The sequence below is a fragment of the Streptomyces sp. NPDC002463 genome, from assembly GCF_042889835.1.
Lineage (GTDB): Bacteria > Actinomycetota > Actinomycetes > Streptomycetales > Streptomycetaceae > Streptomyces > Streptomyces nymphaeiformis.
The window spans coordinates 259,500-372,273 of record NZ_JBIARL010000001.1; the positions used below are offsets into that span (position 1 = coordinate 259,500).

Annotated in this window: 104 protein-coding genes, 1 tRNA gene and 1 pseudogene (1 of these 106 running past the window's edge); 37 read left to right on the plus strand and 69 right to left on the minus strand. The window is 72.1% G+C overall.

What is annotated here, in order from left to right:
- Positions 1–181: 181 nt before the first annotated feature.
- The 6 genes from ACFYX3_RS01120 to ACFYX3_RS01145 form a co-directional block, all read right to left on the minus strand.
- Positions 182–1,966: a dipeptide ABC transporter ATP-binding protein gene (locus ACFYX3_RS01120; protein WP_389006920.1), complete on the minus strand. Its 1,785-nt coding sequence runs from the start codon at positions 1,964–1,966 to the stop codon at positions 182–184.
- Positions 1,963–2,952 (minus strand): ABC transporter permease, encoded by a 990-nt coding sequence (locus tag ACFYX3_RS01125; RefSeq protein WP_389006922.1) that lies wholly within the window; start codon positions 2,950–2,952, stop codon positions 1,963–1,965. The genes ACFYX3_RS01120 and ACFYX3_RS01125 overlap by 4 nt, the downstream gene beginning before the upstream one ends.
- A complete protein-coding gene (locus ACFYX3_RS01130; RefSeq protein WP_389006924.1) occupies positions 2,949–3,926 on the minus strand; it encodes an ABC transporter permease in 978 nt (325 codons plus the stop codon). Before ACFYX3_RS01130 ends, ACFYX3_RS01125 begins: the two co-directional genes overlap by 4 nt.
- A complete protein-coding gene (locus ACFYX3_RS01135) occupies positions 3,923–5,668 on the minus strand; it encodes an ABC transporter substrate-binding protein (protein ID WP_389006926.1) in 1,746 nt (581 codons plus the stop codon). The genes ACFYX3_RS01130 and ACFYX3_RS01135 overlap by 4 nt, the downstream gene beginning before the upstream one ends.
- 355 nt (positions 5,669–6,023) lie before the next feature.
- Entirely contained in the window at positions 6,024–7,052 is a 1,029-nt protein-coding gene (locus tag ACFYX3_RS01140) for a DUF3152 domain-containing protein (protein ID WP_389006928.1), read from the minus strand.
- A gap of 587 nt (positions 7,053–7,639) precedes the next feature.
- Positions 7,640–8,605, minus strand: a complete 966-nt coding sequence (locus tag ACFYX3_RS01145; protein WP_389006930.1) for an alpha/beta fold hydrolase — start codon at positions 8,603–8,605, stop codon at positions 7,640–7,642.
- 140 nt (positions 8,606–8,745) lie between these two features.
- Between ACFYX3_RS01145 and ACFYX3_RS01150 the strand changes: the two genes are divergently transcribed.
- The 4 genes from ACFYX3_RS01150 (at position 8,746) to ACFYX3_RS01165 (ending at position 10,641) form a co-directional block, all read left to right on the plus strand.
- Positions 8,746–8,961: a hypothetical protein gene (locus ACFYX3_RS01150; RefSeq protein WP_389006932.1), complete on the plus strand. Its 216-nt coding sequence runs from the start codon at positions 8,746–8,748 to the stop codon at positions 8,959–8,961.
- A gap of 164 nt (positions 8,962–9,125) precedes the next feature.
- Positions 9,126–9,785: a TetR/AcrR family transcriptional regulator gene (locus tag ACFYX3_RS01155; protein WP_093874200.1), complete on the plus strand. Its 660-nt coding sequence runs from the start codon at positions 9,126–9,128 to the stop codon at positions 9,783–9,785.
- 179 nt (positions 9,786–9,964) lie between these two features.
- On the plus strand, positions 9,965–10,192 hold the full coding sequence (locus tag ACFYX3_RS01160; protein ID WP_015036001.1) for a DUF3107 domain-containing protein: 228 nt from the start codon (positions 9,965–9,967) through the stop codon (positions 10,190–10,192).
- Between the two features lie 179 nt (positions 10,193–10,371).
- Positions 10,372–10,641, plus strand: coding sequence for a hypothetical protein (locus tag ACFYX3_RS01165; RefSeq protein ID WP_376588390.1), 270 nt, complete (start codon positions 10,372–10,374; stop codon positions 10,639–10,641).
- Positions 10,642–10,664: 23 nt separating this feature from the next.
- Here ACFYX3_RS01165 and ACFYX3_RS01170 read toward each other — a convergent pair whose 3' ends face one another.
- A complete protein-coding gene (locus ACFYX3_RS01170; RefSeq protein ID WP_030688588.1) occupies positions 10,665–11,387 on the minus strand; it encodes a ferritin-like fold-containing protein in 723 nt (240 codons plus the stop codon).
- Positions 11,388–11,872: 485 nt separating this feature from the next.
- On the opposite strand from ACFYX3_RS01170, the gene ACFYX3_RS01175 reads away from it, so the two are divergent.
- Both ACFYX3_RS01175 and ACFYX3_RS01180 read left to right on the plus strand, forming a co-directional pair.
- On the plus strand, positions 11,873–14,422 hold the full coding sequence (locus ACFYX3_RS01175) for a DEAD/DEAH box helicase (RefSeq protein ID WP_389006936.1): 2,550 nt from the start codon (positions 11,873–11,875) through the stop codon (positions 14,420–14,422).
- A gap of 134 nt (positions 14,423–14,556) precedes the next feature.
- Positions 14,557–15,447: an alpha/beta fold hydrolase gene (locus ACFYX3_RS01180; protein ID WP_389006938.1), complete on the plus strand. Its 891-nt coding sequence runs from the start codon at positions 14,557–14,559 to the stop codon at positions 15,445–15,447.
- Here ACFYX3_RS01180 and ACFYX3_RS01185 read toward each other — a convergent pair.
- Positions 15,431–16,366 carry an NYN domain-containing protein gene (locus tag ACFYX3_RS01185; protein ID WP_376588385.1) on the minus strand — a complete coding sequence of 312 codons (936 nt, stop codon included), beginning with the start codon at positions 16,364–16,366 and terminating at the stop codon, positions 15,431–15,433. The genes ACFYX3_RS01180 and ACFYX3_RS01185 overlap by 17 nt on opposite strands.
- A gap of 176 nt (positions 16,367–16,542) precedes the next feature.
- Between ACFYX3_RS01185 and ACFYX3_RS01190 the strand changes: the two genes are divergently transcribed.
- The gene (locus ACFYX3_RS01190; RefSeq protein ID WP_099054331.1) at positions 16,543–16,695 is read left to right on the plus strand and encodes a hypothetical protein; all 153 of its coding nucleotides are present in this window, start codon (positions 16,543–16,545) and stop codon (positions 16,693–16,695) included.
- 89 nt (positions 16,696–16,784) lie between these two features.
- On the opposite strand, the gene ACFYX3_RS01195 is transcribed toward ACFYX3_RS01190, so the two are convergent.
- The 4 genes from ACFYX3_RS01195 to ACFYX3_RS01210 all read right to left on the minus strand — a co-directional run bounded on the left by ACFYX3_RS01195 (position 16,785) and on the right by ACFYX3_RS01210 (position 19,894).
- On the minus strand, positions 16,785–17,390 hold the full coding sequence (locus ACFYX3_RS01195) for a MarC family protein (protein WP_359517030.1): 606 nt from the start codon (positions 17,388–17,390) through the stop codon (positions 16,785–16,787).
- Positions 17,391–17,613: 223 nt separating this feature from the next.
- Positions 17,614–18,474 (minus strand): PHP domain-containing protein, encoded by an 861-nt coding sequence (locus ACFYX3_RS01200; protein WP_376588383.1) that lies wholly within the window; start codon positions 18,472–18,474, stop codon positions 17,614–17,616.
- Positions 18,475–18,562: 88 nt separating this feature from the next.
- Positions 18,563–19,207 (minus strand): DUF6758 family protein, encoded by a 645-nt coding sequence (locus ACFYX3_RS01205; RefSeq protein ID WP_116158993.1) that lies wholly within the window; start codon positions 19,205–19,207, stop codon positions 18,563–18,565.
- 102 nt (positions 19,208–19,309) lie between these two features.
- Positions 19,310–19,894, minus strand: coding sequence for a suppressor of fused domain protein (locus ACFYX3_RS01210; RefSeq protein ID WP_376588380.1), 585 nt, complete (start codon positions 19,892–19,894; stop codon positions 19,310–19,312).
- A gap of 420 nt (positions 19,895–20,314) precedes the next feature.
- Between ACFYX3_RS01210 and ACFYX3_RS01215 the strand changes: the two genes are divergently transcribed.
- Both ACFYX3_RS01215 and ACFYX3_RS01220 read left to right on the plus strand, forming a co-directional pair.
- Complete coding sequence (locus ACFYX3_RS01215) at positions 20,315–21,442, plus strand: magnesium and cobalt transport protein CorA (protein ID WP_116158995.1); 1,128 nt, start codon at positions 20,315–20,317, stop codon at positions 21,440–21,442.
- Positions 21,443–21,456: 14 nt separating this feature from the next.
- Complete coding sequence (locus ACFYX3_RS01220; RefSeq protein ID WP_382660831.1) at positions 21,457–21,963, plus strand: hypothetical protein; 507 nt, start codon at positions 21,457–21,459, stop codon at positions 21,961–21,963.
- On the opposite strand, the gene ACFYX3_RS01225 is transcribed toward ACFYX3_RS01220, so the two are convergent.
- On the minus strand, positions 21,960–22,718 hold the full coding sequence (locus ACFYX3_RS01225; RefSeq protein WP_389006943.1) for a hypothetical protein: 759 nt from the start codon (positions 22,716–22,718) through the stop codon (positions 21,960–21,962). The genes ACFYX3_RS01220 and ACFYX3_RS01225 overlap by 4 nt on opposite strands.
- 307 nt (positions 22,719–23,025) lie before the next feature.
- Between ACFYX3_RS01225 and ACFYX3_RS01230 the strand changes: the two genes are divergently transcribed.
- Genes ACFYX3_RS01230 through ACFYX3_RS01240 form a run of 3 tightly spaced genes read left to right on the plus strand, consistent with a single transcriptional unit; the run spans position 23,026 to position 26,016 of the window.
- Positions 23,026–24,297, plus strand: a complete 1,272-nt coding sequence (locus ACFYX3_RS01230) for a magnesium transporter MgtE N-terminal domain-containing protein (RefSeq protein WP_116158998.1) — start codon at positions 23,026–23,028, stop codon at positions 24,295–24,297.
- Positions 24,287–24,838: a DUF1003 domain-containing protein gene (locus ACFYX3_RS01235; RefSeq protein WP_389006945.1), complete on the plus strand. Its 552-nt coding sequence runs from the start codon at positions 24,287–24,289 to the stop codon at positions 24,836–24,838. Before ACFYX3_RS01230 ends, ACFYX3_RS01235 begins: the two co-directional genes overlap by 11 nt.
- 44 nt (positions 24,839–24,882) lie before the next feature.
- Entirely contained in the window at positions 24,883–26,016 is a 1,134-nt protein-coding gene (locus tag ACFYX3_RS01240) for an Mrp/NBP35 family ATP-binding protein (protein ID WP_116159000.1), read from the plus strand.
- A 46-nt stretch (positions 26,017–26,062) separates the two neighbouring features.
- On the opposite strand, the gene ACFYX3_RS01245 is transcribed toward ACFYX3_RS01240, so the two are convergent.
- The 5 genes from ACFYX3_RS01245 to sigE all read right to left on the minus strand — a co-directional run bounded on the left by ACFYX3_RS01245 (position 26,063) and on the right by sigE (position 30,990).
- Positions 26,063–26,668, minus strand: coding sequence for a hypothetical protein (locus tag ACFYX3_RS01245; RefSeq protein ID WP_376588372.1), 606 nt, complete (start codon positions 26,666–26,668; stop codon positions 26,063–26,065).
- Positions 26,669–26,742: 74 nt separating this feature from the next.
- Positions 26,743–27,198, minus strand: a complete 456-nt coding sequence (locus ACFYX3_RS01250; protein WP_389006948.1) for a sec-independent translocase — start codon at positions 27,196–27,198, stop codon at positions 26,743–26,745.
- Between the two features lie 91 nt (positions 27,199–27,289).
- Positions 27,290–29,236 (minus strand): S1C family serine protease, encoded by a 1,947-nt coding sequence (locus tag ACFYX3_RS01255; RefSeq protein WP_389006950.1) that lies wholly within the window; start codon positions 29,234–29,236, stop codon positions 27,290–27,292.
- 75 nt (positions 29,237–29,311) lie between these two features.
- Complete coding sequence (locus ACFYX3_RS01260; protein ID WP_385659411.1) at positions 29,312–30,235, minus strand: anti-sigma factor family protein; 924 nt, start codon at positions 30,233–30,235, stop codon at positions 29,312–29,314.
- Positions 30,232–30,990, minus strand: coding sequence for an RNA polymerase sigma factor SigE (sigE, locus tag ACFYX3_RS01265; protein ID WP_078908486.1), 759 nt, complete (start codon positions 30,988–30,990; stop codon positions 30,232–30,234). Before sigE ends, ACFYX3_RS01260 begins: the two co-directional genes overlap by 4 nt.
- A gap of 141 nt (positions 30,991–31,131) precedes the next feature.
- Here sigE and ACFYX3_RS01270 point away from each other — a divergent pair, with 141 nt between their 5' ends.
- Entirely contained in the window at positions 31,132–31,797 is a 666-nt protein-coding gene (locus ACFYX3_RS01270; protein ID WP_352028123.1) for an O-methyltransferase, read from the plus strand.
- A 135-nt stretch (positions 31,798–31,932) separates the two neighbouring features.
- On the opposite strand, the gene ACFYX3_RS01275 is transcribed toward ACFYX3_RS01270, so the two are convergent.
- Entirely contained in the window at positions 31,933–32,100 is a 168-nt protein-coding gene (locus ACFYX3_RS01275; RefSeq protein WP_009997451.1) for a DUF3117 domain-containing protein, read from the minus strand.
- Between the two features lie 312 nt (positions 32,101–32,412).
- Between ACFYX3_RS01275 and ACFYX3_RS01280 the strand changes: the two genes are divergently transcribed.
- The 3 genes from ACFYX3_RS01280 to ACFYX3_RS01290 all read left to right on the plus strand — a co-directional run bounded on the left by ACFYX3_RS01280 (position 32,413) and on the right by ACFYX3_RS01290 (position 35,800).
- Positions 32,413–33,216, plus strand: a complete 804-nt coding sequence (locus ACFYX3_RS01280; RefSeq protein ID WP_389006955.1) for an enoyl-CoA hydratase/isomerase family protein — start codon at positions 32,413–32,415, stop codon at positions 33,214–33,216.
- 83 nt (positions 33,217–33,299) lie between these two features.
- Positions 33,300–34,544, plus strand: a complete 1,245-nt coding sequence (locus ACFYX3_RS01285) for an FG-GAP-like repeat-containing protein (RefSeq protein ID WP_389006956.1) — start codon at positions 33,300–33,302, stop codon at positions 34,542–34,544.
- Between the two features lie 29 nt (positions 34,545–34,573).
- Entirely contained in the window at positions 34,574–35,800 is a 1,227-nt protein-coding gene (locus tag ACFYX3_RS01290; RefSeq protein ID WP_389006958.1) for an FG-GAP-like repeat-containing protein, read from the plus strand.
- A 39-nt stretch (positions 35,801–35,839) separates the two neighbouring features.
- On the opposite strand, the gene ACFYX3_RS01295 is transcribed toward ACFYX3_RS01290, so the two are convergent.
- Together ACFYX3_RS01295 and ACFYX3_RS01300 are read right to left on the minus strand one after the other, a co-directional pair.
- Positions 35,840–36,424 carry a DNA-3-methyladenine glycosylase I gene (locus ACFYX3_RS01295; protein WP_389006960.1) on the minus strand — a complete coding sequence of 195 codons (585 nt, stop codon included), beginning with the start codon at positions 36,422–36,424 and terminating at the stop codon, positions 35,840–35,842.
- Positions 36,421–36,753, minus strand: coding sequence for a hypothetical protein (locus tag ACFYX3_RS01300; protein WP_389006962.1), 333 nt, complete (start codon positions 36,751–36,753; stop codon positions 36,421–36,423). Before ACFYX3_RS01300 ends, ACFYX3_RS01295 begins: the two co-directional genes overlap by 4 nt.
- A 102-nt stretch (positions 36,754–36,855) precedes the next feature.
- Here ACFYX3_RS01300 and folP point away from each other — a divergent pair, with 102 nt between their 5' ends.
- A complete protein-coding gene (gene folP, locus ACFYX3_RS01305) occupies positions 36,856–37,716 on the plus strand; it encodes a dihydropteroate synthase (protein ID WP_389006964.1) in 861 nt (286 codons plus the stop codon).
- A 68-nt stretch (positions 37,717–37,784) separates the two neighbouring features.
- On the opposite strand, the gene ACFYX3_RS01310 is transcribed toward folP, so the two are convergent.
- A complete protein-coding gene (locus tag ACFYX3_RS01310; RefSeq protein ID WP_041131091.1) occupies positions 37,785–38,534 on the minus strand; it encodes a TIGR00730 family Rossman fold protein in 750 nt (249 codons plus the stop codon).
- 75 nt (positions 38,535–38,609) lie between these two features.
- Positions 38,610–39,713 (minus strand): succinyl-diaminopimelate desuccinylase, encoded by a 1,104-nt coding sequence (gene dapE / locus ACFYX3_RS01315; RefSeq protein WP_389006966.1) that lies wholly within the window; start codon positions 39,711–39,713, stop codon positions 38,610–38,612.
- A gap of 29 nt (positions 39,714–39,742) precedes the next feature.
- Between dapE and ACFYX3_RS01320 the strand changes: the two genes are divergently transcribed.
- Together ACFYX3_RS01320 and ACFYX3_RS01325 are read left to right on the plus strand one after the other, a co-directional pair.
- Positions 39,743–40,693 (plus strand): hypothetical protein, encoded by a 951-nt coding sequence (locus ACFYX3_RS01320; protein ID WP_376588351.1) that lies wholly within the window; start codon positions 39,743–39,745, stop codon positions 40,691–40,693.
- 506 nt (positions 40,694–41,199) lie between these two features.
- A complete protein-coding gene (locus ACFYX3_RS01325; RefSeq protein WP_382660819.1) occupies positions 41,200–41,661 on the plus strand; it encodes an ATP-binding protein in 462 nt (153 codons plus the stop codon).
- 65 nt (positions 41,662–41,726) lie between these two features.
- Here the strand turns inward: ACFYX3_RS01325 and dapC are convergent, their stop codons facing one another.
- Both dapC and fdxA read right to left on the minus strand, forming a co-directional pair.
- Entirely contained in the window at positions 41,727–42,824 is a 1,098-nt protein-coding gene (gene dapC, locus ACFYX3_RS01330) for a succinyldiaminopimelate transaminase (protein WP_389006969.1), read from the minus strand.
- A gap of 82 nt (positions 42,825–42,906) precedes the next feature.
- Positions 42,907–43,227 (minus strand): ferredoxin, encoded by a 321-nt coding sequence (fdxA, locus tag ACFYX3_RS01335; protein ID WP_015035968.1) that lies wholly within the window; start codon positions 43,225–43,227, stop codon positions 42,907–42,909.
- A 112-nt stretch (positions 43,228–43,339) separates the two neighbouring features.
- Here fdxA and ACFYX3_RS01340 point away from each other — a divergent pair, with 112 nt between their 5' ends.
- Complete coding sequence (locus ACFYX3_RS01340) at positions 43,340–44,341, plus strand: GNAT family N-acetyltransferase (protein WP_389006971.1); 1,002 nt, start codon at positions 43,340–43,342, stop codon at positions 44,339–44,341.
- Positions 44,338–45,294: a tetratricopeptide repeat protein gene (locus tag ACFYX3_RS01345; RefSeq protein ID WP_389006973.1), complete on the plus strand. Its 957-nt coding sequence runs from the start codon at positions 44,338–44,340 to the stop codon at positions 45,292–45,294. The genes ACFYX3_RS01340 and ACFYX3_RS01345 overlap by 4 nt, the downstream gene beginning before the upstream one ends.
- Before the next feature lie 10 nt (positions 45,295–45,304).
- Here the strand turns inward: ACFYX3_RS01345 and ACFYX3_RS01350 are convergent.
- From ACFYX3_RS01350 to ACFYX3_RS01380, 7 genes are all read right to left on the minus strand, one after another.
- Positions 45,305–45,379, minus strand: a tRNA-Val gene (locus tag ACFYX3_RS01350).
- Between the two features lie 332 nt (positions 45,380–45,711).
- On the minus strand, positions 45,712–46,575 hold the full coding sequence (locus tag ACFYX3_RS01355) for a hypothetical protein (protein ID WP_389006975.1): 864 nt from the start codon (positions 46,573–46,575) through the stop codon (positions 45,712–45,714).
- Positions 46,576–46,737: 162 nt separating this feature from the next.
- Entirely contained in the window at positions 46,738–47,229 is a 492-nt protein-coding gene (locus tag ACFYX3_RS01360; RefSeq protein WP_389006977.1) for a DUF6882 domain-containing protein, read from the minus strand.
- An 89-nt stretch (positions 47,230–47,318) separates the two neighbouring features.
- Positions 47,319–48,857 (minus strand): hypothetical protein, encoded by a 1,539-nt coding sequence (locus ACFYX3_RS01365; protein WP_389008051.1) that lies wholly within the window; start codon positions 48,855–48,857, stop codon positions 47,319–47,321.
- A gap of 854 nt (positions 48,858–49,711) precedes the next feature.
- Positions 49,712–50,107: a DUF6113 family protein gene (locus ACFYX3_RS01370; RefSeq protein WP_389006979.1), complete on the minus strand. Its 396-nt coding sequence runs from the start codon at positions 50,105–50,107 to the stop codon at positions 49,712–49,714.
- Complete coding sequence (gene mshB, locus ACFYX3_RS01375) at positions 50,104–50,994, minus strand: N-acetyl-1-D-myo-inositol-2-amino-2-deoxy-alpha-D-glucopyranoside deacetylase (protein WP_389006981.1); 891 nt, start codon at positions 50,992–50,994, stop codon at positions 50,104–50,106. The genes ACFYX3_RS01370 and mshB overlap by 4 nt, the downstream gene beginning before the upstream one ends.
- A 35-nt stretch (positions 50,995–51,029) precedes the next feature.
- A complete protein-coding gene (locus ACFYX3_RS01380; protein ID WP_015035959.1) occupies positions 51,030–51,224 on the minus strand; it encodes a hypothetical protein in 195 nt (64 codons plus the stop codon).
- Between the two features lie 177 nt (positions 51,225–51,401).
- Between ACFYX3_RS01380 and ACFYX3_RS01385 the strand changes: the two genes are divergently transcribed.
- Positions 51,402–53,570, plus strand: a complete 2,169-nt coding sequence (locus ACFYX3_RS01385; protein ID WP_389006984.1) for a prolyl oligopeptidase family serine peptidase — start codon at positions 51,402–51,404, stop codon at positions 53,568–53,570.
- Position 53,571: 1 nt separating this feature from the next.
- On the opposite strand, the gene ACFYX3_RS01390 is transcribed toward ACFYX3_RS01385, so the two are convergent.
- The 23 genes and pseudogenes from ACFYX3_RS01390 to ACFYX3_RS01500 form a co-directional block, all read right to left on the minus strand.
- Entirely contained in the window at positions 53,572–54,510 is a 939-nt protein-coding gene (locus ACFYX3_RS01390; protein WP_389006986.1) for a hypothetical protein, read from the minus strand.
- A 177-nt stretch (positions 54,511–54,687) separates the two neighbouring features.
- Complete coding sequence (locus tag ACFYX3_RS01395) at positions 54,688–55,785, minus strand: ABC transporter ATP-binding protein (protein WP_389006988.1); 1,098 nt, start codon at positions 55,783–55,785, stop codon at positions 54,688–54,690.
- Positions 55,778–56,761: an ABC transporter ATP-binding protein gene (locus ACFYX3_RS01400; RefSeq protein WP_389006990.1), complete on the minus strand. Its 984-nt coding sequence runs from the start codon at positions 56,759–56,761 to the stop codon at positions 55,778–55,780. Before ACFYX3_RS01400 ends, ACFYX3_RS01395 begins: the two co-directional genes overlap by 8 nt.
- A gap of 6 nt (positions 56,762–56,767) precedes the next feature.
- On the minus strand, positions 56,768–57,775 hold the full coding sequence (locus tag ACFYX3_RS01405) for an ABC transporter permease (RefSeq protein ID WP_389006992.1): 1,008 nt from the start codon (positions 57,773–57,775) through the stop codon (positions 56,768–56,770).
- On the minus strand, positions 57,768–58,691 hold the full coding sequence (locus ACFYX3_RS01410; protein ID WP_389006994.1) for an ABC transporter permease: 924 nt from the start codon (positions 58,689–58,691) through the stop codon (positions 57,768–57,770). Before ACFYX3_RS01410 ends, ACFYX3_RS01405 begins: the two co-directional genes overlap by 8 nt.
- A 92-nt stretch (positions 58,692–58,783) precedes the next feature.
- Entirely contained in the window at positions 58,784–60,412 is a 1,629-nt protein-coding gene (locus tag ACFYX3_RS01415) for an ABC transporter substrate-binding protein (RefSeq protein ID WP_389006997.1), read from the minus strand.
- A gap of 179 nt (positions 60,413–60,591) precedes the next feature.
- Positions 60,592–61,179, minus strand: a complete 588-nt coding sequence (locus ACFYX3_RS01420; protein ID WP_389008054.1) for a peptidoglycan-binding protein — start codon at positions 61,177–61,179, stop codon at positions 60,592–60,594.
- Positions 61,180–61,227: 48 nt separating this feature from the next.
- Positions 61,228–61,515: pseudogene (locus ACFYX3_RS01425) on the minus strand (peptidoglycan-binding protein); the annotation flags it as partial.
- Between the two features lie 23 nt (positions 61,516–61,538).
- Positions 61,539–62,543: a penicillin-insensitive murein endopeptidase gene (locus ACFYX3_RS01430; protein ID WP_389006999.1), complete on the minus strand. Its 1,005-nt coding sequence runs from the start codon at positions 62,541–62,543 to the stop codon at positions 61,539–61,541.
- 37 nt (positions 62,544–62,580) lie between these two features.
- Positions 62,581–63,654: an N-acetylmuramoyl-L-alanine amidase gene (locus ACFYX3_RS01435; RefSeq protein WP_389007001.1), complete on the minus strand. Its 1,074-nt coding sequence runs from the start codon at positions 63,652–63,654 to the stop codon at positions 62,581–62,583.
- A 35-nt stretch (positions 63,655–63,689) separates the two neighbouring features.
- On the minus strand, positions 63,690–64,118 hold the full coding sequence (locus tag ACFYX3_RS01440) for a DUF2690 domain-containing protein (RefSeq protein ID WP_389007003.1): 429 nt from the start codon (positions 64,116–64,118) through the stop codon (positions 63,690–63,692).
- 11 nt (positions 64,119–64,129) lie between these two features.
- The gene (locus ACFYX3_RS01445) at positions 64,130–64,540 is read right to left on the minus strand and encodes a DUF2690 domain-containing protein (RefSeq protein ID WP_389007005.1); all 411 of its coding nucleotides are present in this window, start codon (positions 64,538–64,540) and stop codon (positions 64,130–64,132) included.
- Positions 64,537–64,776 (minus strand): hypothetical protein, encoded by a 240-nt coding sequence (locus tag ACFYX3_RS01450; RefSeq protein WP_389007007.1) that lies wholly within the window; start codon positions 64,774–64,776, stop codon positions 64,537–64,539. Before ACFYX3_RS01450 ends, ACFYX3_RS01445 begins: the two co-directional genes overlap by 4 nt.
- Positions 64,752–65,174, minus strand: a complete 423-nt coding sequence (locus ACFYX3_RS01455) for a DUF2690 domain-containing protein (protein WP_382660803.1) — start codon at positions 65,172–65,174, stop codon at positions 64,752–64,754. The genes ACFYX3_RS01450 and ACFYX3_RS01455 overlap by 25 nt, the downstream gene beginning before the upstream one ends.
- Before the next feature lie 23 nt (positions 65,175–65,197).
- A complete protein-coding gene (locus ACFYX3_RS01460) occupies positions 65,198–65,608 on the minus strand; it encodes a DUF2690 domain-containing protein (RefSeq protein ID WP_376588315.1) in 411 nt (136 codons plus the stop codon).
- A 19-nt stretch (positions 65,609–65,627) separates the two neighbouring features.
- Positions 65,628–66,059, minus strand: a complete 432-nt coding sequence (locus ACFYX3_RS01465; RefSeq protein WP_382660801.1) for a DUF2690 domain-containing protein — start codon at positions 66,057–66,059, stop codon at positions 65,628–65,630.
- A 371-nt stretch (positions 66,060–66,430) separates the two neighbouring features.
- A complete protein-coding gene (locus ACFYX3_RS01470; protein WP_389007010.1) occupies positions 66,431–67,519 on the minus strand; it encodes an ABC transporter ATP-binding protein in 1,089 nt (362 codons plus the stop codon).
- Positions 67,512–68,567 carry an ABC transporter ATP-binding protein gene (locus ACFYX3_RS01475; protein WP_389007012.1) on the minus strand — a complete coding sequence of 352 codons (1,056 nt, stop codon included), beginning with the start codon at positions 68,565–68,567 and terminating at the stop codon, positions 67,512–67,514. Before ACFYX3_RS01475 ends, ACFYX3_RS01470 begins: the two co-directional genes overlap by 8 nt.
- 14 nt (positions 68,568–68,581) lie before the next feature.
- On the minus strand, positions 68,582–69,535 hold the full coding sequence (locus ACFYX3_RS01480) for an ABC transporter permease (protein WP_389007014.1): 954 nt from the start codon (positions 69,533–69,535) through the stop codon (positions 68,582–68,584).
- Positions 69,528–70,460, minus strand: coding sequence for an ABC transporter permease (locus ACFYX3_RS01485; protein ID WP_352024017.1), 933 nt, complete (start codon positions 70,458–70,460; stop codon positions 69,528–69,530). Before ACFYX3_RS01485 ends, ACFYX3_RS01480 begins: the two co-directional genes overlap by 8 nt.
- Positions 70,461–70,630: 170 nt before the next feature.
- Positions 70,631–72,274, minus strand: a complete 1,644-nt coding sequence (locus ACFYX3_RS01490; RefSeq protein WP_389007016.1) for an ABC transporter substrate-binding protein — start codon at positions 72,272–72,274, stop codon at positions 70,631–70,633.
- Between the two features lie 490 nt (positions 72,275–72,764).
- On the minus strand, positions 72,765–74,666 hold the full coding sequence (gene typA, locus ACFYX3_RS01495; protein ID WP_382660797.1) for a translational GTPase TypA: 1,902 nt from the start codon (positions 74,664–74,666) through the stop codon (positions 72,765–72,767).
- 274 nt (positions 74,667–74,940) lie between these two features.
- A complete protein-coding gene (locus ACFYX3_RS01500; RefSeq protein ID WP_389007019.1) occupies positions 74,941–77,379 on the minus strand; it encodes an ABC transporter family substrate-binding protein in 2,439 nt (812 codons plus the stop codon).
- 200 nt (positions 77,380–77,579) lie between these two features.
- Here ACFYX3_RS01500 and ACFYX3_RS01505 point away from each other — a divergent pair, with 200 nt between their 5' ends.
- The 4 genes from ACFYX3_RS01505 to ACFYX3_RS01520 are packed head-to-tail and all read left to right on the plus strand — an operon-like array spanning position 77,580 to position 81,307.
- Positions 77,580–77,807 carry a hypothetical protein gene (locus ACFYX3_RS01505; protein ID WP_389007021.1) on the plus strand — a complete coding sequence of 76 codons (228 nt, stop codon included), beginning with the start codon at positions 77,580–77,582 and terminating at the stop codon, positions 77,805–77,807.
- Between the two features lie 17 nt (positions 77,808–77,824).
- Positions 77,825–78,646: a hypothetical protein gene (locus ACFYX3_RS01510; RefSeq protein WP_389007023.1), complete on the plus strand. Its 822-nt coding sequence runs from the start codon at positions 77,825–77,827 to the stop codon at positions 78,644–78,646.
- A 10-nt stretch (positions 78,647–78,656) separates the two neighbouring features.
- Positions 78,657–80,540: a fumarate reductase/succinate dehydrogenase flavoprotein subunit gene (locus ACFYX3_RS01515; RefSeq protein ID WP_389008058.1), complete on the plus strand. Its 1,884-nt coding sequence runs from the start codon at positions 78,657–78,659 to the stop codon at positions 80,538–80,540.
- Positions 80,537–81,307 (plus strand): succinate dehydrogenase/fumarate reductase iron-sulfur subunit, encoded by a 771-nt coding sequence (locus ACFYX3_RS01520; protein ID WP_389007025.1) that lies wholly within the window; start codon positions 80,537–80,539, stop codon positions 81,305–81,307. Before ACFYX3_RS01515 ends, ACFYX3_RS01520 begins: the two co-directional genes overlap by 4 nt.
- A gap of 27 nt (positions 81,308–81,334) precedes the next feature.
- Here the strand turns inward: ACFYX3_RS01520 and ACFYX3_RS01525 are convergent, their stop codons facing one another.
- Positions 81,335–82,360 (minus strand): hypothetical protein, encoded by a 1,026-nt coding sequence (locus ACFYX3_RS01525; RefSeq protein WP_389007027.1) that lies wholly within the window; start codon positions 82,358–82,360, stop codon positions 81,335–81,337.
- Between the two features lie 139 nt (positions 82,361–82,499).
- On the opposite strand from ACFYX3_RS01525, the gene ACFYX3_RS01530 reads away from it, so the two are divergent.
- A complete protein-coding gene (locus ACFYX3_RS01530; RefSeq protein ID WP_389007029.1) occupies positions 82,500–84,611 on the plus strand; it encodes a TPM domain-containing protein in 2,112 nt (703 codons plus the stop codon).
- 28 nt (positions 84,612–84,639) lie between these two features.
- A complete protein-coding gene (locus ACFYX3_RS01535) occupies positions 84,640–85,350 on the plus strand; it encodes a PspA/IM30 family protein (RefSeq protein ID WP_382660790.1) in 711 nt (236 codons plus the stop codon).
- Positions 85,351–85,388: 38 nt separating this feature from the next.
- On the opposite strand, the gene ACFYX3_RS01540 is transcribed toward ACFYX3_RS01535, so the two are convergent.
- From ACFYX3_RS01540 to ACFYX3_RS01565, 6 genes are all read right to left on the minus strand, one after another.
- A complete protein-coding gene (locus ACFYX3_RS01540; protein ID WP_389007032.1) occupies positions 85,389–87,959 on the minus strand; it encodes a SpoIIE family protein phosphatase in 2,571 nt (856 codons plus the stop codon).
- 144 nt (positions 87,960–88,103) lie between these two features.
- Entirely contained in the window at positions 88,104–88,526 is a 423-nt protein-coding gene (locus tag ACFYX3_RS01545) for an ATP-binding protein (RefSeq protein ID WP_389007034.1), read from the minus strand.
- Positions 88,527–88,668: 142 nt separating this feature from the next.
- Positions 88,669–89,130, minus strand: a complete 462-nt coding sequence (locus ACFYX3_RS01550; RefSeq protein WP_376588285.1) for a (deoxy)nucleoside triphosphate pyrophosphohydrolase — start codon at positions 89,128–89,130, stop codon at positions 88,669–88,671.
- A gap of 29 nt (positions 89,131–89,159) precedes the next feature.
- Positions 89,160–89,339: an SPOR domain-containing protein gene (locus tag ACFYX3_RS01555; protein WP_352023686.1), complete on the minus strand. Its 180-nt coding sequence runs from the start codon at positions 89,337–89,339 to the stop codon at positions 89,160–89,162.
- 155 nt (positions 89,340–89,494) lie between these two features.
- Complete coding sequence (locus tag ACFYX3_RS01560; RefSeq protein ID WP_389007037.1) at positions 89,495–91,216, minus strand: purine-cytosine permease family protein; 1,722 nt, start codon at positions 91,214–91,216, stop codon at positions 89,495–89,497.
- 190 nt (positions 91,217–91,406) lie between these two features.
- Complete coding sequence (locus ACFYX3_RS01565) at positions 91,407–92,159, minus strand: GntR family transcriptional regulator (RefSeq protein ID WP_382660785.1); 753 nt, start codon at positions 92,157–92,159, stop codon at positions 91,407–91,409.
- A 212-nt stretch (positions 92,160–92,371) separates the two neighbouring features.
- On the opposite strand from ACFYX3_RS01565, the gene ACFYX3_RS01570 reads away from it, so the two are divergent.
- A complete protein-coding gene (locus ACFYX3_RS01570) occupies positions 92,372–93,715 on the plus strand; it encodes a glycoside hydrolase family 18 protein (RefSeq protein ID WP_389007040.1) in 1,344 nt (447 codons plus the stop codon).
- A 174-nt stretch (positions 93,716–93,889) separates the two neighbouring features.
- On the opposite strand, the gene ACFYX3_RS01575 is transcribed toward ACFYX3_RS01570, so the two are convergent.
- The gene (locus tag ACFYX3_RS01575; protein WP_389007042.1) at positions 93,890–95,086 is read right to left on the minus strand and encodes a DUF4190 domain-containing protein; all 1,197 of its coding nucleotides are present in this window, start codon (positions 95,084–95,086) and stop codon (positions 93,890–93,892) included.
- 147 nt (positions 95,087–95,233) lie between these two features.
- Entirely contained in the window at positions 95,234–96,808 is a 1,575-nt protein-coding gene (locus tag ACFYX3_RS01580; protein WP_389007044.1) for a S8 family peptidase, read from the minus strand.
- A gap of 198 nt (positions 96,809–97,006) precedes the next feature.
- Between ACFYX3_RS01580 and ACFYX3_RS01585 the strand changes: the two genes are divergently transcribed.
- Complete coding sequence (locus tag ACFYX3_RS01585) at positions 97,007–98,131, plus strand: threonine synthase (protein WP_389007046.1); 1,125 nt, start codon at positions 97,007–97,009, stop codon at positions 98,129–98,131.
- Positions 98,132–98,154: 23 nt separating this feature from the next.
- On the opposite strand, the gene ACFYX3_RS01590 is transcribed toward ACFYX3_RS01585, so the two are convergent.
- Together ACFYX3_RS01590 and ACFYX3_RS01595 are read right to left on the minus strand one after the other, a co-directional pair.
- Positions 98,155–98,919: a DUF4232 domain-containing protein gene (locus ACFYX3_RS01590; RefSeq protein ID WP_389007048.1), complete on the minus strand. Its 765-nt coding sequence runs from the start codon at positions 98,917–98,919 to the stop codon at positions 98,155–98,157.
- Between the two features lie 129 nt (positions 98,920–99,048).
- Positions 99,049–101,694, minus strand: coding sequence for a BTAD domain-containing putative transcriptional regulator (locus tag ACFYX3_RS01595; RefSeq protein ID WP_389007050.1), 2,646 nt, complete (start codon positions 101,692–101,694; stop codon positions 99,049–99,051).
- A 502-nt stretch (positions 101,695–102,196) separates the two neighbouring features.
- On the opposite strand from ACFYX3_RS01595, the gene ACFYX3_RS01600 reads away from it, so the two are divergent.
- Together ACFYX3_RS01600 and ACFYX3_RS01605 are read left to right on the plus strand one after the other, a co-directional pair.
- Positions 102,197–104,278 carry an N-6 DNA methylase gene (locus tag ACFYX3_RS01600; protein ID WP_389007052.1) on the plus strand — a complete coding sequence of 694 codons (2,082 nt, stop codon included), beginning with the start codon at positions 102,197–102,199 and terminating at the stop codon, positions 104,276–104,278.
- An 83-nt stretch (positions 104,279–104,361) separates the two neighbouring features.
- Positions 104,362–104,943, plus strand: coding sequence for a Uma2 family endonuclease (locus ACFYX3_RS01605; RefSeq protein ID WP_389007054.1), 582 nt, complete (start codon positions 104,362–104,364; stop codon positions 104,941–104,943).
- A gap of 83 nt (positions 104,944–105,026) precedes the next feature.
- Here the strand turns inward: ACFYX3_RS01605 and ychF are convergent, their stop codons facing one another.
- The gene (ychF, locus tag ACFYX3_RS01610) at positions 105,027–106,115 is read right to left on the minus strand and encodes a redox-regulated ATPase YchF (RefSeq protein WP_389007056.1); all 1,089 of its coding nucleotides are present in this window, start codon (positions 106,113–106,115) and stop codon (positions 105,027–105,029) included.
- 161 nt (positions 106,116–106,276) lie between these two features.
- On the opposite strand from ychF, the gene ACFYX3_RS01615 reads away from it, so the two are divergent.
- Positions 106,277–106,978 (plus strand): DUF6542 domain-containing protein, encoded by a 702-nt coding sequence (locus ACFYX3_RS01615; protein ID WP_389007058.1) that lies wholly within the window; start codon positions 106,277–106,279, stop codon positions 106,976–106,978.
- 180 nt (positions 106,979–107,158) lie between these two features.
- Here the strand turns inward: ACFYX3_RS01615 and ppgK are convergent, their stop codons facing one another.
- A complete protein-coding gene (gene ppgK / locus ACFYX3_RS01620; protein ID WP_376588249.1) occupies positions 107,159–107,905 on the minus strand; it encodes a polyphosphate--glucose phosphotransferase in 747 nt (248 codons plus the stop codon).
- Between the two features lie 30 nt (positions 107,906–107,935).
- Positions 107,936–108,967, minus strand: coding sequence for a 4-hydroxy-3-methylbut-2-enyl diphosphate reductase (locus tag ACFYX3_RS01625; protein WP_116159063.1), 1,032 nt, complete (start codon positions 108,965–108,967; stop codon positions 107,936–107,938).
- 54 nt (positions 108,968–109,021) lie between these two features.
- On the opposite strand from ACFYX3_RS01625, the gene ACFYX3_RS01630 reads away from it, so the two are divergent.
- The 4 genes from ACFYX3_RS01630 to ACFYX3_RS01645 form a co-directional block, all read left to right on the plus strand.
- A complete protein-coding gene (locus ACFYX3_RS01630; RefSeq protein WP_389007061.1) occupies positions 109,022–110,374 on the plus strand; it encodes an APC family permease in 1,353 nt (450 codons plus the stop codon).
- 229 nt (positions 110,375–110,603) lie between these two features.
- Positions 110,604–111,821 carry an exodeoxyribonuclease VII large subunit gene (gene xseA / locus ACFYX3_RS01635; protein ID WP_389007063.1) on the plus strand — a complete coding sequence of 406 codons (1,218 nt, stop codon included), beginning with the start codon at positions 110,604–110,606 and terminating at the stop codon, positions 111,819–111,821.
- Positions 111,822–111,870: 49 nt separating this feature from the next.
- Entirely contained in the window at positions 111,871–112,119 is a 249-nt protein-coding gene (locus ACFYX3_RS01640) for an exodeoxyribonuclease VII small subunit (RefSeq protein WP_389007065.1), read from the plus strand.
- Between the two features lie 326 nt (positions 112,120–112,445).
- Positions 112,446–112,774, plus strand: partial view of a malonic semialdehyde reductase gene (locus ACFYX3_RS01645; protein WP_359506927.1) — the 5' portion only. Its footprint extends 262 nt past the window's final position; the window shows 329 of its 591 coding nt (coding positions 1–329); it begins with the start codon at positions 112,446–112,448; its stop codon lies beyond the right edge, outside the window.

Sequence of the window (112,774 nt, forward strand, 5' to 3'; positions counted from 1 at the left end):
GCCGCCGGCCGGGGGGGGGGCCCCCGGGGGGGGGGGGCGCCGGGGGGGGGGGGGGGGGTGGGGGGCCGGGGGGGGGGGGGGGGGGGGGGGGCCCCCCCCACCACCGGAAGGGGTGAATGCACGTAACTTTCCCACCCTGGTCGCGTTCTGTCGCGGTACGCGGCCGAACGATCACGGAGGGTCAGGCAGCGGCCAGCTCCTGGCGGCGCTCCCTGCGCTCGGCCGCGAGGACCGGGTCGAGGGAGGGGACGGCGGCGAGCAGCTGCCGGGTGTACGGATCCTGGGGTGCCCCGTACACCTCCGCGACCGTGCCCTGCTCCACGATCCGGCCCGCGCGCATGACGGCGACCCGGTCGCCGACCTGCCGGACGACGGCGAGGTCGTGGGCGATGAACACGAGCCCGAGGCCGAGTTCCGCCTGGAGCTCGGCGAGCAGGGCGGTGACCTGGGCCTGGGTGGTGACGTCGAGCGCGGAGACGGGTTCGTCGCAGACGATCAGGCGGGGTTCGGCGGCGAGCGCGCGGGCGATGCCGACGCGCTGGCGCTGGCCGCCGCTGAACTCGTGCGGATAGGCCCCGTACCGGTCGGGGTCGAGTCCCACCCGGTCGAGCAGCTCCCGCACCCGGCCCCGGATCCGGGTCTCGTCCCGCTCCCCCGCCACGCGCAGCGGGTCGGCGATCGACTCGCCGACGGAGCGGCGGGGATTGAGGGAGGAGACCGGGTCCTGGAAGACCATCTGGAGCTCGCGGCGGTACGGGCGCAGCCGCTTGTCGGGCAGCCCGCCGATCTCCTCGCCCCGGTAGCGGAGTTCGCCGCCGGTCGGGTCGAGGAGGCGGACGAGCATCCGGCCGAGGGTGGTCTTGCCGCTGCCGGACTCGCCGACGACGCCGAGGGTCTCGCCGGCGCGGACGGTGAGGGAGACCCCGTCGACGGCGGTCACGGCGGCCTTGCCCCGCCCGAACTCCCGCCGCAGGTCGACCGCTTCGAGCAGCGTCTCCCCCTTCTTCTCGGGGGTGGCCCGGGTCGGCCCGTCGAGCCGGGGCACGGCGGAGAGCAGTGCACGCGTGTACGGCGCCGAGGGCGCGCCGAGCACCCCGGCGACGGGGCCCCGCTCGACCTCGCGGCCGTGGCGCATGACGAGCACCTCGTCGACGCTCTCGGCGGCCACGCCCACGTCGTGGGTGACGAGGAGCAGCGCGGTACCGGTCTCGCGCCGCAGCTCGTGCAGCAGGTCGAGGATCTGGGCCTGCACGGTGACGTCGAGCGCGGTGGTGGGTTCGTCGGCGACGATCAGCTGCGGCTCGCAGGCGAGTGCCATGGCGAGGAGTGCGCGCTGCCGCATGCCGCCGCTGAACTCGTGGGGGCGGGAGCGGGAGCGGCGGGCGGCGTCGGGGATGCCGACGCGGTCGAGGACTTCGATGGCGCGGGCCCGGGCGGCCTTTCTGGATCCAGGACGATGGATCGTGGATCCAGGCTGGTGGATCTTGGATCCAACATCCTGGATTCCGGATCCAACCTGCTGGATCTTGGATCCAGACTGCCGGATCGTGGATCCAGACCGCCGGATCGTGGATCCAACCTGCTGGATCCTGGATCCAGGATGATGGATCCGATATACCTCCGCGATCTGCTCCCCCACCGAGTAATACGGATCCAGCGCGGACAGCGGGTCCTGGAAGACCATCGCCGCCACTCCACCGCGCAGCCTGCGCAGCTCTGCGGGCCCGGCGGTGCCGACGTCGATGCCGCCGACGCGGACGGTGCCGCCGGCCTTCGCGCCCGTGCCGCGGTGGAGGCCGAGGAGGGCGCCGGCGACGGTGGACTTGCCGCTGCCGGACTCGCCGACGAGGGCGAGCGCGCGGCCGGCCTCCAGGGTGAAGGAGAGGCCGTCGACGGCGCGTACGGCGCCGTCGAACTCGACGGAGAGCCGGTCGACTTCCACGAGCGGGGTGGTGGGGAGCGTCATGTCAGGGCGACCCTTCGGTCGGCGAGGGCGTAGAGGAGGTCGGCGACGACGTTCGCGAGGACCACGGCGACCCCGGTGAGGAGCACGATGCCGACGACGACCGGCAGGTCGACGTGGCGGACGCCGTCGATGAGGGTCTTGCCGAGCCCGGGGATGCCGAAGAGCGACTCGGTCAGCACGGCCCCGCCGAACATGGTGCCGAGGTCGATGGCGCTGAGCGCGATGACTGGCGGGACGGCGCCGCGCAGGGCGTGACGGGTGACGACGGACCGCTCCCCCACCCCGTACGCGCGGAAGGTGCGGATGTGGTCCTCGGCGAGCGTCTCCAGCGTCGAACTCCGCGTCAGACGGGCGTATTTGGCCGACTCGAAGAAGCCGAGGGCGAGCCAGGGCAGCAGCATGTTCCAGGCCCACTGCTCGGGGTCCTCGCCGAGCGGCACGTACGTCGGGAAGGGCAGCCACCGGAGGTAGGCGCAGACGGCCATGAGCAGCAGCAGGCCGAGGATGAAGACGGGCGTTCCGGTGCCGGCGAGGGTGAGCACGGTGAGGGTCCGCTCGGTGAGTCCGCCGCGCCGGAGCGCGGAGAGCAGCCCGGTGCCGATGCCGATGACGAGCCAGATCACCATGGCGCCGAGGGCGAGCGAGGCGGTGGCGGGCAGCCGTTCCAGGATGAGCTCGGTGACCTGCTGGTCGTTCTGGTACGAGAGGCCGAGGCAGGGCGCGTCGCAGTGCAGGACTCCGGTGCCGCCGGAGTAGTCGCGGCCGGCGAAGACGCCCTGGAGGAAGTGCAGGTACTGGGCGAACACGCTCTGGTTGAGGCCGAGTTGTTCCCGCACCTGGGCGATCTGCTGCGGGTTGCAGCGTTCGCCGCAGGCGAGCCGGGCGGGGTCGCCGGGCATGACGTAGAACAGCGCGTAGACCAGGACGGAGAGAGCGAGGAGGACGAGTGCGGCGCCCGCGAGCCGCTTGAGGACGTAGCGGGTCATCGGGAGGCCTCCTTGCGTGTGCCCATGCCGAGCCGGCCGGCCTCGCGCGGGTCGAGGGCGGTGCGGACGGCGTCGCCGAGGACGGTGAAGGCGAGCACGGTCGTGAAGAGCAGTCCGGCCGGGAGCAGGACGTACGCCGGGTCGGCCCGGAACCAGGTCTGCGCGGTGGACAGCATCTGCCCCCAGGAGGGGGTGGGCGGGGTGACGCCCACGCCGAGGAAGGAGAGCGAGGCCTCGGTCACGATGTTGGTGGGGACGAGGATCGCGGCGTACGTGATGACGGGCGCGGCGAGCGAGGGCAGCAGTTCGCGCCGGGCGGTCCGCCACCGGCCCGAGCCGGCGAGCCGGGAGGCGGCGACGAAGTCGAGGCTCTTGAGGGTGAGGGTCTGGGCGCGCACGATCCGGGAGGTGCCGGCCCAGCCGAGGAGCCCGATGACCAGGATCAGCAGCAGCGGGCGCGGGAAGTCACGGGGGACGACGGCGGTGAGCGCGATGGCGAGGACGAGGAACGGCAGGGCGAGGAAGGCGTCGGTGATCCGGCCGAGGGTGGCGTCGACCCAGCGGTTGCCGAGGCCGGCGGCGAGGCCGACGAGCACTCCGACGAGGACCTGGACGACGGTGGCGCCGAGGGCGACGAGCAGCGAGATCCGGGCGCCGTAGAGGAGGCGTACGAACAGGTCGCGGCCGGTGCCGGGTTCGACGCCGAGCCAGTGGTCGGCGCTCGCCCCGCCGAAGGAGCCGTACGGGACGCCGCCGCGGGCGGAGTCGACGAGGTCGTCGTGGTACGTGTGCGGGTCCTGGCCCGCGAGGGCGGCGAGGAGCGGCGCGGCGAGGGCGAGGAGGACGAGCAGGAGGAGTACGGCGGCGGAGGCGAGGGCGGCCGGGCGGGTGCGGAGCCGTCGCCACACCTGCCGGGCGGCGCCCGTGGCGGGAAGTCCCGCCACGGGCGCCGGCGCGTCGGTCAGCGCGGTCACTTGACCGCGACCTGCGAGATGTCGAGGACGCCGGTCCAGTCGCTGATGACGACGTTCTTGATGTCCGTGCCGACGAGCCGCTTGTAGACGGGGTGGAACAGCGGCACGTCCAGGGCCTGCTCGCCGATCTTCTTGTCGAGGGCGCCCCAGCGGGCGGCGGCTGCCTTGAGGTCGGTCAGCTTGTTGATCTCGTCGATCTCCTTGTTGACCGCCGGGTCGTTCAGCTGCGCGTGGTTGTAGTTGGAGCCGTCGGTGACGATCTGGCGTCCGTCGAAGATCGGAGCGAGGAACGGGCCGCCGGCCGGCCAGTCGGCGCCCCAGCGGGAGAGGAAGAAGCCGGGGGCGTCCTTGACGCTCCAGCGCTTCTCGTTGAAGGCGTTGGGCTCCTGCCCGTCGAGCTTGACGGTGATGCCGGCCTTGCCGAGGGCCTCCTGGACTGCGGTGGCGATCTCGGGGCTGGTGGTGCGGTTCTGGGCGGTGGAGTGCAGCAGCGTGACGGTGAGGCCGTTCGGGTAGCCGGCCTCCTTGAGCAGCTGCTTGGCCTTCTCCGGGTCGCCGGTCTTCCCGGCCGGGAAGTGGTCGTACGGCGTGAAGCCGAAGGCCTTCTGCTCGGGCAGGAAGGTGGTGGCGGGCTCGGCGAGCGCGGAGCCGCCGGCGGCGTTGACGACGCTGGTGCGGTTGACGGCGTACGAGATCGCCTGGCGGACCTTCGGGTTGTCGAAGGGCTTCACCTTCGGGTTGAAGGCGATGTAGTTGGTGAAGCCGAAGTGGCCGGTGCCGACGCGCGCGGCGAGCGCCTTGTCGGAGCCCACCTGGGCGAGTTCGGCGGGGCCGAGGTTGGTGTCGGTGGTGACGGCGGCGGAGTCGGCGCCGGAGGAGGTGGCGAGGCGCTGGTTGATGACGGCCTCGTCGAGCCCGGACTTGACGTCGATCCGGTCGGGGTAGGCCTTGCGCTCCTCGTCGGTCTTCGGGTCCCAGTGCTCGTTGCGCTCCAGGACGAGGTGCTCGCCGTCGTTGTCGTTCTTCACGACCTTGTACGGACCGGAGGAGACGGGGTGCTCCTCGTACTTCGCACCGGTGTCCTTGGCCTTGGGGACGGGGGCGAACTGGGTCTGGGTGGCGACGAAGGGGAACTCGCCCTCGGGCTTCTTCAGCTTGAAGACGATGGTCCGGGCGTCGGGGGTGACGATGGACGCGAGCCCCTTCCCCCTCTTTCCATCGGATGCAGCCTTGTACGGCCCCTGGTACGTGTCGCCGCCGACGAGCCAGTCGCGCAGGTAGGGGGCGCCGCCGGAGAGTTCGGCCGCGAAGGAGCGCTCGATGCCGTACTTGATGTCGGCGCTGGTGATGGCCGTGCCGTCCTCGTACTTCAGGCCCTCCTTCAGCGTGTACGTCCACTCGGTGGCGTCCTTGTTGGGGCGGCCGGTGTCGGTGGCGAGGTCGGGGACGACCTGGGTGCCGGCGGCGCCCGCCTCGCGGTTGCGGGTGGTGAGCGTACGGAAGACGAGGGAGGGGACGTTGCCGCCGCCCGAGGTGTAGAGGCGGGCCGGGTCGAAGTCGGTCTGGGCCTCGTTGTTGAGGACGGTCAGCGTGCCGCCCTTCTGCGGGGCGCCCGCGGCCTTGCCGGAGGTACCGCCCTTGGCGCCGGCGTCCTCGGGGCCGCAGGCGGCGGCGCCCGAGGCCAGGACGACACTGACGGCGGCCGCTGCCACGCGGCGCGAGATGACGGACGAATGACGCATCGGAAGGAGACCTCTCGGGGGTGAAATGCGAACTGCGGGAAAGAGAAAGAGAATTCCGCAGGCACGGGAAACAGCCCGAAAGGGAGAACGGCGCCTGCGGGAATGAGAAAACCCGGGCGCGGCGAGAAAAAGGAAAGCCGACGAGCGCTCGGGCTGCGTCAGCTACAGAGAATGTCGGCGACCGTGTGTCCGGTCACGCCGAAGAGCGCCAGCTCAAGGGCGGCGCTATCGGAAACGGCGTGACGGTGCGACATGCCGAGAAATATGGACGAACGCGTGAGCGATGTCAACGCGCATCCGCGCCATCCCGAGACAGGCGTCTCGGGATGCGGACACCAGCAGACCGGACGGTCCGTCAACTCGTCGGATGCACCCAGGGGTTGGGGCGGCACTTGATCCCGTCGATGTCCAGGGACTTCGTCTGCTGCTGCATCACGGGGGCGAGCGCACCCGGTGTGCGGCAGCTCACGTGGCCGTGCCCGAGGCGGTGTCCGACCTCGTGGTTGATGAGCATCTGGCGATAGGCGTACATCGCCTTCGGGCCGAAGGTCACCGAGCCCTGCGCCCACCGGAAGGCGTTGATCATCACGCGCTGGGTGGAGGCGGAGTCGCAGGAGACGTTGTCGACGGTCGTGTCGAGACCGGACTTCGCGCACCACGCGCCGGTGGTCCCCGGACTGGCGAGGGTGATCACGAACTCCGGATCGCCGCTGGAAATGCGCTCGAAGGCCATCTCGTCCTTGCCGGCCCAGCTGCGTTTGTCGTTGAGCGTCTTCTGCACGGCGTCGGCGAAGAGCTTCGGATCGAGACCGAGCCCCTTCTCGACGTCGACCCGGTAGCGGATCAGCTTCCCCTTGCCGGGCGCCTTCTGCAGGCCCGGCACGGTCTCGAACTCCCCGGAGCCCTTCAGCTTCGGGTCGATCGGGAACTGGTGGGTCATCAGCTGCTCGTACGTCGGCGGGGTGGCCGCGGGCGCCGGCTTCGTCGGGAGGGCACGGTCGTCCGAGCGGGAGGCGGAGTCGTCCGTGGGCCGCTCGCTCGGCTGCCCCGCGGCGCGCGCGGGAGGGGTCTCGTCCCGGTCGGCGACCTGTCCGGTGACGACGACGGCGAGGACGGTGGCGACGGCTGCGGCCGCGACGCCGGTGAGCGTACGGCCGAGGCCGCCCCGGCCCGCCGGCGCCTCCGCGTCGGTGCTGTCCTCCTCGCGCCGCGGTGCGGGGATGAACGGCGCCTCGGGCTCGGCGAGTTCGGTGGCGGCGGCGCGGCGGGGAGCGTAGACCCCGGGGCGCGGCGCGGAGGCCTCGTCGTGCTGGGGGTGCCCGCCCCGCACGGACGCGGCGTAGACGGGCACACCGTGCGCGGGCGTCCCGGACGCGGCGTGCACAGGCGCCTGGCCGACGAACGCGGGGGTGCCGTGAGCGGGCGTGGCGTGCCGACCCTGCGGGGCACCGTGCGCGGGAGTGCCGTACGGCGCGGGAGCACCGGGTCGCGGGGCGCCGGGGCGGGGGGTCCCCTGGGCCGGGCCCCCGTACTGAGGAGTCCCGTGCGCGGGAGTCCCCTGCGCGGGCGCGGCAGGTCGCGGGGCGCCGGGGCGCGAGGTCCCCTGGGCCGGGCCCCCGTACTGAGGAGTCCCGTGCGCGGGAGTCCCCTGCACGGGAGCGCCGGGTCGCGGCATGCCCTGTCGCGGGCCCCCCTGCGTCGGAGCCCCGTACTGCGGGACCCCGTACTGAGGCGTTCCCTGCGCCGGAGTCCCGTACATCGGTGTGCCGTGTGCCGGCGTCCCGTAGCCCTGGGTCGTGGCGCCCCGGTCGGCGCCGGGGCCGCCCGGTGTCCGGCGGCGGCGGCCCGTACCGGGCTGGGGGCCCGTACCGGGCTGGATGCCCGTCGGGGGCGTCCCCGCCTGTGGCTGCGGCCCGGTGTCGGGCACCGAGGGCGCGGCGCCCTTGCGACTATGTCGTCCCACGCCCCGGATCAGCTCCCGCCGTGATCGGCGATCAGGTCCCGGACGGCCTGGGCGACCGTCTCGGGGTGCTCCATCATCGCCACGTGCCCCGCCTCGGGGAGGCTCAGCAGGCGCGAGCCGCGGAAGGCGGCGGCCGCCTTGCGGGCCATCCGGTACGAGACGAGCCGGTCGCGCCCACCGTAGACCAGCAGCGTCGGGGCGAGGACCCGTTCGGCCTGACGCCACAGTCCGTGCTGTCCGCCGAGGGTGTACGCGTCGACGATGCCGCGCGAGGAGCGGGCCATCGCGTCCCAGAAGTAGGGGAGCTCCAGGCGCCGCTCCATCTCCTCCACGGCGTGCCGGAAGCCCTCCTCGGTGACCTGGCCGGGGTCCCCGTAACAGAGCGAGAGGACGCCCTTGACCCGCTGCTCGGCCGTCCAGTCCTTGGTGAGCTTCGCGAAGAACGAGGCGACGCCGGGCACCGCGAGCAGCGCGGTGGGCCAGGCGGTGCGCTGGGCGCGCAGCTCGGGCAGGGCCGGGGAGATCAGCGTGAGGGTGCGGACCAGGTCGGGCCGGACGGCGGCGACGCGCGTGGCGACGGCGCCGCCCATCGAGTTGCCGAACAGGTGGACCGGTCCGCGTCCGGCGGCGTCCAGGAGCCGGATGACGGCGCGGGCGTGCCCGGTGACCGAGTAGTTGCCGTCGTCGGGCGGCGGCGAGTCGCCGAAGCCGGGCAGGTCGACCGCCTCGCCGTCGACCTGGTCCGCGAGCAGCGGCATGAGGTCGGACCAGTTCTGCGAGGAGCCGCCGAGGCCGTGGACGTACAGGGCGGGCGGCAGTCCGGGCCGGTTCCCCGGCCGGGCGCGCACGGTGAGGGTGAGTCCGGGCAGCGCGACGGAGCGGAGCTCCTCGCCGTCGGCGACCCGTACGGCGCGGACCGGCGACGCGGGTGAGGCGGCGGCGGTCCGGGTTTCCGGCAGCTCGGTCGAGGACATGGCCGCAATATTACGAGACGATCACGCGCCGACGTGTGTGGGTGCCGTCACAGGTGCGTATGCGGCATGGCGCGTTCGCTCCTAGGCTCGAAGAGAGGGCCATCGGGAGCACCGCGACCCGCACCCCCGGAAGGAACCTCATGACTGCCGATCCGAGCGAGCCGGACACATTCACCGAGGAAGAGGACGACGTGCTGGACCAGGAAATCCCGGAGGCCGACGCTGCCGAGCAGCACACCGAACTTCAGCAGCGCGAGGACGAGCAGCCCACCCGTCTGGAGCGCGACTCGGCGAACGAGGCCGACGTGTCCGAACAGGCGCGGGTGGTCACCCTCGACGAGGACGACTACCGGTGAGCACGCGAATCCCGCAGATTTGTTCGGTTTAATCTTGAATCGACTGTCGACCAGGGCGTCCGGTCCGTGAAATTCTGCGTTCGCACCGCGCACAGCCGGGTTACCCAAAAGTACGATGGCGGCGCGGCGCGACAGCGCGCATGGATCGATTTTTGGGAGGCCGCGTGAGCGCCATCGAGCAGACAGAGGCAGCACGCCCTCGGGGCACGCGCCTGCCGCGACGTGCCCGACGGAACCAGCTGCTCGGCGCGGCCCAGGAGGTTTTCGTCGCCCAGGGGTACCACTCCGCCGCCATGGACGACATCGCCGAGCGGGCCGGTGTCAGCAAGCCGGTGTTGTACCAGCACTTCCCCGGGAAGCTGGAGCTCTACCTCGCGCTGCTCGACCAGCACTGCGAGGCCCTCCTGCAGGCCGTGCGCACGGCGCTGGCCTCCACCACGGACAACAAGCTCCGGGTCGCGGCGACGATGGACGCGTACTTCGCGTACGTGGAGGACGAGGGCGGCGCGTTCCGTCTCGTCTTCGAGTCCGACCTGACCAACGAGCCCGCCGTACGCGAGCGCGTGGACCGGGTCAGCCTGCAGTGCGCCGAGGCCATCTCCGACGTCATCGCCGAGGACACCGGCCTGTCGAAGGACGAGTCGATGCTGCTCGCCGTCGGCCTCGGCGGCGTCTCCCAGGTCGTGGCCCGGTACTGGCTGTCGAGCGGGTCCGGCATCCCCCGCGACAAGGCGGTCGGCCTGCTCACCTCGCTCGCCTGGCGCGGCATCGCGGGCTTCCCGCTGCACCCGGTGGACGGCCAGCTGAGCGCAGAGGGCCACTGAGCGCTCCTGCGCGCCGCTCCCCCAAGCTCTCGGCTTCGCTCGAGCAGGGGGACCCCCATCGGAGGCTGTTCGCTCCTGGCGTGCGGCGGCTGACCCGTGCGGGTCCCCTCACCGGGCTAATGTGTGCTGCGTACGGCGCGGGTAATCGCGCAACGCTGACCGTTCGGAGGGACATAGCCGTGGAGGTCAAGATCGGCGTGCAGCACGCACCCCGGGAGATCGTTCTGGAGAGCGGGCAGTCCGCCGAGGAGGTCGAGCGCGCGGTGGCCGACGCGCTGGCCGGCAAGGCGCAGCTGCTCAGCCTCTCGGACGAGAAGGGCCGCAAGGTCCTCATCCCGGCCGAGAAGATCGCGTACGTGGAGCTCGGCGAGCCCGCCGTGCGCCGCGTGGGTTTCGGCGCGCTCTGAGCCCCGGATCTGACGGGAAAGGCCCGGTGGACCGCTTCGGTCCACCGGGCCTTTCGTCTGTCCGTACTTCTGATACTCCCACGTCAGGGGGTACGAAAGGATTGCGTTCCGGACGCCGGGGGTAGGACGCCCATGACCGCAACGCCCGCCCCGCAGCACCCCTCGCGAGGTGATCCGACGTGTTCCTGGAAGCCCTCGGCTCCGCCCTGCTCGGTTTCGCGCTGGCCTGGGCCGCCGTGCTCCGGCTGCCCGACCGCCTCCCCGTCCGGGCGATCGTGCTCCTGACCGGGACGCTCGGCGGCGTCTTCGGTGCGCTCGTGACGCACGGGGCGCTCGGCCCTGGCCACTTCCTCGCCACCCTGATCGGCGCCGTGGCCGTGGCGGCGGTGCTGCTCTCGCTGCTGATCCGCCCGGCCTCACGCAGACTGCGCCGATCAGCCGCGGTCTGACCGGCGCACTCTCCTGAAGTGCCTCAGGCCGCGAGGCCCAGGGCCGCCATGCGCTTGGTGTGGGCCTCGGTGATGCGGGAGAACATCCGGCCGACCTCCGCGAGGTCGAAGCCGTCCGCGACACCGCCGACCAGCATCGTCGAGAGCGCGTCGCGCTCGGCGACCACCCGCTGGGCCTGCGAGAGCGCCTCGCCCATCAGGCGGCGCGCCCAGAGCGCGAGCCGGCCGCCGACGCGCGGGTCGGCGTCGATCGCGGCGCGGACCTTCTCCACCGCGAAGTTGCCGTGGCCGGTGTCGTCGAGCACCGCGAGGACGAGCCCACGCGTGTCGGAGTCCAGGCGGGCCGCGACCTCACGGTAGAAGTCACTGGCGATCGAGTCGCCCACGTACGCCTTGACCAGGCCCTCCAGCCAGTCCGACGGCGCGGTCAGGCGGTGGAAGTCGTCGAGCGCCTTCGCGAAGGGCTCCATGGCCGAGGTCGGCTCGGCGTCGACGGCCGCGAGGCGGTCGCGCAGCCGCTCGAAGTGCTGGAACTCGGCCGAGGCCATCTTCGCCAGCTCCGCCTTGTCCGCGAGGGTCGGCGCCAGCTTGGCGTCCTCGGCGAGCCGCTCGAAGGCCGCGAGTTCTCCGTAGGCGAGGGCGCCGAGGAGGTCGATCACGGCGGCGCGGTACTGCGGCTCGGCGGAAGCCTCCGCCCAGTCCTTGGCGGCGATCCCGGTGGGTGTGGCGTTGTCAGGCGTCTCCATGAAGCGCACAATAGCCCGCTCGGGAGGCCCGGGAAGGCCCTGGTCAGTCACTGTGACCGTGCCCTCATCACGTTTTCTCCCGACACACATGCGCGAATCCGGGGTACAGTGGTAAGGCGCCTGCTGAGTATGCGGACATGCTTTCGCACGTTCGGACGTACCCGGTGGGCCGACTCATGAATGAGGATGCCCGGTCGGTGGCCCGATCGGCTCCGGCCCGACAGCCCTTCCGGCGGACCCGCGGAAGGGTCACCCTCAGCGGTACGACGCTCGAGCGACGGCAGTGGTCCCGTGCCACCCGGCGGTGATCTCCCCCGATCCCCCGGAAGATCCAGGCACGGTACGACCCCCTTCGTTCGCCTCGCGCCGCGTCTCACAGAAGAGGCAGCACCCTGACTACGACTTTCCGAGAACTCGGAATCCTCCCTGAGACGGCCGAGGCCCTGGAGGCCGTCGGCATCGTCACCCCCTTCCCCATCCAGGAGATGACCCTTCCGGTCGCCCTCACCGGCACCGACGTCATCGGCCAGGCGAAGACCGGCACGGGCAAGACCCTCGGTTTCGGCCTCCCCATCCTGGAGCGCGTCACCGTCCCGACGGACGTCGAGGCCGGCCGGGCCCGGCCCGAGCAGCTGACCGACGCCCCGCAGGCGCTCGTCGTCGTCCCCACCCGCGAGCTGTGCCAGCAGGTCACGAACGACCTGCTGACCGCCGGCAAGGTGCGCAACGTCCGTGTGCTCGCCATCTACGGCGGCCGGGCGTACGAGCCGCAGGTCGAGGCGCTGCAGAAGGGCGTCGACGTCGTCGTCGGCACCCCCGGCCGTCTGCTCGACCTGGCCGGCCAGCGCAAGCTCGACCTCTCGCACGTGAAGGTCCTCGTCCTCGACGAGGCCGACGAGATGCTCGACCTGGGCTTCCTGCCCGACGTCGAGAAGATCATCAACATGCTGCCGCCGAAGCGCCAGACCATGCTGTTCTCGGCGACCATGCCGGGCGCGGTCATCGGCCTGGCCCGCCGCTACATGTCGCAGCCCACGCACATCCGGGCCACCTCGCCCGACGGCGAGGGCGCGACCGTCGCGAACATCAAGCAGCACGTGTACCGCGCGCACAACATGGACAAGCCGGAGATGGTCTCCCGCATCCTGCAGGCCAACGGCCGCGGGCTCGCGATGATCTTCTGCCGTACGAAGCGCACGGCGGCCGACATCGCCGAGCAGCTGGAGCGGCGCGGCTTCGCCTCCGGCGCCGTCCACGGCGACCTGGGCCAGGGCGCCCGCGAGCAGGCGCTGCGCGCCTTCCGCAACGGCAAGGTCGACGTGCTGGTCTGCACCGACGTCGCCGCGCGCGGCATCGACGTCGAGGGCGTCACGCACGTCATCAACTACCAGTCCCCCGAGGACGAGAAGACGTTCCTGCACCGCGTGGGCCGCACCGGCCGCGCGGGCGCCAAGGGCACGGCCGTGACGCTGGTCGACTGGGACGACATCCCGCGCTGGCAGCTCATCAACAAGGCCCTCGAGCTGGACTTCCACGAGCCGGTCGAGACGTACTCCTCGTCGCCGCACCTCTACGAGGACCTGGACATCCCGGCGGGCACCAAGGGCATCCTGCCCCGCTCCGAGCGGACCCGCGCGGGTCTGGGCGCGGAGGAGCTGGAGGACCTGGGCGAGCCCGGCGGCCGCCGCGGCCGCGGCCCGAAGGCCGCCGAGAGGACCGAGGAGCGCCCGGCCCGTACGCGGACCCCGCGCCAGCGTCGCCGCACCCGCGGCGGCAGCGACCTCGACGACGCCCCGGTGTCGGCGGCCCCGGCCGTCGAGACCCCGGCCGTCGAGACCCCGTCGGACGAGACCCCCGCGGAGCCGGGCCCGCGCACCCCGCGCCGCCGCCGTCGCACCCGCGTGACGGCGCAGGTCGTCGAGGCGCAGGCCGCCGAGGCTCCGGTCAAGACGCCGGTCGTCGAGGCCCCCGTCGCCGAGACGCGGACCGCCGAGGCCCCGGTCGAGGCGCCCGTCTTCACGGCCCCGGTCGCCGCGGCCCCGGCCGTCGAGCAGCCGAAGGCGGAGGAGCCGAAGGCCCCCCGTCGCCGGAGCCGTGCCGCCCGCCCGGCGACCGCCGAGCCGGTCACCGCTCGGGTCGAGCGGACCCCCGTGGCCCCGGCTCCGGCCCCGCGCCGCCGCCGTGCCCGGGTGGTGCGCCAGGCCGAGGAGACCGTGACGTTCCAGACGCCCGAGTCCGCCGCGGTCGCGCTGATGGCCGAGCGGTCCGTCGAGGCGCCGGTCGTCGAGGCCGCCCCGGTGGTCGTCGAGGAGCCGAAGGCGGCTCCGCGCCGCCGTACGGCCACGGCCAAGAAGGCCGTCGCGGAGCCGGTCGTCGAGGCGCCCGTCGCCACGGCTCCGGTCGTCGAGGCCGTCGCCGCCCCGGTGGCCGAGCCCGTCGTCGAGACCCCGGTCGCCGAGGTCCCCGCGCCGCGTCGTCGCCGCACCGCCCGCCGTCCCGCCGGGTCCCCGGTGACCGCCGAGGCGCCGGTGGCCGAGGCCCCGGCCGCCGAGCCGGTCGTCGAGACCCCGGTCGCGGAGGAGCCGGAGCCGCGCCGCCGCCGTACGGCCCGCCGTCCCGCCGGGTCCCCGGCGACGGCCGAGTCCACCGGCGAGGTCATCGTCATCGCCGCCCCGGTCGCCGCCCCGGTCGCCGAGACCGTCGTGGAGGAGGCCCCGAAGAAGGCCGCCCCGCGTCGCCGCACGACGAAGAAGGCCGCGGCAGCCGAGCCGGTCGCCGAGACCGTCGAGGCGCCGGCGGCCGAGGAGGCCCCGAAGAAGGCCGCTCCCCGCCGCCGCACGACCAAGAAGGCGGTCGCGGCCGAGGCTCCCGAGGCGTCCGCGCCGAAGACCGAGCCGAAGGCTCCGGCCCGCCGTCGTACGACCAAGAAGGCGGTCGCGGCCGAGGTCGAGGCGCCGGCGACCGAGGAGGCCCCGAAGAAGGCGGCTCCCCGCCGTCGCACGACGAAGAAGGCTGCGGCTCAGCCCGAGAGCTGACCCGCGCCTCCACCACCGAGCGGCCCGCCCCCACCAGGGGCCGGGCCGCTCGGCCGTACGGCCCCCGTGCGGGGCCGCACCCCGCGCCGGAGACCGGCGCGCCGCGTGGGCTCCCGCGCCGTTACAGTCCAGATATGAGCAAGCCCCGTTCCCTCGTCCTCCCGCCCCGCACCCGTGTCCACCGCCTGGAGACCGCGCGCGGGCCGTTCGCCGTGCTCGACACCGCGGCGGCGGGTGCGCGGCGGGGCACGGTGCTGCTGCTGCCCGGTTACACCGGCAGCAAGGAGGACTTCCTCGGGCTGCTCGGGCCGCTGAGCGAGGCCGGGTACCGGGCCGTGGCCGTGGACGGGCGTGGGCAGAACGAGTCCCCGGGGCCCCGGGGCCGCGCCGCCTACCGCCGCAGGGCGCTCGCGCTCGACGCGGTGGCGCAGGCGGCGGCGCTCGGGGACGGGCCCGTGCATCTGCTCGGCCACTCGTTCGGGGGCCTGGTGGCGCGCGCGGCGGCCGCCCTCGCGCCGGGCGCGTTCAGCTCGCTGACGCTGCTGTCCTCGGGCCCTGGCAGGGTGGCCAGGCCGCAGCGGATCCGGGTGCGGGTGCTGCGGGCCTCGCTCGCGGTGCTGCCGAAGGAGCGGGTGTGGCAGGCGATGTGCTGGCTGGACAGCCGGGGCGAGGAGCCGGACACGGACGACGCGCCGGAGCTCGCGGGCTTCCTGCGGCGCCGCTGGATGCGTACCCGGATCGCCCAACTCGCGGGCGCGGGGCGGCTTCTGCTGGACCGTCAGGACGGCACGGAGGGCCTCGCCGCGCTCCGTATGCCGCTGCACGTCGCGTACGGGGCGGACGAGATGGTGTGGGCGCCGGCGGACCTCCGCGCGGCGGCCGCCCGTACCGGTGCGCACCACACGGTCGTGGCGGGCGCGGGCCATTCCCCGAACGTGTCGCACCCCCAGGAGCTGGCGGACCGCCTGACCGGCTTCTGGGAGGAGGCGAGCAGCCCGGCCAGGGTGGTCAGTACTGCGCCTTGAGGTGCTGCCAGAAGCCGTCGCGCAGGGAGCGCCGGAGCGAGGCGTGGCCGCGCAGGGAGCGGCTGAGGAGGCGCTCGGCCTCGACGAGCAGGTCCTGGTCGACGGGTCCGGGCAGGTAGGGCGCGCCGGGCAGGAGTTCGGCGAGCCGGTCCCGGCCGCGCTCGGCGAGCCAGGTCGCGGCGATCTGGGCGCCGACGAAGCGCACCTCCTCACGGGAGGGCGGCGGCTCGCCCTCGTTCTCGTACGTGGTGACGGGGCGGCGCGTGACGTACGGGCGGCAGAAGTCCAGCTCGAAGGTGCGCTGGCTGTCGACCTCCCAGAGCAGCGCCTCGGCCTGGTTGCGTCCCTCGGCGGCCTCGATGCCCCAGAGGTGGACGCGGGCCCCGTAGCCCTGGGCGGCCTCGACGGCGGAGACGAGGTCCTCGTCTCCGCCGACGAGGGCGGCGTCGCTGATCGCGCGGTGGCGGGCGAGGGACTCCAGGTCGGTGCGGATGAGGGAGTCGACGCCCTTCTGCTGGTTGTTGGCGTTGAGGTTGCCGAGGCGGACCTTGACGTCGGGGAGCTCGGCGATGGCCTGCTGCTCGGGGGTGTGGATGCGGCGGCGGGCCCCGTCGTACCAGTAGACGCGGAGGAGTCTGCTGTCCGCGAAGATCGTGCGGGCCTTGTCGATGAAGGCCTCGATCAGGCCCTCGGCGTCGAGGTCGAAGGAGCGCCGGTCCTCGGTGCCCGCAACCAGCAACCCGGCCGCAGCATGGACGTAACCCGCGTCGACGAAGATGGCGTGGGTCGAGGGGGTCTTGGCCACCTCGGCCAGCATCCGCTGCAGGAGCTCATTGGTGCGCTCCAGGCGGGCGTCCAGCGCGTGCAGGCGGGCGTCGGTGTCGGTCGCGGTCGGCTGGGTGGTGTCTGCGTCGTTCATACGGGGCTCATTGTCCGCCGCTCGGGGCCCGGCCGCCACATCCCCCTACCCGCCGGTAGTTAGCCATCCGAAAATTTTCCTTAGCGTAAGGAATGTTTGCAGGATGCATGACGTTGGACCCCTGTGTAACGCAGTTCTCCGCCCAGGAGGATCAACTCAGACGAAGGGAGAAGCCCATGCGCTTCGAAATCCTGCGACTCGACGACATCGACGGCACGCCTGTCGACTCGACCGTCGTGGACGCCGCCTCCGTCAATCGGATCGTGCAGCAGGCCGCCGCGATCGGCCAGCGCATCTGGATCCGCCCCGCCGAGACCTCGGCCTCGTAACAGGCCGGGTTCCACACCACGCACCGCGCCCCCGCACGGACTTCGCAGCAGCGGAATCCGTACGGGGGCGCAGTGGGTTCTGAAGGGCCTCAGGCGTTCTGGATCACCTGGGTGACGCCGTTGATGATCTGCTGCACCGCGATGGCGGAGAGCATCATGCCGGCGAGCCGGGTCACCAGGACGACGCCGCCGTCCTTGATGACGCGGATGATCAGCAGCGAGTACCGCATGGTCAGCCAGAGCACGACGTGCATGGCGGCGATGGCGGTCCACACGGAGACCTGCGAGGCGACGCTGTCGGCGTTCTGCACGGCGAGGATGACCGAGACGATCGCGCCGGGCCCGGCGAGCAGGGGCATGCCGAGCGGGACGAGGGCGACGTTGACGTCCTTGGTCTGCTTGGGCTCGTCGTTCTTGCCGGTGAGCAGGTCGAGCGCGATGAGCAGCAGCAGGAGACCGCCCGCGATCATCAGCGCGGGCACGGAGACGTGCAGGTAGTCCAGGATCTGCTGGCCCAGGAGGCCGAAGACGGTGATGACGCCGAAGGCGACGCAGACGGCCTGCCAGGCCATCCGGCGCTGCACCTTGGCCGGGCGGCCGGAGGTGAGCGCGAGGAAGATCGGGGTGATCCCGGGGGGATCCATGATGACGAAGAGGGTGAGGAACAGCGAGCCGAAGACGGCGACGTCGAACACGGTGGGGTTGCCTTGCGGGAGGTGGAACGGTGGGGTGTACCCCTACGGGGCGGAATCCGAGATTCCGGCGTCAGGGCATGGGGAGCGCGCCACCGGGGCACGGCACGGAGCCGTACGGGCGGCGTGAGACGGAGTGCGGAGGGGGCGCGCGCCGCCGCCGGAGGCGGCGGGCACGGCGACCGGCCGCCGCCACGAGGAGCGGCGGGAAGGGGCCCTTACGGGGCTAGCGCGGTCCGCCGGCGCCCGGGACCGGGAAGGCGCCCGAAGCGCGGCGGGTGATCTCGCCGTAGATCTCGGGGTCGGTGGTGTACTCGCCGAGGCGGCAGGTCTTGCGGCTGCCGTGGTAGTCGCTGGAGCCCGTCGTCAGCAGGCCGAGCTCCTTCGCGAGTCCACGCAGCCGGGCCCGCGTCGCCTCGTCGTGGTCCATGTGGTCGACCTCGATGCCGTCGAGTCCGGCCTCGGCGAGCCGGGCGATCGAGGCCTCCGGCAACACCTGGCCGCGCTTGACGGCGAGCGGGTGCGCGAAGACGGTGACCCCGCCGGCCGCCTTGACGAGGCGGATCGCGTCGAGCGGGTCCAGCTCGTGCTTCTCCACGTACGCCCGGCCGCCGTCGGCGAGCCACTCGGGCGTGAACGCGCCGGACACGTCCGGGACGACCCCGAGCTCGACGAGCGCCTCGGCGACGTGCGGGCGGCCCACGGAGCCGTCGCCGGCGATCCGGGCGACCTGCTCCCAGGTGACGGGGACGCCGAGCTCCTGGAGCTTGCCGACCATGCCGCGGGCGCGCGGCACCCGGTCGTCGCGGACGAGCTCGCGCTCGGCGAGGAGCGCGGGCTCCTCGGGGTCGAAGAGGTACGCGAGCATGTGCAGCCCGATGCCGTCCATCCGACAGGACAGCTCGGCGCCGGTGACGAGGGTCAGGCCCTCCGGCAGGGCCGCGAGCGCCTCGGCGTGGCCGCGGGTGGTGTCGTGGTCCGTGAGCGCGACGACGTCGAGACCGGCCGCGGCGGCGTTCCGGACGAGGTCGGCCGGGGAGTCCGTGCCGTCGGAGGCCGTGGAGTGGGTGTGCAGATCGATGCGCACGACGCGGTACTCCAGGGGCTCGGCACGGACGAGGGACGCTCCAGCATAACGGGCGAATCGAACACGCCCGTACGGAACGTCACGGAGCTCACCCCTGGCCGAGCAGCCTCGGGGTGAGCGCGCCGCAGGGCAGCAGGTCGACCTCGGCCCCGGCGTCCCGCAGGTCCGTCAGAACCAGCTCGTCGTACATGAGGAGGCCGGACTGCTCGGGCCAGACGATCGCCCACAGCCACAGGCCGCGCGCCTCGCCCGCGAAGACCGCGCGGTCCTGCGGGGCGCCGGTGACGTGCCAGAGCGGCGTGGGCCGCCCGGCGGCGAGCATCTTCACCTGGGGCGGCTTGTCGATGGCCATGCCGGAGCCGGGATCGAGACCGTCGATGCCGGCGTACCGCGCGCCGAGTCCGACGCCGAGCTCCTCGGCGACCAGGAGCAGCTCGCCGATCCCGCCGAGCGGGCCGGGCCCCGAGCAGGCGACGGCCGTCGCGCGTCCGCCGCTGCGGTCGTCCCCGGCGTACGCCACTCCGGTGAAGAGCCAGCCGACGGGAAGGGGCCACGGCATCCACACCGGGACGTGGGACCTGTTCACCACGACCCCGAGGCCCTCGACGCTGGGCGGGATCACGGGCTGGAGCGGGTGCACCGAGCCGTGCACATCACACTGCCAGGAGTCGGCGAAGAGACCGGGCGCCCTGACCCGGCCACCGCACTTCGGACAACTGGGTTCGCCCCTCATAGGTCTCAACGGTCCTAGCTCTTCCGCCCCGCGTCAAGGACGACCGCGAACGATCACCCGTCCGGCCCGGACCGTTCACCCAGGGCATCCGCCGCCGACGGTTCAGTCCAGATCCACGGACCTGCGCAGGGGATCGCGCAGGTCCGTCCCCTTGGCCAGCCAGCGCTCCTCCAGGGCCTTCGCCCCGTGCACCCGCTTCCACGCGGCCTCGTTGGAGGTCATCGGGAGCAGCGGCAGGAAGCGCACCGGGTCCATGGGCTCGTCGAGGTCCAGGTCCTCGACCAGACCGCCCGACTCGGCGACGAGCACCGAGCTGAAGGGGGCGCCGGGCCAGAGCGGGTCACCGACGTCGAGCGAGGCGCCGGGGGCCACGACGACGCCCTCGACCTGCGGGGTGGCCGCGAGGACCGCGAGCGGGCGCAGCACCTTGTCGGTGTCGGCGAGCCCGCCCCGTACGGTCAGGACGAGCTCCGCGCGCGGGCCCTTCACCGGGTCGGCGAGCGCGGAGGTCGGATCGGCCATCGGCTGCGCGGACATCCCGAGGGTCGCGTACCGCACGAGGTCGCCGTCGACGAAGCGCAACACCTCGATCCGGTCCGTGCCGAGGAAGGTGACCGCGGCCCGCGCGTCCGGTTCGCCGAGCGCCGTACGCAGCCGGGCCTCGACGAGTGCAAGAACTTCTCCCATGCGGGGAGCATAGATCGCGTATGGAACGGGCAAAGGAAGGGATTGACCCTCTGTCGGCTGATAGTGTTGGCCACTGGTCGGGATTCCCGACTGCTCGTCACACGTCATCCCTCACAAGGGACCGGCCGGAGGAGGTGGGACTGCGATGGACCGAAGTCGATCGGGCAGTACCAGCCGCTCTTCCGCCGCTCCGCACCCCAGCCCGGTGCTCTCTTTCCGGTGACGTCCGGGTCCGGCACGGACCCGCCCCTCCGGCATCTCGCACGACGGAAGAGCAATTTTCGCCTTTCCCTGTCTGTAGCGACCGCCGTCACCGCGCCCCCTTCGGTGCCGCCCGCTTTGTGGACGACGCACGTCTCCGTCCCCATTCCGGGCTGTGCCATGCTCGCGCCGACGGCTGATCCGTGAAGGAGCACAGCCATGTCGATGATCCGCGACCTCACCGCCGCCGTCCGCCCGAGCCTGCGGCACACCCTCCGCAAGACCCCCACCACGTACACCTCGTACGACCCCACCCGTGACCACTCGGCCTCCAGCGCCGTGGTCGACTGCGCCGTCTACCGCGACGGACGCCGGGTCGACGACCGCGCCTGCCTGACGCCGCGCGGCGCGATGCGCCAGGTACGGGAGAGCGGCGGCTTCGCGTGGATCGGCCTGCACGAGCCGACCGAGGCCGAATTCGCCGGTATCGCAGCCGAGTTCGGGTTGCACCCGCTCGCCGTCGAGGACGCCGTCCACGCCCACCAGCGGCCCAAGCTGGAGCGGTACGACGACACCCTCTTCACCGTCTTCAAGACCATCCACTACGTCGAGCACGCCGAACTCACCGCGACCAGCGAGGTCGTCGAGACCGGCGAGGTCATGGTCTTCACCGGCCCCGACTTCGTCATCACCGTCCGGCACGGCGGCCAGGGCTCCCTGCGCAACCTCCGCCACCGCCTCCAGGGCGAGCCGGAGCTCCTCGCCAAGGGCCCCTCCTCGGTCCTGCACGCCATCGCCGACCACGTCGTCGACGGCTACATCGCGGTCGCCGACGCCGTCGAGCTGGACATCGACCAGCTGGAGATCGACGTCTTCTCGCCGGCCGCCAAGGGCTCCACCCGCGGCGCCGACACCGGCCGGATCTACCAGCTCAAGCGCGAGGTGCTGGAGTTCAAGCGGGCCGTCACGCCGCTGCTGCGCCCGATGCAGCTGCTCTCCGAGCGGCCGATGCGGCTCGTCGACCCCGACATCCAGAAGTACTTCCGGGACGTCGCCGACCACCTCGCCCGCGTCCAGGAGCAGGTCGTCGGCTTCGACGAGCTCCTCAACTCGATCCTCCAGGCCAACCTGGCGCAGGCGACCGTCGCGCAGAACGAGGACATGCGCAAGATCACCTCGTGGGCGGCGATCGTCGCCGTCCCCACGGCGGTCTGCGGCGTGTACGGCATGAACTTCAAGTACATGCCGGAGCTGGAGTGGAAGTACGGCTACCCGATGGTGCTCGGCGCCATCGCCGTCATCTGCTTCACCATCCACCGCACCCTCAAGCGCAACGGCTGGCTGTAGATAGGCTTCGGGCCATGACAGAAGAGCTGCTCGGGTCCGCCCTCGTCGAGGAGGCCACCAAGAAGTCCGGCCTCGTCTGGGTACGGGGCACCGGCCCCGCCCGCGCGCTCTGGCACGTCTGGCACGACGGCGCCGCGCACGTCGTCGGCGACGGCCCGGGCGAGCAGCCGCTGCCTGGCCTGGTGGACGGCGGCACGGCCGAGGTGACCGTCCGCAGCAAGGACAAGGGCGGCCGGCTCGTCGCCTGGACCGCCGCCGTCCGTGAGGTCTCCCCCGGTACGGAGGAGTGGGACGCGGCGGTCGCCGAGCTGAAGGGCAAGCGGCTCAACGCCTCCGACGGCGAGGCCATGCCGGAGCGCTGGGCGCGCGAGTGCCGCGTGGTGCGCCTCGATCCCCGCTCCTCGACCACGGAGCTCCCGGACGGCTCCCTGGCCGCCGTCCCGCTGCCGACGGCGGCGAACACCCGCCGGCCGATCCCGGCGGGCCTGCCGAAGCTGCTGCTCCGCAAGAGGAAGCGCTAGGTACGGGGCAGCTGCTTGCCGTAGTCGAGGGTCTCCTCCTTCGACGGCGCGGCCAGCGGGAAGTCCTTGTTCCACTCGGACAGCACCACGACGCCCGCTCCCCCGCCCCGCGCGAACTGCACGGGGTACGGCACGCCGTCCAGGGACACGTCGAGCGTGCCGCCCTCGCCGTCGGCCCCGCCCTTGACCTTGACCGTGCGGACCCCGCCGATCTGGTCCCGGTCGCCCTTGACCTTCTCGCCGTGCAGGCCGATCAGACCGTCGAGGAGCGGCCCCATCTCGGTGAAGCCGCGCAGCTGCTTGTACGAGGGGTCGCCCTGCGGGACCTTCACGTACTTGTCGCCGAGCGTGTCGGCGGCCTCGGAACCCGCCTCCGCGGCCCCGTGGGTCGCCTGGTCGTCGTGGTCCCAGAACCCGGCGTCGGCCTTCAGATAGAGCGCGTCGCCGACCCGCAGCAGCTCGAAGGTGCTGTTCTTCGTCGTCACCGAGCCGGTGGCGCCGTCCTGCTTGAGGCGCATGTTCAGCTTGAACGTGCCGCCCTTGCTGACGAGCGTGCCGGAGAGCCGTACCGCCTTCGCCGCGTCCGCCGCGGTCTGCGCCTTGCTCTCGATCTCGGGCGGGGAGAGTCTCCCCACCCCGTTCGTCCCCTCGTCCGGGTCCGCGGCGCAGGCCGTGAGTCCCACCGTCAGTCCGGCGCAGAGCGCCAGGGGCGTGACGGCCCTGCGGATACGCGATGCCGGAGTACGAACGGTCATCTGCGCTGCCTCTCGTGTCATGGGGGGGCGACGGGCGCGGCCCGTACGGGGATGCCGGGGGGCGGCCCCGCTCCGACCGGGCGGAGGGGCCGGGTCCGGCGCCGGGGGGCCGATGGGGGGAACGGCAGACCGCAGCGTACCCGGGACGGGTGAAGGGCCCCGCAGGCAGCCGTACGGAGGCGCTGCCGGGGCGGGGCGGAACGGCACGGGCTAGCCTGAACCCGGCAAAGCTCTGCAATCCCCGGCAAAGCTCTGCGAAAACTCGCATCGGCGACTCGAATCGTGCGGCACCGAGGAGGCGCGTGGCATGGCGGCAGGCGCCCCCCGGATCTTCGTCTCCCATCTCGCCGGAGTCCCCGTCTTCGACCCCGTCGGCGACCAGGTCGGCCGCGTCAGCGACCTCGTGGCCATGCTCCGCGTCGGCCGCAGGCCGCCCCGGCTGCTCGGCATGGTCGTGGAGGTGCTGAGCCGCCGCCGCGTCTTCGTCCCCATGACCCGGATCACCGGCGTCGCCTCCGGCCAGGTCATCACCACCGGCGTCGTCAACATGCGGCGCTTCGAGCGGCGCCCCACCGAGCGGCTCGTCCTCGGCGAGCTCCTCGACCGGCGCGTGACCCTCGTGGAGTCCGGGGAGGAGGTCACCGTCCTCGACGTCGCCATCCAGCAGCTGCCCGCCCGTCGCGACTGGGAGATCGACAAGGTCTTCGTCCGCAAGGGCAAGGGCGGGGTCCTGAGCCGCAAGGGCGAGACGCTGACCGTCGAGTGGTCGGCCGTCACCGGCTTCTCCCTGGAGGAGCACGGGCAGGGCGCCGAGAACCTGCTCGCCACCTTCGAGAAGCTGCGCCCCGCCGACCTCGCCAACGCCCTGCACCACCTCTCCCCCAAGCGGCGCGTCGAGGTCGCCGCCGCCCTCGACGACGACCGGCTCGCCGACGTCCTGGAGGAGCTGCCCGAGGACGACCAGGTCGAGATCCTCGGCAAGCTCAAGGAGGAGCGCGCCGCCGACGTCCTGGAGGCGATGGACCCGGACGACGCCGCCGACCTGCTGTCCGAACTGCCCGAGGAGGACCAGGAGCGGCTGCTCACCCTGATGCAGCCGGACGACGCGGCCGACGTGCGCCGGCTCCTGGCGTACGAGGAGCGCACGGCGGGCGGTCTGATGACGACCGAGCCGATCGTGCTGCGCCCGGACGCCACCGTCGCGGACGCGCTGGCCCGGGTCCGCCAGCAGGACCTGTCGCCGGCGCTCGCCGCGCAGGTGTACGTGTGCCGGCCGCCGGACGAGACGCCGACCGGGAAGTACCTGGGCACGGTGCACTTCCAGCGACTGCTGCGCGACCCGCCGTTCACGCTGGTCAGCTCGATCGTGGACAGCGACCTGCCGCCGCTCGGCCCGGACACCCCGTTGCCGGCCGTGACCAGCTACCTCGCCGCGTACAACATGGTCGCCGCGCCCGTCGTCGACGAGAGCGGCTCGCTGCTCGGCGCGGTCACCGTCGACGACGTGCTCGACCACCTGCTGCCGGACGACTGGCGGGAGACCGAGTTCCACGAGGAGGGGTCCGGACATGGCCGCTGAGCGCACCCAGGACCGGGAGCGGTCCGTGCCCCGCATCCGGCTCGACCTGCCGCGCGAGCGGCGGACCCGGCTGCTCCCGGAGTACGACCCCGAGGCCTTCGGGCGGCTCTCGGAGCGGATCGCCCGTTTCCTGGGCACGGGCAGGTTCCTGGTCTGGATGACCCTGACGGTCGTCGTCTGGATCGGGTGGAACGTCTTCGCGCCGTCGTCGCTGAGGTTCGACGAGTACCCCTTCATCTTCCTGACGCTCGCCCTGTCCCTCCAGGCCTCGTACGCGGCCCCGCTGATCCTGCTCGCGCAGAACCGGCAGGACGACCGGGACCGGGTCAACCTCGAACAGGACCGGAAGCAGAACGAGCGGTCGATCGCGGACACCGAGTACCTGACCCGGGAGATCGCGGCGCTGCGGATGGGCCTCGGCGAGGTCGCCACCCGCGACTGGATCCGCTCGGAGCTCCAGGACCTGATCAAGGAGCTGGAGGAGCACCGGGATCTATTCCCGTCCGGCGAGGACCGGGGAAGTGACGTACCCGACCGTTGACAGCCCTTTCATGGGCCCGTGGTCCGCGCCGTACCATCGTCGGTATGGCTACGGAAGACGCGGTGCTCGAAGCACTGGCGACGGTGAACGACCCTGAGATCAACAAGCCGATCACTGAGCTCGGCATGGTCAAGTCGGTGGAGATCGAACCGGACGGCAGGGTCGCCGTCACGGTCTACCTGACGGTCTCCGGGTGCCCGATGCGCGAGACCATCACGCAGCGCGTGACCGAGGCCGTCTCCCGGGTCGAGGGCGTCACCTCCGTCGACGTCTCGCTCGACGTGATGAGCGACGAGCAGCGCAAGGAGCTGGCGGCGGCGCTGCGCGGCACGAGCGCCGAGCGCGAGGTGCCCTTCGCGAAGCCGGGCTCGCTGACCCGGGTGTACGCGGTGGCGTCCGGCAAGGGCGGCGTCGGCAAGTCCTCCGTGACCGTGAACCTGGCCGCGGCGATGGCCGCCGACGGTCTGAAGGTCGGTGTCGTCGACGCCGACATCTACGGCCACAGCGTGCCGCGGATGCTGGGCGCGGACGGCCGTCCGACCCAGGTCGAGAACATGATCATGCCGCCGTCGGCGAACGGCGTGAAGGTCATCTCCATCGGCATGTTCACCCCGGGCAACGCGCCCGTCGTGTGGCGCGGCCCGATGCTGCACCGCGCGCTCCAGCAGTTCCTCGCGGACGTGTACTGGGGCGACCTGGACGTCCTGCTGCTCGACCTGCCCCCGGGCACCGGCGACATCGCGATCTCGGTCGCGCAGCTCGTGCCGAACGCGGAGATCCTCGTCGTCACGACCCCGCAGCAGGCCGCTGCCGAGGTCGCCGAGCGGGCCGGCTCGATCGCCGTGCAGACCCACCAGAAGATCGTCGGCGTCGTCGAGAACATGGCGGGCCTGCCGTGTCCGCACTGCGACGAGATGGTCGACGTGTTCGGCACGGGCGGCGGCCAGAAGGTCGCGGACGGCCTGACGCAGACCACGGGCGCGACGGTCCCGGTCCTCGGCTCGATCCCGATCGACGTACGGCTCCGCGAGGGCGGCGACGACGGCAAGCCGGTCGTCCTCTCCGACCCCGACTCCCCGGCGGGCGCGGCGCTCCGCGCCATCGCGGGCAAGCTCGGCGGCCGCCAGCGCGGCCTGTCGGGCATGAGCCTGGGCATCACGCCGCGCAACAAGTTCTGATACGACACGACGGAGGGCGCCCCCGACGGGGCGCCCTCCGTCGTGTCTAGGCGCCGTACGCGCCGAGGTCCTTCACCTGCGAGAACCCGAGCCCGTACGCGCTCATCCCCCGCCCGTACGCCCCGATGTGCACATCCCCGGCGGACCCGGCGAGCACCCACCCGAACTCGGACTCCCGGTAGTGGAACGGCACCGGCACGCCGTCCACGGGCAGCGAGAGGCCCGTCCAGGCCGGCCCGTCGAGGTCGTCGGCGAGCTCGAAGGCCGTCTCGGTCTGCTGGTCCAGCCAGTGGTCCCGCAGGGCGTGGTCGAGCGAGGCGGGCCAGGTGTGGGCCAGGAGCCCGGAGCCGGCCAGCCAGGCGGCCGAGGAGACCGTGGTGGCGTCCAGGACGCCGGTGCCGTCCCCGGTGCGGCGCACGGGGTTCGCGGCCACCGTCACGACGACGGCGAAGCGCTCCTTCTCCGCGCCGCCGGCCTCGGACTTTATCGACGGCTCGTCACCGTGGCCCATCGAGCCGTGCTGGACGGTGCCGTCCGCCGCCGTACCGACCTGCATCAGCCGGCGCGGGCCGGTGAACGCCTCGTCCAGCCCGTACCAGGCGAAGGGTGCGCGCAGAAAGCCATCGGCTTCCACCCGACTCGTCGTCTTCATTCCGGCCGCCTCCTCGTTCCGTCAACAGAGGGAGGATAGCCACCAGGGAGGAGCCGGTCGGTGACAGGCCGTCGTCAGGTGGCGTCCGAGTCGTACGGAGGACGCTCGGCAGTGCCCGGATCGTCTCGCTTGTCCTGCTTCTTCAGCAGGTCCGGGGAGCCGTTGACCGCGGCGGGCGCGGCCGAGGACGCGGGTGCGGTCTCGCGGCCGTGGACTGCGTCGGCGACCTCGTTCATCTCCTTCTTGAGGTCGAACGTGCCGCGCAGCTCCTTGAGCTCCTTGAGGTCCTCGTTGCTCTCCAGCTGCTTGCGGAGGAACGTCTTGGGGTTGAGGTCCTCGAACTCGAAGTCCTTGAACTCCGGACCGAGCTCGCTGCGGATGTCCTGCTTCGCGCTGTCGGAGAACTCTCGGATCTTCCGGATGAAGCGCGAGACGTCCTGGATCACCTTCGGGAGCTTGTCCGGCCCGAAGACGAGCACGGCGAGGACCACGAGCGTCACCAGCTCGAGTGCGCCTATGTCGCTGAACACCTAGTAGCTCCTTCACGCCGGTCCAGGGCCCGGTCCACGGTACCCGCCCAAACTGTCGGACGGGTACCTCGTGGCGTCCGCGACATGGCGCTCAGGTGCCCTGGGAGGATCCGAGCGTCAACGTCTTTGTCAGCTCTTTGCCGTCGCGGCTCAGGGTGAGTTCCAGCTTGTCGCCGGGACGGTGGGCGCGGATCTTCACGATGAGCTCCTCGCCGTTGTGCACGCGCTGGCCGTCGACCCGGGTGATGACGTCCCCCGGGCGGAGTCCGGCCTTGGCGGCGGGGCCGCCGGCGGTGATGGAGGCGGAGCCGTCCTTGCCCTTCTCGCCGACGCGGGCGCCGTCGCCGTTGAACTGCATGTCGAGGCTCACACCGATGACGGGGTGGGTGGCCTTGCCGGTGTTGATGAGCTCCTCGGCGACGCGCTTGCCCTGGTTGATCGGTATGGCGAAGCCGAGACCGATGGAGCCGGGCTGGCTCGCGCCTCCCTCGCCGTCTCCGGAGCCGCCGCCGGCGGCGCGGATCGCGCTGTTGATGCCGACGACCCGGGCCTTGGAGTCGAGCAGCGGGCCGCCGGAGTTGCCGGGGTTGATCGGGGCGTCGGTCTGCAGCGCGTCGACGTAGCTGATGTCGCTGCCGTCGCCCTTCTCGCCGCCGGCGGTGATCGGGCGCTCCTTGGCGCTGATGATGCCGGAGGTGACGGTGTTGGACAGGTCGAAGGGGGCGCCGATGGCGACGACGGGGTCGCCGACGCGGACGTTGTCGGAGTTGCCGAGCGGGAGCGCCTTGAGGCCGGAGACGCCGGTGACCTGGACGACGGCCAGGTCGTAGCCGGTGTCCTTGCCGATGAGCTTGGCGCGGGCGGTCTCGCCGCTGGAGAAGGTCACCGAGATGTCACCGGAGGACGCGGCGCCGTCGACGACGTGGTTGTTGGTGAGGATGTGGCCCTTGTCGTCGAGGACGAAGCCGGTGCCGGTGCCGGAGGAGCCGTTGCCCCGGACGTGCAGGGTGACGACGCCGGGCAGGGCGCTGGCGGCGATGCCGGCGACGCTGTCGGGGGCGCGGCCGGTGTCCCCGGCCTCGGCCTGCGGCAGCTCGACGGTGGTGAGCCCGCCGTTCCGCTCGACGTACGCGCCGATGCCGCCGCCGATGACGCCGGTGACGAGGGCGAAGACGAGCGCCCCGGCGAGGGCGAGCCCCTTGCGGGACTTCTTCGCGGGCGCGGGCGCGGGAGCGGCACCCGGGGCGCCCCAGGGGTCGTACTGCACCCAGGGCGCGGCGGCGACGACCTGCGGCTGGACGTGCGCCTGCGGGTGCGGGTGCGGGTGTGCCTGAGGCGGTACGGAGGCAGCCGGGCGCTGCACGGGCGGCGCGGGCGCCCAGGGCCCCGGCTCACCGTAGGGCGGCGTGCGGTACTCGTCAGGCGTGTGCAACGGCTGCCGCGCGGGCGCGTGGGCCTCGGCCCCGACGAGCACGGGGGCCGGCTCCGCCGGAGGTACGGCGGCGGGCTCGGGAGCGGCGCTCGGCTCCGCCGGGGCCGCGGGCGCGGACTTCGTCATATCCACGGCCGGCGCGGGAGCCGACTCGGTGGGGGGTACGCCGGCGGGCGCGGACGCGGCGGTCGGCTCCGTCGCAGGTGCCGCGGACGTCGTCGCAGGCGCGGAAGCCGGCTCCGCCGCAGGTGCGGCGGCGGAGGCCGACGCCGACGCGGACTTCGTCATATCCACGGCGGGGGCCTGCGGCTCCCCCGTCTGCTCGGCCTCGGCTGCCACTGGCTCGGCCACGAGCGGCTCGGCCTGCGGGGCCTGCCGCTCGGCCCCCTGCGGCTCGGCTTCCGGCGCCTCGGGCGCGGCCGGCTGCGGCGCGGGCTCCGTCACGGCGGCCGCCGACGGCGGCGGCCCGGCCGGAGCGGGCGGCTCCTGGTTCGGGGTCGGCTGGGGCGCGGGCAGCGGGAAGTCGCCGTCGGCCTCGTCGGGTATGCGTGCCGCCTCCGGTGTGCTCGAAGGCCGGCTCCACCAGTTCGGCTTCCCGTTGTTCATGCTCTCCCCGCAACCGCTGACCCGTCCGCGCCCCTGGGTCGGGCGCCCTGCCCCTGGATTCAACCAGGTCGCGGGTCAGCGGTGGGAGCCGAGCGGTCCGGTCGTCGGGCTCGCCATCGGGCCGGGCCCGGGGGCGAAGGCCAACTGGAGGGCCGGGGCCGTCGGCCGTATGAACGGCGAGAGCGCGAGGAGCGACTGCGGGGCCTGGTTCCGGAGGCGTACGGCCACGAACGGCGCGGCGGCGGAGCGCACCGCGTCCGGCGGGACCGCGCCCGACGGGACCGTGCCCTGGGCCGCGGCGACGACCGGGCCCTGCGGGACCGCGGCCGGGGTCACCGCGGCGAGCGGCTCGGCGTCGCCGACGGACCGGGCACCCGAACGCTCACCGGAACGCGTGCCGCGCCCGGTCGCGACGCTCGGGCCGCCGCCGGTCGCGGTGGTCCGCATCGGTGTGACCGCGCTGCCCGCGCCCTGGCCACCGCGCGCGCTCGCGCTCACCGAGGTCTCGAGGGGCAGCGTGCCGCCGAGGGCGATCGCCGCGAACGACACGGCGCTGGCCGCGGCGAACGCGAAGCGCCGCCCCCGGCCGGAGGTCCCGGTGGGGCGGTAGCCGACGCTGTGGATGCCGAAGGCCGCCCCGGGGGTGCCGGGGCGCGGGGTGACGACGGCGGCGGTGGCGAAGCCGTCCGACTTCACTCCGCCCGCACCGAGGAGCTCTTCGAGGGGCCCGCGCGGCCCGCCGGGCTCACCGGGACCCCCGGGAAGACCCTGGAGCCGGGCGAGGAAGCCCTCGGAGGGCGGCGGAGGGGCCGCGGAGGCGAAGACGCTCTTCAGCGTGCGCTGGGCGTCCGCCTCGGCCTTGCAGCGGGCGCAGGTCGCGAGGTGCGCGAGGACCCGCTCGCGGGCGTCGTGGCCGAGCTCGCCGTCGACGAGCGCGGCCAGCCGGTCCCCGAGGTGGTGTTCCGCGGGGGTCGGCGACGGGGGACGTGTGCCGCTCACGCTGTCCCTGCCTCCCATCCGACGGAGGCGAGGGCACGCTCCGCCCGGGCCTCGGGCGAGCGGTGCTTGAGCGCCTTGCGCAGGTGGGAGCGGCCGCGGTGGATGCGGCTGCGGACGGTGCCGAGCTTCACCCCGAGGGTCGCGGCGATCTCCTCGTACGAGAGGCCTTCGATGTCGCAGAGGACGACCGCCGCGCGGAACTCGGGCGCGAGGGTGTCGAGGGCCTGCTGCACGTCGGCGTCGAAGTGCGTGTCGTTGAACGCCTGCTGCGGCGAGGGCTCGCGGCTGGGCAGCCGCTCGGCCGCGTCGTCGGCGAGCGCGTCGAAGCGGATGCGCTGCTTGCGGCGGACCATGTCGAGGAACAGGTTGGTGGTGATGCGGTGCAGCCAGCCCTCGAAGGTGCCCGGGGTGTACGTCGACAGCGAGCGGAAGACGCGGACGAAGACCTCCTGGGTCAGGTCCTCGGCGTCGTGCTGGTTGCCCGTCAGGCGGTAGGCGAGGCGGTAGACCCGGCCACTGTGCGTGCTGACGATCTCCTCCCAGGTGGGAGGGGTCCACGCCTGCGATTCCGCGTCCGATGCGAAGGTCGCGGTGGTGGGAGCGGAGTCGGTGGTGCGGAAACGGTCAGCGGTGTCGGTCACGGATTTCGGCTCACCCGCCGACCTGAGAAGACGCCGAAGCACTCCTCCCCGATCCACAGGCGCAGCCGCACCTCCCCTGTCGGCTCTGGTGGTGTCCAGTGGAGCCCCTACCATAGCCACCTCGCCCGTTAGCTCCGGATAAGAATCTTTACGCGAATTTGGAACCGGCTCGCCCGGCGTCCTCCTCCGCGTCCTTCCCCTGGTGAACGCCCGGTCCCATCTGCGGGTTCCCGCTGACAGCGGATACAGTCACCGTTGCGTCAACTACGGGGACAGGAGAGGGCCATTACCGCCAACCGGTCGACGAGCTGGTCGTTCGCCGACGCCTTCGTCGCCGAGGACGAAGCCCTGCGCTGGGCCCGTGAGCGGGCCCGGGAGGCAGGGCTGCCCTCGGTGTCCCCGGGCACCGGTGGGGCGCTGCGCCTGCTCGCGGCGACGGCGGACGCCAAGGCGGTGGCGGAGATCGGCACCGGCACGGGCGTGTCCGGCATCTACCTGCTGCTCGGGATGCGGCCGGACGGCGTGCTGACGACGGTGGACCTCCAGCCGGAGCGGCAGCAGCTGGCCAAGACGGCGTTCCGGGCGGCCGGCTTCGCGGGCAACCGGGCCCGTTTCATCCCCGGCCGCGCCCTGGACGTGCTGCCGCGGCTCGCGGACGGCGGGTACGACCTGGTGTTCTGCGACGGCGACCGGCTGGAGTACCTGGACTATCTCGCTGAATCGTTGCGCCTGCTGCGACCGGGGGGTCTCGTCTGCTTCGAGGGCGTCTTCGCGGAGGGCCGCACGGTCGATTCGGGCGCCCAGCCGGCGGAGGTCCAGCGGATCCGGGAGCTGCTGCGCGCGGTGCGGGAGAGCCAGGAACTCGTGCCCTCACTGCTGCCGGTGGGCGACGGCCTGCTGTGCGCGGTACGCCGCGGCTGACGGCCCCCGAGCGCTCCCCGGGCCGCACCGCCCCGGACCGCGCCACCGACCGGGGACGTACCGCCCCCGGAGACACCGCTGCCCCGGTACGGCGGACCGTACCGGGGCAGCGCTCAGGAATCGTGGAGAAGAGGGTCAGCCGACGACCTTCTTGAGGGCGTCGCCCAGCGCCTCGGCCTCGTCCGGGGTCAGCTCGACGACAAGCCGACCGCCGCCTTCGAGCGGAACGCGCATGACGATGCCCCGCCCCTCCTTGGTCACCTCGAGCGGGCCGTCACCCGTCCGCGGCTTCATGGCCGCCATGCTTGTTCCCCTTCCTGAAACCAGCTCATCGTCAGCCGGGCAGCTCCTTGGTGTGGAGCACGCGTCACCGGCTTCGAACACATTGCTTCCAGGTCATTATCCCGCATGGCAGGACCCGATGACCAACATCGCTCGGCATCGCTTGCGCAACGCGCTCTCTCAAAACCCCACATTTCGGGGATCGGCCTGCGATACTGCGCCGCTCGACGTCGGAACGTCTCCCTTCAATCTTTGACGCAGCTCACATGGGCGGCGCGGGTGATCTCCGCCATGCTGGGCAGGTCAACCACGCAATGAGGCGAAGGGATCCCGATGGCCGACACGGTGCTGTACGAGGTGAGCGACGGGCTCGCCACCATCACGCTCAACCGGCCCGAGGCCATGAACGCACTGAACGTGGCGACCAAGGTCGCCCTCCGTGACGCCGCGGAGACGGCCGCGGCCGACCCGGCCGTACGGGCGGTGCTGCTGACGGCCGCCGGCGACCGGGCGTTCTGCGTGGGCCAGGACCTGAAGGAGCACATCGGGCTGCTCGCGGCGGACCAGGAGTCCGGCACGAGCGAGACCATGAACACGGTCCGTGACCACTACAACCCGATCGTGCGCGCGCTCACCGGCATGCGCAAGCCGGTCGTCGCGGGCGTGAACGGCGTCGCCGCCGGGGCCGGCTTCGGCTTCGCGCTCGCCGCCGACTACCGGGTGGTCGCGGACACGGCCTCCTTCAGCACCGCCTTCGCGGGCGTGGCGCTCACCGCCGACTCGGGCGTGTCGTGGACCCTGCCGCGGCTCATCGGCGCGAGCCGGGCCTCCGACCTGCTGCTCTTCCCGCGCTCGATCTCCGCGCAGGAGGCGTACGAGCTGGGCGTCGTGAACCGCCTGGTCCCGGCCGCCGACCTGGCCACCGAGGCGGAGAAGGTGGCCCGGAAGCTCGCGGCGGGCCCGACCGTGGCGTACGCGGCGCTGAAGGAGTCCCTCGCCTACGGCGCCGACCACTCCCTCACGGAGGCCCTCGACAAGGAGGAGGAGCTCCAGTCCCTGGCGGGCGCCTCGGAGGACCACACGATCGCGGTCCGCGCGTTCATCGCGAAGGAGAAGCCGCGGTATCTGGGCCGCTGAGCAGCCCCGGAACCCGTTCGTACGGGGGTGGGCGGGTCTATAGGATCCGCTCACCACTTGTACGCACACACCTGGGGGGTTCCGTGCGTCCTTCTCCTTCCGCGCGCCTTCTTCGCGGCGCGCTCACGGCGGGCGTGGCCTTGGGCCTGTCCGCCACCGCCCTGTCCTCTCCGGCGCTCGCGACGGACGGCTGGGACCGGTGTCCCGACAACGCCGTGTGCGGCTTCAGCCAGCCGCAGTACCAGGGCGACATGATCGTCATCCGGAAGCCGATGCTGTCGCTCGGCTCCTGGGACAACCGCATCCGGTCCTTCATCGTGAGGCTTCCCGGGTTCTCCGACGCGGTCTGCTTCTTCCCGCGGCCGGGGCTCGACCCCGAGGGCTCCACGCACTTCTACACGTCGGAGTCCTTCGACGAGAGCGCCTACCCGGAGTTCGACCGGGCGGTCAGCTCCGTGGACGTCGGCCCCGAGGCGGACGACTTCTGCGGCTCCGAGAGCCGCTACCCGGTCCTCTACGACAACCCGCGTCCGCGTCCCGCCACGCTCCCGGCGTCCGGCGCGTTCGGCGACCTGAACCACGACGGGTACGCCGACGTCGCCGCGCGCAACCTGGTCGGCCAGCTGTGGACGTCCCACGCCTACACGAGCCCCGGCCGGAACCTGCTCGTCGGCGGCGGCTGGGACGGCATGACCAAGCTGACCCGGCACGGCGACTACGACGGCGACCGCAACGAGGACGTCCTCGCCCGCGACAAGGCCGGCGTCCTCTGGCTCTACCCCGGCAACGGCCAGGGCTGGTTCAAGCCCCGCGTCAAGATCGGCGGCGGCTGGAACGGCATGCGGGACCTCGCCGCGGCCGGTGACCTCACCGGCGACGGCAAGGCCGACCTGCTCGCCTCCGACGGCGACGGCGTCTTGTGGACGTACCCGGGCAACGGGCGCGGCTGGTTCGGCGCCCGCAAGAAGGTCGGCGGCGGCTGGAAGACGATCAACGAGCTCGTCGGCGCCGGCGACATGAACTCCGACAAGAAGGCCGACCTGGTCGCCCGCGACACCGCGGGCAAGCTCTGGCTCTACCCGGGCAACGGCAGCGGCTGGTTCACCGCGCGCAAGCTCATCGGCACCGGCGGCTGGAACAGCCACGCCGAGCTGGCCGGCCTCGGCGACGTCACCGGCGACGGACGCCCCGACGTGGTGGCGCACGCCCGCGGCAGGGAGTCCTACGAGGGCCGGGTCCGGCTCCTCGTCTACCCCGGCACCGCCGACGGACACCTCCTCGCGCCCCGGGACCTCGGCGCCATCCGGTCCGCCGGCTTCGCCTTCTGACTCTCCTCTTCGTGAACGGATTCCGATCCATGATCCGCAGCAACCGGGGCCGTCGCGCCCTGGCCGCCGCCGTCACCACGGCGGCGTCCCTCGCGACCCTGATGACCACCGCTCCCCCGGCCTCCGCCGGCGAGGAGCGCTGCCCGTCCGGGCGGCTGTGCGTCTTCCAGTACCGCGACTACAAGGGCGAGATGAAGGTCATCTCGTCCAGCCAGTCCACTCTCGGCGCCTGGGACAACACGATCTCCAGCGTCGTCAACAACTCCGCGCTGCACGCCGTGCTCAGCGTCGACGCGAACTACCGGGGCGGCGACTCCCTGGTCATGGACCCGCACAACGGCGGGGTCAGCTTCGACGGCTCGATCATGGGCCAGCTCGACAACCGGATCAGCTCGATCCGCGTGGCGACCACCGCCTGGGAGGCCAGCAGCGGCGTCGCCTGGATGGACTGGTGGCCGCAGGAGAAGCGTCCCACCGGCCTTCCCGCCGCCGCGCAGTTCGGCGACCTGAACAACGACTCCCGGCCCGACCTCCTCGAGCGGGCCGACGACGGCCGACTGTGGTACCTCCACGGCTACTCGGCCAGCTGGGACACCCCGCCCAAGGGCGTGCTGATCGGCGGCGGCTGGAACGCCATGACGCAGATCGTCCGGCACGGCGACTACAACGGCGACCGCAACGAGGACGTCTTCGCGCGCGACCGGTCCGGCGTCCTGTGGTTCTACCCGGGCAACGGCCGCGGCTACTTCAAGCCCCGCGTGAAGGTCGGCAGCGGCTGGAACACCATGAAGGAGCTCAAGGCCGTCGGTGACATCACCGGTGACGGTCGGCGCGACCTGGTCGCCCGGGACACCGCCGGTGTCCTGTGGACGTACCCGGGCAACGGCCGCGGCTGGTTCGGTGCCCGCAAGAAGGTCGGCGGCGGCTGGAACGCCATGAACCGGCTCGTGGCGCCCGGCGACATGACGGGCGACGGCAAGTCCGACCTGGTCGCCCGGGACGGCTCGCGGGGCCTCTGGCTCTACCCGGGCAACGGCCGCGGCGCGTTCGGCGCCCGCACCAAGCTGCCGTACGCCTGGCCGTCGGACGCCCCCGTCTTCTCCGTCGGCGACGTGACGGGCGACGGCACGTCGGACCTGATGCGGCCGATCGACTGGAACCAGCTCTACATCTACCCCGGCAACGGCCGCGGTGGCATCGGCGGCCCGCAGGCCGACATGGGCTGGGACACCGCCGAGCGCGTCCACGTCTTCTGACGGACGCGCGCCCGGGGCGCCCCCAGTGGTCGCCCCGGGCTAGTGGTCGCCCCGGGCCACACAGCCCTTCAGGTGGTCGTCGACCAGCCCGCAGGCCTGCATCAGGGCGTACGCCGTGGTGGGGCCGATGAAGCGGAGGCCGCGCTTCTTGAGGGCCTTGGACAGGGCCGTCGACCCGTCCGTGACCGCGGGGACCTCGGCGAGCGTGAGCGGCGCCGAGCGGGTCGCCGGGTCCGGGGCGTACGACCAGATCAACGCGTCGAGCTCGCCCGGCGACCAGCCGGCGAGCAGCTTCGCGTTGGCCAGGGTCGCGTCGACCTTGGCGCGGTTGCGGATGATGCCCTCGTCGGCGAGGAGCCGCTCGCGGTCCGCCTCGCCGAACGCGGCGACCGAAGCGATCTCGAAGCCGGCGAAGGCGCGCCGGAAGCCCTCGCGGCGGCGCAGGATCGTGATCCACGACAGGCCCGACTGGAAGGCCTCCAGACAGAGCCGCTCGAACAGCGCGTCGTCGCCGTGGACCGGGCGGCCCCACTCCTCGTCGTGGTACGCGACGTAGTCCTCGGTCGACAGGCCCCAGGGGCAGCGCAGCCGCCCGTCGGGGCCGGGGATCGCCTCGCCCGTCACTTCTCGCCGCCCTCGGTGTCGGCGTCGCCGCCGGGGGCCGCGCCCGCGAGCGCCTCCTCCAGCTCGGCGATCCGGGCGTCGCGCTCCGCGAGCTCGGCGCCGAGCCGTACGAGGACGTCGTCCACGTCGGCCATCCGGTAGCCGCGCGCCGCGACGGGGAGACGCAGCGCCTCGACGTCGGCGCGGTCCACCGGGCGGGCGGCCGGGAGCGGGTCGACGAGCTGCTCGGGCGCCACCTCGGGCAGCACCTCGCTGTCGCCGCCGCCGACCACGGCGAGGGTCACCGCGGCCACGACCACGACCATCGTGATGAGCAGAAACCAGAACACTGCGCGCCTCTCCCCGGAGTGGAAAACGTCCCGTGCCGATCGTGCCATGCGCCACCGACGGTTAGGGTCGCAGGCGAACGGACGCGAGGGAGGACATAAGGGATGCTGCGCTTGGGACGGCGTGAATTCGGGCCGCACGAGCCGGTGATCATGGCGATCGTGAACCGGACCCCCGACTCCTTCTACGACCAGGGCGCGACCTTCCGCGACGAGCCGGCGCTCGCCCGGGTCGAGCAGGCGGTGGCGGAGGGGGCGGCGATCATCGACATCGGCGGGGTGAAGGCGGGCCCCGGCGAGGAGGTGACGGCCGAGGAGGAGGCGCGGCGCACGGTCGGCTTCGTCTCCGAGGTCCGCAGGCGCCACCCCGACGTGGTGATCAGCGTCGACACCTGGCGGGCGGACGTCGGCGAGGCGGTGTGCGAGGCCGGGGCGGACGTCCTGAACGACGCCTGGGGCGGCGTCGACCCGCGGCTCGCCGAGGTCGCCGCGAAGTACGGCGCGGGGCTCGTCTGCACGCACGCGGGCGGCGCGGAGCCGCGTACGCGACCGCACCGGGTGGAGTACGAGGACGTGATGGCCGACATCCTGCGCGTCACGGTGGGCCTCGCGGAGCGCGCGGCCTCGCTCGGCGTGCGGCGGGACGGGATCATGATCGACCCCGGTCACGACTTCGGGAAGAACACCCGGCACAGCCTGGAGGCGACGCGCCGCCTCGGCGAGATGACGGAGACGGGGTGGCCCGTCCTCGTGTCCCTGTCGAACAAGGACTTCGTGGGCGAGACCCTGGACCGTCCGGTCAAGGAGCGGGTCCTCGGCACGTTGGCGACGACGGCGGTGTCGGCGTGGCTGGGGGCGCAGGTGTACCGGGTGCACGAGGTCGCGGAGACCAGGCAGGTGCTCGACATGGTGGCGTCGATCGCGGGGCACCGCGCGCCCGCGGTGGCCCGGCGCGGGCTGGCGTAGCCCCCACGGGGCCGGGGTCCGAACAACGGGCGCCCGGCACCGGGGGCTGTGCCCACTGCCCACAACGGCTAGCGGCCGACCTCCTTCGTCACCAGCGCCACCGCCTCCTCCACGTCGTCCGTGACGTGGAAGAGGAGGAGGTCGCGTTCGCTCGCCTTGCCGCCCGCGACGACCGAGTCGCGGAGCCAGTCGACCAGGCCCTTCCAGTACTCCGTGCCGAAGAGCACGATCGGGAAGCGGGTGACCTTGCGGGTCTGGACCAGGGTGAGCGCCTCGAAGAGCTCGTCGAGGGTGCCGAGGCCGCCGGGCAGGACGACGAAGCCCTGCGCGTACTTCACGAACATCGTCTTGCGGACGAAGAAGTAGCGGAAGTTCACGCCGATGTCGACGTGCGGGTTGAGCCCCTGCTCGAAGGGGAGCTCGATGCCGAGGCCGACCGAGACGCCCTTGGCCTCCCTGGCTCCCTTGTTGGCCGCCTCCATGGCGCCCGGGCCGCCGCCCGTGATGACCGCGAAGCCGGCCTCGACGAGCGCCCGGCCGATCCGTACGCCCGCCTCGTACTCGGGCGAGTCCGGCTTCGTGCGGGCCGAGCCGAAGACGCTGATCGCGCTCGGCAGTTCGGCGAGGGCGCCGAAGCCCTCGACGAACTCGGACTGGATGCGCATGACCCGCCAGGGGTCGGTGTGCACCCACTCCGAGTCGCCCTCGGTGTCGAGCAGCCGCTGGTCCGTGGTGCCCGGCTGGACCTGGTCCCTGCGCCTGAGCACCGGTCCGAGCCGCTGCTCCTCCGGCTTCGTCTCCCCCTCAGGGATACCCATGGCCTGCTCCCTCCGTCGAACCGACGATCTTCTGGTGGGGTCAGCGTAGGACCAGAGAGGTGACGAAATGCGAAATTACGGGAGACGGGCGGTCAGCCAGTCGCGGAGCCGTTCCTCGCAGTGGTGGATCTTGTCGACGTGGATGTGCTCGTCGCGCTTGTGCGCGTACAGGGCGTCACCGGGGCCGTAGTTCACGGCGGGCACGCCGAGGGCGCTGAAGCGGGCGACGTCGGTCCAGCCGAACTTGGGCTGCGCGCTGCCGCCGACGGCCTTCATGAAGGCCTCGGCCGCGGGGTGGGAGAGGCCGGGCAGGGCGCCGGGGCTCTCGTCGTCGACGACGAACTCGGCGATGTCGATGCCGTCGAAGAACTCGCGGACGTACGCGAGGGCCTCGGCCGGGGAGCGGTCGGGGGCGTACCGGTAGTTGACGGTGACGGCGCAGGCGTCGGGGATGACGTTGGTGGCGACGCCGCCCTCGATGCGGACGGCGTTGAGGCCCTCGTGGTACTGGAGGCCGTCGATGATCGGCTTGCGCGGCTGGTAGGCGGCGAGGCGGTCGAGGATCGGGGCGGCGGTGTGGATGGCGTTGGAGCCCATCCACGCGCGCGCGGAGTGGGCGCGTTCACCGGCGGTGCGCAGGATGACGCGCAGGGTGCCCTGGCAGCCGCCCTCGACCTGGCCGTCGGAGGGTTCGAGGAGGACGGCGAAGTCGCCCTCCAGCCAGTCGGGGTGCGCGGCGGCGACCTTGCCGAGGCCGTTGAGGTCGGCGGCGACCTCCTCGTTGTCGTAGAAGACGAAGGTGAGGTCGCGGTTGGGCTCGGGGACGGTGGCGGCGATGCGGAGCTGGACGGCGACCCCGGACTTCATGTCGGAGGTGCCGCAGCCCCAGAGGATGCCGTCCTCGTCGAGCCGCGAGGGCACGTTGTCGGCGATCGGCACGGTGTCGATGTGGCCGGCGAGGACGACGCGCTCGTGGCGGCCGAGGTCGGTCCGGGCGACGACGTTGTTGCCGTACCGGTCGACGGTGAGGTGCGGCAGGAGGCGCAGGGCCCGCTCGATCGCGTCCGCGAGCGGCTGCTCGGTCCCGCTGACGGAGGGGAAGTCGACGAGGGCGGCGGTGAGCGCGGCCCCGTCCAGGGAGAGGTCGAGGGTGCCGTCGAGCGGGGTGATGTCAGCCATGTGCCGACCCTAACGCGGCCTCCAGTACGGTGGGCCCCGTGTCCGAGCCCACCCGCCCCCGCCGTCGCGGCCGCCTCGCCCGTACGGCGGCCGCCTTCGCCGCGCTCCTCGGCCTCGCCTCGTACGTGGCCGTCCACCAGCTGACGGGGAGCACGGGGACGCCTCGGTGCAGTGTGGGCAGTGGGGACAACCGCTACGAGTTCACTCCGGAGCAGGCGTCCAACGCGGCGATGATCGCGGCGGTGGGCACGACGCGGGGGCTGCCGGAGCGGGCGGTGACGATCGCGCTCGCGACGGCTCTGCAGGAGTCCGCGCTGCGGAACATCGAGCACGGCGACCGGGACTCGCTGGGGCTCTTCCAGCAGCGGCCCTCGCAGGGCTGGGGGACGCCGGAGCAGATCATGGACCCGGTGTACGCGGCGGGCAGGTTCTACGAGGGCCTGGAGAAGGTCCCGGGGTACTCGCGGCTGCCGCTGACGGTGGCGGCGCAGAAGGTGCAGCGGAGCGGTTTCCCGCAGGCGTACGCGAAGCACGAGCCGGACGCGGCGCTGCTGTCGGCCGCGCTGACGGGCCGGTCGCCGGCGGCGCTGACGTGCACGGCGAGCACGGCGAAGGGGCGGCCGGGCGATCCGGCGCAGGTGCGGCACGAGCTGGTGCGGGCCTTCGGCGAGAAGGCGGCGCCGGAGGCGGTCACGGGCGGTCCGAGCGCGGGCCGTTCGGCGTCGGAGCCGCCGGTGCTGGTGGTCCCGGTCCGGGCGGCGACGGGCGCGGGGAGCGCGCCGGGGGCCGGTTCGGACGAGCGGCGCGGCTGGGAGCTGGCGCAGTGGGCGGTGGCCTGCGCGGACACGCTGCGCATCACGGAGGTCGCGTTCGGGGACCGCGTGTGGCGCGCGGGCGAGGCCGACGGCGGCTGGTCGAAGCCCTCGGGCACGCCGTCGACGGACGCCACGTCGGTACGGATGCGGCTGGCGCAGCAGTAGCGGGGCGGCAGGCGCGGGAGCGGGACGGCAGGCGCGGGAGCAGCGCGGCAGGCGCGGGAGCAGCGCGGCAGGCGCGGGAGCGGGGCGCACCCGCCCGTGCGGACTCTCCCCGCCGTCCGGCGGCGGCAGCCGCCCGCGCGGCACGCGCAGTGGCCGCCGGGGCGCCGGGTTCCGGGCGTGCGGCGCGCTGCCGGGAAACCCCTCCACCCGCACGCCGATCACCCGTACGAACCCTCACCCCCACGTGGCACGGCCCGGGTGGGACAGGGAAGGAAATCGCGCGACTTTCGGGCCGCGTTCCCCGCACGTCACCCCTCCCCCTCCCTCCCCTTGCGGCACAAGGGAAGTGACGGTTCCGCAGCGGCCCCGCAATGACACGTTCGTCCGTTTTCCTCCCCACCCGACAATACGACGCATTACCAACTCTTTACCTTCGGTCGCCGCAACCTCCCCCGCCCCGGGGCCGGTTGTCACCGCGTAATCGTCGTCTTTGCCGAAGGAGCACCATGTCCCTCTCCCTGACCCGTCGGATCGCCCGTGCCGCCCTCATCGTCGCGGCCGGAGCAGCCCCCGTGGTCGGTGCGGCCGGCTCCGCGAGCGCCCTGGAGCCGAGCCTCGCGCCGACCGGCGCCCTCGGCGGCGTGACCGCCCTGGACGCCGCCGGCGCGGGGAGCGCCGTCGACGGCGCCTCGCAGACCGCGACCGGCGTGGTCGGCGAGACCGGCAGCAAGGCCGTCGGGACGGCCGTCCCGGCCGCCGGCAAGACCATCGGCACGGCCGGCAAGACCGCCACCCCCGCCGTGCAGGACGTCGCCGGCAAGACGGCCGGCAGCACCGGCGAGGTCGTCGGCCAGACCGCCGGCGCCGCCGCCGAGAGCACCGAGGCCCCCACCGGCGGCGCCCTCGGCGGCGGCCTGGGCGGCCTGCCGACCGGCCAGACCCTGGGCGGCCTGCCGATCGGCGGCTGACCCTCGCCAGAACGCACGAAGGGCCCGGGGAGCACCTGCTCCCCGGGCCCTCCGGCGCATCACCGTCAGCCCAGTCGCTTGACCGCGGCCTCGACCCGCTCGTCCGTCGCCGTGAACGCCACCCGCACGAACCGCTCCCCGGCCTCGCCGTAGAAGTCGCCGGGCGCCACCAGGATGCCCTTCTCCGCCAGGTACGCCACCGTGTCCCAGCACGGCTCGTCCCGGGTCGCCCACAGGTACAGGCTGGCCTCGCTGTGCTCGATCCGGAAGCCGTGCGCCTCCAGGGCCGCCCGCAGCGCCGCCCGGCGGGCCGCGTACCGCTCCCGCTGCTCGGCCACGTGCGCGTCGTCGCCGAGCGCCGCGACCGTCGCCGCCTGCACCGGGGCGGCGGTCATCATGCCGCCGTGCTTGCGGATCTGGAGCAGCTCGCCCAGGACCGCCGCGTCGCCCGCGATGAACGCGGCCCGGTAGCCGGCCAGGTTGGAGCGCTTGGACAGCGAGTGGACCGCGACGATCCCCTCGTACGAACCGACGCAGACGTCCGGGTGCAGGACCGAGACCGGGTCCGCCTCCCAGCCCAGCTCCAGGTAGCACTCGTCGGAGAAGACGAGGACGCCGTGCTCGCGCGCCCAGGCGACGATCCGGGTCAGCTCGTCCTTGGCGAGGACCTTGCCGGTCGGGTTGGACGGGGAGTTGAGCCAGAGCAGCCTCACCGCGGCCGGGTCGAGGTCGGCGACCGGGTCGTCGTAGACGACGGGCGTCGCGCCGCAGAGCCGCGCCCCCACCTCGTACGTCGGGTACGCGAGCCGCGGGTAGGCGACGACGTCGCCCGCGCCGAGCCCGAGCTGCGTCGGCAGCCAGGCCACGAGCTCCTTGGAGCCGACGACCGGGAGCACGTTCTCATGGGCGAAGTCCACGGCGCCCAGGCGCCGCTCGCACCAGCCGGTGAGCGCGTCCCGCAGTTCCTTCGTGCCCCACACCGTGGGATAGCCCGGCGAGTCCGCGGCCGCGACCAGGGCCTCCTGGATCAGCGCGGGGACCGGGTCCACGGGCGTGCCGACGGACAGGTCGACGATTCCGTCCGGGTGTGTCAGGGCCGTCTTCTTGTACGGCTCCAGCTTGTCCCAGGGGAAGACGGGCAGGCGCGAAGAGACTGCGCTCACGGGTTGGCTCACTTCCTCGTACGTACGGAAAACGCTTCGGTCCCGTACAGCGGCGAGGCCGTACGGGACCGAGGGTGAACAATCAGCCGTTCTGCGGCGGCAGGGCGGCGATGAACGGGTGGTCCCGCTCGATCTCGCCGAGCTTGGAGGCACCACCGGGCGAACCGAGCTCGTCGAAGAACTCGACGTTCGCCTTGTAGTAGTCCTTCCACTCCTCCGGGGTGTCGTCCTCGTAGAAGATCGCCTCGACCGGACAGACCGGCTCACAGGCCCCGCAGTCGACGCACTCGTCCGGGTGGATGTACAAGGACCTCTTGCCCTCGTAGATGCAGTCGACGGGGCACTCCTCGATGCACGCCTTGTCCTTGACGTCGACACAAGGCTGCGCGATGACGTAGGTCACGCTGTCGTTCCTCCTCGATAGGGCTGGTCTGCGCGGGAGCGCGGCGTCGTCGATGCCCGCACCTAGTATCTCCGTTCTTGGGGGCGATCCGAACAGGAGGGGCGGAGAAGCTGTGGAAATCACCGACGGAGGGCGCCTTGAAGTGCGAATTACCAGCGCTGACGTGGGAAAACGTGTCTCCGTTCGGTACGTGACGGACTCGGCGGAACCGGGCGAGAAGTTCACCGACGCGGTCGGGGTTCTCACATCATGGGATGCCGGTGTGCTGCTGATCACACGAAAGAGCGGCGAGACCGTCCGGATCGCGGAATCTTCGCTCGCCGCGGGCAAGGTCGTGCCCGCCGCACCGGCCCGCCGCCGCGGCCCCTCGGCCACCTTCGCGGAGCTCGCCCGCGCCACCGCGCGCGCGTGGCAGCCGGTCGAGAGCGAGCCCCTGGGCGGGTGGACCCTGCGCGCGGCCGGCGGGTTCACCCGCCGCGCCAACTCGGCCCTCCCGCTCGGTGACCCCGGGCTGCCGGTCGCCGAGGCCCTGACGCACGTACGCGCGTGGTACGCGGCCCGGAAGCTCCCCGCCTACATCCAGACCGCCACCGGCGCCGAGGGCACCCAGGAGCTGCTGTGCGCCGCCCTCGACCGGCACGGCTGGCACCGCGAGGTCTCCGCCGAGGTGCGGATCGCGGCGCTCGCCCCGATCGGCGACCTGGACGCCGACGTCTCCGCCGTACGCCTCTCGCGGACGGTCGAGGAGCCGTGGCTGCGCCGCTACCAGCGCTTCCAGGAGCCCGGCCCGGCCGTCAGGTCCGTCCTCGCGTCCGGCCCGAGTGTGTGGTTCGCGTCCGTCGAGGGCACGGGAGAGGTACCGGCGGCGATCGGACGCCTGGTGGTCGACGGTCGCTGGGCCGGCTTCATGGCGGTCGAGGTCGACCCCGACCAGCGGCGCCGGGGCCTGGCGACGTCCGTCATGACGGCACTGGCCCGGCAGGCGCTCGACGAGGGCGCGTCGGCGGCCTGGCTCCAGGTGGAGGCGGACAACGACGGCGCACGGGCCCTGTACGACGGGATGGGCTTCGCGCCCCACCACCACTACCACCACTACCGATGGGCGGAGGCGTGAGGGAGGACGTACCACCACCGGAGGGACCGGACGGGCCGGACGGGCCGGACGGACTGGACGGACTGAACGGACCGCGCGGATCGAACGGGCCGGACGGGCCGGGCGGGTCCGGAGGCGCCTCCGAGGAGCCGGGGCGGGAGGACTGGCGGCGGGAGTTCGCCGAGGAGGCACGGGCCGAGCGGCCCGACCTCGCCCGGCTCTGCCTGCTGATCGGCGCGGTCGCCGACCCCACCGTCACCCGGCGGGACCTGGACGAGGCCGAGATCGAACTCGACCGGCTCGCGGGCCTCGTCCCGTACGCGACCCGGATCACCGGCGACTGGGCCGCGGAGCTCGCCGCGCTCCTGGGCCGCCACGAGGGCTTCGAGGGCGTGCCCGCCGACTACCAGCGCCTGGAGTCCTCGCTCCTGCACGAGGTGCTCCGGCGTCGCCGGGGCCTGCCCATCCTGCTCTCCGTCGTCTGGATGGAGGTCGCCCGCCGGGCCGGCGCCCCCGTGTACGGGCTCGGGCTGCCCGGCCACTTCGTCGTCGGCTTCGGCGACCCGGCCGACCTGAACCTCGCCGACCCGTTCGCGGGCGGCCGGGCCATGACGGGCACGGACGCCGAGCTCCTGGTGGCGAGCGCGACGGGCGAGGCCCTCGACCGCTCGATGCTCCGCCCCGCCGAGCCCGGCGCGATCGTCCTCCGGATCCTCAACAACATCCGCGCCTGGGCGGCCCCGCGCCCCGAACGCTCCGACGTGGCCCTGTGGGCGGTGGAACTCGCCCTACTGCTCCCCTCGCACCCGGCGAGGCTCCGCTACGAACGCGCCGAACTGCTCGTCCAGCGCGGGGAGTTCCTCACGGGAGCGGTGGAGATGGAGGCCTACGCCCAGGTGATGGACGCGGTGGACCCGGAGTCGGCGACGACGATCCGGCGAAGGGCGCAGGCGGCGAGGGCGCTGCTCAACTAGCGGGTGAGGGGGCGGGGCGGCCGGATTCGAACCGGCGTCCTCCGAGATGTCATCGCGGCGCATTACCTCTGTGCTACGACCCCGCCCTTGCGGGAGACCCTACGAGAGGGGCGCGGGGGGCGCTACACGTTATTCGGCGTCCCCCGGCACCCGGACCTGAGCGACCCAGGACCCTCGCCGTGAGCCGGCTCCCGCACCATCCGGGCCGCGGCGGCCCGCGCCTCGCGCGGATCGGCGTCTCCGGGCACGTCGGGCAGGGCCCCGCAGGCCATCCCGCCCTGCACGTCGATCAGGCTGTGCCGTCGGCCGCCGGGCGTCGGGCGTCGGGCCTCGGGCGTCGGCCGTCGGGCGTCGACAGCAGGACGAGGGCTTGAGGCAGTGGGAAGGGCGGCCGGCGCTTCTTCTCCCGACGTCGTCTCACGGCTCGCCCCCGTCCTCGTCGTGGTGCGGCGGGATCGCCCAGCGGAGGACTGTGGAGCCGTCGTCGGGGGCGAGGGTGACCGGGTGGACCTTGCCCCAGGGGCGCTCGCCGTCGTGACGGACGGAGTGGTCGCCCGGGTCCCAGTCGAGGCCGAGGACCCGGCAGCCGGCGATGTCGAGGACCGCGGCGAGGAGGGGGTGGTTCCAGGTGGCCCGGTGGAGGAGGTGGTAGTGGGAGTGCTCGTCCACCGCGACCGTCAGGCCCTTGCCCGGGCCCTGTTCGACCCAGCCGGCGAGGCGGGCGGCGAGCGCCTCGGCCTCGGCGACGGGGAGGTCGAGATGCCCGTACGGGCCGTATGCGACGGGCTCGCCACCGAACTCGGCATGGGCCTCGTCCTGATGCCGCCCCCAGTACGTGACGTCCGCGAGCCCGTCCACGGAGTCCCCCTCCAGGCCGACGAACCCGTCCAGGGCCTGCGCGTCACCGAGGACCATCCCGCACCGGTCCACGGGCAGATCGCCGAGGTGTACGGGGCCGGGGCCCCGCTCTGCAGGCCACGGGATCCCCAGGTCGATCTCCAGGACGGAGATCGTCGGCTCGCCGTCGAACGGGGACGGCGCCGCCTCTGCACGTACGGGAAGGGGCCGGTCCATCGCGGCGGGAACCGCGACCGCCTCGCAGTACCAGGCCTTCGGCTCGCCGTCCTCAGGCAGGTGCAGGTGCGCACCGCCGGCCCGGGCGGCGGCGAGCCCCCGCTCGGAGAGCGGTCGGTCGGTCGTGGCCCAGCAGTCGACGGTCCCGGCCGTGCCGAGGACCAGCACGCCGGAGGGCGCGGTGACGGAACCGAGTATGTGAGTCATGGCCCCGATTGAAGCGGACCACCGGGCGGGCCGGCTCCGTGGGCTTCGGGTGCGGCCGCCCTCTTTCCGAGGCCGCTTCCCGCCATGGGTGGGCGGCGGGGCCGGGCCTCGCCACCCACCCACCCACGAACCCGGCCCGCCCCGAGAGCCGCAACCGTGCCCCTAGCAGTCTCCGGCCACCGTCGGCTTCAGGTCGTGGATCGTGAAGTGCAGCTGGACGTCGTCCGTGGAGTCCGCCCAGAGGCCCTCCGCGTCCAGCACTGAGGCCGCGACCGTGCGCGCTTCGGCGACGAGTGCGGGGTCGTAGTCGAAGCCCGGCCAGGGCAGCACCGGGAAGCCGTTCGCCTCTCCGAAGGCGCGCACCCGGTCGATGTCGCCGAGGACCGCGGGCGGCAGGGAATCGTTGGCCCAGGACCACAGCCAGGTCTCGTGGGACAGGCTCACGCTGCCGATCATCGTGATCCGTCCCGTGAGGAAAGCCGTCCCGTTGCGGGACCAGGTGATCCGCGCGTCGTCCATCGACCAGTGGTACTGGACGTCGCCCGACAGGCCGTGGCGTTCGATCATGAGGGCCTGTCGTGAGCGGGCCCGCTCGCGTGCCGCGCCCACGACCTCCTCCCAGCCGGAGTGGTCGTGCCCCGTTCCGTTCTCCATCCTGCCTCCTCACGCAGAACGTACCTCCCCATGCGCGCGAGCCCCCGTCCCGGGGTGGGACGGGGGCTCGGGAGCCGGAGCGGGGGCTGTCAGCCCTCGCCCGTGAGGTTGATCGTCTTCGTGCGTTCCGCCAGGGTCTTGCCCATCAGGGCGTCGCGCATCACGAAGGCCACGTCGTCGGCGGAGACCTGGTGCTTCGTGCCGTCGCCCTTGGTGATCATGACGCCGTCGAAGGCGCCGTCGAGGAGCCGGTCGATCGCCTTCTTGTCGTAGACCTCGACCAGTCGGCCGTCGACGGCCTTCATGGAGAGGATCTGCGGCAGCGAGCGCGCCGGGCCGAAGTCGATGTGCCTGCCGCCCGCCTGGATCCTGATCAGACCCGACATCGCGGGCGTCGCGAACTCCTCCATCGCCCGGTCCAGCTCGGCCTTCGTGACCGTCGGGCGGCGGGTGGTGACCGGCAGCTCGACCAGCTTGTTCTGGCCGGTCTCCACCTGGGCGCGGAAGGCGTCCTGGACGGAGATCATCGAGCGCTGGACGTCCAGGCCCTTCCCCGGCTTGCCCTCGACCGGCGTCACCTTGTTCGGGGCGAACAGGATCGTGCCCTCCGTCGCCGACGCGGACGTGCCCGCCAGGTCGGTCAGCGCGACCGCGAGCTTCTCCTTGTCGACCGGGAACACCGGCTTCGCGACCCGCTCGCCGCCGAACAGGGAGCCGATCACCGAGACCGGGTTGTAGTCGCTGCCCGCCGCCGCACGGACGGTCTCCTGGCTGTCGAGCGCCAGGCCCGCCTTGTCCGGGGCCAGCTGGACCTGCTTGCCGCCGACGCCGAGCTGCAGCGGGGTCGTGGCCCGCTTGCCGAGCACCGCGTCCAGCTTCGCGACGGCTTCCTCCTTCGTACCGCCGCCGATGTCCACCCCGAGCACCGTCGTGCCCTTCGGGACGTCGGAGTGGTTGAGGAGCAGTCCGGCGCCGTACGCGACTCCGGCGAGGCCCAGGACGCCGACGGCGGCGAGGACCAGCTTCGACCGGCCCTTCTTCGCCGGCGCGCGGTCGGCCGCGGGCGTCTGGCGCGGCGCCGGCGCGGGGGCCGGGGTCGCGCGCTCCTCGATGCGCGGGGTCAGGTTCGGGCGGGCCGCCGTCGGCGGGACCACCGGGATGCCGCTGGTGAGCGTGTCGCCGGAGACGTGGGCGCCCTGCCCGTTGTCGCCCTGTCCGGGCCTCGGCGCCGGTGCGGGCGCCTGCGGCGTCAGGATCGCGGTGTCGTCGGACATGCGGGGCGCGCCGCCGCCCGCGAACGGGGAGCCCGGGCCTCCGCCGAAGGGGCGGGGGGCGGTGGCGGGGCCGCCGAGGGAGGCGGTGCCGGTGACCGGACCCGTGGTGGGGCCGGTCGGCGCCGCCGGGGAACCGGTCCGGGAGCCGGCCGGGGAACCACCAGGTGCTCCCGGAGCACCCTGGCCGCGTCGGCCCGCCGGACCGCCCGGACCGCGGAACGCGGGCGTGCCCGCGGCCGGGGTGCCGGTGTGCAGGGGCGTACCGGCGGCGGGCGTGCCGTCGTACATCGGGGTGCCCGCGGCCGGGGTCCCGTCGTACGCCGGGGTACCGCCCGCGGGCGTCCCGTCGTACATCGGCGTGCCGCCCACCGGCGTGCCGTCGTACATCGGCGTGCCGGCGGCCGGTGTGCCGTTCTCGTAGAGCGGGTTGGCCGGCGGGGTCTGGGCGGTCGCCGTGACCGGGCGGCTCGACGGGGTCGTGCCGACCGTCGGGACGCCCGAGGTCGCCGAGCCCGCGAAGCCCGTGCCCTGGGCGTCCGCTCCGGCGGGCGCCGGGGTCGGCTTGGCCGTCGGCGCGGGGGCCGGCGTGGGCGTGGGGGCCGGTGCGGGGGCCGCCTTGCGCGGGGCGAACCAGTCGCTCGTCTCCTTCGCCTTCGGCGGCTCCGGGGCGGCCTCCTCGGCCGCGCGCGGAGGCTCGGGGGCGGCGACGGCCACCGGCTCCGGCTCGGGTTCCACGACGGGCTCCGGGTCCGGGGCGGCCGTCTCGTTGACCGGCTTGCGGACCACGACCGGCGGAATCGGACGCGAACCCGGGATGTTGATCCGGATCCGGGTCGTCAGCGTCGTCTCGGTCTTGGGCTCCTCGGGCGGTGCGGGCGCGGCGGCGGCCTCCTCCGGCGCGTCCTGCGTGGGGTGGAGCGACGGATACTGGCGGGATCCGTACGGCGGTGTACCCGAGGGGTACGCGGCTCCCCCGCGCCCCTGGGCGCCGGAGGACGAACTGTCAGTCTCTCGACCAGTTTCACGACTCAAAGCAGGATCTCCCGGTTGGCTCCACCGCCCGCTCTTGCTGATGCTCGTGTTGACCCGGGCGGTTCGGCGGCGCGCACCACCATACTGAACGCCGCCGACTCATACCCGACCCCCGGGCACAGGACGACGGGCAATCCGGCCGAAGTCAGGGCGTCCCCGGCGTCAAGTCGTCCTGTTCACGGGGTCGGTCGCGGCAGCCGGGGCATGGTGGCGCACATCACAGCGATCGCCATGCCTCCGAAGAGGAAGATCAGCTCGCCGGTGCCTCCGCCGAACACCCCGTCGCCCTCGGGGCGTCCGACGCTGAGCAGGATGACGGCGACGAGCCAGCCGCCGGCGGCGGAGGCGACGCCGATCTGGGTACTGGTGGCGCGCAGCCCTCCGTAGAAGAGGCCGGTGGTGGCGAGGAGCGAGAGGAGCAGGCCGCCGGGGAACCAGGCGGCCTGGACGAGGGATCCGGCGAGGCCGACGAGGACGCCGAGGACGAACAGGACGCCGTACCAGACGTATCGAGCGGCCGGGGAGGGCATCGGGGACGGGGACGGGGCCGGGTTCTGCTTCACCGCGCTCATTCCGTCACCCCCGCGAAGAGGTCCGTCTCGCGCTCGCCCTCGGGGGCGCCGGAGGTGCCGTGGACCAGTTCGTAGTACTCGGTGGTGAAGATCGGCTGGCCGAGGTCGTTGGAGAGGGCGAAGAAGGGACCGTCGACGGCGACTTGGGTGGCGTGCGCGGCCATCGCGGCGGTCTTGCGGGCCGTGTACGCGGGGTCGGCGGCGATCTCGGCGGTGATCCGGTCCTCGTCGACGACGCCGGGGACGTCGTCGATCGCGGCGACGGCCGGGAAGGCGGAGCCCTCGGCGTGGAGCCGGGCGAAGGCGGCCTCGGCGACGGGGCGCGGGACGCGGTTCCAGTAGATCTTGGCGATCGTGTGGGCCGGGCCGAGGTCGGGGCGGTACGAGGCGTCCGCCGCGAGTTCGGCGGCGCGGGTGGCGACCCGGTGGGCCTGGATGTGGTCGGGGTGGCCGTAGCCGCCGTCGGGGTCGTAGGTGATCAGGACCTGCGGGCGGGTCTCGCGGACCACCTCGACGAGGTGGGGCGCGGCGGTGTCGACGTCGGTGCTCCAGAAGGCGCCCGGGCGCTTGTTCTGTTCGGCGCCCATCATTCCGGAGTCGCGGAAGCGTCCGGGGCCGCCGAGGAAGCGGTGGTCGGTGACGCCCAGCTCGGTCATCGCGGCGGCGAGTTCGCCGACGCGGTGGGGGCCGAGCCGGTCCTCCCGGTCGGGGGCCAGGTGGGCGAGGTCGGGCGGGATGACCTCGCCCTCCTCGCCGAGGGTGCAGGTGACGAGGGTGACGAGGGCGCCCTCGGCCGCGTACCTGGCCATGGTGGCGCCGTTGTTGATCGACTCGTCGTCCGGGTGCGCGTGCACGAGCAGCAGACGGCGGGCGGGGAGATCGGACATGCCCCCCACCCTACGAGGTCAGGCAGGTCCCCAGGTCAGAACTTGAGGCCGCCGATCATGCCCGCCACGTTCGTGGTGAGGGTGCTGATGGACGGGGCGATGGACGAGCTCGCCAGGTAGAAGCCCAGGAGCGCGCAGACCGCCGCATGTCCAGCCTTCAGCCCGGATTTCCGGATCAGCAGGAAGACGACGATCGCCAGCAGCACCACCACGGAGATCGAGAGTGCCACGGCGGTTCACCTCCACCTTCGGTCGGATATTCGAGCGGTTCGGTCGATCAGCATGTGCCAGAGGGCATGCCAGTCCGATGCATACCCACCTAGCGCTACGGATCATAACTATCCGTGCGGCCGCATCGATCGGCGGACGGAGGCACGAGGGGGGCGCACGGCGCTACTTTCAGCCGTATGACCTTGTCTTCGCAGCAGTCGGCCACACCCTCGGCCGGGCTCTCCTTCCCCCGCCAGCACGCCCGGACCCAGCGGTTCACCCTGGGGGTCCCGCGTGGTTTCTCGGTCTCCCCGGACGGGGAGCGCGTGGTGTTCGTCAGATCCGGTTCCGGGACGGACCGTTCCCATCGGCTCTGGGTGCTCGACCTGCCCCGGGACGGCGAGCCCGGGGAGCGCGTGGCCGCCGATCCGGTGGCGCTGCTCGCGGGCGCCGAGGAGGAGTTGTCGCCGCAGGAGCGGGCGCGCCGGGAGCGGAGCCGGGAGGGCTCGGCGGGGATCGTGGGGTACGCGGTGGACGGGGCCGTGGAGTTGGCGGCGTTCGCGCTGTCGGGGCGGCTGTTCGCGGCGGAGCTGCGGGCGGGGACGGCGCGGGAGCTGGCGGTGCCGGGGCCGGTGATCGATCCGCGTCCGTCGCCGGACGGGCGGTCCGTGGCGTACGTGGCGGAGGGCGCCCTGCGGGTGGTGGGCGCGGACGGTTCGGGCGACCGCGCGCTGGCCGTCCCGGAGGACGAGCACGTGTCCTACGGATTGGCCGAATTCATCGCCTCGGAGGAGATGGGCCGGGAGCGCGGGTACTGGTGGTCGCCCGACTCGGACCGGCTGCTCGTGGCGCGGGCGGACGACCGGGCGGTGGGGCGCTGGTGGATCGCGGACCCGGCGCACCCGGAGCGGGAGCCGCAGCGGGTGGCGTACCCGGCGGCGGGGACGGCCAACGCGGAGGTGCGGCTGTTCGTGCTCGGCCTCGACGGGTCCCGCACGGAGGTGGTGTGGGACCGGGAGCGGTATCCGTATCTGGCGCGGGTGCACTGGTCGGCGGCGGGGGCGCCGCTGCTGCTCGTGCAGGCGCGGGACCAGCGGGAGCAGCTGTTCCTGACGGTGGACCCGGAGTCGGGGAAGACGGCCGGGGTGCGGACGGAGGCGGACCCGGTGTGGCTGGAGCTGCCCCAGGGGGCTCCGGCGTGGGGGCCGGGCGGCGGACTCGTCAGGGTCACGGACGAGGGCGGGGCGCGGGTCCTCGCGGTCGGCGAGGAGGCGTGGACGGACGCGGGGCTGCACGTCCGGTCGGTGCTCGACGTCGGCACGGACGACGTCCTGGTGTCGGCGTCGGCGGGTGAGGCGGCGGCTGAGCCGGAGACCGGCGAGATCCACGTGTACCGGGTGACCGGTGCGGGCGCGGAGCGGCTGACGCGGCTGTCAGAGGGCGCCGGTGTGCACGGCGCGGTGCGCTCGGGGGCGGTGACCGTCCTGGTGTCGGCGCGGCCGGAGGCGCCGGGGAGCGTGGCGCGGGTGCTGCGGGACGGCGAGCAGGTCGCGGTGGTGGCCTCGTACGCCCAGCGGCCGGTGATCTCCGCTCGGGTGCGGCTGACGGAGGCGGGGGCGCGGCGGATCCCGTGCGTGGTGCTGCTGCCCTCGGGGTACGAGGAGGGGGACGGGCCGCTGCCGGTCCTGATGGATCCGTACGGCGGTCCGCACGGGCAGCGGGTGCTCGCCGCGCACAATCCGCATCTGACCTCGCAGTGGTTCGCGGACCAGGGCTTCGCGGTGGTCGTGGCGGACGGGCGGGGCATGCCTGGCCGTTCCCCGGCCTGGGAGAAGTCGGTCGCGCGGGACTTCGGGGTGACGCTCGACGACCAGGTGGACGCGCTCCTGGGGCTCGCCGGGAGCTTCCCGTTCGATCTGGACCGGGTGGCGATCCGGGGCTGGTCGTACGGCGGTTATCTGGCGGCGCGGGCGGTGCTGCAGCGGCCCGACGTGTTCCGGGCGGCGGTGGTCGGGGCGCCGGTGACGGACTGGCGGCTGTACGACACGCACTACACGGAGCGGTACCTGGGCACCCCGCAGGACGATCCGGAGGTGTACGCGGCGCAGTCGCTGCTGACCGACGACGGTCTGTCGGCGCCGGAGGAGCCGGCCCGGCCGATGATGGTCGTGCACGGTCTCGCCGACGACAACGTGGTGGTGGGGCACGCGCTGCGGCTGTCGTCGGCGCTGCTCGCGGCGGGCCGGCCGCACGAGGTGCTGCCGCTGTCCGGGGTGACGCACATGACGCCTCAGGAGCAGGTGGCGGAGAACCTGCTGCTGCTCCAGGTGGAGTTCCTGAAGCGGTCCCTCGGCGTCATGAGCTGAGTCACCAGCCGGGCGGTGTCGGGTGGGGCGGGGCCGGGGACCGCGCCCCGGCCGCCGGGTGGGGTGCGGGCGCGGCGTCGGGGGCGCCGCGCCCGGCCAGGAGCACGAGCACCGCGAGTCCTGCGAGCAGTTCGAAGACGGAGGTGAGGACGTCCGTCGCGTCCAGGGTGGTGAGGTCGCCGAGCCGGACGAGGGTCTCGTAGCGGACGGCGCGGGCGACCCCGCCGAGGCCGCCGGCCGTCAGGAGCACGGCGGCGAGGAGCCCGAAGGCCCGGGAGTGGCGGGCCCGGGCGAAGCAGGACACGGCGGCTGTGCCGTACAGGGCGGCGGCGATCAGGGACAGCCAGCCGGGCGGGGGCGCGAGGGCGGGTTTGACGACGGAGCGGCCGCCGGTGAAGCGGTCGAAGGTGGTCTCCAGGGGCAGCTCGCCGGCCCAGTACAGCTCCCAGAGGGTCAGGAAGAGGGCGGCGGCCGCGAGGAGGATTCCGGCGGCGACGGCGGGGCCGGTGCGGGGGCGGGTGGGCCGCTGCTCGTACGGGGCGTCCGCCGGGCGGCGGCCGACGGCGGCGGTGAGGACGAGTCCGGTGGCGAGGGCCAGTTCGAGGAGGGCGGTGACGAGGGCTCCGCTGCCGGCCGCCCAGAGCCCGGGGAGGCGCAGGGCGAGGGTGGCGGCGCCGGCGGCGGCGAGGGCGGAGGCCGCGTGCCGGGAGCGGAGGGCGGCGAGGACGGTGGCGGCGTAGGCGGCGAGGAGCACGGGGTCGAGCAGGGAGGTGGTGGACCGCCCCCGTATCAGGAAGTGGTGGTCCCCGGCCCAGTACCAGGCGAGGTCGGCGGGCGAGCCGAGCGAGGCGAGGTCCTGGAGGATCCACACGGCGGCGATGAGGGCGAGCGCGGCGCAGAGCGCGGCGCCCGTGAGACGTGCCGGGCGTGTCACAGTCACGGGCCCGATACTCACGGTCGCGAACGACCGAAACAAGCGGTTCCGCATGAACAGTGGAATGCGGCCGGCCGGGGCGGTGTATGCGCCCCGGCCGGTTTCACGGCACCCGCACGGCCGTACGGGATCCAACATCCAATATCCGTATATCGGATCCAAGTCCGTGGAGTTGCCCGTGCGTTACGGCTCCTGAGGCTTCTCCGGCCCCCCCGGCCCCCCCGGCCCCCCCGGCCCCTCCGGCTCCTCCGGCTCCTCCGGCGGGACGACCTGCTTCTCCTCCGCGAAGTGGCAGGCGGAGTCGTGCTTGGCCGGGCTGTCCGTGAGGCGGAAGACGGCCGGGACGGCGAGGAGCGGGACCTCCAGGGTGCAGCGTTCCTGGGCCTTCCAGCAGCGGGTGCGGAAGCGGCAGCCGGAGGGGATGTTGGCCGGGGAGGGGACGTCTCCGGAGAGGAGGATCCGCTCGCGGTGGGCACGCGCCTCGGGGTCGGGGACGGGCACGGCGGAGAGCAGCGCCTGGGTGTAGGGGTGGGTGGGGTGGTCGTAGATCTGGGCGTCGGTGCCGATCTCGACGATCCGGCCGAGGTACATGACGCCGACGCGGTCGGAGATGTGCCGGACGATCGACAGGTCGTGGGCGATGAAGACGTACGAGAGGGAGAACTCGGCCTGGAGGGTGTCGAGGAGGTTGACGACCTGGGCCTGGACGGAGACGTCGAGCGCGGAGACCGGCTCGTCCGCGACGATGATCTCGGGCTGGAGGGCGAGGCCGCGGGCGATGCCGATGCGCTGGCGCTGGCCGCCGGAGAACTGGTGCGGATAGCGGTTGATGTACTCGGGGTTGAGGCCGACGACGTCCAGGAGGTCCTGGACCTTGCGGCGCCGGTCGCCCTTGGGGGCGACCTCGGGGTGGATCTCGTACGGCTCGCCGATGATGTCGCCGACGGTCATGCGGGGGTTGAGCGAGGTGTACGGGTCCTGGAAGACCATCTGGATGTTGCGGCGGACGGCCTTGAGGGCGCGCGGGGACATCTTGGTGATGTCCTCGCCCTTGTACCGGATGGTCCCGGAGGTGGGCCGTTCCAGGTTGACCAGCATCTTGGCGACGGTGGACTTGCCGCAGCCGGACTCGCCGACGATGCCGAGGGTCTCGCCGGCCGCGAGGTCGAAGTCGACGCCGTCGACGGCCCTGACGGAGCCGACCTGCTTCTTGAAGAGGATGCCCTTGGTCAGCGGGTAGTGCTTGTGGAGGTCCCGGACTTCGAGAATCGCCTCAGCCATGGAGGCACTCCTTCCAGAAGTGGCAGGCGCTGGCGCGCGGCACCGGGGACTCGGTCACGTCGTACAGCGGGGGCTCGTCGGTCCGGCAGCGGTCCCGGGCGAGCGGGCAGCGCGGGTTGAAGGAGCAGCCGGAGGGGATGGCGAGGAGGTTGGGAGGCAGGCCCTTGATCGCGTAGAGCTCCTGGCCCTTCTGGTCGAGGCGCGGGATGGAGTCGAGCAGGCCCCGGGTGTAGGGGTGGGCGGGGGCCTTGTAGATCTCGTGGACGGGCGCCTGTTCGACGATCTTCCCCGCGTACATGACGGCGATCTTGTCGGCGACGTCGGCGACGACGCCGAGGTCGTGGGTGATGAGGATGAGGCCCATGTTGAGCTCGCGCTGGAGCTCGGCGAGGAGGTCCATGACCTGGGCCTGGACGGTGACGTCGAGGGCGGTGGTGGGCTCGTCGGCGATGATCAGTTCGGGTTCGAGGGCGAGCGCCATCGCGATCATGATGCGCTGGCGCATGCCGCCGGAGAACTGGTGGGGGTACTGGCCGACGCGTTCCTTGGCGGCGGGGATGCGGACCCGGTCCATCAGCTCGACGGCCTTGGCCCTGGAGTCCTTGCGCGACATCCCCTTGTGGACCTGGAACATCTCGCCGAGCTGGTCGCCGACGCTGATGACGGGATTGAGGGAGGACAGCGCGTCCTGGAAGATCATCGCCATCTTGGCGCCGCGGACCTTGCGCCGCTCCTCCTCCTTGAGCTTCAGGAGGTCCTGGCCCTGGAAGAGGATCTCGCCGCCGCTGATCTTCCCGGGCGGGATGTCGAGGATGCCCATGACGGCCTGGGCCGTGACGGACTTGCCGGAGCCGGACTCGCCGAGGACGGCGAGGGTCTCTCCCGCGTCGACGGAGTAGTTGACGCCGTTGACCGCCTTGGCCACCCCCTCCCGGGTGTGGAACTCCACGTGCAGGTCGCGCACTTCGAGCAGCATGGGTCCCTACCTCAGCTTCGGGTCGAGGGCGTCGCGCACCGCGTCGCCGAGCATGATGAACGCGAGCACGGTGATGGCGAGCGCGCCGGCCGGCCAGAGCAGCATGTGGGGCGCGTTGCGGATGTACGGCGACGCCGAGGAGATGTCGATGCCCCAGGAGACGGTCGGCGGCTTCAGTCCGACGCCGAGGTACGACAGGGTCGCTTCGAGCGAGATGTACGTGCCGAGGGCGATGGTGGCGACGACGATCACCGGGGCGACGGCGTTCGGCGTGATGTGCCGGAGCATCATCCGGGAGTTGGAGGCGCCGAGCGCGCGGGCGGCCTGGACGTAGTCGTTCTGTTTGGCGGTGATGACCGAGCCGCGTGCGATGCGGGAGAGCTGCGGCCAGCCGAGCAGCACCATGAAGCCGATGACGGGCCAGACGGTGGTGCTGGTGACGACGGACAGGAGCACGAGGCCGCCGAGGACGACGGGGATGGCGAAGAAGACGTCGGTGAGCCGGGAGAGGATGCCGTCCCAGGTGCCGCCGAAGAAGCCGGCGAGGCCACCGAGGATGCCGCCGAGGACGGCGACGCCGAGGGTGGCGAGGACGCCGACGGTCACGGACGTCCGGGCGCCGTAGACGGTGCGGGTGTAGACGTCGCAGCCCTGGCCGTTGAAGCCGAAGGGGTGGCCGGGCTGGGAGCCTTCCTGCGCCTTGGAGAGGTCGCAGTCGAGCGGGTCTCCGGAGGCGATCAGCTGGGGCCAGATCGAGATGATCACCAGGAAGAGGATGACGAGCGCGGAGATGATGAAGATCGGGTTGCGGCGCAGGTCGTGCCAGGCGTCGGACCAGAGGGAGCGGGGCTTCTTGTCGGGGCCGGTCCCCTCCGGGCCGCCCGGCGTCTTCTCCAGGGTCTCTGCCTCTTGAGTGCCGAGGTCGGCAGCGCCTCCCGCGCCGGTCGAGGCGATCGCTCGTCCTTCCTCTCCGTACGACTCCAGAGGCTCAAAGGGCTCAAGGGGCTCAGGCATAGCGAATCCTCGGGTCAAGGACGGCGTACAGGAGGTCGACCAGGAGGTTGGCCAGCAGGAACACCAGGACGAGGATGGTCACGAAGCCGACGACGGTCTGGGTGTTCTGGCGGACGATGCCCTGGTAGAGCTGGTAGCCGACGCCGTGGATGTTGAAGATCCGTTCGGTGACGATGGCGCCGCCCATGAGGGCGCCGATGTCGGCGCCGATGAAGGTCACCACGGGGATGAGGCTGTTGCGCAGCAGGTGCCGGGTGACGACCCGGCGGCGGGGCAGGCCCTTGGCGACGGCGGTGCGGACGTAGTCGGCGCGCTTGTTCTCGGCGATGGAGGTCCGGGTGAGCCGGGTGACGTACGCGAGTGAGACGGACGCGAGGACGAGGCCGGGGACGATCAGTTCGTTGAAGGGCGCGTCGGGCGAGACCGCCGGTTCGATCCAGCCCCATTCGACGCCCAGGAGCAGCTGGAGCAGCAGGCCGGTGACGAAGGTGGGGACGGAGAGGACGACCAGGGTCAGCAGCAGGACGCTGGTGTCGACGGGGTGGCCGCGCTTGAGGCCGGTGATGACGCCCAGGGTGATGCCGATGACGATCTCGAAGAGGATCGCGACGATGGTGAGCCGGATGGTGACCGGGAAGGCGTTGGCCATCAGCTCGGTGACGGGCTGGCCGTTGAAGGCGGTGCCGAAGTCTCCGGTGAAGACGTTGCCCATGTAGGTCAGGTATTGCTGCCAGACCGGCTTGTCGAGGCCGTACTCCTTCTGCAGCTGGGCGGTGGTCGCCGGGTCGCAGGCCCGGTCGCCGCAGAGGCCGGCGATGGGGTCGCCCATCACGTTCACCATCAGGAAGATCAACAGCGTGGCGCCGAAGAAGACCGGGATCATCTGCAGCAGCCGCCGGATCACGTATCGACCCACGGAGGCCTCCAGGAAGGGTGGGTTGAGGGACGGCGTACGGCCCGGCGCGGGGATCCGCGGCCCGGGCCGTACACCGCCGTACTGCTACGTCGTCACTTGACCTTGATCTGGTCGTACACCGGGACGCTGAAGGGGTTCAGGGTCACGTTCTCGACCTTGTCCGAGTAGCCGGCGCTGCCGTTCTGGTACCAGAGCGGGATGGCTCCCATGTCGTCGCGGAGGACTCCCTCGGCCTGCTGGAAGAGCCCGACGGCCTTGGCGGTGTCGGACTCGGCGTTGGCCTGGTTGACCAGCTTGTCGAACTCCGGGTTGGAGTACTTGCCGTCGTTGGAGGAGGCGTTGGTGTAGTACAGCGGCTGGAGGAAGTTCTGGATGAGCGGGTAGTCCATCTGCCAGCCGGCGCGGAACGGCCCGGTCATCTTCGACTGGGTGACCTGGTTGCGGTAGTCGGCGAAGGTGCCGATCGGGTTGCCGACGCAGGCCTTGTTGTTGCCGAGCGCGTTGTTGATGGAGTTGCAGACGGCGTCCACCCACTCCTTGTGGGAGCCGGTGTCGGCGTTGTACGAGATCTTCATCGTGCCGCCGGGGATGCCGCCGCCCTCGGCGACGAGCTTCTTGGCCTGGGCCGCGTCGTACTTGCAGAAGTCGCCGCAGACGTCCTTGAAGCCGCCCTGCTCGCCGAGCACCGGGGAGGTCCAGTCGACGGCGGGGGTGCGGGTCTTCTGGAAGATCGTCTCGGTGATCTGCGGGCGGTTGATCGCCATGGAGAGGCCCTGCCGGAGCTTCTCCTGGCCCGGCTTGTTCCACGCGGGGTCGTAGAACGGGAAGGCGAGGGTCTGGATGATGCCGGCGGGGACGTTGATGTACCGGCCGCCGAGGTCGGCCTGGACGTTCTTGAGCTGGGAGGCGGGAATGTCGTCGACGAGGTCGAGGTTGCCGGCCGTCAGGTCCGTGTAGGCGGTGTTGTTGTCGGTGTAGACCTTGAGGTCGATGCCGCCGTTCTGGGCCTTGTCGGGGCCGGGGTAGGCGTCCCAGCGCCTGAGGGACATCTGGGAGCCCTTGGAGTACGAGTCGACGGTGTACGGGCCGTTGCCGATGGGCTTGGAGAGCCAGCCGGCGTGGTCGCTGTAGAAGGCCTGGGGCAGCGGTGAGAAGGCCGCGTAGCCGAGGGTGATGGGCCAGGTGGAGAACTTCTGGGTGAGCTTGACCGTGAAGGTCTGGGGGCCGGTCACCTTGAGGCCGGACATGGTCTCGGCGGTGGGCTCGCCCTTCTCGGGGTGGACCTGGTCGTAGCCCTCGATCTGCCCGAAGAAGTACGCGTTCTTCTGGTTGTTCTTCAGACTGGCGCCGTAGTTCCAGGCGTCGACGAAGGACTTCGCGGTGACCTTCTCGCCGTTGGAGAAGGTCCAGCCGTCCTTGACCGTGATGGTGAAGTTCTGCGAGTCGGTGGTCTCGATGTTCTCGGCGAGCATGTTCTTGGCCTCGCCGGTCTTCGGGTCGTACTGCTTGAGCCCGCGGAAGATCATGGAGAGGACCTTGCCGCCCTGGACCTCGTTGGTGTTGGCGGGCTCCAGCGGGTTCTGCGGGTCGCCCCACGAGGAACTCACGATGCCGTCGGCCCCTCCCCCGCCACCACCGCTGTCGCCGCCGCCACAGGCCGTGGCCGCGAGGGCGACGGCGGTGGCCAGTGCGGCCCACTTCGCGTGCGTGGCTCCGCGCATGGAGTGCCTCCCGTAACTCTTGCCGAGACTTAGGCCCCCATATCACCGCAAGCCGGACAAGGCCGCATCTCGGCGACACCTGTCCGGGGGATCGCCGGCCCGCCGCGGCCGACCCCCCGTCACACGCGGATGCTCCCCCCGTTCGAGAACGGGGGGAGCATCCGCGAACATGACATGTCTCAGTTGAGGAAGGTCACGTCCCAGTGGCTGCTCTCGCGGGCGTAGATGTTGCCCGAGGGAGCGGTGTAGAGGGCGGCGCCGTCGCCCCGGGTGCCGGAGTAGGCGAAGGTGCCGGTGATGTAGTTGCTCAGGCAGGTGGTCGGGCTGAAGTCCAGCTTGTAGCCGTTCCAGTGCGAGTACGTGCCGCTGGCGTGGCCCGTCTCGGTGCCGCCGGTGATGGTCAGGCCGCAGCCGCTCGCGCGCTTCAGGGTCACGGCGCCGTCCGCGGAGGCCTGGCGCAGGCCGTCGAAGGAGGTGCAGGCGCTGTTGTTGCGGTCCGAGCAGTTGCCGGAGGAGGTCCAGGTGATGCCGGCCGACGTGAAGATGGAGGCCGCCTGGGCCTGGGTCAGCAGACCGCTGCTGCCGCCGCTGCCGCCGGAGGAGCCGGTGACCAGGGCGCGCCAGGTGTCGGGGCCGACGATGCCGTCCGCGTCGAGGCTGTGGGAGGACTGGAAGGAGCGGACCTTGGCGTCGGTGCCGTCACCGAAGGCGCCGTCGACGGCGAGCCCGGCACCGTACCGGTTGAGCTGCGTCTGGGCGGCCTTCACCGCGGAGCCGTTGTCGCCCTTGCGGACGGTGACGATCAGCTTGGACCAGGTGTCCCCGCCGACGACGCCGTCCGAGGACAGGCTGTTGGCGCTCTGGAAGCTGCGGACCTTGGACTCGGTGCCGGCGCCGAAGACGCCGTCGGCGGAGGTGGCGTAGCCGCGGGCGGTCAGCAGGTGCTGGACGGTGGTCACCTGGGCGCCGGTGCTGCCGTTCTTGACCAGCGGCCAGTCGGCGGCGAAGGCCGGGGCGGCCTGGAGCACGCCCGCCACCAGTGTGGTGACGAGGGCGGCGAGCAGCGCGGCCGCGAGGCCGGGCAGTCTTCTCACGAGTGTCATGGTCGGTTCCTCGAGCTCTCGGGTCAGCACCGGTACGTCGCGTCCGGGTGGACCGGCTCGCAGTAACGGATGTGCAGGTGGTTGTCGTGGTTGGGGTACTGGACGGTCAGCCCCTCCGCGATCAGCTGCGGGTCGTTGAAGTACACGAGCTGCACGTGTCCGGGCGCGGCCGCGCGCAGGGCCTTGACCAGCTCGCGGGTCGCGGCCCGGTCGTAGGCGGCGGACTCCCAGGTGATCCGGGTGCCGGCGCACTGCGCCGAGTCGGTGCGCACGGGCCAGAAGTCGACGTCCAGGCCGACCTGGTGGGTGGCGTGGCCGTAGATGGTGCCGCCGTGCTCGAAGGCGATGTCGCCGACCGGGACCTTGCCCCGGCCGAGGGCGGAGAAGGTGCGGGCACCGGCCTCGAACTGGCCGATGGCGGCGCCGGTCCCCCAGTCGGCGGACGCGTTGCCGTCCGGGTTCTGGTTGCACAGGGTGCCGGCGTTGTAGTCGGCGTACTCGTAGTGCCAGAGCAGGTTGGTCCAGGTGTCCGGGCCGACCACGCCGTCCGCGCCGAGACCGGCGTGGCCCTGGAAGGTGCGGACGGCCGAGGCCGTGCCGGGGCCGAAGGCGCCGTCGACGGTGAGCCCGGCGCTCCGCTTGGCGTTGAGCAGGTACTGGACGGCCTTCACGGCCTCGCCCTGGCTGCCCTCGCGGACGGTGACGGTCAGCGCCCGCCAGGTGTTCGGGCCGACGATGCCGTCCGCGCCGAGACCGTGGGAGGACTGGAAGGAGCGGACGGCGGTGTCGGTGCCGGCGCCGAAGACGCCGTCTGCGGTGAGCTGCGCGCCCTGCCCGTTGAGCAGGTACTGGAGGGCGACGACGTCCGAGCCCCGGTTGCCCTTGCTCTGGGTCGGGACGAACGCGCCGGAGAAGGCGTGCGCGGGCGTGCCGAGGCCGATGAGCACGAGCAGCGCGGCGAGGGCGGCGACGGCCGCGAGGGGGACGGCCCCGAGCGCGGGGCGGAACGACCGGATGGTCGACGACATGGCGGTGTGCTTCTCCTTGTCGGGTGGGGTGGGGCCCTCAGGCGAGGAGGCGGCTGAAGGTGCGGGCGTCGGCGAGGCCGTCGGCGGGCAGCCCGGCCGTGTTCTGGAAGGTGGCGACCGAGGCCAGGGTGCCGGCGCCGAAGACGCCGTCGACGCCGGTCGGGACGCCCTTGGCCGTGAGCAGCAGCTGGACGGCCTTCACGGCCTCCCCGGTGTCGCCCTGCCGTACGGGCGCGGCGAGTTGGTGCCAGGTCTGGTTGCCGGCGTAGCCGTCGGACGTCGCGGTGACGAGCGTCTGGAAGTTCCGTACGGCCTGCTCGGTGGCCGGGCCGAAACTGCCGTCCACGGTGATCGTGGCGCCGCGCCGGACGAGCAGGTACTGGAGCGCGCGGACCCGGTCGCCGGAGTCGCCGTTGTGCAGCAGCGGCCACACGGGCGCCGTCGGGTCCCCGCCGATGCGGGCGGCGACGTCCCGCCGCAGCTGCGGGAGCATCGCGTACAGGCGGTCGCCGGGGCACTCGGTGGCGTTGAAGTCCCGGTGCCCGTAGATCTGGTAGGCGCGCAGCCCGTACTGACGGCAGATGTACGCGCACAGTTCGACCAGCTTCGCGTACTGCTCGCTGCGCGGGTCGACCGTGGAGTACGTGCCCTCGTTCTCGATGCCGATGGCGACGGTGTTCTGCCCGGTGCAGTGCGCCGACTCCACGGTCTGGGTGCCGCCCTGGAGCGCGACCAGGCTGCTGTGCCGGCCCTCCAGGACGTACGCGCCGCGGGAGACGGTGAAGTGCTGGCCCGTGTCGATCCAGTGGTTGTCGTCCATCGCCCAGTCCTGCATGGAGCGGGCGAGCCGGAACGCCTGGGCCTGCGAGTAGTCGGTCGTGTTGGGCGTGGCGGTGTGGTGCACGATGATCTTCTGCGGCGGGTTCGACAGGACCCGCACCGGGCTGCTCGCCGGGCGGGCGCCCCACGCGGTGGTGTCCGCGACGGAGGGCCCGGTCGCGGCCTGCGCCTGTCCGGTCGCCCACAGGGGCAGCGCGGCCGCGGCGCCGAGCGCGAGCCCTCCGGTGAGCAGGGAGCGGCGGCTGGGGGTCGGTTCGTTGACCGAGGTCATGATGGGGGGGTTCCTCAACTGATGGACTCCGTCACTCAGTACGAGTCGGTGCAGTGGGTTTCGAGGGTCGCGTAGGCGCGGGTCTCGCACGCCCAGGCGTAGATGTCCTTGTCGTTCACCATGGCGGTGTACACGGTTCCGTAGCCGCCGTAGTAGACGCTCCGGGACTCGCCGTTGGTGTTGGAGACCCGGATGACGGTGTCGGCGGACGCCCCGGAGGTCTTGCGCGCCCACGCGGCCCGGCAGGTGGGGCTGTAGCGCAGCTCCACCCCCCAGTCGCTGGTCCGCACGGTGCGGGCGTCGCTCTGGCAGACGGTCGTGGACGGGTCCAGGCCGGTGCAGGACGACCCGTAGCAGGAGGTGGCCGCGGACGCCGGGGACGACGAGAGCAGCAGCCCGGACGCGGCGAGCGCGAGGGCGGAGGCGGCGGTGGCGAGCTTGCGGGCGAGGGGGTTCGTTCTCATGAAGGCCTCGCTCAGTACTCGGGGGTGCACGCGGTGCCCTTGGCGAAGGTGCCGCAGGCTCTGGCGAGGATGTCCTTGTCGTTGACCATCCGGGTCCACACCGTCCCCGAACCCGGATAGTGCACCGCGTACTTGTTGCCCAGCGAGTTCTGAACCCAGATCTCGCCCTCGTCGCCGTACTTGAACCGCGCCCAGGCCGAGCGACAGGTCGGGCTGTAGCGGAGTTCGAGACCGACGTACTCCCCCCACATCACCGTCTGGGCGTCGTTCTGGCAGATGGTGGCGGCCGGGTCGAGGCCGTTGCAGGAGGACCCGTAGCAGGAGGTGGCGGCCGAGGCCGGGGAGGACGCGAGCAGCAGGCTGGTCGTGGCGAACGCGAGGGCCGAACCGGCCGTCGCGAGCTTGCGGGTGAGTGGTCTCATGGGTGTGGAGCTCCTTCGGTGGTCTGGTACCGGTCGTCGCCGTAACCGCCGCCGCCCCGGCAGGACGTCCGGAACCAGCCGTCGGCGTCGTGCTCGGCCTTGACGTGCACGGCCGCGGACGACGAGAGCAGCGGGCCGGACGCGGCGGGCGCGAGGGCGGAGGCCGCGGTGGCGACCTTGCGGGCGAGAGGACTCAGCGGGCCGCCACGGTCTAGTACCAGCCGGTCTGGCCCCACCCTCCGGTCTCCTGCTTGTAGCCATAGGCCTGGGCCTGGATGTCCTTGTCGTTCACCATCTGCGTCCAGACCGTCTGCCCGGTCGTGTAGGTGCCGTAGTTGTCGCCCACCGTGTTGTGGACGTGGACCTCCATCGGCGCGTCGGAGGAGGAGGAGGTCGCGCGGGCCCAGGCCGCCCGGCAGGTCGGGCTGTAGCGCAGCTCGACGCCGAACCGGTCGGACCAGGAGACGGTCCTGGCGTCGTTCTGGCAGATCGTGGTGGACGGGTCCAGGCCGGTGCAGGACGACCCGTAGCAGGAGGTGGCGGCCGAGGCCGGGGAGGACGCGAGCAGCAGGCTGGACGCGGCGAACGCGAGCGCCGAACCGGCCGTCGCGAGCTTGCGGGTGAAGGACTTCATGGTGAGGGGCTCCTTGTCTCGGTCTAGTACCACGACGTGCACGACTCCCCGCCCTCGATGACGTGACCGCAGGCGCGGTCGATGATGCCCTTGTCGTCGATCATCGCGGTCCAGACGGTGCCGCCGCCGGTGTAGTAAGCGGCCCGCTCCAGGCCGGTGTTGCTCTCCACCCAGATGGTCATCGCCATGCCGCCGCTCTGCCGCGCCCAGGCGGCCCGACAGGTGGGGCTGTAGCGCAGCTCGGTGCCCCAGCTCGACGTGGCGACCGTGCGGGCGTCGTTCTGGCAGATGGACGTGGACGGGTCCAGGCCTGTGCAGGAGGGTCCGTAGCAGGAGGTCGCGGCGGAGGCCGGCGACGAGGCGAGGATCAGGCCGGACGCGGCGAGGGCGAGGGCCGATCCGGCGGTCGCGAGCTTGCGGGTGAGGGTGTTCATGAGGAGGTTCCCCCGCTTCCTAGTAGGACTCCGTGCAGTCGAAGTAGCCGGAGCCGTTGTCCCAGTACTCGCAGGCCTGGGACGTGATGCCCTTGTCGTTCACCATGGCGGTCCAGACGGTGGCGCCGTTGCCGTAGTAGTGCGTCGAGTAGGACCCGTTGCCGTCGTTGCGGCGCACGGTGACGTACTTGCCCTCCGAGCCGCCGTTGGCGAGGCGCGCCCAGGCCGCCCGACAGGTGGGGCTGTAGCGCAGCTCCAGGTTGCTCCAGCCGGAAGTGCCGACGGTACGCGCGTCGTTCTGGCAGATGGTGGTGGACGGGTCCAGACCCTGGCAGGACTGCGCGTAGCAGGACGTCGCCGCCGACGCCGGCGAGGAGGCGAGGAGGAGGCTCGACCCGGCCATGGCGAGGGCCGATCCGACGGTGGCGAACTTTCGGGTGAGTGCGTTCACGGTGACCCCTGATCCTGAAGTGGTGGGCTGCGGGCGGCAGTTGGACTGCGCCGTGGCACACGCTGCCAGTCCCGCCCGCTGTCCGGGCCGTCCCGGCGGACCGGGTCGTCCCGTGCGCGGGCCCGGTGGGACGGGGCGCCGTCGACGGTCGAGGCAGGGGTACGGGTGGGCGGCCGCGTCCCGCAGGCGTCACGGGACGGGCCGGGGGACGGGAGACGGGAACGGGACACCCGTACGCCCGTCCCGCGGGACGTTCCCGGCGCCGTCGCCGTCGTACGGGACGCCCCCGGGAACGCCGAAGGCCCCCGGCACCCTTACGGGTGGCCGGGGGCCTCTCGGGCTTCGGGGCCTCTACGGGCTCCGGGGGTGGATCAGCCCGCCGGGACGACCTGCTTCTCCTCGGCGAAGTGGCACGCCGAGAAGTGGGCCGCCGGGGTGTCCTCGCCCTGGAAGCGCTGCGGCACCGCGAGGACCGGCGCCTCCGTCGCGCACTTGTCCTGCGCCTTCCAGCAGCGGGTGCGGAAGCTGCAGCCCGACGGCGGGTTGGCCGGCGAGGGGACGTCACCGGTGAGGATGATCCGCTCGCGGTGCGCGCGGGCCTCCGGGTCCGGCACCGGCACCGCGGAGAGCAGCGCCTGGGTGTACGGGTGCGTCGGGTGGTCGTAGATCTGCTCGTCCGTACCGATCTCGGCCATCTTGCCGAGGTACATGACGCCGACGCGGTCGGAGATGTGCCGGACGATCGACAGGTCGTGCGCGATGAAGACGTAGGACAGGTTGAACTCGTCCTGGAGCTTCTCCATCAGGTTGATGACCTGCGCCTGGACGGAGACGTCCAGGGCCGAGACCGGCTCGTCGCAGATGATGATCTCCGGGTTGAGCGCGAGGCCTCGGGCGATGCCGATGCGCTGGCGCTGACCGCCGGAGAACTGGTGCGGGTACCGGTTGATGTACTCCGGGTTCAGACCGACGACGTCGAGCAGCTCCTGCACCTTGCGGCGCCGGTCGCCCTTCGGGGCCACCTCGGGGTGGATGTCGAAGGGCTCGCCGATGATGTCGCCGACCGTCATGCGCGGGTTCAGCGAGGTGTACGGGTCCTGGAACACCATCTGGATGTTGCGGCGGACGGCCTTCAGCGCGCGCCCGGACAGCTTGGTGATGTCCTGGCCCTTGTAGAAGACCTCGCCGGCGGTGGCCCGCTCCAGGTTCATCAGGAGCTTGGCGACCGTGGACTTGCCACAGCCGGACTCGCCCACGATGCCGAGGGTCTCGCCCTGGTAGAGGTCGAAGGAGACCCCGTCCACGGCCTTGACCGCGCCGACCTGCTTCTTGAAGAGGATGCCCTGCGTCAGCGGGAAGTGCTTCTTCAGGTCGCGCACCTGGAGGATCGGCTCGCCGCGGCCCACGGGGGCCTCGAGGGCGGCGGCCACGGCCTCGTCGTTCGTGCTGAGGTCAGCCATGGATCGTCTCCTTCCAGAAGTGGCAGGCGCTCTTGCGGCCCGGGAGATCCGTGCCGTCCTGCTCGGTGACGGGCACGAGCGCCGGGATCTCCGTGCGGCAGATGTCGTCGGCCTTGGGGCAGCGCGGGTTGAAGGCGCAGCCGGTGGGCACCTTGAGCAGGTTGGGCGGCAGACCCTTGATCGCGTAGAGCTCCTGGCCCTTCTGGTCCAGGCGCGGGATCGAGTCGAGGAGACCCCGGGTGTACGGGTGGGCCGGGCGCTTGTACAGCTCGTGCACCGGCGCCTGCTCGACGATCCGGCCGGCGTACATCACGGCGATCTTGTCCGCGACGTCGGCGACGACGCCGAGGTCGTGGGTGATCAGGATCAGGCCCATGTTGTATTCCTGCTGGAGCTCCGCGAGGAGGTCCATGACCTGGGCCTGGACGGTCACGTCGAGAGCCGTGGTGGGCTCGTCGGCGATGATCAGGTCCGGCTCCAGGGCGAGCGCCATGGCGATCATGATGCGCTGGCGCATACCGCCGGAGAACTGGTGGGGGTAGTCGGTGACCCGCGCCTTGGCGGCGGGGATCTTGACCTTGTCCATCAGCTCGATGGCCTTGACCTTGGCGTCCTTCTTGGACATGCCGTGGTGCACGCGGAACATCTCGCCGAGCTGGTAGCCGACGGTGAGGACCGGGTTGAGGGAGGACAGCGCGTCCTGGAAGATCATGGCGATCTTCCGGCCGCGGATCTTCCGGCGGTCCTCCTCGGACATCTTCAGCATGTCCTCGCCGCGGAACAGGATCTCGCCCTGCGGGATCTTGCCGGGCGGCATGTCGAGGATGCCCATGATGGCCTGGGCGGTGACGGACTTGCCGGAGCCGGACTCGCCGAGGACGGCGAGGGTCTCGCCGGCGTTCACCGAGTAGTTGACGCCGTTGACCGCCTTGGCCACACCGTCACGGGTGTGGAACTCGACGTGCAGGTCCTTGACTTCGAGCAGCGGACCGGTGTGGTCGCCACCGCGCGGCGCGGGGACGGCCGCGGTCTTGTCGATGATGCTCATCTGTTACGCCCTCCTCAGCGCAGCTTGGGGTCGAGGGCGTTGCGGACGGCTTCGCCGAGCATGATGAACGCCAGAACGGTGAGGCTCAGCATGATCGAGGGCCAGAGCAGGACGTGCGGGGCCACTCGGATCTGGGCGACACCCGCGGAGATGTCGACACCCCACGAGACGGTCGGGGCGGCGAGGCCCAGACCCAGGAAGGACAGGGTCGCCTCGGCCGAGATGTAGCCACCGAGCGCGATGGTCGCGACGACGATCACGGGGGCCATGGCGTTCGGCAGGATGTGCCGGAAGAGGATCCGGACGGTGCCGGCGCCGAGGGCCTTGGCCGCATGGACGTAGTCGGCCTGCTTGACCGTGATCACGGCACCGCGCATGACGCGGGTGATCTGGGTCCAGCCGAGGAACGCGAGGGCGAAGACGACGACCCAGACGGTCCGCTCGACGAAGGCCTGCAGGACGACCATGGCGCCGAGCAGGAACGGGATGCCGAAGAAGATGTCGGTGACCCGGGAGAGGACCGCGTCGACGATGCCGCCAAAGTAGCCGGCGATCATGCCGAGGACGCCGCCGAGGATGGTGACGATCGCGGTGACCGCGATGCCGACCGTGACGGAGGCGCGGGTGCCGTGGATCAGGCGGGCGTAGACGGAGCGGCCCTGCTGGTCGTAGCCCAGCCACTCCGGCGAACCGACCTTGCTCAGCTCGGGCTTGCCCAGGAAGTGGTGGACCAGGTCACCGGCGGTCGGGGACGCGCTGGTGAACAGGGTCGGCCACGCCGAGACGAGCAGCAGCAGCGCGATCAGGAACGACGAGACGATGAAGTACGGGTTGCGGCGCAGGTCGGCCCAGGCGTCGCCCCAGAGGCTGCGGGCCTTCTCCTGCTTCGCGGCCGGAGCGGACGCGTCCACCGAGGGGGTGGCGACGGCGTCCTCGACGGCTTCGGCGGTCTTGGTCACGTCAGGCATACCGGATCCTCGGGTCCAGGACCGCGTACAGCAGGTCGATGAGCAGGCTGGTGACGAGGTAGACGATCACCAGGATGGTGACGAGGCCCACCAGGGTCGCGCCTTCGCGCCGGGAGATCGAGTCGGCGATGACACCGCCGACGCCGTGGATGTTGAAGATCGCCTCGGTGACGACCGCGCCGCCCATGAGGGCGCCGATGTCGGTGCCGAGGAAGGTGACCACGGGGATCATCGAGTTGCGCATGAGGTGGACGCCGATGACGCGACGCCGCGGCAGGCCCTTGGCGACGGCCGTGCGCATGTAGTCGGCGCGCAGGTTCTCCGCCATGGAGGTACGGGTGAGCCGCGCCACATAGGCGAGGGAGAGACCGCCGAGCACAATGGCCGGAGCGATCATCTCGCTGAGCACGGGCTCGGTGCTGACGTTCGGCGCGATCCAGCCCAGGTTGAAGGCGAACACCATCTTGATGATGTAGCCGAGGACGAAGACCGGGATCGAGATGATCAGCAGGGTGAAGATCAGGATCAGGTTGTCGGCCAGGCGGCCGGCGCGCAGACCGCCGATGATGCCCAGGCCGATACCGAAGACGAGCTCGATGGCGAACGCGAGGGCGGCCAGCTGGAGCGTGATGGGGAACGCGTCGCCCAGCACCTCGGTGACCGGCAGACCGTTGCGGATCTGGGTACCGAAGTCCAGGTGAAGGATCATGTCCCGCATGTACGTGACGTACTGCACCGGCAAGGACCTGTCGAGACCCAGCTCGTGGCGCTTCGCGGCGAGCGTCGCCGGGTCGGCGCCCTTGTCGCCGAACATCGCCAGCACGGGGTCACCGGGCAGGCTGTGCACCATGAGGAAGATCAGCAGGGTTGTCCCGAGGAAAACCGGGATCATCTGGAGCAGTCGTCGTGCGACATAACGCCCCATCATGCCTCCGTTGAGATGTGACAGCGCAACCGACGGGCCCTCCCCCGACAGCATGCCCGGATCCGGGCATGCCGATGTCGTGGAAGGGCCCCCCAGCCGCTGCGTAAGGCACCGAGACGGGACTGACGATCCGTCAGTCCCGTGACGGTGTGCGGACTACGCTTGGGTGATTACTTCTTGACCTCGACGCCGGTCAGGATCGGGTCGCCGTCCTGACCGTAGGCGACACCCGAAACCTTCTCGGAGAAGCCCGCGTTGACCTTGTAGTACCAGAGCGGGATGGACGGCATGTAGTTCTTGAGGTCCTTCTCGATCGCCTGGTACGCCTTGACGGACTCGTCAAGGGTCGTGGCGGAGTCGGCCTTCGCGATCTTGGCGTCCAGCTCCTTGTTGGAGAAGTCGCCCTGGTTGCCGCCGGCACCCGTACGGAACAGGTCCGAGATGAAGTTGGCGTTCACCGGGTAGTCGAGCACCCAGCCGGAGCGGTAGAGCGACTTGACCTGCTTCGTCTTACGAGCGGTCAGGTCGGCCTGGAAGTCCGGCTTGCCGTCGCCGACGCACTGGACGGTCGTGGCCTGGGTGATGGAGTTGCAGACAGCGTCCACCCACTCCTTGTGGCCACCGTCGGCGTTGTACTGGATCGAGATCTTGTTGCCCGGGACGCCGCCGCCGGCCTTGATGAGCTCCTTGGCCTTGGCCGGGTCGTACTTGGTGACGCCGTTGCCGCCGTCCTCCTGGAAGCCCAGGACGCCCTTCGCGACCCAGCCGGTCGCGGGCTCACGCGTGCCGTTCAGCACCGTCTTGGTGATGGTGGCGCGGTCGATCGCCATGGACAGACCCTGGATGACGCGCGGGTCGATCAGCTTCGGCTTCTTCCACTGGTCAGAGTAGAAGGCGACGGCGATGGTCTGGATCGCGGAGTACGGCTGGTCCACGGCGCGGTCGCCGAGGTCCTGGCGGTAGACCGGGAGGTCCTTCGGCGCGATCTGACGCAGGACGTCGACGTTGCCGGACTTCAGGTCCTCGTACGCGGCCTCGAGGGTGGTGTAGTTCTTGAAGACCACACCGCCGTTCTTCGCCTTGTTCGGGCCCTTGTAGCCGTCGTACCGGGTGACCTCGATCTTCTTCTTGTGGTCCCAGCTCTTGAACTTGTAGGGACCGTTGCCGACCGGGGCCGCGCCGCGCTGGGCCGGGGAGAGCTTGTAGAAGGACTCCGGCAGCGGGGCGAAGACGATGTAGGCCAGCTTGTGACCGAAGTACGGGACGGCCTTCGAGAGCTCGATGGTGAAGGAGTTCTCGTCGACGACCTTCAGGCCATCGAGCTTGTCCGCGGTCTGCTTGGCGCCCTCGGCGTCCGGGTGGACCTTGTCGTAGCCCTTGATGTCCGCGAACCAGGACGCGAGGCCCTGGGCGTTCTTCAGGCTGGCGTTCCAGTTCCACGCGTCCACGTAGGACTTGGCGGTGACCGGGGTGCCGTCGTGGAAGGTCCAGCCCGGCTTGAGCTTGACGGTCCACGTCTTCGAGTCCGTCGTGGTGACCGACTCGGCGTTGATCATCGTCAGGGAGCCGTCGGCCTTGTAGTCGACCAGGGTCGAGAACAGGCCGGCCATGACGGCGGAGCCGTTGGACTCCATCGTGTCACCGGTGAGCAGGGGCTTCTCCGGCTCGCCCAGCTCGATGGAGAAGATTCCGTTCGGGTCAACAGCGCCCTTGGCGTCGCTGCCGCCGTCGCTCTTACCCCCGCCACAGGCGGTCGCAGCAAGGGCGACGATGATCGCGCCCGTTACCCACTTGGCGCTCTTGGCACCGCGCATGGGTTCCTCCTCATGAGTCCACTTTGTCACTACAAGAGGGGCACTTCGAGTTTCGCCGACACCCCTGACGGCTTTGGACTCAAGTACCCCGAGTGTGCTCGTGAGTCGGCACTCCCCACAGTGCGTGACCCATTGACCCGAGCTCAATGGAGCCAACTATTAAGTACGTCCGGGCTGTAAACCACACTTAAGCGGTCTCGTTTTGACAACATCGCGATGCCCCCGGAGACCGAAATCCGGACAAACTGAGCACAGACAGACACGCCCGAAACGGACTGTTAACACACGTACCGGAGAGCGATCGCCGATATGCGGACACCTCGGCCCCGAAATGGACTTGACTGAACGTTGACCCGGGTTGACGAAAAGCCCGGGCCCCCACAGTGCCTGTGGGGGCCCGGGCTCCGGTGCTGACGTCATGTCAACCGCAAGCGGCGAAGATCACAGAACCATGATCTACCCCGCCGTGCTCGGCCGTATGCGACCTTACTCAGCCGTTCTTGGCGCGGGAAGCGGAACGACCGCGCTCCTTCTGGTCCAGGACGACCTTGCGGATGCGCACGGCCTCCGGGGTGACCTCGACGCACTCGTCGTCGCGGCAGAACTCCAGCGACTGCTCCAGGGAGAGCTTCCGCGGCGGGACGATCGCCTCGAAGGAGTCGGCGGAGGAGGAGCGCATGTTGGTGAGCTTCTTCTCCTTGGTGATGTTCACGTCCATGTCGTCGGAGCGGGAGTTCTCGCCGACGATCATGCCCTCGTACACCTCGGTGCCGGGGTCGGTGAACAGGACGCCGCGCTCCTGGAGGTTGGTCATCGCGAAGGCGGTGACCGCACCCGCGCGGTCGGCGACCAGCGAGCCGTTGTTACGGGTCGTCAGCGTGCCGAACCACGGCTCGTGGCCCTCGTGGATCGAGTGGGCGATGCCCGTGCCGCGAGTGTTGGTGAGGAACTCCGTACGGAAGCCGATGAGGCCACGGGACGGAACGACGAACTCCATGCGGACCCAGCCGGAGCCGTGGTTCGACATGTTGTCCATGCGGCCCTTGCGGACGCCCATGAGCTGCGTGACCGCGCCCATGTGCTCCTCGGGGACGTCGACCGTGAGGCGCTCGACGGGCTCGTGGATCTTGCCGTCGACCTCCTTGGTGACGACCTGCGGCTTGCCGATGGTGAGCTCGAAGCCCTCGCGGCGCATCTGCTCGACCAGGATGGCGAGCGCGAGCTCACCACGGCCCTGGACCTCCCAGGCGTCCGGGCGCTCGGTGTCGAGGACGCGGAGCGAGACGTTACCGATGAGCTCGCGGTCCAGGCGGTCCTTCACCTGCCGGGCGGTGACCTTGCGGTCCTTCACGGCCGCCTTCGCGTCGGCGCCCTTGCCGGTGCCACCGCGGCCGACGAGCGGCGAGGTGTTGGTGCCGATGGTCATGGAGATGGCCGGCTGGTCGACCGTGATCAGCGGCAGCGCGATCGGGTTCTCCGGGTCGGCCAGGGTCTCGCCGATCATGATGTCGGGGATGCCCGCGACGGCGCAGATGTCACCGGGGCCGGCGACCTCGGCCGGCTTGCGGGTGAGCGCCTCGGTCATCATCAGCTCGGTGATGCGGACGTTGGAGATCGTGCCGTCCCGCTTGATCCACGCGACCGTCTGGCCCTTGCGCAGCTCGCCCTGCTCGACGCGGAGCAGCGCGATGCGGCCGAGGAAGTTGTCGGCGTCGAGGTTGGTGACGTGCGCCTGGAGCGGCGCCTCCTCGTCGTACGCCGGAGCCGGGACGTGCTCCAGGATGGTGGAGAAGAACGGCTCGAGGTTCTCGGAGTCCTGCGGGACCGTGCCGTCCGCCGGCTTGGTCAGCGAGGCGATGCCGTCGCGGCCGCAGGCGTAGACGATCGGGAACTCGATCTGGTCCTCGTCGGCGTCCAGGTCGAGGAAGAGGTCGTAGGTCTCGTTGACGACCTCGTCGATCCGGGAGTCCGGGCGGTCCGTCTTGTTGATGCAGAGGATGACGGGCTTGCGCTGCTGGAGGGCCTTGCGCAGCACGAAGCGGGTCTGCGGGAGCGGACCCTCGGAGGCGTCCACCAGGAGGACGACGGCGTCGACCATCGACAGACCGCGCTCGACCTCGCCACCGAAGTCGGCGTGGCCGGGGGTGTCGATGATGTTGATCGTGATCGGGGCCCCGCCGTCCTTGGGGTGATACTTCACCGCCGTGTTCTTGGCGAGGATCGTGATGCCCTTCTCACGCTCCAGGTCGTTCGAGTCCATCATGCGGTCGTCGAGCTGCTGGTGGGCGGCGAAGGCACCGGCCTGCTTGAGCATGGCGTCGACGATGGTCGTCTTGCCATGGTCGACGTGGGCGACGATGGCGACGTTACGGATGTCGTGGCGCGTGGGCATGGGTGCTTGCGCTTCTCTCGGATCGTGGGATGCGGCGTCAGTTCCTCGTACGCCCGCCGGGCGGACGCGCCACGGCTATGTCCTATGGTACGGGGCTGCCGCGCAAGGGGCTTCCCCGGCCAAGATCCGAGTGGTAGTCCTGAGGGTTTTCAAGGGTGTGGGGGGCTGTGCGGGGGGGTCGTGCGACCGGGTCAAAGGGCCGACGCGATCCTGCCCGCCGGGATCACCGGCGGGCAAGGAACTTGAGCTGCTTCTGAGGTTGTGACCTGTGCTTTCAGCGGTTGCGCTCGGTACCCTTGGTCGTTTCGGGCTTCTTGAACCCGATGTCCTGGTAGCGGGGAGCGGCGAGGCCCCAGGCCCCGGCGTTCACGAGGTCGGCCCTGGCGGCGACGAGCTGGGGGCGCTGGTAGAGGGGGATGGAGCCGGCCGCGGCCCAGATCCGGGCGTCGGCCTGGCGGACGAGCTCGCGGGCCTCGTCCTCGTCGAGCGTCCCCGCCGCCTGATCGAACAGCTGATCGATTCGATCGGTGCCGACCCGGGAGTAGTTCTGCTCGACCAGCAGCGAGCCGTCCGAGGCCGGCTCGGGCTTGGCGAAGATCGGCCGGGCGTCGGTCGCCGGGAAGGCTGAGGCGGGCCAGGAGTAGAGGGCCAGGTCGTAGTCGCCCGAGGCCACGTGGTCCTTGAAGAAGCTGTCGTCGGAGACCTTGGTGACCTCGGTGCGGATCCCGACCGCGTCGAGCATCCGGACGATCCGGTCCCCGACCGCCCGCAGCGACTCGGAGCCCGGCCCGGACGGCAGGACGAAGCGGAGGCTGAGCGCCTTGCCGTCCTTGCCGAGCGCCTTGGCCTGCGAGGCGTCGGGAACCGTCACGGGGGCGGCGGTGCCGCGCGGGGCATAGGCCCCGGCCACGCCCTTGTCCGGCTTGGTGGCCGACTGCGCGGCGCGGGCGGCGGAGCCGGTCCCGGTGTCGAGGGCCTCGGCGCGGGCGAGGAGCGCGGCGCTCTGGCCGGCGGCGTCGGGGGCCGGGGCGAGGACGGTGCCGCCGTTCGCGCCGGCGGCGGGGGCGGCGGGGCTGTCGCCGGGCCTGTCGTCGCCCGAGTCTCCGGGCTTGTCGTCGCCGACGATGTAGAGGCCCTCGTCGGAGGCGGTGTCGCTCGCCTGCTTCTTGGCGTCGGTCGAGCCCTCCTCCTCCTTCTTCTTCTCCTCCTTCTTCTTCTCCTTCTTCTCGGTCTCCTTCTTCTCGGTCTCCTTCTTCTCGGTCTCCTTCTTCTCCGACTCGCTGCCCGCCTTCGTGCCGGCGGGCTTGCGGAGTGCGCCGCCCGGGACCCAGCCCGCGTCGGCGAGGAGCGCCTGCGCCTCCTTGGTGTCCTGGCCGCCGAGCGCGTCGCTGCTGTCCGCGTACGCCGCCTGGCCCGCGAGGGCGAGGTGGCTGCCGGGGGGCTTGGCGGGGAGGCCGAGCGGCTTGAGCACGGATTCGGCGAGCTCCTGGCGGTTGATGGCGCGGGCCACCGCGCGCCGGACCCGCTCGTCGGCCAGCGGGCCGGACTCGCCGTTCAGCGAGAGCTGGGTGTAGGCGGGCTCCAGGGACTTGCGGACCACGAACTTCGCCAGGGCGTCCTGAGCGTTCGCGTAGCGCTCGATCGCCTCCTGGTTCTTCTTGCGGGCGACCTTGACCTCCGCCGCCTTCTCGTCGTCGGAGCCGTGGGCGAGGGCCCAGGACCGGAGGGCCTTGGAGGGGGTGATCGCGGAGCCGGGGCCGTGGGCGAGGGCGGCCTGGGCGCCGTTCCGGCCGGCCCGGGCGTCCCGGAGGGCGAGGGCGATCCGCTCGGCGGCGGACCGGTCGATCTCGGCCAGGTCGAGGCTGCCGGCGGCGAGCGCGGCGGTCCGGTCGGCCCGGGGGACGGCCTTGAGGACGAGGCTGTCCAGCTTGGCCTGCTGGCCCCACCAGCGGGGGTTGCGGGTGAGGGTGACGTCGCCGCTCTTGCGGTCGATCGTCTTCAGCAGGAACGGTCCTGCAGTGGCCTTGAGGCTGGTGCGCGCCCCGTCGTTGAAGGCGTTCGGGGAGCCCATCACCTGCTTGGGGTAGAGGGGCGTGAAGAGGGACTGCCAGTCGGCGTAGGGCTTGGCGAAGGTGACCCGCACCTCCAGGTCGTTCTTGCCCCGCTCGATCTTCTCGATCCGCTCGTAGCCGGAGTTGCGGGCCGTCCAGTACGCGGTGTCCCGGCCGCTCAGCGCGCGCCACTGGGCCACGAAGTCGGCGGCCCCGATCTCGCGTCCGTCGCTCCACACCGCCTGCTGGTTGAGCTTGTAGAGGACGACCTGCTTGGGCTCGGTCTCGACGACCTGCGCGGACTCCAGGTAGTCGGGATTGAGCCGCGGCCTGCCCCGCTCGTCGAGCGTGTAGAGGGCGGGGAGCACGGCTCCGGCGATGCGCGAGGTGGTGCCGTCGGCGTCGGCCTGGAAGGTGTTGAGCGTGCTGGGCAGCGCGTCGACCGCCCAGCGCAGGGTGCCGCCGTCGGCGACCCGGTCGCGCGCCGCGGGCGCGTTGTCCTGGGCCGCGGCGGGGGCCTCGTCGGCCTCGTCGCCGGAGCTGCAGCCGGCGAGGACGGTGACCGCGAGGACCGCGCTGGTGAGGGTGGCGACGGAGCGGAGCGTGCGGGAGCGGGGGCTCCGTGAGCATGTCCTCCCGCGAGGGGCGCCGATCTGGGACATGACTTGTACCCCTTCGTCCAGATTTATTCCATTTGGAGATGATCAGACCTATTGCTCATACACTGAAAAGGACGGATCGGATCCGGCCACGGCGACACGGCGGCACGGTCGGCAAACCCCACTCGTGCGGCCCAACCACCCGTGCACACGACTTCCCAAGCCGGATGTGACGCGCGACACTCACGAAGGTGAGGGCAACCATGTCCGTTCAGGACGATCTGGCGGCCGTCAAGCGCCGCTTGCAGGACCTGGAACACACGGTCGAGGAACTGGAACGCCGCGTCGGGACGGAGCGGGGCGCGCCTTCCGCGCCGGCCTCCGGCCGTGCGGAGAACATGGTGACCATCCCCGACACCCCGTACGACGCCGGGAAGTGGACCGACGTCGACGACGAAGGCCTGGGAGCACGCGACCACCACGCGCCGTAGAGCCGAGGAGGCCCTGGTTGGCCACAGGTACGGAACCCCCCGAAGCGGCGACGGGGGTGCGCTCCCCGGGGCGCGCCTCCATCGCCGCCCGCCATCTGCGCACCGACCGCTGGTGGCTCTCCCCCGCCGCCACCGCCGCCGGACTGCTCGCCTTCGTCGCGTACTCGACGTGGCGGGCCTTCGCGAACGCCCACTACTACTGGGCGCCCTACGTCTCCCCGTTCTACTCGCCCTGCCTCGCGGACAACTGCGTCCCCATGCGCGGCGGCCCGAACTGGGCTCTCTTCGGCAGCTGGTGGGGACTCTCCCCCGCCCTGCTGATCCTGGTCTTCCCGCTGGGCTTCCGGCTGACCTGCTACTACTACCGCAAGGCGTACTACCGGAGCTTCTGGTCCGCTCCCCCGGCCTGCGCGGTCGCCGAACCCCACGGCACGTACACCGGCGAGACCCGCTTCCCGCTGCTCCTGCAGAACCTCCACCGGTACTTCTTCTACGCGGCGCTTCCGGTCGCCGGGATCCTCACGTACGACACCGCGCTGACCTTCCGGAACCACGACTACGCGTGGGGCCATGCCGGGCTCGGGACGCTGATCTTCCTCGTCAACATCGTCCTCATCTGGGCGTACACCCTCTCCTGCCACTCCTGCCGGCACATCGTCGGCGGCCGTCTGAGGCACTTCTCGAAGCACCCCGTCCGCTACCGGCTGTGGACCTGGATCGGGCGCCTGAACCGGCGTCACATGCAACTCGCCTGGGCGTCGCTGATCAGCGTCGCCGTCTGCGACCTGTACGTGTACCTGCTCGCCACCGGCGCCTTCGACGACCCGAGGTTCTTCTGACATGAGTCCTGTGAGCTCCGTGGAACGGCAGCGGTGGGACGTGGTGGTGGTCGGCGCGGGCGGCGCCGGGCTGCGGGCCGCGATCGAGGCGCGCCGGTCCGGCGCGCGCACCGCCGTCATCTGCAAGTCCCTCTTCGGCAAGGCGCACACGGTGATGGCCGAGGGCGGGATCGCCGCCTCCATGGCGAACGCCAACGAGCACGACGACTGGAAGACGCACTTCCGGGACACCATGCGCGGCGGGAAGTTCCTCAACCAGTGGCGGATGGCCGAGCTGCACGCCCAGGAGGCGCCCGAGCGGGTCTGGGAGCTGGAGACCTGGGGCGCGCTCTTCGACCGGACGCCGGACGGCCGGATCTCGCAGCGCAACTTCGGCGGCCACGAGTACCCGCGCCTCGCGCACGTCGGCGACCGCACCGGTCTCGAACTCCTGCGGACCCTCCAGCAGAAGGTGGTCGGGCTCCAGCAGGAGGACCACCGGGAGACCGGCGACCACGAGGAGCGCCTGAAGGTCTTCCAGGAGTTCACCGTCACCCGGATCCTCAAGGACGCCGACGGGAGGGTCGCCGGGGTCTTCTGCTACGAGCGGGAGAGCGGGCGCTTCCTCGTCCTGGAGGCGCCCGCGGTCGTCCTCGCGACCGGCGGCATCGGCAAGTCCTTCAAGGTGACCTCGAACTCCTGGGAGTACACGGGCGACGGCCAGGCGCTCGCCCTGCTCGCCGGGGCGCCCCTGGTGAACATGGAGTTCGTGCAGTTCCACCCGACCGGCATGGTCTGGCCGCCGTCGGTGAAGGGGATCCTGGTCACCGAGTCCGTACGCGGCGACGGCGGCGTGCTGCGGAACTCCGAGGGCCGGCGCTTCATGTTCGACTACGTCCCCGACGTCTTCAAGGAGAAGTACGCCGAGTCGGAGGAGGAGGGCGACCGCTGGTACGAGGATCCGGAGAACAACCGGCGCCCGCCCGAGCTGCTGCCGCGCGACGAGGTGGCGCGGGCCATCAACGCCGAGGTGAAGGCGGGGCGCGGCTCCCCGCACGGCGGGGTGTTCCTGGACGTGTCGACCCGGATGCCGGCGGAGACCATCAAGCGGCGGCTGCCGTCGATGTACCACCAGTTCAAGGAGCTGGCGGACGTCGACATCACGGCCGAGGCGATGGAGGTCGGGCCGACCTGCCACTACGTGATGGGCGGTGTCGCCGTCGACTCGGAGACGGCCGCCACGGTCGGGGTGCCCGGCCTCTTCGCGGCCGGCGAGGTGGCGGGCGGCATGCACGGCTCCAACCGGCTCGGCGGGAACTCGCTCTCCGACCTGCTGGTCTTCGGACGCCGGGCCGGGCTGCACGCGGCCCGGTACGCGGCGGGCGCGGAGCCCGCCGAGGCCGGCGAGGAGGCGGTGACGGCGGCACGGGCGGAGGCGCTGGCCCCGTTCGACGGCTCCTCGGAGGACGGCGGGGAGAACCCGTACACGCTCCACCAGGAGCTCCAGCAGACGATGAACGACCTCGTCGGGATCATCCGGCGGGAGGGCGAGATGGCCGAGGCCCTGGAGCGGATCGCCGCGCTGCGGGAGCGGGCCGGGCGGATCGCGGTCGAGGGGCACCGGCAGTTCAACCCCGGCTGGCACCTCGCCCTCGACCTGCGGAACATGCTCCTGGTGAGCGAGTGCGTCGCCCGGGCCGCCCTGGAGCGCACCGAGTCCCGGGGCGGGCACACCCGCGAGGACCGGCCGGCGATGGAGCGGTCCTGGCGCCCGGTGAGCCTGCTCTGCCGGGCCGGGGACGGCGGCATCACGCTCGAACGGGTGCGCACCGAGCCCATCAGGGCCGATCTGCTCGCCCTCTTCGACAAGGAGGAGCTGGCGAAGTACCTGGCGGAGGAGGAGCTGGACGCATGAGCACGTATCAGGCCCACTTCCGGATCTGGCGCGGCGACCCCGGCGGCGGGGAGCTGACCGACTACACCGTCGAGGTGCACGACGGCGAGGTGGTCCTCGACATCGTGCACCGCCTCCAGGCCACCCAGGCCCCCGACCTGGCCGTGCGCTGGAACTGCAAGGCCGGCAAGTGCGGGTCGTGCTCGGCCGAGATCAACGGACGGCCTCGGCTGATGTGCATGACCCGGATGTCGGTCTTCGCGCGGGACGAGGTGGTCACCGTCACCCCGATGCGGGCGTTCCCCGTCGTCCGCGACCTGGTCACGGACGTCTCCTTCAACTACGCGAAGGCCCGGGAGATCCCGGCCTTCGTGCCGCCCGCCGGTCTCGGCCCCGGCGAGTACCGGATGCGGCAGGAGGACGTGGACCGCTCGCAGGAGTTCAGGAAGTGCATCGAGTGCTTCCTCTGCCAGGACACCTGCCACGTGGTGCGCGACCACGAGGAGAACAAGGAGGTCTTCGCCGGACCCCGCTTCCTGATGCGGGTCGCGGAGCTCGACATGCACCCGCTGGACGCGGCGGAGGAGGCCGGACTCGACCGGCGGCGGACCGCGCAGGAGGAGCACGGCCTCGGCTACTGCAACATCACCAAGTGCTGCACCGAGGTCTGCCCGGAGTCCATCCGGATCACCGACAACGCCCTGATCCCGCTGAAGGAGCGGGTCGTGGACCGGAAGTACGACCCGCTGGTCTGGCTCGGGAAGACGATCAGACGCCGGAAGGCGTGACCTCCCGCGGCCCCGGGGGCGCCCCCGTCAGAGCCAGCCCTCGCGGTAGGCCGCCCAGTCCCCCTCCTCCGCCGCGAAGTCGACGTAGAGCGCGAGGCCGAACCGCTCGCGGCCGGGGTCGGTGCGGCCGAGGCCGAGTCTCGCGCCCTTGACGGCCGCGGCGACCGTCTCCGCGTCCTCGTGGTGGCCGAGGTCGTCCTCGTGGAAGAAGGGGAGGCCGATGAGCAGGTCGGTGGTCTCGGGGGTCGCTTCGAGGGCGAGGACCGTCTGCTGGGCGACGTACCCGCCGTAGAGGCTCTCCAGCGGCATCCAGGTGTCGTACGACATGACGGCGATCTGGTCGACGCGCCGGGCGACCTCGCCGAAGAACTCCTGCGACCACCACTTCTCGCTGCCATTCGAGCTGACCGCGCCCAGGGCCGTGTGGGCGCCCGGCAGCGGGTCGATCTGGTGGGCGGCGACCGAGAGCGGGGCCTTGCGGGCCCGGGTCAGCCTCCCGAGGTCGTCGAGGAGGGAGAGGTAGTCCCGGTCGTCGGAGTGCAGCGGCTCCAGGTCGAAGTGGACCCCGTCGAAGCCGGCGTCGAGGATCTGCCGGGCCGAGCCCACCACGGCGCGGCGCGATCCGGCGTCCGCCAGGCGCAGCCCCACGGGCCCTTCGGTGGCCAGGACGTCGCCCAGCCACGCCTGCACCCGTATCCCGGGCAGCACGCGGTGCACCCCGTCGATCAGCCAGCGGGCGCGGGGGTACTTCGCCGCCGGCAGGGTCCCGTCGTGCTCCAGGGGTCCCGCGTGCACGTACAGGTCGCGTATGCCGCTGCCCTTGAGCCGCGCGGCGAGGGCCTTGAGGTCGGCGTCCTTCTTCCGGCCGTCGACCCAGGCGTGCCCGATCCAGAAGGCGTCCTTGCCGCGGGTCCGGGCGTCGTCACCGAGGTCGCCCGTGTAGCTGACGCGCAGGGCGAGGGCGCCGAAGAGCGGGGGCACCACGAGCAGCAGGACGACACCGAGGACGAACCAGCGCCCCCTCCTCCACACACGCCTCAGCCGTCCGTCCACCCGAACCCCCCAAGAGCCGTCGCGTCACTGGAACCACCGTAGCGGTGACTACTGACAGTGACGCCCCGGCGCCCGGGGCGGTTTCCGGGCACCACGGGTCCAGTCGCGAGCGGGCATACGTGGACATAGCCTCCCCTTTGTGACGCGAATAGCCACCCGAGCCCTTCTCGCGGTGCTGGTGGCGGCGTGGTGGCTCCTCGTGCCCGCCGTACACGGTGCCCACGCCGACGACCCCGTCGTCCTGTCCCGGGACGGGCAGATCACCGACCGGGTGGACGCCCTCGGCGACCGCCGCGCCGAGGTGGTCCGGGCCCTCGACCGGCTCTACGACGACCGGCGCGTCCAGCTCTTCGTCGTCTACGTGCGGGACTTCTCCGGGCGCTCGGGCGACGGCTGGGCCGACGCCACCGCCGAGCGCAACGGGCTCGGCACCGACGACGTCCTGCTCGCCGTCGCCACCCACGAGCGGCTGTACGGCTACTCGGCCGACCCCGCCTCCCGCTTCACCCAGGCCCAGCTCGACGAGGTCGCGCGCACCGCGATCGAACCGGCCCTGCGGCGGAACGACTGGGCCGGTGCCGCCATCGGCGCGGCGAACGGATACGCCGCCGTCCTCGCCGGACAGCCCGTCCCCACCCCGACGCTCACCCCCGGCCCCGCCGACCCCGGCGGCGCGGCCGACGGCGGCACCTCGGCGACCGACCTCGTCCTGCCCGTGGTCCTCGTCGGCGGCGCGGGGGCCGTGGCGGCCTACGCGTACACCAAACGGCGGCGCCGCGCCGAGACCCGCACCACGCCGGGGGGCGGGCAGGGCTGGGGCCCGCCGAAGGAGACCGCGCCGCCGTCCCTGGAGGAGCTCGACGGACAGGCCCGGCGGACGCTGGTCGCCACCGACGACGCCGTCCGCACCAGCAAGGAGGAACTCGGCTTCGCGTCGGCCCAGTTCGGCGAGGAGGCGGTACGCCCCTTCACGGAGGCCGTCGACTTCGCCGAGGAGCAGCTGACGGCCTCGTTCCGGCTGCGGCAGAAGCTCGACGACTCCTTCCCCGAGGACGACTCGACCCGCCGGAGCATGCTGGACGAGATCCTCCGCCGCTGCGCCGAGGCGAACGCCCGCCTCGACGCCGAGACGGAGGACTTCGACCGGCTCCGGGCCCTGGAGCGCACGGCCCCGGAGGCGCTGGCCGTCGTGGAGGCGGCCTTCCGGGAGCAGACCGGGCGGATCGGGACGGCCGAGGCGGCGCTGACCGCGATGCGCGAGCGGTACGCCGAGTCGGCGGCCGCGCCCGTCGCAGGCGACGTCGAGCAGGCGAAGGACCGGCTCGTGTTCGCGACGGCCCATGTCGACCAGGCCCGCCGGCAGATCGACGCCGGCGACAACGGCGGGGCCGCCGTGCACATCCGGGCCGCCGAGGGCGCCGTGGACCAGGCGGCCCGGCTGATCGAGGCGGTGGACCGGCGGGCGAAGGACCTGGCCGAGGCCGTGGGGAAGCTGACGGGCGCGCTCGCGGAGACGGACGCGGACCTGGCGGAGGCACGGGGGCTGCTGAAGGGGACCGCCGAGGGGGTGTCGACGGCCGACCTCCAGGGCCGGATCGCCCGCGCCGAGTCGGTGGCCGCCGAGGTGCGGCGCGGGGTGGACGCCGGGCGGTACGACCCGATCGACGCGCTGCGCCGGGTCGAGGAGGCCGACGCGGTGCTCGACGAGGCCCTCGAGGGCGCGCGGGAGCGCGAGTCGGGGACGCGGCGCGCCCGCGCGCTCCTCGACCAGGTGATGCTGACGGCCCGTTCGACGATCGGGGCGGCCTCCGACTACATCACCACGCACCGGGGCGCGGTGGGCAGCGAGGCCCGTACGCGGCTGGCCGAGGCCGGGCGCCGCTGGGAGAAGGCGCGTGCGCTCGCCGCCGACGGCGACCCGCAGGCGGCCCTGTCGGAGGCGCAGCAGGCGGACGCGCTGGCCCGGCGCGCCCAGGACCTCGCCGAGCAGGACGTCCGCACGTACGGGAACCCGAACGGCCTGGGCGGTGCGACGGGGGTGGGCGGAAGCGGGGGCGGCGGGCTCGGCGGCGCGGTGCTCGGCGGCATCATCCTCGGCGGCCTGTTCGGCGGAGGCGGCGGCTCCGGCAGAGGCGGGGGCGGGTTCGGAGGCGGCGGGGGCGGGTTCGGGGGCGGAGGTTTCGGCGGCGGGCCCGGCAGCTTCGGCGGCAGCGGCACGCGCGGCCGGCTGGGCGGCGGAGGCCGTTTCTGAGTTCCACCGGATCCCCAAGGAGCAGTGCATGAGCAGCAAGCAGACCATTCTCGGCCGGGTCACCCAGCTGGCGAAGGCGAACATCAACGCCCTCCTCGACCAGGCGGAGGATCCGCAGAAGATGCTGGACCAGCTGATCCGCGACTACGCGAACAACATCGCGGAGGCGGAGGAGGCGGTGGCGGCGACCATCGGCAACCTCCGGCTGATGGAGCAGGACCATCAGGAGGACGTGGACGCGGCGAAGGAGTGGGGCGGCAAGGCGCTCGCCGCGAGCCGGAAGGCGGACGAACTGCGGGCCGGCGGGCAGACGGCGGAGGCGGACCGCTTCGACAACCTGGCGAAGGTGGCCCTCGGCCGCCAGCTGCAGTCGGAGAAGGAGGCGAAGACCGCCGAGCCGACGATCGCCGCGCAGACCGAGGTGGTGGCGAAGCTCAGGACCGGTCTCGACCAGATGAAGGCCAAGCTCGGCGAGCTGAAGGCGAAACGCGACGAGCTGGTCGCCCGGGCCAGGTCGGCCCAGGCGCAGAACCGGATGATGGACGCCGTGCAGAGCATCGACGTCCTCGATCCGACGAGCGAGCTGAACCGCTTCGAGGACAAGGTGCGCCGGGAGGAGGCGAAGGCCCTGGGCAAGCAGGAGCTCGCCGCCTCCTCGCTCGACGCCCAGTTCGAGCAGCTGGACGCGCTCGGCGACAGTGCCGAGATCGAGGCCCGGCTGGCCGCGCTCAAGGCCTGATCCCGTACGAAGGCCTGATCCCGGTGCGCGGGCAGGCCTCAGAACATGCTCAGGAGCTGCTCCACCGTGGGCTCCGCCGTCCCCTCCCCGTCCGGCAGGGCCAGTTCGAACCAGACGGTCTTGCCGCGCGGGGTGCGGCGCGAGCCCCAGGACGCGGAGAGCAGTCCGACGAGTTGGAGGCCGCGGCCTCCCTCGTCGGTGTCCCGGGCCCTGCGGCGCCGTGGCTGGACCAGGCCGGAGTCCCAGACCTCGCAGACGAGGGTGCGGTCGCGGAGGAGGCGCAGCCGGATCTCCCCCTCGCCGTAGCGCAGGGCGTTGGTGACGAGTTCGCTGACGAGGAGTTCGACGGTGTCGACGAGCGGTTCTAGGTCCCAGGCCGCGAGCTGGGCGCGGGCGAGTTCGCGGGCCCGGCCGACCGAGCGGGGTTCCCTGGGCAGCCGCCAGTCGCCGACCGCCTCGCTGGGCAGGCCCTGGATCCTGGCCATGAGGAGGGCGATGTCGTCCTCGCCGTGACCGGTGTTCAGGCTGGTCAGGACCCGGTCGCAGACGTCCTCCAGGGGGCGGTCCTGATCGGTGAGGGCGCGCTGGAAGGCCTGCAGGCCTTCGTCCAGGGGGTGGTCGCGGGACTCGACGAGCCCGTCGGTGTAGAGGGCGAGGAGGGCGCCTTCGGGCAGTTCGACCTCGACCTCCTCGAAGGGTTCCCCGCCGACGCCGAGCGGCATCCCGGGGGGTACGTCGAGGAGCCTCGCCTCCTCGCCGGGTGCGACGAGCACCGGCGGGAGGTGCCCGGCGTTGGCGAAGGCGCAGCGGCGGGTGACCGGGTCGTAGACGGCGTAGACGCAGGTGGCGAGGTAGACCTCGGAGAGTTCGGGGCCCCGGTTCTTGTGGGCGCGGGACTGCTGGGCGCCGATGGGGGCGCCGAGGCCGCGGGCGATCTCGTCGAGGTGGGAGAGGACTTCGGCGGGCTCCAGGTCGAGCTGGGCGAGGGTGCGGACGGCGGTGCGGAGTTCGCCCATGGCGACGGCGGCGCGCAGGCCTCGGCCCATGACGTCGCCGATGACGAGGGCGGTGCGGTGGCCGGGGAGCTCGATGACGTCGAACCAGTCGCCGCCGACCTCGGTGGCGGCGGTGCCGGGGAGGTAGCGGCAGGCGATGTCGAGTCCGGCGGCCTCGGGGTCGCCGGGCGGGAGCAGGCTGCGCTGGAGGATGAGGGCGCGCTCGTGCTCGCGGCGGTAGAGGCGCGCGTTGTCGATGCAGACGGCTGCGCGGGCGGCGAGTTCGACGGCGAGGGCCCGGTCGCGCTCCCCGAAGGGCTCGCTGCCCTTGGTGCGGGAGAACTGGACGAGGCCGACGACGGTGTCGTGGGCGACCATCGGGACGACCAGGGTGGACTGGACGAGGTCGCCGTCGGAGCCGGGGACCGTACGGACGCGTCCGGTGCGCAGGGCTCCGGCGCAGGGCGAGTTGAAGGGGTAGCGGTGGACGGCGCCCACCTCGATGGGTACGGGCCCGCAACAGCCGCTGCCGGGGGCGTGGCCCTCGTCGGTCCTGAGGGGGGTGTCGGAGACGGCGCTGGCGAAGGCGACCCTGCGGAGTTCGGCGCTGCCCGCCCCGTATCCGACGTCGTGGGAGTGCCCCCAACGGCCCGGCGGTGCCTCGTCGCCGGTGAGGAGCCCCTGGTAGAGGTCGACGGAGGCGAGGTCGCAGAAGCCGGGGACGGCGACGTCGAGGAGCTCGCGGGCGGTGGCCTCCAGGTCGAGGGAGTTGCCGATGCGCGAGCCGGCCTCGTTCAGGAGGGCGAGGTTGCGGCGGGCGCTGGCTGCCTCCCTGGCGGCGTTGTGGCGGCGGGTGACGTCGATGCCGAGCCCGGCGACGCCGATCGGGCGGCCCGAGCCGCTGTGCACGCGGTACAGGTTGATGGACCAGTGGCGGCGGTCCCTGGCGCCGGGGGCGGCGCCGACGATCTGGAAGTCGGTGACGGACTCCCCGGTCTCCAGGACCCGCCGGAGGGCGGTGGTCATCCGGTCGGCCTCGGCGCGGCCCAGGTAGTCGTGGACGGTCCGGCCCCGGTGGTCGTCGGCCTCTCCGCCGAAGACGGTGGCGAAGCGCCGGTTGGCCCGCTTCACGGTGAGGTCCGTGCCGAAGAGGAGGAAGCCGAAGGGAGATTGGCCGAATATCGCCTGGGAGGCGGCGAGGTCGGTCTCGATACGGCGCAGGGCGCGTACGTCGACGACGATGCACAGCGCGGCCCGCTCCCCGGTCTGGGTCTCGCTCGGCATGACGTACATCTCGGCGATGCCCCGGGGCCGGTCCTCGCCGGGCATACGGAACGGGACGAGGCCCGTCCACTCCTTGCCGTCGAGGATCTCCTTGACCCGTCGGTGGCCGCGCTCGCGCAGGTCGGCGGGCATGAAGGCCTCGACGGGGTCCTTGCCCCTGGCCTCCTCGGCGGTGACCCCGAAGAGGTCCACGGCACGTCGGCTCCACTGCTCGACGAGGCCGTCGGGCCCGATCGAGAAGGACGCCACCCGGATGTAGTCATAGATCGAGCCGGGCGGGCTGCTCTGCCACACGACGCCGCCGCTCGCCGTCTCAGGTATCTCGCTCACGCGACCGTCCCCTCCAGCTCACCGCACCGGACCGGCCATGCCCGCAGTATTCAATACGGCAGGCCCCGACGGCACGACGTTCACGATCACAGGGTGGTCTCGTTCGTCCCTCGCCGAGTACCGGTGATCGTTGTCCCACCCTGTTTACTCACCAGGGAGAGCCAGCTCGAACCATACGGTTTTGCCCGTCCTTCCTCTACGGGTTCCCCAGCGGTGAGCGGAACAGGCCACGAGCGCGAGTCCGCGGCCCCCTTCGTCCTCGGGTCCCGGGGCCCGTTCGGTCGGCGGATCCGGAAGCGGATCGGATACCTCCACCAGGAGCGCCGACGGGTGCGCCGGGTCGGCGCCGTCGCGGTGGGGACGGACGAGCCGGACCCCGATGGGGCCGGAGGCGTAGCGCAGGGAGTTGGTCACCAGCTCGCTGACCAGCAGGACGGTCACGTCGCCGAGGGTCTTGTCGAGGTCCCAGGCGCGCAGGGTCTCGCGCACCGCGTGGCGTGCCGTGCGCACGGCGTTGGCCTCCGCCGGGAAGTTCCACTCCGCGCGCTCGCCGTCGGTGTCGATCACACCCGATCACTTCCCCAGCCGTGCGTCAGCAGGAAGGTCCATGCCCCCTCCCAAGGGGTCATTCTGGACATACCCGCTATTTGGGACGGGATATCCCGCCGGGGCGTCAGCGGGCGCACGGTGGCACGAACGGCGTAGGGACTCAGTCGCGCGCTCCGCCGGAGGGGTCCGCCGGCAGCCTCAGCGCGGCCTCGGCGACGGCGGGGCGGTCCTGGTCGAGCCAGTCGACCGAGTCGAGCTCACGCCGGGAGAGCCAGCGGAGTTCGTCGTGGTCCTCCAGGGGCCGCGGTTCGCCCGCGAGCAGCCGGGCGGTCCACACCCGCAGGACGTATCCGGGCTTCAGCGGCCACTCGCCGGGGATGCGTTCGCCCGGCTCGACCTCGACGCCGAGTTCCTCCCGGAGCTCGCGGACCAGGGCCTCCTCCGGGCTCTCACCCGGTTCGAGCTTGCCGCCGGGCAGTTCCCAGCGGCCGGCGAGCTCGGCGGGGGCGCTGCGGCGCGCGGCGAGCAGCCGCCCCCCGTCGTACAGGGCGCCCGCGACGACGACCACGGTGTCGGGACGGGACTCGTGGGACGCGGCGGGGCCGGTGGTGCGTTCGGTCATGGGCGCGAGCGTAGTCCGGACCATCGGGTTCAGAGGGCGGGGCTGCCGATGCGCTCGACCCAGTAGAGCTGCTTGTGTCCGCGGTCGTCGAGACTGTCCGCGATCTTCTGGGCTTCGTCCTTGGTCGCGTACCGGCCCACCCGGTAGCGGTTGCCGTTGTCGTCCTGGCGTATGACGAGCCAGGAAAGGACGGGGCTGCTGTCGGCCATCAGACTTCTCCCTCCGCCGGTCCGGGCGCCGCTGAGGATCTCCGGGAAACCGCAATCCGCATATGCCGGAGCTTACGCCTGACCTTCACACAGCGGATACGGGTTTTCACAAAGAGGCACGGATCGGCCGGGAACCGACGGAGGGAGGCCGAAGGTCACACCCCGGGCGTCGCCGCGGGGACGACCGGTACCGGCATGAGGACGGGGCCGGCCTCGGGGTCCTTGCGGCAGACGTCCCCGCAGGTGGCGTCGAGCGAGCAGCAGAGGGAGCAGACGGGGCCGGAGCGCACCGGGCAGTCGGCGATGTCCGGCAGTTCGTAGGCCGTCTCGCACTCCCCGCAGGTGTGGGTCGCACGCTCGTCGGCGATCTCGACGCCGGGGCCGTTCACGGTGTTCGGGCGGGCCAGGTAGTAGCGGCCCCTGGTGGCCCAGGCGATGAGGGGGCAGAGGACGACGGCGAGGCCGGCGGCGATGAAGGTGGAGAACGCCTCGGCGTAGGTGCCGAAGAGGCCGAAGAAGGCGAGGATCGAGACGACGGAGGCGATGACCATGGCGCCGAAGCCGGCCGGGTTCACGGCGTACAGGTAGGCGCGCTTGAACTCGATGTACGGAGGGCTCCAGCCGGCCCGCTTGTTGATGACGAGGTCGGCGGCGACGGCCGCGATCCAGGCGATGCCGACGTTGGAGTAGAACCCGAGCAACTTGTTCAGGGCGGCGAACATGTTCATCTCCATCAGCGTCAGCGCGATGGCGAGGTTGAGGAAGATGTACCAGACGCGCCCGGGGTGCCGGTGGGTGACGCGGGAGAAGAAGTTCGACCAGGACAGCGAGCCGCTGTAGGCGTTGGTGACGTTGATCTTGATCTGGGAGACGATCACGAAGAGGGCGGCGGCGGGCAGCGCGAAGCCGCCGAGCCAGGGCTTGAGCGCCTCGATCTGCGGGGCGATCGGCTCCAGGGCGTGGGTCTTGCCGACGGCCTCCAGGGCGACGAAGGCGAGGAAGGCGCCGCCGAGCTGCTTGGCCGCGCCGATGACGACCCAGCCGGGGCCCGCGGCGAGCACGGCGAGGTTCCACCGGCGCTTGTTCGCCTCGGTCTTGGCGGGCATGAAGCGCAGGTAGTCGGCCTGCTCGCCGATCTGGGCGATCAGGGAGAGCGCGACGCCGGTGCCGAGGCCGAAGCCGATCCACGAGAAGCCCGCGCCGGCGCCCTCCGTACCCCCGAAGGAGGCGAAGGCGCCCCAGGCGCCGGGGTTCTCGAAGGCCAGCACGGCGAAGGGCAGCACCAGGCCGACGATCCAGACCGGCTGGGTCCAGGCCTGCACCTTGGCGAGGGCCCCCATGCCGCGGAAGACGATCGGGATGACGATCAGGGTCGTGACGAGGTAGCCGATCTCCACCGGCAGGCCGACGGCCTGGTGCATGGCCTGGGCCATGATCGAGCCTTCGAGGGCGAAGAAGATGAAGGTGAAGGAGGCGTAGATGAGCGAGGTGAGCGTGGAGCCGAAGTAGCCGAAGCCCGCGCCGCGGGTGATGAGGTCCATGTCCAGGCCGTACGTGGCGCAGGCCCGGGCGATGGGGATGCCGGTGAGGAAGATGAGCGCGGCGGCGGTGAGGATCGAGGCGAGCCCGCTGCCGAAGCCGTAGGTGAAGACGATCGACGCGCCGATCGCGAAGTCGGCGAGGTAGGCGATGCCGCCGAGCGCGGTGCCGGCGACTGTCCCGGGCGACCAGCGTCGGAAGGAGTGCGGCGCGTACCGCAGGGAGTAGTCCTCGCGGCTCTCGTCCGCGGCCAGCCTGGCGTAGCTGCGGCGGGGTCCGGCGGGCGGCGGCGCGGCCGCGCCCTGGTCCGGGGTGGGTGTGGTGACCGTGTCCGTCATGAGGGTTCCTGTCGTCCGACCGGGTCGCGGGTACGGACGAGGAAGGTAGGAGTCGCTCGTGACGAGGGCCGACGGCGCGCGATTGCCGGGCGGTTACGCGAACTGACACCCCGTTAACTCCCGGTCACACCACCCGGACGCCGGACCCCGCTGAACGGTCACGGACCGGCCCGGCGCCACCGCGCCGGCGTCACCGCACCGGCAAGTGGTACGTGAGGCGGTAGCGGTCGGCCGGGACGACGACGTCGGCCGTCTCGACGGCGCGGCCCGAGGCGTAGTACGTGCGCTCCACGACCATGACCACGTGCCCCGGCACCCCGCCCAGGGCCACGAGTTCCTCGGCGAGGCCGGGGCGGGCCCCGACCTCCTCCACCACGTTGTCCACGACGACGTCGATCGCCGCCATGCGCTCGACGACGCCGCAGCCACCCAGGGGTCCCTCCTCGGGCAGCATGACGGGCGTCCGCCCGGTGACGGCGAGGGGCTCCCAGGAGGTGGAGACCATCAGGGGCTCACCCCCGTCCCGGTACACGTACCGCGTGCGCATCACCCGCTCCCCCGGCTCGATGCCGAGGCGCTCGGCCACCTCCGCGCTCGCCGGCTCCTGCTCGCTGCGCGACTCCCAGGTGCCGCGGGCCCCTTCGGCGGCCTGCTCCTGGCGGAAGGGGCTGGCGCCGGTCGCGGGCCGGTAGCCGGAGCGGGCGATCCGCCGCGGCACGGGACGCTCGCGCACGTACGTCCCGGACCCCGAGCGCCCCTCCACCAGCCCCTCGGCCATGAGCACCTTGCGGGCCTCCAGCGCGACGGTGTCCGACACCCCGTACTCCTCGCGGATGCGTGCCTGCGAGGGGAGGCGGGTATGCGGCGGAAGCGAGCCGTTGGCGATCTTCTCCCGCAGATCGCTCGCCACGCGCAGATAGGCGGGCTGCTCACCGAACGTCACTGGACACTCCCCTCAGGTTGACTGACAGCTACAGCGTGACAACCGACGGTCGCGATCCGCAAGCATGGGCCAGAGTTTCACCCGAAGTGATGAAACTCAGAGCTACCCGCGGTCACCCCGGGAAGATGCCGCCACACCCCTTGACCCCTATTGGTCCAGACCAATAAGTTCCTGCCCGCACGCTCCCTCCCGCCTCGCACAGGAACGAGCCCATGCGCCCCAGAGCCCTGACCACGCCGGCCTTCGGCACCGCCGCAGCGGTCGCCCTCGGCCTCCTCGCCACCCTGGCCCCCGCCGCCGACGCCCACACCGACACGCACCGGCACCCCTCGCACGCGCCCGCGTCCAAGCGCGTCGGCTACTTCACCCAATGGGGCATCTACGGCCGGAACTTCCAGGTCAAGGATCTGGAGACGAGCGGCACGGCCGCCAGACTGACCCACATCAACTACGCCTTCGGCGTGGTCGGTCCAAACGGCACGTGCGTCATGGGCAACGCCCCGGGCTCGGACCCGTGGGCCGACTACGTCCGACCCGTCGACGCCGCGAACTCCGTGGACGGCGTCGGCGACACCGCCGACCAGCGGCTCGCCGGGAACTTCAACGAGCTCCGCGAGCTCAAGGCCGCGCACCCCGGCCTCAAGGTCATGATCTCGCTGGGCGGCTGGAGCGGCTCCGCGCACTTCTCGGACGCGGTGCGCACCGACGCCGGACGCAAGGCCCTCGTCGCCTCCTGCATCGACACGTACATCAAGGGCGACCTGCCCGTCGACGGCGCCCGCGGCGGCGCCGGGGCCGCCGCCGGGATCTTCGACGGCGTCGACCTGGACTGGGAGTGGCCGGGCTCGGACGGCGCCCCGGGGAACGTGGTCCGCCCGGAGGACAAGACCGACTTCACCAAGCTCGTACGGGAGTTCCGCACGCAGCTCGACGCCTACGGGCGCTCGCTCCCGCAGCGCAGGCACTACGACCTCAGCGCGTTCGTGCCCACCGCCCCCGCCAAGATCGACGCGGGCTTCGAGGTCGCGAAGATCATGCGGGACTTCGACTTCGTGAACCTCCAGGGCTACGACTTCCACGTCTCCGGCGAGAAGACCACCGCCCAGCAGTCCGCGCTCTACGCCGAGGACGACTTCAGCGTCGACCAGACCGTCCGGGCCTGGCTGCGGCGCGGCGCCCCCGCCCGCAAGCTCGTGGTCGGCATGCCCTTCTACGGCCAGGGCTGGACCGGCGTGACCGGGGGCGGCGACGGACTCGGGCAGCCCGCGGCCGGCCCCGCCCCGGCGACGTGGGCGGCCGGCTCCGAGGACTACGAGAACCTGAAGAAGCTGGCGGAGTCGGGGGCGTACAAGCTGCACCGGGACCTCGGGAACGGCCACGCCTGGCTCTTCGACGGCACCACCCTGTGGACGTACGACGACCCGGCCGTGCTGCGCACCAAGGCGTCCTACGTCCGGCAGCGCGGGCTCGGCGGCGCGATGGTCTGGTCCCTCGACGGGGACACCCCGGACGGCGAGCTGATCACCGCCGTCGACCGGGGTCTGACCCGGCGCTGACGCTCGCCCGCCCCGAGAGCCGCGGACCGGTACCCCGCCGCTCACGGTGTCCCGGGACGGCGGTCGGTCACGGACCGCCGTCCCCGGTCCACCGTCCCGGTCCGCACACGACGGGGCCGGGCCTCCCGACGAGGGAGCCCGGCCCCGTTCACGTACGCCCCGGACGGCTCGGGCTCAGGCCTGGGTGCCCTCGCCCGCCGGCAGGGTGTCCGTCAGGCCGAGCGCGGTCCGCGCCTCCGCGCCCAGGTCCTCGGGGAGGGCGTCCCAGGCGGCGTCGTACGCGTCCCAGTAGGCGTCCGGGTCTTCCGCCGCGGCCAGTTCGCCCCAGCGCTTCGAGGCGGTGTCGAGCTCCTTGCCGAGCGCCGCGAGCGCCGCCTCGGACGTGCCGGGCCAGTCGTGCGCCTTCACGCCCGCGCGTGCGGCGTCGATCGCGACCAGCAGCTCGCCGGCCCACTTACGGTTGGCCTCGAAGTCCTCGTCCGCGTCGTCCTCCGGCTCCTCGTAGCCGGTCCTCTCGATCGGGTTGACGTTCAGCAGGAAGTACTCCTGGTCGACGGTCAGGCTGGTCGAGTCGGAGCGCAGGGAGCCGCTGAACGGCTTCTTCTCGGTGGCGAGCGCGCAGGTCACCGTCCGGTCGCCGAGGCGCCAGCTCTGGCTGCTGGGCAGGTAGTAGTAGGTCCAGACCTCCCTGGGGATCTTCCAGGTGTCCATCGCGTAGGCCTCGTTGAGCGACTCGCAGCGCTCCTGGGCGAGCTGGTCGAGCGGGTCGTCGCCGGGCCACTTGTCATAGCCGGTCACCTTGAAGTCTCCGGTGACCTCGCCCTGGTGCGGGCGGGCGCAGTCGACGACCTTGACGTCCGTCGCGTACTTCTCGTCCTTGCTCGCGTCGGTGAAGCACTGCCCCGTCCGCAGCGAGTACGGCGACTTGGAGCGGGCGGCCTCGTCCACGCCCTTCTCGAAGCTGTGCCACGCCGAGCTGATGCCGCCGGTCGCGAGGCCGACGACGAGCAGGAGGGAGCTGACGGCGGAGAGCACGATGCCGGCGATCGCGAGGCCCTTGCCGTCCTGGCCCCGCTTCCTGATCTGCGGGAGGGCGACGAGGCCGAGGACCAGGCCGAGGGGCGGGAGGCAGCAGACGATGCCGGTGACGAGGGAGCCGATGGCGAGGCCGTTGGTGGTGCGCCGGGGCGGCTGCCCGTAGGGGACGGCTCCGGGTGCCCCGGGCGGGCCGCTGTAGGGGCCTGCCGCGTACGGCATCCCCGGGGAGGTGTACGGGCCGGGGGCGGCCCAACCTCCGGGCTGCGGGCCGCCGATGGACTGCGGGCCGCCGGCGGGCGGCGGGACGGGCGGGGTCGGCTGGCTCGGCTCCACGAGTACGTGCTCCTGTTGCGGGCGGGCGATGCGAACAAACGATCGGTCGCGCATCGTACGTGGAGGGACCGACGCCGCGGCCACGCGGGGGCGAAGGAGGAAGGGGCGGCCGCCTTCCGGCGACCGCCCCTCCACCTCTCCGAGGGCTCAGAACTGCAGGGCCCAGGAGTCGATCTTCCCGGTGTCCCAGGCCGCGTTGTCCGTGACCCGCAACTTCCACGTGCCGTTGGCGACCTCCGAGGAGGCGTTCACGGTGTACGTGGTGTTGATGTCGTCCGCGCTGCCGCCGGTGCCGAAGGCCTTCAGCGTGTACGCCGTGCCGTCGGGGGCGACCAGCTGGACCTGGAGGTCACCGATGTAGGTGTGGACGATGTTCACCGGCACCTGGAGCGCGGCCGGGGCGTTGCCCGAGACGCCGCTGACGGTGACCGGGGACTCGACGGTCGCGTTGTCGTTGATCGCGTAGTCCGTGGTGTTCTCGAACTTCGGGCCGGTGGGCGGCGGGGTGGTGCCGCCGCCGACGTACAGCAGCCTGTTCGGGGAGCCGGTGCCGGGGCTGGTGACGACGTTCGGGGTCGCGGCGTTCACGAGGGCCGTGGAGACCTGCGCCGGGGTCGCCGTCGGGTTGTCCGCCAGGTAGAGGGCGGCGGCGCCGGCGACGTGCGGGGTCGCCATCGACGTACCGGAGATGGTGTTGGTGGCGGTGTCGCCGGTGCCCCAGGACGAGGTGATGGAGGAGCCCGGGGCGAAGAGGTCGAGGCCGCTGCCGTAGTTGGAGTAGCTCGCCTTGGCGTCGCTCGACGTGGTGGCGCCGACGGTGATGGCCTCGGCCACGCGCGCGGGTGAGTGGTTGGCGGCGTTGTCGGTCTCGTTGCCGGCGGCGACCGCGTAGGTGACGCCGGAGGCGATCGAGTTGCGGACGGCGTCGTCGAGGACGGAGTCGACGCCGCCGCCGAGGCTCATGTTGGCGACGGCCGGCTTGACGGCGTGCTGCGTCACCCAGTCGATGCCCGCGACGACCTGCTCGGTCGTGCCGGAGCCGGAGTTGTCGAGCACGCGGACCCCGACGATCTTCGCCTTCTTGGCGACGCCGTACGTCGAGCCCGCGACGGTGCCGGCGACGTGGGTGCCGTGGCCGTGGCCGTCCTGGGCGGTGTTGTCGTTGTCGATGGCGTCGTAGCCGTCGGAGGCGCGGCCGCCGAACTCGGTGTGGGTGATGCGGACGCCGGTGTCGATGATGTACGCCGTGACGCCCTGGCCCGCGGAGTCCGGGTAGGTGTAGCTCTGGTTCAGCGGAAGGGCCTTCTGGTCGATCCGGTCCAGGCCCCAGGAGGGCGGGGAGGGCTGGGTGCCGTCGATGTGGAAGACGCGGTTCTGGACGACCTTCGTCACGGCCGGGTCGGCCGCGAGCTTCCGGGCCTGCGCCTCGGAGAGCTCGACGGAGTAGCCGTTGATCGCCGAGGTGAACGTCCGCCTGATCTTCGCGCCGAACTTGGCGGCCACGGCCCGGCCCTGGGCGCTCTCCGCCCGGGCGGACTCGTCGAGGGTGACGATGTAGCTGCCGGGGACGGCGTCCGCGGCCCCGGCGTTCTCGATGACGCCTTCGGGGGCGGCCGACGCGGCGGCCGCCGGGAGGGCGGTGAGGGAGCCAAGGGCGAGGGCTACGACGGCGATGGCCGCGGCGGTGGCCGTCCGGCGGCGTGGTGCGCGCATCACTGACATGCGGGGGTCCTCCTCGTGGGGGTAAGGCAGGAGCACGACGTCGATCGCGGCACGATCGATAGCGACATGGACATGTCAAAACACCACGGGAGGCCCGCGTCGTCTCGAACGTCCGGCTGTCGAGCGAAAGATTGACTGATCCATAGGAATCCCACAAGGGCCCTCACAGAGCCGCAACACCCTTGCCACAGGCCTGTCATGCTGCCCCTCATGACCGCCTACGAGTGCCCCCGCTGCCGGATCCAGTCCCCCGTCGAAGCCCTCACCTGGTGTTGTCCGAAGTGCCGCGGCCCGTGGGACCTCGCGTTCACGAGTGCGCCGGTTCCCCTCCCGTCACTCGCCTCACGTGTGAATTCCTTGTGGCGTTACACGGAGGCGCTGCCTCCGCTGCCGTACGGGCCCGAGGTGAGCCTCGGCGAGGGCCGCACACCGCTCGTCCGCCTCACCGGTTCGGACACCGGCTCGGTCTCGGCCAAACTCGACTTCCTCATGCCCACCCTGTCCTTCAAGGACCGGGGCGCCGTGATGCTCGCCGCGCACGCCCGGCGCCTGGGGCCCCGTACGGTCCTCGCGGACAGCAGCGGCAACGCGGGCACGGCGATCGCGGCGTACGGCGCGCGGGCCGGGCTCGACTGCGTCGTGTACGTCCCCGAGGGCACGTCGCCGAAGAAGCTGGAGCAGATCCGGGCGCACGGGGCCCGGATCGTCGAGGTGCCCGGCGACCGCGAGGCGACGGCCCGGGCGGCGCGCGAGGCCGCCGACGAGCCGGGCGTCTTCTACGCCTCGCACGTCCACAACCCGTACTTCCTGCACGGCACCAAGACGTACGTCTACGAGCTGTGGGAGGAGCTCGGCGGCCGCCTCCCCGACACGATCGTCGTCCCCGTCGGCAACGGCACCCTGCTCCTCGGAGCCGCCCTCGCCGTCGAGGAGCTGTACGGCCACGGGCTCGTCGAGCGCCGGCCCGTGCTCGTCGCCGTCCAGGCCGAGGCCGTGTCCCCGCTGGCCGAGGCCTTCCACGCGGGCGCGGAGGACCTCACGGGGCCGGCCGTGGCGCGCCCCACCCTCGCCGAGGGCATCGCGATCCCGGCCCCGCCGCGCGCCCGACAGATCCTGCGGGCGGTCCGCGCGACGGGCGGCACGTTCCTGACGGTGACGGAGGAACAGATCCGTACCGCCCAGCGGGACCTGGCCGGCCGGGGCCTGTTCGTCGAGGCGACGGGCGTGGCCTGCTGGGCGGCGGTGAGCGCGGCCCCGCCCCGCCCGGGGCTCACGGTGGTGCCGCTGTGCGGGGCGGGGGCGAAGACGGGTCTGGCGTCCTGAGGACTCCCTGGTCCTCGTACGACTCAGAACTCGTCGGCGCCGTTGCGGAGCTCGTACGTCCAGTAGCCCGTCTTCGCGGCGGCCTCGTCGACGGCCAGGCCGCCGGCCGGGGCCTTGACGACGATGCTGCCCTCGGCCGGGCCCTGGGGGGCGAAGAGGTTCACGTTGAACTCCTTCACGACCTTGTTGTCCTCGTGGACGCCGCCGAGCGCGATCCGCACGTTCGCGTACGCGGGCATGCCGGCCTTCAGGACGATCGGCGCGCCCGGCTTGCTCTTCGCGACGGCCGGGATGTCCTTGGCGGTCTGGATCGGGCCGAAGGCGATGAGCGGGTACTCCAGCAGGGTGCAGGAGCGGCCGGAGACGTTGGTGGCGGTGAGGGTGATGTGCTCGGTCGGGACCTCGTCCGCCTTCGCCGCCGTGACCTTGATGTCGCCGTAGGCGCAGGCGGGGGCCGCGGCGGAGCTCTTGCCGCCGGAGGTGGAACCGGCCTTCGAGCCGCCGCCCGAGGTGGAACCGGCCTTCGAGCCGCCGCCGGTGGAGCCGGTGGAGCCACCCGCCGTCGAGCCGCCCGTGGAGCCCGAGCCGCTCTTCGCGGCGGCCTGGTCGGCGGTGCCGCCACCGGTCGCGGCGCTGTCACCCGTACCGGCGGTGGACTGGGCGGAGCCGGCGCTGCCCGCGTCCTTGGCGCCGGCCGCGTCGTCACCGCCGCCGCAGGCGGTCAGGCCCAGCGAGAGGACGGCGATGGCGGCGGCGGCCAGGACGGTGTTCTTGCGGTGGTTGCGCATGGTGGTACTCCCCCGTTGACGCGGTCGGTCGAGGCGCACGCCCGGTGCGTACGGCCTCGCGCACCGTCGTGTTCTCCCCGGTGCTGTATCCAGCTTCCCGACTCGCGCTGCCGTCCCGCTTGCGTACCGCTAACGATCCGCTGACAGCCGCTGGAGACGCGCCGCCGCCCGCGCCGAGCCCTCGGTGAAACCGGCCGCGTCGGCCGCGACGATCGCACGTTCCAGCTGGTCGGCGGCCTCGTCGAGACGGCCGATACCGGCCAGCGCCTCGCCCAGGGTGATCTGCAGCGAGGCCCGGATGACCACCGCGTCGGGCGCGACCAGTTCCCCGGCGCGAAGGGTGTGCGCGAGCGCCGCCTCGTACTCCTCCGCCTTCAGGCAGTGGCCCGCGAGGTGCTGGAGGGTCAGCACCTGGGTGGAGGGGTGGCCGGTGCGGTCGGCGAGGTCGACGGCGTGCAGCATGAGCAGGCCGGCCCGCTCGTGCTCCCCGGTCGCGTCCAGGACGGCCGCGTGGTTGACGTACGCGATGGCCTCGCTGATCGGGTCGCCGGCCCGGGCGGCCAGGCCGGGCGCCTTCTCCAGGTGGACCAGCGCCTCGGCGTCCCTGCCCTCCTCGTGCAGGATCCAGCCGAGCAGGGCACACGTGCGCGACTGGGCGTCGAGGTCGCCGATCGCCTCGGCCGAGGCGAGTCCGGCCTCCAGGATCGGCGTCCAGCCGTCCCCGATCCGCATGAGCATCAGCGGCCACTGCACGAGCGCGAGCCGCCAGGCCCGGTCGTGCATGCCGAGGGCGGCCGCGGCGGCGACGGCGCCCTCCAGGGCGGGCCGCTCGGCCGCGTACCAGTCGAGCGCCGCCGTACGGTCCTCGAACTCCCGTGTCGCGGCGGGCCGTCGGGCGTCGGCGGGAAGCGAGTAGCAGGGCTGCGAGCCGGGCTCGGCGGCGGCGTCGGCCGCGAGGCCCGTGTACAGGTAGTGGTCGAGCAGCCGCGGCAGGCCCTCGGGGTCGGCCTGCGGGGCGAGATGGCGGGCGTAGAGGCGCACCAGGTCGTGCGGCGTCCAGCGGCCGGGGACGGCCTCGGTGAGCAGGTGCGCGGCGGCGAGCCGGTCCAGGTCGGAGGAGGCCTGCCCGGGCGTCGTCCCGGCGAGCGCGCCCGCCGCGAACCGGTCCAGGTCGGAGCCGGTGTGCAGGCCGAGCGCGCGGAACAGCCGGGCGGCGGACTCGGGCAGCTGCTGGACGGTCAGCCGGAGAGCCGCCGAAACCCCCCGGTCCTCGACGTCCAACAGGGCCAACCGCCCCTGCTCGTCGGCGAGCTCGCCGACCATCGCGTCGAGGGTCCACTGCGGCCGCTCGGCCAGGCGGGCCGCCGTCACGCGGAGGGCGAGCGGCAGGCCGTCGCAGAGCCGGGCGAGCCGGGTGGCGGCGGCCGGTTCGGCGGCGACGCGCTCCGCTCCGAGCACGGAGGTGAGCAGGGCGGCCGAGGCGGCCGGCTGAAGGTGTCCGAGCGGCACGGGGCGGGCGGCGTCGGAGGCGATGAGGCCGCCGAGCCGGTCGCGGCTGGTGACGAGGGTCGCGCAGTGGTCACCGCCGGGCAGCAGCGGGCGGACCTGTTCGGAGGAGCGGGCGTTGTCGAGGACGACGAGCAGCCGGCGCCCGGCGGCGAGGGAGCGGAACAGCGCGCCGCGCGCGTCGACGGTCTCGGGGATCCGCTGCGGGAGGACGCCGAGGGCGAGCAGGAACTCCCGCAGGACGGCGGCGGTCTCGGGTTCGGCGGTGTCGCTGAAGCCGCGCAGGTCGGCGAAGAGCCGCCCGTCGGGGAAGTCGCCGCGCCGCTCGTAGGCCCAGTGGACGGCGAACGCGGTCTTGCCGACACCGGCGGGCCCGGTGACCAGACAGACGGGGCCGTCCCCCGCCCGAACGGCACGGTCGAGCGCGGCCAGCTCGGCGCCGCGCCCGGTGAAGCCGCGGGGCGCCCGCGGCAGGCCCTCGGGCGCCGGGGCCTTGACGTCGACGGCGGGCCGGGGCGTGGGGACGGGCGCGGTGGAGCGGAGCAGCGTCGCGTACGCCTCGCTGAGGGTCTCGCCGGGGTCGACGCCCAACTCCTCGGCGAGCAGCCGTCGGGTCCGGTGGTACCAGTCGATCGCGTCGGACTGCCGGCCGGAGCGGGCGAGCGCCAGCATCAGCGCGGCGGCAAGCGACTCCCGCAGCGGGTGGGCGACGGCCTCGGTACGCAGGACGGCGGCGGCCCTGCCGTGCTCACCGAGCTGCCCGTACGCCTCCGCCAGCGCCTCGACGGACGAGAGCCGCATCTCCTCCAAGCCCCCGGCGGCGGCCTCCAGCGGTCGACTGTGCACGGTCCCGGTGAGCGCGGGCCCCTGCCAGTAGGACAGGGCCTCCCGCAGCATCCGCACCGCGTCGGCGGGCCGCCGCTGCACCCCGGCAAGCCCGACGAGCTCCTCGAACCGATGGGCGTCGACGAGCGACTCGGGCATCCGCAGCACATAGGCGGACCCCTGCGTGGCGAGCTCGACCCCGTACGCCTCGGCCCCGTGCTCGGCGAGCAGCGCCCGCAGCCGCGAGACATGCCCCTGGAGGACGGTCTTGGCGTGCGTGGGCGGCTCCTCCTCCCACAGGGCGTCGATCAACTGCCCGACGTTCACGGCACTGTTGGGCCGCAACAGAAGCATGGCCAACAGACTGGACCGCTTGGCGGGCCCCAAGGCTACGTCCCTGTCCTCCGTCACCAACGCGACGGAGCCGAGCAGCCGGAACTCCACCTGTATACCTCCGCGATCCCTCTCCCCCATTTCCCCCGGCAGTCGAGGATACGTGGGGCAAGAGGGTCACCCACGACACGACGTCGCCCGACCGGCCCTACTGTCCGATTCGCGACAGTCGACCGGGAGCCGGCTCTCACTGGATCCGATCCCGTGGGCGACGCGCCGACACCGGCAGCCACCATGGTGACCTGAGTCACTCTTCGCGACTTCCGCGCGACCTTCTCCCCCCGCACCGCGGCTCACCTCCTGAACTCCCGAGCAGCGAAAAGATGAACCGATTCCTTGCGCAGTGCCACTGCGCAGTCTCCTGCGTACGCGATGCGAGGCATCGCCGGCGCCACACACCAGCTGTCCCATGTTGCTAGATTCCTTTTCGTGCCCCTTCCGCACGGACCCCTGCGGAAGAGTCGAGCCCTATCGGCACCAGAAGAAGACTGCGCAGTATTGCTGCGCAGATCTCGTCGCCATTCAAGTGAAGCACCCGAGCGAGGAGTTCCCGGTGGAGAACACGGATGCACACGGCCCCGCCGCAAAGGTCGTCGATCGGCTGTGGCGGGCGTACGCACCCTTTCAGCGAGGCCGGAGCACGGACCGCGACCTCACCGCGATGCTCGCCATCCTGCTGCTCGCGGGGTTCATCGACTCGGCGGACGATCCGGGTGAGGAAGTCGTCAAGCCGTGGTCCAGAGCTGTCGCGGAAGCGCGCACCGGGTATCCGCCGCTGAGGGACCTGAACAACGCACTCCTCCTCGCCTCACGGCATGACCGGTTTCCCGTACTCGCGTCGTGGAATCCGGAGAAGGTCTTCGCCGGTGACGGCGGGGCAGACGATCTGCCCTGGGTGGCGGACTTCCTCACCGCGCTCCGACAGCCCCCCGCCGCCGAGGCCGGACTCACAGCGGTCAGCGAGCTGCTCATGGAACGGTACGTCGCGGAGAGTGCCGCCCGGACGGGCGAGTACTACACACCGCGCGAGGTCACGCGACTGGTCGCGGAGTCCCTGTCGCCGCAAACCGGCGATCGTGTACTCGACCCCGCCTGCGGCACCGGAGGGTTCCTCGCTGCCGCCGCGCAGTACGTCGCGGAACAGGGCCACGGTGGCGGCGCCTCGTTCGAGGGCTACGCGATGGACCACCGCAACCCCCACCTGGCCATGCTGAACCTGGCCCTGCACGGGGTCGACCGACCCTTGGTACGCGCCTCCGACCCCGGGTCGATGTTCCGGAGTCCGGGCAGCGGCATGGCCGACTTCGTGCTGTGCAACCCGCCGTTCAACCAGCGCGTCCCGGGTCTGGAACACCACGACTGGCCCTTCGGGCAGCCGCCCGAGTCGAACGCGAACTTCGCCTGGATCCAACTCGCCTGGGCCCGGCTCAGCGAGAAGGGCAAGGCGGCCCTGGTCATGCCGCCGGGGGCCGCCTCCGCCCCCGGCCGCGAGGCGGAGATCCGCAAGGAGCTGCTGGCCGGAGGCGCCCTTCTCGCCGTCGTCGCGCTACCGGCCGACCTGTTCTCCCACACGGCGATCCCCGTACACCTGTGGATCCTCGCCCGCGACAAGTCCCGCCATGTGCCCGTCGGCGAAACCGAGTCCGTCCTCTTCATCGACGCGAGCCGGCTCGGCACCCAGTCCCCTCGCCAGGCGCGGGTGCTCGGCCCGTCCGACAGGGACCGCATCAGCAACCGGTTCCGCACCTGGCTGCGGGCTCCCCACTCGACCCCCGACGAACCCGGATTCTCCCGCACGGTCCCGTACGAAGAGATCCTGGAGAACGACGGCTGCCCCCTCGACCCCAAGCTGTACGTGGTCCCCGACCGGGAGCCGCCACGCGCGGCGCTGGACACTCGGCGCCTGCTGGACGAGCTGATGACGCAGGCCGAGTCGACGGCCGCCGCGACGGGCCGGCTGTGCAAGAGCTTCGACCGGAGCGAGCGGGTGGCCCGCGACGAGACCCAAGCCCCGCGCGTGCCGCTCCGGCGCGTGCTGGAGGACGCCGCGGAAGGGCTGCCCGAGGCCCCGGCCCTGCTGCTCGCGGGACCGTCCGGAAGCCTGATCCGCGCCGACCACTACGTCGACGACGGCGGCGTCCCCGTCGTCATGCCCAAGGACCTGACGGGAAGCGGCTTCAGCACGGCCGGCATCCGGTGCATCAGCGAGCGACAGGCCAGGGGACTGGAGCGCTTCCGCCTCCGCCCCGGCGACCTCGTCCTCGCACGCCGCGGAGAACTGGGACGAGCCGCGGTCGTCCGCGAGGAACAGCACGGCTGGGTGTGCGGCACCGGATGTTTCCTGCTGCGCCCCCCTGCCGGGCTCGACCCCGACTACTTCGCCGCGTATCTGCGCGGTCCGGAGGCGCGAACATGGCTGGAAGCCCACTCCACCGGGAGCATGAAGATGAAGACCATCTCCCTCGGCGTGCTAGGCGATCTGCCCGTCGTACTGCCCGGCCTCGCGACGCAGCGGGCGATCGCCGGCACGATGGCACGGCTGGACGCACACGAGCGCCTGCTGCGCGAACAGCTCGATCTGACCCGGCGCATCCGCCGCGACGCGCTGAACGGAGGCATCATCCCCGCGCCGTAGGCACGCGCGGCCGTGGCCGGGTACGGAAACGAGGCTCCGGGGAGCACCCCGCTCCCCGCTGCCGCAACGACTACCGTGAAGCCATGACCGCACTGCCCGACTGGATGCGCCCGCCCCGCGCGGAAGGCTGGTTCGCGGAGGACCTGGACCACCTCCCGGAAGCACCGCGCCACACCGAGCTGATCGACGGAGCTCTCGTATTCATGATGTCGCCCCAGCGGTCGTGGCACGGCCGCCTCGTCACCGGTCTCACCATGGCGTTCATGGCACAGGCCCCCGACGGCGTCGAGGTCGAGCGGGAGATGACCATCCGCCTCGACGCCCGCAACCGCCCGGAACCGGACCTGCTCCTGACCACCGCCCCGTACGACGCCGACCGCACCTGGTTCGCTCCGGAAGACGTCCAGCTCGTCATCGAGGTCGTCTCCCCCGAATCCGCCCATCGCGACCGGACCGTCAAGCTGCGCAAGTACGCCGAGGCGGGAATCCGGCACTACTGGTGCATCGAGGACGAGGACACCGTCCCCGTCGTCCACGTCTACGAGCTCGACGAACCGACCGGCGTCTACGCACCCGCCGGCATCTTCCGGGGCACCCTCCAGCGCCCGGTGCCTTTCGAGATCAGCCTGGACCTCGACAAGCTCGCACCGCCTCGTACCGGCTGAAAGCCGGTACGAGAACGCGGAAGGGGCCGGAATCTCCCGATTCCGACCCCTTCCAGCCTGTACGAACAGACGTTTCTGTACGACTAGACGTTGAAGCGGAACTCCACCACGTCGCCGTCCTGCATGACGTACTCCTTGCCCTCCATGCGGGCCTTGCCGGCGGCGCGGGCTTCGGCGACCGAGCCCGTGGCGACGAGGTCCTCGAAGGAGATGACCTCGGCCTTGATGAAGCCCTTCTGGAAGTCGGTGTGGATGACACCGGCCGCCTCGGGGGCCGTCGCGCCCTGCTTGATCGTCCAGGCGCGGGATTCCTTCGGGCCGGCCGTCAGGTAGGTCTGGAGGCCGAGGGTGGCGAAGCCGACGCGGGCGAGGGTGGCCAGGCCGGGCTCCTCGGCGCCGACGGACTGGAGGAGCTCCATGGCGTCCTCGTCGTCGAGCTCGGCGAGGTCCTGCTCCAGCTTGGCGTTGAGGAAGATCGCCTCGGCCGGGGCGACCAGGGCGCTCTGCTCGGCCTTGAAGGCCTCGTCCGTCAGCTCGTCCTCGTCGACGTTGAAGACGTACAGGAACGGCTTGGTGGTGAGGAGGTGGAGGTCGTGCAGGAGCTCCGCCTTCTCCGAGCCCTGGACGATGCCCTGCGAGAAGAGGGTGTCGCCCTTCTCCAGGATCGCCTGGGCGGCCTCGACGGCGGCGACCTTGGGCGCCGTGTCCTTCTTGATCCGCATCTCCTTCTGGAGGCGCGGCAGGACCTTCTCGATCGTCTGGAGGTCCGCGAGGATCAGCTCCGTGTTGATCGTCTCGATGTCGTCCTTCGGCGAGACCTTGCCGTCGACGTGGACGACGTTCTCGTCCTTGAAGGCGCGGATGACCTGGCAGATCGCGTCCGACTCGCGGATGTTCGCGAGGAACTTGTTGCCCAGGCCCTCGCCCTCGCTCGCGCCGCGCACGATGCCCGCGATGTCGACGAAGTCGACCGTCGCCGGGAGGAGGCGCTGCGAGCCGAAGATGTCGGCGAGCTGCTGGAGGCGGGGGTCCGGGACGCCGACGACGCCGACGTTGGGCTCGATCGTGGCGAACGGGTAGTTGGCCGCCAGCACGTCGTTCTTGGTCAGGGCGTTGAACAGGGTCGACTTGCCGACATTCGGCAGACCGACGATTCCGATCGTGAGCGACACGGTGGCGACTTCCTGAAGTGTGGATGGTGGGCCGATCCCCCAGTTTACGGGCGGGCCGAACCGGCCAGTGACGGAGACCTTCGGTCGATCTCGGGGGCAAGGTCACCCAAAGGGCGTGTCCCGGACCCGGTTCCCGCCCCTTTCCGACCTACGTTGGTCGTGTGGAGCAGCACAGGACAAGTCAGCCGCAAGGCCGCCGAAGGCCGCAGACCCCCGCCACGCCGCCGGTCGCACCGCCCGGGGCGCTCGTGGAGGGCGCGGCCGTCTACCGCGTGACCGGCAGATCCGGGCGCACGCCCGGACGCGCCCGCGTGGAGCGGGCCGGAGCGGGTGCCCCGGCGCGCCCCTCCGGGCGCCGGCCCGTGCCCCCGGTCGTCCTCGCCCTGCGCCGGCTTCCCTCGCCCCGCCTCACCGGGCTCGGCGCCGGGCTCTTCGCCTCCGCCGTCATGCTGGCCCTCGGCCTCCTCGACCAGCTGCTCCTCGACGGCTCCCCCATCGTCTACGGACTGCTGTTCCTGCCGGTCAGCGCCCTGACCGCGCTCTGGGTCCGGACCGCCGACCTGGTCACCGCCCCGATCGGCATCCCCATCGCCTTCGCCGTCGGCGTCGTCCCCATCGCGGGCGGCACGGGCGGCTTCGGCGGCCAGGCCATGGCCGTCGTGACCGCACTCGCCGTGCACGCCGGCTGGCTGTACGGCGGCACCCTCGTCGCCGGCCTCATCGCGAGCGTCCGCAAGGTGCGGGACATGGGGCGCCGCCATCAGCGCGCCGCCACCGGCCGCACGGCCTCCGGGGTGGGCGCCACGCCGGGCGAGGGCCCGGGCGGCCGTGCCCCGGCGGCGGGACGCCGACCGGTGGCCTGACGGGGCCCGCCCTCGGACCGTCCGCACCGTCGGGCTCCTGCGGCGGGACGCCTGCCGGTGACTCGGCGCGGGCCTCGGACCGTCCGCGCCACCCGGCCGCGGCAGGACGCCGACCCTTAGCCCGACGCGGCCCCCGACCGTCCGCGCCGCGCGCCCCCGGCCCCTGGCCCGACGCCCTCGTCAGACCGCCCGCGCCGCCGCCATCCCCGCCCCCACGATCCCCGCGTTGTTCTGCAGCTCCGCCGGGACGATCTTCGCTCGGATGCCCTCGATCAGCGGCAGGAACTTGTCCGCCTTGCGGCTCACGCCGCCGCCGATGATGAAGAGCTCCGGCGAGAAGAGCATCTCCACGTGCGCGAGGTACTTGTTCAGCCGTTTCTTCGCCCAGTGCTCCCAGGTGAGGTCCTCGTCCTCCTTGGCCCTGGTCGAGGCGCGGGTCTCCGCGTCGTGGCCCTTGAGCTCCAGGTGGCCCAGTTCGGTGTTGGGGACGAGGCGGCCGTCGACGAAGACGGCGGAGCCGATGCCGGTGCCGAGGGTCAGCAGGATCACCGTGCCCTTGCGGCCCCGGCCCGCGCCGAAGGTCATCTCCGCGACCCCGGCCGCGTCCGCGTCGTTCAGGACGGTCACCGGGAGCCCGCCGATGCGGTCGCCGATCAGGGCGCCGGCGTCGACGCCGATCCAGGACTTGTCGACGTTGGCTGCCGTACGGACGGTGGAGCCCGTCACGACGCCCGGGAAGGTCACCCCCACCGGTCCCGTCCAGCCGAAGTGCGCCACGACCTCCGCGACGCAGCCCGCCACACCGTCGGGTGTGGCGGGCTGCGGGGTCAGCACCTTGTGGCGCTCCTCGGCGAGCGCGCCGCGCTCCAGGTCCACGGGAGCGCCCTTGATGCCCGAGCCGCCGATGTCCACTCCGAAGACGTTCATGGACCCAACGTTACGGGCAGGAGCTCTGCGTCACTCGTTTTCGAGCAGGGCCGCGGCCTCGGCGCGCAGGTCCTTGTTGCGGAGCTCCTTGGGCAGCGAGAAGGTCAGGGACTCGTCCGCCGTCTTGACGATCTCCACGTCCGCGTAGCCGCGCTCGGCGAGCCACTCCAGGACCTCCTGCACCAGGACGTCCGGGACGGAGGCGCCGGAGGAGAGGCCGACGCTGGTCACGCCCTCCAGCCAGGCCTCGTCGATCTCGCTCGCGAAGTCGACCAGGTACGCGGCGGGGACGCCGGCCTGCTTGGCGACCTCGACCATGCGGATCGAGTTGGAGGAGTTCTTCGAGCCGACGACGATCACCAGCTCGGCCTGGCCGGCGAGCTCCTTGATGGCGGTCTGGCGGTTCTGCGTGGCGTAGCAGATGTCGTCGGACGGCGGGGAGATCAGCTGCGGGAACTTCTCCTTCAGCGCGTCGACCGTCTCCATCGTCTCGTCGACCGAGAGCGTGGTCTGGGAGAGCCAGACGACCCGGGAGGGGTCGCGGACCTCGACCTTGGCGACGTCCTCGGGGCCGTCGACGAGCTGGATGTGGTCGGGGGCCTCGCCGGAGGTGCCGATGACCTCCTCGTGGCCCTCGTGGCCGATGAGGAGGATGTCGAAGTCGTCCTTGGCGAAGCGGACGGCTTCCTTGTGGACCTTGGTGACCAGCGGGCAGGTGGCGTCGATGGTCGCGAGCCGGCCCACGCGGGCCTCCTCGTGGACGGTGGGGGCGACGCCGTGCGCGGAGAACATCACGATGTTGCCCGGCGGCACCTCGGTCGCCTGGTCGACGAAGATCGCGCCCTTCCGCTCCAGGGTCTGGACCACGTACTTGTTGTGGACGATCTCGTGCCGGACGTAGATCGGCGCACCGTACTGCTCCAGGGCCTTCTCCACGGCGATCACGGCACGGTCCACGCCCGCGCAGTAGCCACGGGGAGCGGCGAGCAGGACACGCTTCGGGCGGTTCGTCGCGGAGGCGGCATCGGGCGTCGGCGCGGGCGTTGCAGTCATGCGTCCCATCGTAAGGCCGCGTCGGTGAGCGGTTGGAGCGGCGCCGTGGCCGAAACTGGCGCCATGGCTCAGGAGACGCAGGCGGCCGACCACGAGAAGCTCCGGCGGAACCTGGGGTTCCGCGACCTTGTCGTGTACGGGCTGCTCTTCATCGCCCCGATGGCGCCGGTCGGCGTCTTCGGCACGCTGGACGCGAAGTCGCACGGGGCCGTCGCACTGGTGTACGTCGTGGCGACGGTCGCCATGGCGTTCACGGCCTTCAGCTACGCCCAGATGGTGCGGGTCGCGCCGCAGGCCGGCTCCGTCTTCGCGTACGCGCGCAAGGGCCTCGGAGAGGGGCCGGGATTCATCGCCGGGTGGATGGCGATGCTCGACTACCTGCTGATCCCCGCCGTCGCCTACCTCTTCGCGGGCATCGCGATGGAGGCGCTGGTCCCGGAGGTGGACCGGTGGGTGTGGACCGGGATCGCCGTCGTGGTCACCACCCTCCTGAACCTGTGGGGCGTGAAGGCCGCCGCCCGCGTCGGCTTCGCCGTGCTCGCGATGGAGATCGTCGTCCTGCTGGTCTTCGTCGTGTCCGCGGTGGTGGTGCTCGTACGGGACGGAGGGCTGCGCGACGGCTGGTCGCCGCTCACCGGGGACGAGTCGTTCTCGCTCGCCGCGGTGATCGGCGCCGTCTCGGTGGCCGTCCTGTCGTACCTGGGCTTCGACGCGATCGCCTCCTTCGCGGAGGAGGTGACCGGGGGCTCGAGGAAGGTGGCGCGGGCGGTCCTGTTCTGCCTGGCGCTCGCCGGCCTCCTGTTCGTCGCCCAGACCTGGCTGGTCGCGCTCCTCGAACCGCTCTCCTCGGCCGAGCTCGCCGCCGACCCGGCCAAGCAGGGCTCGGCGTTCTACGACGCCGTGGACGCGTCGGTCGGCGGCTGGCTGCACGACCTGGTGGCCGTGTCGAAGGCGATCGGCGCGGCCTTCGCGGCGCTCGCCGGGCAGGCGGCGGGCGGCCGTCTGCTGTTCGCGATGGCCCGCGACCGGCGCCTCCCGCACCTGCTCGCCCGTACCGACGGAGGCGTCCCGCGCGTGGCGCTGCTCGTGTCGGCGACCGTGACGATGATCGCGGCTCTGTGGGCGGCCCGCCGGGACGACGGCCTCGACCACCTGGTCTCGGTGGTCGACGTCGGCGCGCTGACCGCGTTCGTCCTGCTGCACGCGAGCGTGGTGGGCTGGTTCGCCGTACGGCGGGCGGAGGGGCCGCCGCACTGGTTCAAGCACATCGTGATGCCGGTGGCCGGCGCGGCGATCCTGATCGCGGTCATCGTCGAGGCCTCGGCCGCCGCGCAGGTGGTGGGCGTGGTGTGGCTGGGGGTGGGACTGGTGGTCCTCGCGGTCCAGGGGGCGACGCGGACGTCCGCGGGCGCGTGAGGCCGCCGTGGGGCGAAGACGGGTCCACGCGCGCGTGAGGGCCGGCCGCGCGTGGGGGCCGTGTCCACGCGCGCGTAGGGAACCCCGTGCGTGAGGTCCCGCGCGCGCAGGACGTCCCTGGGCACGAGGTCCGCCGTGTGCGGGACGCCCCCGCGCGTCAGGCCGCCCGACGCGGTCCTCGCCGACGCGCGCCCCTGACGTTGTCGTACCGCGCGGTTACGCTCGGTCCATGGGTCTGACTACGTCCGCCGAAGCACCGCTTCCCGTCGGTGAGGTCTCCCGGCTCATCGGGGGGTGGATCGACCGGCTCGGGGCGATCTGGGTCGAGGGGCAGATCACGCAGCTGTCGCGGCGCCCCGGCGCCGGGGTCGTCTTCCTGACGCTGCGGGATCCCTCGTACGACATCTCCATCGGCGTCACCTGCTACCGCCAGGTCTTCGACGCCGTCGCGGACGTCGTCTCCGAGGGCGCCCGGGTCGTCGTGCACGCCAAGCCGGAGTGGTACGCGCCGCGCGGGCAGCTGTCGCTGCGGGCGGTGGAGATCAAGCCGGTCGGGATCGGCGAGCTGCTGGCCCGGCTGGAGCAGCTGAAGCGGAGCCTGGCCTCGGAGGGCCTGTTCGCGCTCGACCGGAAGAAGCCGCTGCCGTTCCTGCCGCACCTCGTGGGCCTGGTCTGCGGCCGCGCCTCGGCGGCCGAGCGGGACGTCCTGGAGAACGCGCGCCGTCGCTGGCCCGCCGTCCGCTTCGAGGTGCGGAACGTCGCCGTGCAGGGCGTGAAGGCGGTCCCGCAGGTCGTCCAGGCGGTCAGGGAGCTGGACGCGCACGAGGACGTGGACGTGATCATCGTGGCCCGGGGCGGCGGCAGCGTCGAGGACCTGCTGCCGTTCTCGGACGAGAAGCTGATCCGTACGGTGGCCGAGTGCCGTACGCCGGTGGTGTCCGCGATCGGGCACGAGCCGGACTCGCCGCTGCTCGACCTGGTGGCCGACCTGCGCGCCTCGACGCCCACGGACGCGGCCAAGAAGGTCGTCCCGGACGTCGGCGAGGAGCTGGACCGGGTGCGCGGGCTGCGGGACCGGGCGCTGCGGACCGTGCGCGGCCTCCTGGAGCGCGAGGAGCGCGGCCTGGCGCAGGCGCTCGCGCGGCCCGTCATGGAGCACCCGCAGCGCATGGTCGAGGTCCGCGAGGACGAGGTGGCGGCGCTCCTGGCGCGGAGCCGGCGGGTCCTCGGGCACCTCCTGGACCGGGCGGACTCGGAGCTCTCCCACACGCGCGCGCGGGTCCGGGCGCTGTCGCCCGCCGCGACGATGGAGCGGGGGTACGCGGTGCTCCAGCGGGCGGACGGGGCGGTGGTCCGCTCCCCCGAGGAGGTCGCGGAGGGCGAGGAGCTGCGGGCCAGGGTCGCCGAGGGCGATTTCACGGTGCGGCGCGTGCCGGATCCGGCCTGAGCCGGCCCGAGCGGGAAACACAGCAGTCGAAACGAGGATGGAGCAGCACATGGCAGCGGGCACGGAGACGGGCGCGGAAGAGGCGGCCCTCGGCTACGAGCAGGCGCGGGACGAGCTGATCGAGGTCGTCCGGCGCCTCGAGGCGGGCGGGACGTCCCTGGAGGAGTCCCTGGCGCTCTGGGAGCGCGGCGAGGAACTGGCGAAGGTGTGCCGGCTCCGCCTGGAGGGCGCGCGGGCCCGGCTCGACGCCTCACTGGCGGCGGAAGCGGCCGCGGAGGACGAGGGCGGCGACGAGTAGGGGCGCCCGGGCCCCGCACGCACCCCGGCCCGCACACGCCCGGCCCCCGCACACACCCCGGGCCCGCACACACCCCGGGCCCGCACGCGCCGCGGGCCCGCACGCGCCGCGGGCCCGCACGCGCCGCGGGCCCGCACCCTGGCCCCGCACAGGCGCCCACCCTGCTCGCACCCCCGGCCCCACACAGGCCCCGGCATGTAGACTCGCAGTGAAGCGGATCACTATCCGGATGGATTAGTTGAAGTTTCATCAATCCAGCCGTACTGTCGAGACATCGCTTGAACGTTGAACGAGCGAACCCCCTTGCAGTCCGGAAGGTACGCAGCATGTCTCTCGCCCTTGACGCCGTCGCCCAGGACCTCCTCTTCCGTGAGGCCCGCACCGCCAACACGTTCACCGACGAGCCGGTGACCGACGAGCAGGTCCAGGCGATCTACGACCTGGTGAAGTACGGCCCGACCGCCTTCAACCAGACCCCGCTGCGCATCACCCTGGTCCGCTCCCCCGAGGCCCGCGAGCGCCTCGTGAAGCACATGGCCGAGGGCAACGCGGCCAAGACCGCCGCCGCTCCGCTGGTCGCGATCCTCTCCGCCGACAACGAGTTCCACGAGGACCTCCCGGCCCTGCTCCCGCACTTCCCGCAGGCCAAGGACAT

What these genes read in the sequence shown, in the direction of transcription:
- ACFYX3_RS01120 (WP_389006920.1), bottom strand. Translation starts at nt 1,966, where the DNA reads ATGACGCTCCCCACCACCCCGCTCGTGGAAGTCGACCGGCTCTCCGTC.
- ACFYX3_RS01125 (WP_389006922.1), bottom strand. Translation starts at nt 2,952, where the DNA reads ATGACCCGCTACGTCCTCAAGCGGCTCGCGGGCGCCGCACTCGTCCTC.
- ACFYX3_RS01135 (WP_389006926.1), bottom strand. Translation starts at nt 5,668, where the DNA reads ATGCGTCATTCGTCCGTCATCTCGCGCCGCGTGGCAGCGGCCGCCGTC.
- ACFYX3_RS01145 (WP_389006930.1), bottom strand. Translation starts at nt 8,605, where the DNA reads ATGTCCTCGACCGAGCTGCCGGAAACCCGGACCGCCGCCGCCTCACCC.
- ACFYX3_RS01150 (WP_389006932.1), top strand. Translation starts at nt 8,746, where the DNA reads ATGACTGCCGATCCGAGCGAGCCGGACACATTCACCGAGGAAGAGGAC.
- ACFYX3_RS01170 (WP_030688588.1), bottom strand. Translation starts at nt 11,387, where the DNA reads ATGGAGACGCCTGACAACGCCACACCCACCGGGATCGCCGCCAAGGAC.
- ACFYX3_RS01175 (WP_389006936.1), top strand. Translation starts at nt 11,873, where the DNA reads ATGACCCTTCCGGTCGCCCTCACCGGCACCGACGTCATCGGCCAGGCG.
- ACFYX3_RS01180 (WP_389006938.1), top strand. Translation starts at nt 14,557, where the DNA reads ATGAGCAAGCCCCGTTCCCTCGTCCTCCCGCCCCGCACCCGTGTCCAC.
- ACFYX3_RS01185 (WP_376588385.1), bottom strand. Translation starts at nt 16,366, where the DNA reads ATGAACGACGCAGACACCACCCAGCCGACCGCGACCGACACCGACGCC.
- ACFYX3_RS01190 (WP_099054331.1), top strand. Translation starts at nt 16,543, where the DNA reads ATGCGCTTCGAAATCCTGCGACTCGACGACATCGACGGCACGCCTGTC.
- ACFYX3_RS01205 (WP_116158993.1), bottom strand. Translation starts at nt 19,207, where the DNA reads ATGAGGGGCGAACCCAGTTGTCCGAAGTGCGGTGGCCGGGTCAGGGCG.
- ACFYX3_RS01210 (WP_376588380.1), bottom strand. Translation starts at nt 19,894, where the DNA reads ATGGGAGAAGTTCTTGCACTCGTCGAGGCCCGGCTGCGTACGGCGCTC.
- ACFYX3_RS01215 (WP_116158995.1), top strand. Translation starts at nt 20,315, where the DNA reads ATGTCGATGATCCGCGACCTCACCGCCGCCGTCCGCCCGAGCCTGCGG.
- ACFYX3_RS01220 (WP_382660831.1), top strand. Translation starts at nt 21,457, where the DNA reads ATGACAGAAGAGCTGCTCGGGTCCGCCCTCGTCGAGGAGGCCACCAAG.
- ACFYX3_RS01225 (WP_389006943.1), bottom strand. Translation starts at nt 22,718, where the DNA reads ATGACCGTTCGTACTCCGGCATCGCGTATCCGCAGGGCCGTCACGCCC.
- ACFYX3_RS01230 (WP_116158998.1), top strand. Translation starts at nt 23,026, where the DNA reads ATGGCGGCAGGCGCCCCCCGGATCTTCGTCTCCCATCTCGCCGGAGTC.
- ACFYX3_RS01235 (WP_389006945.1), top strand. Translation starts at nt 24,287, where the DNA reads ATGGCCGCTGAGCGCACCCAGGACCGGGAGCGGTCCGTGCCCCGCATC.
- ACFYX3_RS01240 (WP_116159000.1), top strand. Translation starts at nt 24,883, where the DNA reads ATGGCTACGGAAGACGCGGTGCTCGAAGCACTGGCGACGGTGAACGAC.
- ACFYX3_RS01245 (WP_376588372.1), bottom strand. Translation starts at nt 26,668, where the DNA reads ATGAAGACGACGAGTCGGGTGGAAGCCGATGGCTTTCTGCGCGCACCC.
- ACFYX3_RS01255 (WP_389006950.1), bottom strand. Translation starts at nt 29,236, where the DNA reads ATGAACAACGGGAAGCCGAACTGGTGGAGCCGGCCTTCGAGCACACCG.
- sigE (WP_078908486.1), bottom strand. Translation starts at nt 30,990, where the DNA reads ATGGTAGGGGCTCCACTGGACACCACCAGAGCCGACAGGGGAGGTGCG.
- ACFYX3_RS01275 (WP_009997451.1), bottom strand. Translation starts at nt 32,100, where the DNA reads ATGGCGGCCATGAAGCCGCGGACGGGTGACGGCCCGCTCGAGGTGACC.
- ACFYX3_RS01280 (WP_389006955.1), top strand. Translation starts at nt 32,413, where the DNA reads ATGGCCGACACGGTGCTGTACGAGGTGAGCGACGGGCTCGCCACCATC.
- ACFYX3_RS01290 (WP_389006958.1), top strand. Translation starts at nt 34,574, where the DNA reads ATGATCCGCAGCAACCGGGGCCGTCGCGCCCTGGCCGCCGCCGTCACC.
- folP (WP_389006964.1), top strand. Translation starts at nt 36,856, where the DNA reads ATGCTGCGCTTGGGACGGCGTGAATTCGGGCCGCACGAGCCGGTGATC.
- ACFYX3_RS01310 (WP_041131091.1), bottom strand. Translation starts at nt 38,534, where the DNA reads ATGGGTATCCCTGAGGGGGAGACGAAGCCGGAGGAGCAGCGGCTCGGA.
- dapE (WP_389006966.1), bottom strand. Translation starts at nt 39,713, where the DNA reads ATGGCTGACATCACCCCGCTCGACGGCACCCTCGACCTCTCCCTGGAC.
- ACFYX3_RS01325 (WP_382660819.1), top strand. Translation starts at nt 41,200, where the DNA reads ATGTCCCTCTCCCTGACCCGTCGGATCGCCCGTGCCGCCCTCATCGTC.
- ACFYX3_RS01355 (WP_389006975.1), bottom strand. Translation starts at nt 46,575, where the DNA reads ATGACTCACATACTCGGTTCCGTCACCGCGCCCTCCGGCGTGCTGGTC.
- ACFYX3_RS01360 (WP_389006977.1), bottom strand. Translation starts at nt 47,229, where the DNA reads ATGGAGAACGGAACGGGGCACGACCACTCCGGCTGGGAGGAGGTCGTG.
- ACFYX3_RS01365 (WP_389008051.1), bottom strand. Translation starts at nt 48,857, where the DNA reads ATGTACGACGGGACGCCCGCGGGCGGTACCCCGGCGTACGACGGGACC.
- ACFYX3_RS01370 (WP_389006979.1), bottom strand. Translation starts at nt 50,107, where the DNA reads ATGAGCGCGGTGAAGCAGAACCCGGCCCCGTCCCCGTCCCCGATGCCC.
- mshB (WP_389006981.1), bottom strand. Translation starts at nt 50,994, where the DNA reads ATGTCCGATCTCCCCGCCCGCCGTCTGCTGCTCGTGCACGCGCACCCG.
- ACFYX3_RS01385 (WP_389006984.1), top strand. Translation starts at nt 51,402, where the DNA reads ATGACCTTGTCTTCGCAGCAGTCGGCCACACCCTCGGCCGGGCTCTCC.
- ACFYX3_RS01395 (WP_389006988.1), bottom strand. Translation starts at nt 55,785, where the DNA reads ATGGCTGAGGCGATTCTCGAAGTCCGGGACCTCCACAAGCACTACCCG.
- ACFYX3_RS01400 (WP_389006990.1), bottom strand. Translation starts at nt 56,761, where the DNA reads ATGCTGCTCGAAGTGCGCGACCTGCACGTGGAGTTCCACACCCGGGAG.
- ACFYX3_RS01405 (WP_389006992.1), bottom strand. Translation starts at nt 57,775, where the DNA reads ATGCCTGAGCCCCTTGAGCCCTTTGAGCCTCTGGAGTCGTACGGAGAG.
- ACFYX3_RS01415 (WP_389006997.1), bottom strand. Translation starts at nt 60,412, where the DNA reads ATGCGCGGAGCCACGCACGCGAAGTGGGCCGCACTGGCCACCGCCGTC.
- ACFYX3_RS01430 (WP_389006999.1), bottom strand. Translation starts at nt 62,543, where the DNA reads ATGTCGTCGACCATCCGGTCGTTCCGCCCCGCGCTCGGGGCCGTCCCC.
- ACFYX3_RS01435 (WP_389007001.1), bottom strand. Translation starts at nt 63,654, where the DNA reads ATGACCTCGGTCAACGAACCGACCCCCAGCCGCCGCTCCCTGCTCACC.
- ACFYX3_RS01440 (WP_389007003.1), bottom strand. Translation starts at nt 64,118, where the DNA reads ATGAGAACGAACCCCCTCGCCCGCAAGCTCGCCACCGCCGCCTCCGCC.
- ACFYX3_RS01445 (WP_389007005.1), bottom strand. Translation starts at nt 64,540, where the DNA reads ATGAGACCACTCACCCGCAAGCTCGCGACGGCCGGTTCGGCCCTCGCG.
- ACFYX3_RS01455 (WP_382660803.1), bottom strand. Translation starts at nt 65,174, where the DNA reads ATGAAGTCCTTCACCCGCAAGCTCGCGACGGCCGGTTCGGCGCTCGCG.
- ACFYX3_RS01460 (WP_376588315.1), bottom strand. Translation starts at nt 65,608, where the DNA reads ATGAACACCCTCACCCGCAAGCTCGCGACCGCCGGATCGGCCCTCGCC.
- ACFYX3_RS01470 (WP_389007010.1), bottom strand. Translation starts at nt 67,519, where the DNA reads ATGGCTGACCTCAGCACGAACGACGAGGCCGTGGCCGCCGCCCTCGAG.
- ACFYX3_RS01475 (WP_389007012.1), bottom strand. Translation starts at nt 68,567, where the DNA reads ATGAGCATCATCGACAAGACCGCGGCCGTCCCCGCGCCGCGCGGTGGC.
- ACFYX3_RS01480 (WP_389007014.1), bottom strand. Translation starts at nt 69,535, where the DNA reads ATGCCTGACGTGACCAAGACCGCCGAAGCCGTCGAGGACGCCGTCGCC.
- ACFYX3_RS01485 (WP_352024017.1), bottom strand. Translation starts at nt 70,460, where the DNA reads ATGGGGCGTTATGTCGCACGACGACTGCTCCAGATGATCCCGGTTTTC.
- ACFYX3_RS01490 (WP_389007016.1), bottom strand. Translation starts at nt 72,274, where the DNA reads ATGCGCGGTGCCAAGAGCGCCAAGTGGGTAACGGGCGCGATCATCGTC.
- typA (WP_382660797.1), bottom strand. Translation starts at nt 74,666, where the DNA reads ATGCCCACGCGCCACGACATCCGTAACGTCGCCATCGTCGCCCACGTC.
- ACFYX3_RS01500 (WP_389007019.1), bottom strand. Translation starts at nt 77,379, where the DNA reads ATGTCCCAGATCGGCGCCCCTCGCGGGAGGACATGCTCACGGAGCCCC.
- ACFYX3_RS01505 (WP_389007021.1), top strand. Translation starts at nt 77,580, where the DNA reads ATGTCCGTTCAGGACGATCTGGCGGCCGTCAAGCGCCGCTTGCAGGAC.
- ACFYX3_RS01520 (WP_389007025.1), top strand. Translation starts at nt 80,537, where the DNA reads ATGAGCACGTATCAGGCCCACTTCCGGATCTGGCGCGGCGACCCCGGC.
- ACFYX3_RS01535 (WP_382660790.1), top strand. Translation starts at nt 84,640, where the DNA reads ATGAGCAGCAAGCAGACCATTCTCGGCCGGGTCACCCAGCTGGCGAAG.
- ACFYX3_RS01550 (WP_376588285.1), bottom strand. Translation starts at nt 89,130, where the DNA reads ATGACCGAACGCACCACCGGCCCCGCCGCGTCCCACGAGTCCCGTCCC.
- ACFYX3_RS01555 (WP_352023686.1), bottom strand. Translation starts at nt 89,339, where the DNA reads ATGGCCGACAGCAGCCCCGTCCTTTCCTGGCTCGTCATACGCCAGGAC.
- ACFYX3_RS01560 (WP_389007037.1), bottom strand. Translation starts at nt 91,216, where the DNA reads ATGACGGACACGGTCACCACACCCACCCCGGACCAGGGCGCGGCCGCG.
- ACFYX3_RS01570 (WP_389007040.1), top strand. Translation starts at nt 92,372, where the DNA reads ATGCGCCCCAGAGCCCTGACCACGCCGGCCTTCGGCACCGCCGCAGCG.
- ACFYX3_RS01580 (WP_389007044.1), bottom strand. Translation starts at nt 96,808, where the DNA reads ATGTCAGTGATGCGCGCACCACGCCGCCGGACGGCCACCGCCGCGGCC.
- ACFYX3_RS01585 (WP_389007046.1), top strand. Translation starts at nt 97,007, where the DNA reads ATGCTGCCCCTCATGACCGCCTACGAGTGCCCCCGCTGCCGGATCCAG.
- ACFYX3_RS01590 (WP_389007048.1), bottom strand. Translation starts at nt 98,919, where the DNA reads ATGCGCAACCACCGCAAGAACACCGTCCTGGCCGCCGCCGCCATCGCC.
- ACFYX3_RS01605 (WP_389007054.1), top strand. Translation starts at nt 104,362, where the DNA reads ATGACCGCACTGCCCGACTGGATGCGCCCGCCCCGCGCGGAAGGCTGG.
- ppgK (WP_376588249.1), bottom strand. Translation starts at nt 107,905, where the DNA reads ATGAACGTCTTCGGAGTGGACATCGGCGGCTCGGGCATCAAGGGCGCT.
- ACFYX3_RS01625 (WP_116159063.1), bottom strand. Translation starts at nt 108,967, where the DNA reads ATGGGACGCATGACTGCAACGCCCGCGCCGACGCCCGATGCCGCCTCC.
- ACFYX3_RS01630 (WP_389007061.1), top strand. Translation starts at nt 109,022, where the DNA reads ATGGCTCAGGAGACGCAGGCGGCCGACCACGAGAAGCTCCGGCGGAAC.
- xseA (WP_389007063.1), top strand. Translation starts at nt 110,604, where the DNA reads ATGGGTCTGACTACGTCCGCCGAAGCACCGCTTCCCGTCGGTGAGGTC.
- ACFYX3_RS01640 (WP_389007065.1), top strand. Translation starts at nt 111,871, where the DNA reads ATGGCAGCGGGCACGGAGACGGGCGCGGAAGAGGCGGCCCTCGGCTAC.